This is a genomic window from Streptomyces sp. PTL18 (assembly GCF_059510295.1).
Map to the genome: position 1 here is coordinate 1 of NZ_JCAJZO010000013.1, position 112085 is coordinate 112085.

Annotated in this window: 103 protein-coding genes, 8 pseudogenes and 1 riboswitch (1 of these 112 running past the window's edge); of the genes and pseudogenes, 61 read left to right on the forward strand and 50 right to left on the reverse strand. The window is 71.9% G+C overall.

Going from position 1 to position 112085, the window contains the following annotated elements:
• Positions 1-262 precede the first annotated feature (262 nt).
• Positions 263-904, reverse strand: a complete 642-nt coding sequence (locus tag AC5WS8_RS23365; RefSeq protein ID WP_496105403.1) for a DNA-3-methyladenine glycosylase — start codon at positions 902-904, stop codon at positions 263-265.
• 165 nt (positions 905-1069) lie between these two features.
• On the opposite strand from AC5WS8_RS23365, the gene AC5WS8_RS23370 reads away from it, so the two are divergent.
• Positions 1070-1852, forward strand: coding sequence for a sporulation protein (locus AC5WS8_RS23370; RefSeq protein WP_496105404.1), 783 nt, complete (start codon positions 1070-1072; stop codon positions 1850-1852).
• A 546-nt stretch (positions 1853-2398) separates the two neighbouring features.
• On the opposite strand, the gene AC5WS8_RS23375 is transcribed toward AC5WS8_RS23370, so the two are convergent.
• Positions 2399-3283 carry a class I SAM-dependent methyltransferase gene (locus AC5WS8_RS23375; RefSeq protein WP_496105405.1) on the reverse strand — a complete coding sequence of 295 codons (885 nt, stop codon included), beginning with the start codon at positions 3281-3283 and terminating at the stop codon, positions 2399-2401.
• A gap of 317 nt (positions 3284-3600) precedes the next feature.
• Here AC5WS8_RS23375 and AC5WS8_RS23380 point away from each other — a divergent pair, with 317 nt between their 5' ends.
• Both AC5WS8_RS23380 and AC5WS8_RS23385 read left to right on the forward strand, forming a co-directional pair.
• Positions 3601-4140 (forward strand): YbhB/YbcL family Raf kinase inhibitor-like protein, encoded by a 540-nt coding sequence (locus AC5WS8_RS23380; protein ID WP_496105406.1) that lies wholly within the window; start codon positions 3601-3603, stop codon positions 4138-4140.
• Between the two features lie 164 nt (positions 4141-4304).
• Positions 4305-4811 carry an HNH endonuclease gene (locus AC5WS8_RS23385; protein ID WP_496105407.1) on the forward strand — a complete coding sequence of 169 codons (507 nt, stop codon included), beginning with the start codon at positions 4305-4307 and terminating at the stop codon, positions 4809-4811.
• A 70-nt stretch (positions 4812-4881) separates the two neighbouring features.
• Here AC5WS8_RS23385 and AC5WS8_RS23390 read toward each other — a convergent pair whose 3' ends face one another.
• The 3 genes from AC5WS8_RS23390 to AC5WS8_RS23400 form a co-directional block, all read right to left on the reverse strand.
• Positions 4882-5853, reverse strand: a complete 972-nt coding sequence (locus tag AC5WS8_RS23390; protein ID WP_496105408.1) for an SPFH domain-containing protein — start codon at positions 5851-5853, stop codon at positions 4882-4884.
• 129 nt (positions 5854-5982) lie between these two features.
• Positions 5983-6411: an NfeD family protein gene (locus tag AC5WS8_RS23395; RefSeq protein ID WP_496105409.1), complete on the reverse strand. Its 429-nt coding sequence runs from the start codon at positions 6409-6411 to the stop codon at positions 5983-5985.
• A gap of 82 nt (positions 6412-6493) precedes the next feature.
• Positions 6494-7291 carry an ABC transporter ATP-binding protein gene (locus tag AC5WS8_RS23400; RefSeq protein WP_496105410.1) on the reverse strand — a complete coding sequence of 266 codons (798 nt, stop codon included), beginning with the start codon at positions 7289-7291 and terminating at the stop codon, positions 6494-6496.
• Between the two features lie 151 nt (positions 7292-7442).
• On the opposite strand from AC5WS8_RS23400, the gene AC5WS8_RS23405 reads away from it, so the two are divergent.
• Positions 7443-8276, forward strand: coding sequence for an Rv1486c family protein (locus AC5WS8_RS23405; RefSeq protein WP_496105411.1), 834 nt, complete (start codon positions 7443-7445; stop codon positions 8274-8276).
• 214 nt (positions 8277-8490) lie between these two features.
• Here the strand turns inward: AC5WS8_RS23405 and AC5WS8_RS23410 are convergent, their stop codons facing one another.
• The 3 genes from AC5WS8_RS23410 to AC5WS8_RS23420 all read right to left on the reverse strand — a co-directional run bounded on the left by AC5WS8_RS23410 (position 8491) and on the right by AC5WS8_RS23420 (position 10643).
• Positions 8491-8733, reverse strand: a complete 243-nt coding sequence (locus AC5WS8_RS23410) for a chaplin (protein ID WP_496105412.1) — start codon at positions 8731-8733, stop codon at positions 8491-8493.
• Between the two features lie 130 nt (positions 8734-8863).
• Positions 8864-9505: a response regulator gene (locus tag AC5WS8_RS23415; protein ID WP_496105413.1), complete on the reverse strand. Its 642-nt coding sequence runs from the start codon at positions 9503-9505 to the stop codon at positions 8864-8866.
• Entirely contained in the window at positions 9498-10643 is a 1146-nt protein-coding gene (locus AC5WS8_RS23420) for a GAF domain-containing sensor histidine kinase (RefSeq protein WP_496105414.1), read from the reverse strand. Before AC5WS8_RS23420 ends, AC5WS8_RS23415 begins: the two co-directional genes overlap by 8 nt.
• A gap of 187 nt (positions 10644-10830) precedes the next feature.
• On the opposite strand from AC5WS8_RS23420, the gene AC5WS8_RS23425 reads away from it, so the two are divergent.
• The 3 genes from AC5WS8_RS23425 (at position 10831) to AC5WS8_RS23435 (ending at position 13636) form a co-directional block, all read left to right on the forward strand.
• On the forward strand, positions 10831-11526 hold the full coding sequence (locus AC5WS8_RS23425) for an SDR family NAD(P)-dependent oxidoreductase (RefSeq protein ID WP_496105415.1): 696 nt from the start codon (positions 10831-10833) through the stop codon (positions 11524-11526).
• Positions 11523-12614 (forward strand): S-adenosylmethionine:tRNA ribosyltransferase-isomerase, encoded by a 1092-nt coding sequence (locus AC5WS8_RS23430; protein WP_496105416.1) that lies wholly within the window; start codon positions 11523-11525, stop codon positions 12612-12614. Before AC5WS8_RS23425 ends, AC5WS8_RS23430 begins: the two co-directional genes overlap by 4 nt.
• A gap of 305 nt (positions 12615-12919) precedes the next feature.
• Positions 12920-13636, forward strand: coding sequence for a transglycosylase SLT domain-containing protein (locus tag AC5WS8_RS23435; RefSeq protein ID WP_496105417.1), 717 nt, complete (start codon positions 12920-12922; stop codon positions 13634-13636).
• Positions 13637-13738: 102 nt separating this feature from the next.
• Here the strand turns inward: AC5WS8_RS23435 and AC5WS8_RS23440 are convergent, their stop codons facing one another.
• Complete coding sequence (locus tag AC5WS8_RS23440) at positions 13739-16255, reverse strand: FHA domain-containing protein (RefSeq protein ID WP_496105418.1); 2517 nt, start codon at positions 16253-16255, stop codon at positions 13739-13741.
• A gap of 239 nt (positions 16256-16494) precedes the next feature.
• Between AC5WS8_RS23440 and AC5WS8_RS23445 the strand changes: the two genes are divergently transcribed.
• Positions 16495-18393: a streptophobe family protein gene (locus tag AC5WS8_RS23445; protein ID WP_496105569.1), complete on the forward strand. Its 1899-nt coding sequence runs from the start codon at positions 16495-16497 to the stop codon at positions 18391-18393.
• A gap of 153 nt (positions 18394-18546) precedes the next feature.
• Positions 18547-19758 (forward strand): phosphoserine phosphatase SerB, encoded by a 1212-nt coding sequence (gene serB / locus AC5WS8_RS23450; RefSeq protein WP_496105419.1) that lies wholly within the window; start codon positions 18547-18549, stop codon positions 19756-19758.
• Between the two features lie 63 nt (positions 19759-19821).
• Here serB and AC5WS8_RS23455 read toward each other — a convergent pair whose 3' ends face one another.
• The 4 genes and pseudogenes from AC5WS8_RS23455 to AC5WS8_RS23470 form a co-directional block, all read right to left on the reverse strand.
• Positions 19822-20340, reverse strand: a complete 519-nt coding sequence (locus AC5WS8_RS23455) for a SixA phosphatase family protein (protein WP_496105420.1) — start codon at positions 20338-20340, stop codon at positions 19822-19824.
• 151 nt (positions 20341-20491) lie between these two features.
• Entirely contained in the window at positions 20492-20704 is a 213-nt protein-coding gene (locus tag AC5WS8_RS23460; protein WP_496105421.1) for a hypothetical protein, read from the reverse strand.
• 236 nt (positions 20705-20940) lie between these two features.
• The gene (locus AC5WS8_RS23465) at positions 20941-21057 is read right to left on the reverse strand and encodes an SGM_5486 family transporter-associated protein (protein WP_496105570.1); all 117 of its coding nucleotides are present in this window, start codon (positions 21055-21057) and stop codon (positions 20941-20943) included.
• A 57-nt stretch (positions 21058-21114) separates the two neighbouring features.
• Positions 21115-21297, reverse strand: a pseudogene (locus AC5WS8_RS23470) (MFS transporter); the annotation flags it as partial.
• Between AC5WS8_RS23470 and AC5WS8_RS23475 the strand changes: the two are divergent.
• Positions 21281-21496, forward strand: a pseudogene (locus AC5WS8_RS23475) (GntR family transcriptional regulator); the annotation flags it as partial. The pseudogenes AC5WS8_RS23470 and AC5WS8_RS23475 sit on opposite strands and share 17 nt — an antisense overlap.
• A gap of 33 nt (positions 21497-21529) precedes the next feature.
• Here the strand turns inward: AC5WS8_RS23475 and AC5WS8_RS23480 are convergent.
• From AC5WS8_RS23480 to fabG, 3 genes are all read right to left on the reverse strand, one after another.
• The gene (locus tag AC5WS8_RS23480; protein ID WP_496105422.1) at positions 21530-21898 is read right to left on the reverse strand and encodes a hypothetical protein; all 369 of its coding nucleotides are present in this window, start codon (positions 21896-21898) and stop codon (positions 21530-21532) included.
• A 249-nt stretch (positions 21899-22147) separates the two neighbouring features.
• The gene (gene fabI, locus AC5WS8_RS23485) at positions 22148-22915 is read right to left on the reverse strand and encodes an enoyl-ACP reductase FabI (RefSeq protein WP_496105423.1); all 768 of its coding nucleotides are present in this window, start codon (positions 22913-22915) and stop codon (positions 22148-22150) included.
• Positions 22916-22920: 5 nt separating this feature from the next.
• On the reverse strand, positions 22921-23625 hold the full coding sequence (fabG, locus tag AC5WS8_RS23490) for a 3-oxoacyl-[acyl-carrier-protein] reductase (protein ID WP_496105424.1): 705 nt from the start codon (positions 23623-23625) through the stop codon (positions 22921-22923).
• Between the two features lie 259 nt (positions 23626-23884).
• On the opposite strand from fabG, the gene AC5WS8_RS23495 reads away from it, so the two are divergent.
• On the forward strand, positions 23885-25408 hold the full coding sequence (locus tag AC5WS8_RS23495) for a TldD/PmbA family protein (RefSeq protein ID WP_496105425.1): 1524 nt from the start codon (positions 23885-23887) through the stop codon (positions 25406-25408).
• A complete protein-coding gene (locus AC5WS8_RS23500; RefSeq protein WP_496105426.1) occupies positions 25405-26799 on the forward strand; it encodes a metallopeptidase TldD-related protein in 1395 nt (464 codons plus the stop codon). Before AC5WS8_RS23495 ends, AC5WS8_RS23500 begins: the two co-directional genes overlap by 4 nt.
• A gap of 77 nt (positions 26800-26876) precedes the next feature.
• Here the strand turns inward: AC5WS8_RS23500 and AC5WS8_RS23505 are convergent, their stop codons facing one another.
• Positions 26877-27152 (reverse strand): GlsB/YeaQ/YmgE family stress response membrane protein, encoded by a 276-nt coding sequence (locus AC5WS8_RS23505; RefSeq protein ID WP_496105571.1) that lies wholly within the window; start codon positions 27150-27152, stop codon positions 26877-26879.
• A 285-nt stretch (positions 27153-27437) separates the two neighbouring features.
• Between AC5WS8_RS23505 and AC5WS8_RS23510 the strand changes: the two genes are divergently transcribed.
• Positions 27438-27833: a DUF3099 domain-containing protein gene (locus AC5WS8_RS23510; protein ID WP_496105427.1), complete on the forward strand. Its 396-nt coding sequence runs from the start codon at positions 27438-27440 to the stop codon at positions 27831-27833.
• 213 nt (positions 27834-28046) lie between these two features.
• Positions 28047-28265: a hypothetical protein gene (locus AC5WS8_RS23515; protein WP_496105428.1), complete on the forward strand. Its 219-nt coding sequence runs from the start codon at positions 28047-28049 to the stop codon at positions 28263-28265.
• Positions 28266-28317: 52 nt separating this feature from the next.
• On the opposite strand, the gene moaA is transcribed toward AC5WS8_RS23515, so the two are convergent.
• Positions 28318-29307, reverse strand: a complete 990-nt coding sequence (gene moaA, locus AC5WS8_RS23520) for a GTP 3',8-cyclase MoaA (protein WP_496105429.1) — start codon at positions 29305-29307, stop codon at positions 28318-28320.
• A 367-nt stretch (positions 29308-29674) separates the two neighbouring features.
• Between moaA and AC5WS8_RS23525 the strand changes: the two genes are divergently transcribed.
• From AC5WS8_RS23525 to AC5WS8_RS23535, 3 genes are all read left to right on the forward strand, one after another.
• The gene (locus tag AC5WS8_RS23525) at positions 29675-31204 is read left to right on the forward strand and encodes a S8 family serine peptidase (RefSeq protein ID WP_496105430.1); all 1530 of its coding nucleotides are present in this window, start codon (positions 29675-29677) and stop codon (positions 31202-31204) included.
• Positions 31205-31286: 82 nt separating this feature from the next.
• On the forward strand, positions 31287-32684 hold the full coding sequence (locus tag AC5WS8_RS23530; RefSeq protein WP_496105431.1) for a CoA transferase: 1398 nt from the start codon (positions 31287-31289) through the stop codon (positions 32682-32684).
• A 183-nt stretch (positions 32685-32867) separates the two neighbouring features.
• A complete protein-coding gene (locus AC5WS8_RS23535; protein WP_496105572.1) occupies positions 32868-33860 on the forward strand; it encodes a CopD family protein in 993 nt (330 codons plus the stop codon).
• 142 nt (positions 33861-34002) lie between these two features.
• Here AC5WS8_RS23535 and AC5WS8_RS23540 read toward each other — a convergent pair whose 3' ends face one another.
• The gene (locus AC5WS8_RS23540; protein ID WP_496105432.1) at positions 34003-34713 is read right to left on the reverse strand and encodes a VIT1/CCC1 transporter family protein; all 711 of its coding nucleotides are present in this window, start codon (positions 34711-34713) and stop codon (positions 34003-34005) included.
• 192 nt (positions 34714-34905) lie between these two features.
• Here AC5WS8_RS23540 and AC5WS8_RS23545 point away from each other — a divergent pair, with 192 nt between their 5' ends.
• From AC5WS8_RS23545 to AC5WS8_RS23555, 3 genes are all read left to right on the forward strand, one after another.
• Positions 34906-35901 (forward strand): DEDDh family exonuclease, encoded by a 996-nt coding sequence (locus AC5WS8_RS23545; RefSeq protein WP_496105433.1) that lies wholly within the window; start codon positions 34906-34908, stop codon positions 35899-35901.
• A gap of 63 nt (positions 35902-35964) precedes the next feature.
• Positions 35965-36198 (forward strand): metallothionein, encoded by a 234-nt coding sequence (locus AC5WS8_RS23550; RefSeq protein ID WP_103845200.1) that lies wholly within the window; start codon positions 35965-35967, stop codon positions 36196-36198.
• A gap of 47 nt (positions 36199-36245) precedes the next feature.
• A complete protein-coding gene (locus tag AC5WS8_RS23555; protein ID WP_496105434.1) occupies positions 36246-37070 on the forward strand; it encodes an SURF1 family cytochrome oxidase biogenesis protein in 825 nt (274 codons plus the stop codon).
• 147 nt (positions 37071-37217) lie between these two features.
• Here AC5WS8_RS23555 and AC5WS8_RS23560 read toward each other — a convergent pair.
• Positions 37218-37860 (reverse strand): annotated as a pseudogene (locus tag AC5WS8_RS23560) (carbon starvation CstA family protein); the annotation flags it as partial.
• Positions 37861-38093: 233 nt separating this feature from the next.
• On the opposite strand from AC5WS8_RS23560, the gene AC5WS8_RS23565 reads away from it, so the two are divergent.
• From AC5WS8_RS23565 to AC5WS8_RS23585, 5 genes are read left to right on the forward strand one after another with little or no spacing between them, the layout of a single operon-like run.
• Positions 38094-39656 carry a sodium:solute symporter family protein gene (locus AC5WS8_RS23565; protein ID WP_496105435.1) on the forward strand — a complete coding sequence of 521 codons (1563 nt, stop codon included), beginning with the start codon at positions 38094-38096 and terminating at the stop codon, positions 39654-39656.
• Positions 39653-40240, forward strand: a complete 588-nt coding sequence (locus AC5WS8_RS23570; protein ID WP_496105436.1) for a sigma-70 family RNA polymerase sigma factor — start codon at positions 39653-39655, stop codon at positions 40238-40240. The genes AC5WS8_RS23565 and AC5WS8_RS23570 overlap by 4 nt, the downstream gene beginning before the upstream one ends.
• Positions 40237-40557: a hypothetical protein gene (locus AC5WS8_RS23575; protein ID WP_496105437.1), complete on the forward strand. Its 321-nt coding sequence runs from the start codon at positions 40237-40239 to the stop codon at positions 40555-40557. The genes AC5WS8_RS23570 and AC5WS8_RS23575 overlap by 4 nt, the downstream gene beginning before the upstream one ends.
• Positions 40558-40579: 22 nt before the next feature.
• Positions 40580-42364 carry a glycoside hydrolase family 15 protein gene (locus tag AC5WS8_RS23580; protein ID WP_496105438.1) on the forward strand — a complete coding sequence of 595 codons (1785 nt, stop codon included), beginning with the start codon at positions 40580-40582 and terminating at the stop codon, positions 42362-42364.
• A 5-nt stretch (positions 42365-42369) separates the two neighbouring features.
• Entirely contained in the window at positions 42370-43125 is a 756-nt protein-coding gene (locus AC5WS8_RS23585) for an SDR family oxidoreductase (RefSeq protein WP_496105439.1), read from the forward strand.
• Positions 43126-43320: 195 nt separating this feature from the next.
• Here the strand turns inward: AC5WS8_RS23585 and AC5WS8_RS23590 are convergent, their stop codons facing one another.
• The 3 genes and pseudogenes from AC5WS8_RS23590 to AC5WS8_RS23600 form a co-directional block, all read right to left on the reverse strand.
• Positions 43321-44112 carry an enoyl-CoA hydratase/isomerase family protein gene (locus tag AC5WS8_RS23590; RefSeq protein WP_496105440.1) on the reverse strand — a complete coding sequence of 264 codons (792 nt, stop codon included), beginning with the start codon at positions 44110-44112 and terminating at the stop codon, positions 43321-43323.
• A 132-nt stretch (positions 44113-44244) separates the two neighbouring features.
• Positions 44245-44466, reverse strand: coding sequence for a helix-turn-helix domain-containing protein (locus AC5WS8_RS23595; protein WP_030578326.1), 222 nt, complete (start codon positions 44464-44466; stop codon positions 44245-44247).
• Between the two features lie 370 nt (positions 44467-44836).
• A pseudogene (locus tag AC5WS8_RS23600) lies at positions 44837-46382 on the reverse strand (ABC-F family ATP-binding cassette domain-containing protein).
• A 356-nt stretch (positions 46383-46738) separates the two neighbouring features.
• Between AC5WS8_RS23600 and AC5WS8_RS23605 the strand changes: the two are divergent.
• Positions 46739-47152, forward strand: coding sequence for a VOC family protein (locus tag AC5WS8_RS23605; protein ID WP_496105441.1), 414 nt, complete (start codon positions 46739-46741; stop codon positions 47150-47152).
• Positions 47153-47169: 17 nt separating this feature from the next.
• On the opposite strand, the gene AC5WS8_RS23610 is transcribed toward AC5WS8_RS23605, so the two are convergent.
• From AC5WS8_RS23610 to AC5WS8_RS23620, 3 genes are all read right to left on the reverse strand, one after another.
• Positions 47170-48579 (reverse strand): hypothetical protein, encoded by a 1410-nt coding sequence (locus AC5WS8_RS23610; protein ID WP_496105442.1) that lies wholly within the window; start codon positions 48577-48579, stop codon positions 47170-47172.
• Between the two features lie 202 nt (positions 48580-48781).
• Positions 48782-49909: an alpha/beta hydrolase gene (locus AC5WS8_RS23615; RefSeq protein WP_496105443.1), complete on the reverse strand. Its 1128-nt coding sequence runs from the start codon at positions 49907-49909 to the stop codon at positions 48782-48784.
• A 133-nt stretch (positions 49910-50042) separates the two neighbouring features.
• Positions 50043-50762, reverse strand: coding sequence for a class II aldolase/adducin family protein (locus AC5WS8_RS23620; protein WP_496105444.1), 720 nt, complete (start codon positions 50760-50762; stop codon positions 50043-50045).
• Between the two features lie 256 nt (positions 50763-51018).
• Between AC5WS8_RS23620 and AC5WS8_RS23625 the strand changes: the two genes are divergently transcribed.
• Entirely contained in the window at positions 51019-52335 is a 1317-nt protein-coding gene (locus AC5WS8_RS23625) for an inorganic phosphate transporter (protein WP_496105445.1), read from the forward strand.
• A gap of 13 nt (positions 52336-52348) precedes the next feature.
• Complete coding sequence (locus AC5WS8_RS23630) at positions 52349-52564, forward strand: hypothetical protein (protein ID WP_496105446.1); 216 nt, start codon at positions 52349-52351, stop codon at positions 52562-52564.
• 86 nt (positions 52565-52650) lie between these two features.
• On the opposite strand, the gene AC5WS8_RS23635 is transcribed toward AC5WS8_RS23630, so the two are convergent.
• A complete protein-coding gene (locus AC5WS8_RS23635) occupies positions 52651-52953 on the reverse strand; it encodes a hypothetical protein (protein ID WP_496105447.1) in 303 nt (100 codons plus the stop codon).
• Between the two features lie 259 nt (positions 52954-53212).
• Positions 53213-53351: riboswitch (cobalamin riboswitch) on the forward strand.
• A gap of 101 nt (positions 53352-53452) precedes the next feature.
• Between AC5WS8_RS23635 and AC5WS8_RS23640 the strand changes: the two genes are divergently transcribed.
• Genes AC5WS8_RS23640 through cobI form a run of 7 tightly spaced genes read left to right on the forward strand, consistent with a single transcriptional unit; the run spans position 53453 to position 64293 of the window.
• Positions 53453-54409: a cobalamin biosynthesis protein gene (locus tag AC5WS8_RS23640; protein ID WP_496105448.1), complete on the forward strand. Its 957-nt coding sequence runs from the start codon at positions 53453-53455 to the stop codon at positions 54407-54409.
• Positions 54406-55914, forward strand: coding sequence for a cobyric acid synthase (locus AC5WS8_RS23645; RefSeq protein WP_496105449.1), 1509 nt, complete (start codon positions 54406-54408; stop codon positions 55912-55914). Before AC5WS8_RS23640 ends, AC5WS8_RS23645 begins: the two co-directional genes overlap by 4 nt.
• On the forward strand, positions 55911-59564 hold the full coding sequence (cobN, locus tag AC5WS8_RS23650) for a cobaltochelatase subunit CobN (RefSeq protein ID WP_496105450.1): 3654 nt from the start codon (positions 55911-55913) through the stop codon (positions 59562-59564). Before AC5WS8_RS23645 ends, cobN begins: the two co-directional genes overlap by 4 nt.
• Positions 59561-61558 (forward strand): putative cobaltochelatase, encoded by a 1998-nt coding sequence (locus AC5WS8_RS23655; RefSeq protein WP_496105451.1) that lies wholly within the window; start codon positions 59561-59563, stop codon positions 61556-61558. Before cobN ends, AC5WS8_RS23655 begins: the two co-directional genes overlap by 4 nt.
• Positions 61558-62166, forward strand: coding sequence for a cob(I)yrinic acid a,c-diamide adenosyltransferase (cobO, locus tag AC5WS8_RS23660; protein ID WP_496105452.1), 609 nt, complete (start codon positions 61558-61560; stop codon positions 62164-62166). The genes AC5WS8_RS23655 and cobO overlap by 1 nt, the downstream gene beginning before the upstream one ends.
• A gap of 4 nt (positions 62167-62170) precedes the next feature.
• On the forward strand, positions 62171-63568 hold the full coding sequence (locus AC5WS8_RS23665) for a cobyrinic acid a,c-diamide synthase CobB (RefSeq protein WP_496105453.1): 1398 nt from the start codon (positions 62171-62173) through the stop codon (positions 63566-63568).
• Positions 63565-64293, forward strand: a complete 729-nt coding sequence (cobI, locus tag AC5WS8_RS23670) for a precorrin-2 C(20)-methyltransferase (protein WP_496105454.1) — start codon at positions 63565-63567, stop codon at positions 64291-64293. Before AC5WS8_RS23665 ends, cobI begins: the two co-directional genes overlap by 4 nt.
• Before the next feature lie 11 nt (positions 64294-64304).
• Here cobI and AC5WS8_RS23675 read toward each other — a convergent pair whose 3' ends face one another.
• Positions 64305-65036, reverse strand: a complete 732-nt coding sequence (locus tag AC5WS8_RS23675) for a ZIP family metal transporter (RefSeq protein ID WP_496105455.1) — start codon at positions 65034-65036, stop codon at positions 64305-64307.
• A 95-nt stretch (positions 65037-65131) separates the two neighbouring features.
• Here AC5WS8_RS23675 and cobM point away from each other — a divergent pair, with 95 nt between their 5' ends.
• The 8 genes from cobM (at position 65132) to AC5WS8_RS23715 (ending at position 73159) form a co-directional block, all read left to right on the forward strand.
• A complete protein-coding gene (cobM, locus tag AC5WS8_RS23680) occupies positions 65132-65950 on the forward strand; it encodes a precorrin-4 C(11)-methyltransferase (protein ID WP_496105456.1) in 819 nt (272 codons plus the stop codon).
• Positions 65947-67188 (forward strand): precorrin-6y C5,15-methyltransferase (decarboxylating) subunit CbiE, encoded by a 1242-nt coding sequence (gene cbiE, locus AC5WS8_RS23685; RefSeq protein WP_496105457.1) that lies wholly within the window; start codon positions 65947-65949, stop codon positions 67186-67188. Before cobM ends, cbiE begins: the two co-directional genes overlap by 4 nt.
• Positions 67185-68855 (forward strand): precorrin-3B C(17)-methyltransferase, encoded by a 1671-nt coding sequence (cobJ, locus tag AC5WS8_RS23690; RefSeq protein WP_496105458.1) that lies wholly within the window; start codon positions 67185-67187, stop codon positions 68853-68855. The genes cbiE and cobJ overlap by 4 nt, the downstream gene beginning before the upstream one ends.
• On the forward strand, positions 68852-69442 hold the full coding sequence (locus AC5WS8_RS23695; protein ID WP_496105459.1) for a precorrin-8X methylmutase: 591 nt from the start codon (positions 68852-68854) through the stop codon (positions 69440-69442). The genes cobJ and AC5WS8_RS23695 overlap by 4 nt, the downstream gene beginning before the upstream one ends.
• Entirely contained in the window at positions 69439-70371 is a 933-nt protein-coding gene (locus tag AC5WS8_RS23700) for a sirohydrochlorin chelatase (protein ID WP_496105460.1), read from the forward strand. Before AC5WS8_RS23695 ends, AC5WS8_RS23700 begins: the two co-directional genes overlap by 4 nt.
• Positions 70361-71434: an Rv2231c family histidinol phosphate aminotransferase CobC gene (gene cobC, locus AC5WS8_RS23705; protein ID WP_496105573.1), complete on the forward strand. Its 1074-nt coding sequence runs from the start codon at positions 70361-70363 to the stop codon at positions 71432-71434. The genes AC5WS8_RS23700 and cobC overlap by 11 nt, the downstream gene beginning before the upstream one ends.
• A gap of 352 nt (positions 71435-71786) precedes the next feature.
• Positions 71787-72401, forward strand: coding sequence for a DUF1326 domain-containing protein (locus AC5WS8_RS23710; RefSeq protein ID WP_496105461.1), 615 nt, complete (start codon positions 71787-71789; stop codon positions 72399-72401).
• Positions 72398-73159 (forward strand): DUF2182 domain-containing protein, encoded by a 762-nt coding sequence (locus AC5WS8_RS23715; RefSeq protein WP_496105462.1) that lies wholly within the window; start codon positions 72398-72400, stop codon positions 73157-73159. Before AC5WS8_RS23710 ends, AC5WS8_RS23715 begins: the two co-directional genes overlap by 4 nt.
• A 52-nt stretch (positions 73160-73211) precedes the next feature.
• Here AC5WS8_RS23715 and AC5WS8_RS23720 read toward each other — a convergent pair whose 3' ends face one another.
• The 5 genes and pseudogenes from AC5WS8_RS23720 to AC5WS8_RS23740 all read right to left on the reverse strand — a co-directional run bounded on the left by AC5WS8_RS23720 (position 73212) and on the right by AC5WS8_RS23740 (position 77105).
• Positions 73212-74303 carry an amidohydrolase family protein gene (locus AC5WS8_RS23720; RefSeq protein ID WP_496105463.1) on the reverse strand — a complete coding sequence of 364 codons (1092 nt, stop codon included), beginning with the start codon at positions 74301-74303 and terminating at the stop codon, positions 73212-73214.
• A 26-nt stretch (positions 74304-74329) separates the two neighbouring features.
• A pseudogene (locus tag AC5WS8_RS23725) lies at positions 74330-74446 on the reverse strand (DUF3291 domain-containing protein); the annotation flags it as partial.
• 183 nt (positions 74447-74629) lie between these two features.
• Positions 74630-75424 carry an amino acid ABC transporter ATP-binding protein gene (locus tag AC5WS8_RS23730; RefSeq protein WP_496105464.1) on the reverse strand — a complete coding sequence of 265 codons (795 nt, stop codon included), beginning with the start codon at positions 75422-75424 and terminating at the stop codon, positions 74630-74632.
• Positions 75421-76266: an amino acid ABC transporter permease gene (locus tag AC5WS8_RS23735; protein WP_496105465.1), complete on the reverse strand. Its 846-nt coding sequence runs from the start codon at positions 76264-76266 to the stop codon at positions 75421-75423. Before AC5WS8_RS23735 ends, AC5WS8_RS23730 begins: the two co-directional genes overlap by 4 nt.
• A complete protein-coding gene (locus AC5WS8_RS23740) occupies positions 76263-77105 on the reverse strand; it encodes a transporter substrate-binding domain-containing protein (RefSeq protein ID WP_496105466.1) in 843 nt (280 codons plus the stop codon). Before AC5WS8_RS23740 ends, AC5WS8_RS23735 begins: the two co-directional genes overlap by 4 nt.
• Positions 77106-77369: 264 nt before the next feature.
• Here AC5WS8_RS23740 and AC5WS8_RS23745 point away from each other — a divergent pair.
• The 5 genes and pseudogenes from AC5WS8_RS23745 to thpD form a co-directional block, all read left to right on the forward strand.
• A pseudogene (locus AC5WS8_RS23745) lies at positions 77370-77557 on the forward strand (alanine--glyoxylate aminotransferase family protein); the annotation flags it as partial.
• Between the two features lie 357 nt (positions 77558-77914).
• Complete coding sequence (gene ectA, locus AC5WS8_RS23750) at positions 77915-78463, forward strand: diaminobutyrate acetyltransferase (RefSeq protein ID WP_496105467.1); 549 nt, start codon at positions 77915-77917, stop codon at positions 78461-78463.
• 59 nt (positions 78464-78522) lie between these two features.
• A complete protein-coding gene (gene ectB, locus AC5WS8_RS23755; RefSeq protein ID WP_496105468.1) occupies positions 78523-79794 on the forward strand; it encodes a diaminobutyrate--2-oxoglutarate transaminase in 1272 nt (423 codons plus the stop codon).
• Between the two features lie 30 nt (positions 79795-79824).
• Positions 79825-80223: an ectoine synthase gene (locus AC5WS8_RS23760; protein WP_496105469.1), complete on the forward strand. Its 399-nt coding sequence runs from the start codon at positions 79825-79827 to the stop codon at positions 80221-80223.
• A gap of 6 nt (positions 80224-80229) precedes the next feature.
• Positions 80230-81141 carry an ectoine hydroxylase gene (gene thpD / locus AC5WS8_RS23765; protein WP_496105470.1) on the forward strand — a complete coding sequence of 304 codons (912 nt, stop codon included), beginning with the start codon at positions 80230-80232 and terminating at the stop codon, positions 81139-81141.
• Between the two features lie 152 nt (positions 81142-81293).
• Here the strand turns inward: thpD and AC5WS8_RS23770 are convergent, their stop codons facing one another.
• The 4 genes from AC5WS8_RS23770 to AC5WS8_RS23785 form a co-directional block, all read right to left on the reverse strand.
• Positions 81294-82343, reverse strand: coding sequence for an aminotransferase class V-fold PLP-dependent enzyme (locus AC5WS8_RS23770; protein WP_496105471.1), 1050 nt, complete (start codon positions 82341-82343; stop codon positions 81294-81296).
• Between the two features lie 98 nt (positions 82344-82441).
• Positions 82442-83158, reverse strand: a complete 717-nt coding sequence (locus AC5WS8_RS23775) for a DsbA family oxidoreductase (protein WP_496105472.1) — start codon at positions 83156-83158, stop codon at positions 82442-82444.
• 471 nt (positions 83159-83629) lie between these two features.
• On the reverse strand, positions 83630-84238 hold the full coding sequence (locus AC5WS8_RS23780; RefSeq protein ID WP_496105473.1) for a DUF1349 domain-containing protein: 609 nt from the start codon (positions 84236-84238) through the stop codon (positions 83630-83632).
• Between the two features lie 21 nt (positions 84239-84259).
• Entirely contained in the window at positions 84260-85789 is a 1530-nt protein-coding gene (locus AC5WS8_RS23785; protein ID WP_496105474.1) for an aldehyde dehydrogenase (NADP(+)), read from the reverse strand.
• A 133-nt stretch (positions 85790-85922) separates the two neighbouring features.
• On the opposite strand from AC5WS8_RS23785, the gene AC5WS8_RS23790 reads away from it, so the two are divergent.
• The 3 genes from AC5WS8_RS23790 (at position 85923) to AC5WS8_RS23800 (ending at position 88706) form a co-directional block, all read left to right on the forward strand.
• Positions 85923-86696 (forward strand): IclR family transcriptional regulator, encoded by a 774-nt coding sequence (locus AC5WS8_RS23790; RefSeq protein ID WP_496105475.1) that lies wholly within the window; start codon positions 85923-85925, stop codon positions 86694-86696.
• Positions 86697-86699: 3 nt separating this feature from the next.
• Positions 86700-87173, forward strand: coding sequence for a GNAT family N-acetyltransferase (locus AC5WS8_RS23795; RefSeq protein ID WP_496105476.1), 474 nt, complete (start codon positions 86700-86702; stop codon positions 87171-87173).
• A 75-nt stretch (positions 87174-87248) separates the two neighbouring features.
• Entirely contained in the window at positions 87249-88706 is a 1458-nt protein-coding gene (locus AC5WS8_RS23800; protein ID WP_496105477.1) for a peptidoglycan D,D-transpeptidase FtsI family protein, read from the forward strand.
• A gap of 39 nt (positions 88707-88745) precedes the next feature.
• Here AC5WS8_RS23800 and AC5WS8_RS23805 read toward each other — a convergent pair whose 3' ends face one another.
• Positions 88746-90197 carry an NCS2 family permease gene (locus AC5WS8_RS23805; RefSeq protein ID WP_496105478.1) on the reverse strand — a complete coding sequence of 484 codons (1452 nt, stop codon included), beginning with the start codon at positions 90195-90197 and terminating at the stop codon, positions 88746-88748.
• A gap of 256 nt (positions 90198-90453) precedes the next feature.
• Here AC5WS8_RS23805 and AC5WS8_RS23810 point away from each other — a divergent pair, with 256 nt between their 5' ends.
• Together AC5WS8_RS23810 and AC5WS8_RS23815 are read left to right on the forward strand one after the other, a co-directional pair.
• On the forward strand, positions 90454-91011 hold the full coding sequence (locus tag AC5WS8_RS23810) for a SigE family RNA polymerase sigma factor (RefSeq protein WP_496105479.1): 558 nt from the start codon (positions 90454-90456) through the stop codon (positions 91009-91011).
• Complete coding sequence (locus tag AC5WS8_RS23815) at positions 91008-91856, forward strand: hypothetical protein (RefSeq protein WP_496105480.1); 849 nt, start codon at positions 91008-91010, stop codon at positions 91854-91856. The genes AC5WS8_RS23810 and AC5WS8_RS23815 overlap by 4 nt, the downstream gene beginning before the upstream one ends.
• 194 nt (positions 91857-92050) lie before the next feature.
• On the opposite strand, the gene AC5WS8_RS23820 is transcribed toward AC5WS8_RS23815, so the two are convergent.
• The 6 genes and pseudogenes from AC5WS8_RS23820 to AC5WS8_RS23845 form a co-directional block, all read right to left on the reverse strand.
• A complete protein-coding gene (locus AC5WS8_RS23820) occupies positions 92051-92845 on the reverse strand; it encodes an HAD family acid phosphatase (protein WP_496105481.1) in 795 nt (264 codons plus the stop codon).
• A 94-nt stretch (positions 92846-92939) separates the two neighbouring features.
• Positions 92940-93260 (reverse strand): annotated as a pseudogene (locus AC5WS8_RS23825) (pectinesterase family protein); the annotation flags it as partial.
• A gap of 119 nt (positions 93261-93379) precedes the next feature.
• On the reverse strand, positions 93380-95110 hold the full coding sequence (gene araD, locus AC5WS8_RS23830) for an L-arabinonate dehydratase (RefSeq protein WP_496105482.1): 1731 nt from the start codon (positions 95108-95110) through the stop codon (positions 93380-93382).
• Positions 95098-96009, reverse strand: coding sequence for a dihydrodipicolinate synthase family protein (locus AC5WS8_RS23835; protein WP_496105483.1), 912 nt, complete (start codon positions 96007-96009; stop codon positions 95098-95100). Before AC5WS8_RS23835 ends, araD begins: the two co-directional genes overlap by 13 nt.
• The gene (locus AC5WS8_RS23840; protein WP_496105484.1) at positions 96006-96662 is read right to left on the reverse strand and encodes a GntR family transcriptional regulator; all 657 of its coding nucleotides are present in this window, start codon (positions 96660-96662) and stop codon (positions 96006-96008) included. Before AC5WS8_RS23840 ends, AC5WS8_RS23835 begins: the two co-directional genes overlap by 4 nt.
• A 515-nt stretch (positions 96663-97177) precedes the next feature.
• Positions 97178-97777: an ABATE domain-containing protein gene (locus AC5WS8_RS23845; RefSeq protein ID WP_496105485.1), complete on the reverse strand. Its 600-nt coding sequence runs from the start codon at positions 97775-97777 to the stop codon at positions 97178-97180.
• Between the two features lie 89 nt (positions 97778-97866).
• Here AC5WS8_RS23845 and AC5WS8_RS23850 point away from each other — a divergent pair, with 89 nt between their 5' ends.
• On the forward strand, positions 97867-98658 hold the full coding sequence (locus AC5WS8_RS23850; protein WP_496105486.1) for an MBL fold metallo-hydrolase: 792 nt from the start codon (positions 97867-97869) through the stop codon (positions 98656-98658).
• A 21-nt stretch (positions 98659-98679) separates the two neighbouring features.
• Here the strand turns inward: AC5WS8_RS23850 and AC5WS8_RS23855 are convergent, their stop codons facing one another.
• Together AC5WS8_RS23855 and AC5WS8_RS23860 are read right to left on the reverse strand one after the other, a co-directional pair.
• Positions 98680-99843 carry a hypothetical protein gene (locus AC5WS8_RS23855; RefSeq protein ID WP_496105487.1) on the reverse strand — a complete coding sequence of 388 codons (1164 nt, stop codon included), beginning with the start codon at positions 99841-99843 and terminating at the stop codon, positions 98680-98682.
• Positions 99840-100670 carry a dihydrodipicolinate synthase family protein gene (locus AC5WS8_RS23860; protein WP_496105488.1) on the reverse strand — a complete coding sequence of 277 codons (831 nt, stop codon included), beginning with the start codon at positions 100668-100670 and terminating at the stop codon, positions 99840-99842. Before AC5WS8_RS23860 ends, AC5WS8_RS23855 begins: the two co-directional genes overlap by 4 nt.
• Positions 100671-100987: 317 nt before the next feature.
• Here AC5WS8_RS23860 and AC5WS8_RS23865 point away from each other — a divergent pair, with 317 nt between their 5' ends.
• From AC5WS8_RS23865 to AC5WS8_RS23895, 7 genes are all read left to right on the forward strand, one after another.
• Positions 100988-101797 carry an NAD-dependent epimerase/dehydratase family protein gene (locus AC5WS8_RS23865; RefSeq protein ID WP_496105489.1) on the forward strand — a complete coding sequence of 270 codons (810 nt, stop codon included), beginning with the start codon at positions 100988-100990 and terminating at the stop codon, positions 101795-101797.
• Between the two features lie 242 nt (positions 101798-102039).
• A complete protein-coding gene (locus AC5WS8_RS23870) occupies positions 102040-102810 on the forward strand; it encodes a DeoR/GlpR family DNA-binding transcription regulator (protein WP_496105490.1) in 771 nt (256 codons plus the stop codon).
• A 99-nt stretch (positions 102811-102909) separates the two neighbouring features.
• Positions 102910-104280: an ABC transporter substrate-binding protein gene (locus AC5WS8_RS23875; protein WP_496105491.1), complete on the forward strand. Its 1371-nt coding sequence runs from the start codon at positions 102910-102912 to the stop codon at positions 104278-104280.
• The gene (locus AC5WS8_RS23880; RefSeq protein WP_496105492.1) at positions 104277-105215 is read left to right on the forward strand and encodes a carbohydrate ABC transporter permease; all 939 of its coding nucleotides are present in this window, start codon (positions 104277-104279) and stop codon (positions 105213-105215) included. Before AC5WS8_RS23875 ends, AC5WS8_RS23880 begins: the two co-directional genes overlap by 4 nt.
• Positions 105212-106063 (forward strand): carbohydrate ABC transporter permease, encoded by an 852-nt coding sequence (locus AC5WS8_RS23885; protein WP_496105493.1) that lies wholly within the window; start codon positions 105212-105214, stop codon positions 106061-106063. The genes AC5WS8_RS23880 and AC5WS8_RS23885 overlap by 4 nt, the downstream gene beginning before the upstream one ends.
• Positions 106060-107049, forward strand: coding sequence for a zinc-dependent alcohol dehydrogenase family protein (locus AC5WS8_RS23890; protein ID WP_496105494.1), 990 nt, complete (start codon positions 106060-106062; stop codon positions 107047-107049). The genes AC5WS8_RS23885 and AC5WS8_RS23890 overlap by 4 nt, the downstream gene beginning before the upstream one ends.
• Before the next feature lie 94 nt (positions 107050-107143).
• A complete protein-coding gene (locus AC5WS8_RS23895) occupies positions 107144-108349 on the forward strand; it encodes a TerD family protein (protein ID WP_496105574.1) in 1206 nt (401 codons plus the stop codon).
• A 70-nt stretch (positions 108350-108419) separates the two neighbouring features.
• Here the strand turns inward: AC5WS8_RS23895 and AC5WS8_RS23900 are convergent, their stop codons facing one another.
• The 4 genes and pseudogenes from AC5WS8_RS23900 to AC5WS8_RS23915 all read right to left on the reverse strand — a co-directional run.
• Positions 108420-108986 (reverse strand): TetR/AcrR family transcriptional regulator, encoded by a 567-nt coding sequence (locus AC5WS8_RS23900; protein WP_496105495.1) that lies wholly within the window; start codon positions 108984-108986, stop codon positions 108420-108422.
• Between the two features lie 203 nt (positions 108987-109189).
• Entirely contained in the window at positions 109190-110773 is a 1584-nt protein-coding gene (locus AC5WS8_RS23905) for a TROVE domain-containing protein (RefSeq protein ID WP_496105496.1), read from the reverse strand.
• 544 nt (positions 110774-111317) lie between these two features.
• Positions 111318-111504 (reverse strand): annotated as a pseudogene (locus tag AC5WS8_RS23910) (alkaline phosphatase PhoX); the annotation flags it as partial.
• A gap of 62 nt (positions 111505-111566) precedes the next feature.
• Positions 111567-112085, reverse strand: the 3' end of a protein-coding gene (locus AC5WS8_RS23915; protein ID WP_496105497.1) for a hypothetical protein. It continues 909 nt past the right edge of the window; only the last 519 of its 1428 coding nucleotides appear in the window; its start codon lies off the right edge, out of view — the gene reads right to left on this strand; its stop codon occupies positions 111567-111569.

Below are 112085 nucleotides of genomic sequence, written 5' to 3' on the forward strand. Positions count from 1 at the left end.
CTTCTCGATCCGATTCCCGGCCGGCGGGATTGCCTTTGGCCCGGGCTTTTCGGCCCCGACTCTTCGACATTCACTACGTTAGCCGATTCCCGCTCGTAACTCATAATCGAGTTGTCCGAGTTTGAATTTCGGGCATGCGAGCACGCCGGAATCCGCCCTCTGAGAGGAAGTTGCAGGTAGTGGGTTGGCCGCCTCGGCTGCTGGCTGAACGCCGTAACCGTTCCAGCGGCTCGGGATACGTTACGCATCCTCCAGGGACGCGTCAACTTCGGCGTCGTCGAGGCGTGTGGGCCCGATAGGGGCTCACCGTGGGATCGTTCGCGACCCAGAAGCGCCATGGATGGACGGCTCCGTCGCCGGCGACGCCGGTGCGTGGTCCGCTCAGTACCTGGTCAGACGGCACCGGAGTACCCGTCAGGATGCGCAGCGGGGTCTCGCCCGCGGCACAGGCATCCGTGCCGTCGAGGGCTCTGTCCACACCCAGGGCAGTGGCGAGGCGGGCGGGACCTTTGGCTAGTTCTTTGTCATTGCGGGCCGAGAGGCGACGCTTCCGGGCGAGCTCGGCACCTTCGATGATCTCGCCGGCGCGAAGCAGTACGGCGCTCGCCCTGCCGACCGGTCCGCACACCAGGTTCATGCAGTGCCACATGCCGTACGTGAAGTAGACGTACACGTGACCGGGGGGACCGAACATCACGTCGTTGCGGGGTGTGCGGCCGCGGTAGGCGTGAGAACCGGGGTCGTTGGGGCCGTCGTACGCCTCGACCTCCGTGAGGCGCACCGCGATCGGACCGTCCGGCGTGGTGCGGACGAGGATGCGCCCCAGGATGCCGGGGGCGACCTCGAGCACAGGCCGGTCGAAGAACTCCCTGGGAAGGGGCGTACGGTCGGGGGGCGCGATCATGGCGTACGAGCGTAGTCCAGATGGGTGTGTGCCCAAGGGTGGCCGAGGGTCCTCGTCCTTGTAAGGGTCGCAGGGATCGGGGCGCGGAACCGGCTCCTGGCCGAATCGCGTGTCTACGGATCTGCGGGGCTACGGGTCACGGCGTTGCCCGGGAGGGAAGATTTCATGGGGTTCAAGCGACTGCTCGCGAGTCTGGGAGCCGGCGGAGCGTCGGTCGAGACGGTGCTGACCGAGGTCAACGCGGTGCCGGGCGGTGTCGTCCAGGGCGAGGTGCGGATCCAGGGCGGGTCCGTCGACCAGGCGATCGAGGGCCTGAACGTCGGTCTGCGGGCCAAGGTCGAGGTGGAGAGCGGCGACGAGGAGTACCACCAGAACATCGAGTTCACGAAGGTCCGGCTCGGTGGGGCCTTCGAGCTCCGGGCGGGGGCGGTGCACGCCGTGCCGTTCGGACTGGAGATCCCCTGGGAGACCCCGATCACCATGATCGACGGGCAGGCTCTGCGCGGAATGCACATCGGGGTGACGACCGAGCTGGAGATCGCGCGGGCCGTGGACTCCACCGACCTGGACCCGATCAACGTGCACCCGCTGCCGGCGCAGAAGGCGGTCCTGGACGCGTTCATCCAGCTGGGCTTCCGCTTCAAGAGCGCGGACATGGAGCGCGGGCGCATCCGGGGTACGCGGCAGACGCTGCCGTTCTACCAGGAGATCGAGTTCTTCCCGCCGTCGCAGTACCGGGGGCTGAACCAGGTCGAGCTGAGTTTCGTCGCCGACGCGTACGAGATGGACGTCGTCCTCGAGATGGACAAGAAGCCCGGGCTGTTCAGCGAGGGCAGCGACTCGTACCGGGCCTTCAAGGTCGGTCTCAACGACTTCCAGGGCACCGACTGGGCGGGGTACCTCCACCAGTGGCTGTCCGAGGTCGGCAGCAGGCGCAGCTGGTTCTAGTGCCGCATCAGGCGACGTTCGCCCCGTCGCGACGCCCGGCACGCTCCCCCAAGCTCTTCGAGCAGGGGGGACCCCCACCCGCCGCACCGGCCGAAAGCCCCGGCTCCAGGTGGAGAACGCGGTGATCTTCCAGTCGGCGGGGGACGTCCGGGTGATCAGGCAGCTGAGCTCGCGTACCTGGTCACTGATCGTCCTGGGACGTCCCCCCGCTCCATTTCGGGTCCAGCGCGTCCAGCCCCTTGCTCATTCAAGGCGTGGAGGACATCGCGGACGCAGTCCTCGCCGACCTGCGTCAGCACGGTGATGTCCCGACCGTCTGGCCCTTGGCCGGACATCAGCACCACGATCGCCCGGCGGAGTTTGACCGGGTCCTTCGCGGTCCGGCTGATCCGCTGCAGAATCCGGCCCTCCTCCCTGCTCACCGGCCGGACGAACACACTCGGTCGGCGCCCCACGACCACCTCCGAGATCCGCTCCTGGGAGCAGCCTGTCGGCCCAACAGCCACCAGATCAATGAGCCAGCCCGGCCTGCCGGGCTGGGACCGCCTAGCGGCCGGGGACGCTCGCACGGGCGAGGACGGACAACTCGAACGGGCGGAGCGCGTCGTTACGTTCCCACTCCGCAGGATCGATCGTCTCGCGTTGCCGGGCGTACTCGATCGGCTGGAGCCCGTGCTCAAGCAGGAGGGCGTCCATCTGCTCGATGCCGAGGAACGTTTGCCAGGGCTCGCCCTGCTCGGCCGCCGCAGCCATGACGCTCTCCGCATATGACTGCCCTGCCTCGTCGCGGAGTCCGGCCGGGAGGAGGTGCTCCACGATGAGCTCTGTGCCGGGTGCGAAGCCGCTGATGACGGCCAGGGTCTGCCTGATCGCCTCCGAGGTCAGGTACATCGTGACTCCGAGCCAGCTGACCAGTGCGGGTCGGCCCGGGTCAAAGCCGGCCCGCACGAGGTGCTCGGTAAGTGATCGGGCGGACTCCTTCTCGAAGTCGACCGGGACGAAGGAGGCGGACGGTGGCACCGTCGTCCCCGTCTCAACCAGCAGCGCCCGCTTCCAGTGCTGGGTCGCCGGCTTGTCCACCTCGAACACCCGCACGTCGTCGACCAGTTCCGACCGGTAGGCGAAGGAGTCCAGTCCCGCACCGAGGATCACGTACTGGTCGACGCCTCGGCCGGCCAGCTCGGCCAGTCGGTCCTCGGTGTAGCGGCTGCGAGTAACGGCCGTCGTCCGCGCGCCGGACAGGACCGGGTGCCCACCGTAGGACTTGTGGTAGCCGAGGAGTTCTTCGGCACGCTCACCCAGGAAGGTCTGCGCCAGGGTGTCGGCGAAGATCGCGGGAGTCTTGTCGACGAGGAGGTGTGCGGCGCGTGCCGCGGCCGACATGAGAGCTGTCCGACTGGGTTGTCCCTTGTTCATCATGGTGCCGGACATTAGCCCAACAATCTGACAGAATATCACAAAAGAAAAACTTTCGAAAGGGCTTCCGGGTTCTGTTTTGATGACGAATGCGATCCTCGCCGCGCATCGACCACCACCGTGAACACATGCGCGAGCAGGCCGGTCGGAAGCGCGGGGCCGAATTGGACAGATCGATCCCCCGATGGGTACACAGGCACCTGAAGCTCCTGACGGACAGTTGATCCTGGTCGACGGCGACCAGGAGCTTCACTTCTTCCGCAACGCCGTCCCGCGCCAACTGGGCAGCCGTTGCCGGGTCGGGAACGGCTCACTGACTTGGAGGTACCGAGGTGACCGAGCTCAAGAGGCCGCCGCTGCCGCATGACTTCCACCCGCCCGTGCCGTCGTTCACGGTGACGAGCGAGGACGTCGAAGCGGGCGCAAGGCTCAAGGACGCTCAGGTCCACTCGGCCGGGAACACCTCGCCCCAGCTGCGCTGGGAGGGTTTTCCGCCGGAGACCAAGAGCTTCGCCGTGACCTGCTACGACCCGGACGCCCCGACGGGGAGCGGGTTCTGGCACTGGGTCCTGTTCGACATCCCGGCCTCGGTCACCGAGCTGCCGGCGGGTGCGGGCAGCGGGAAGTTCGAGGGACTGCCCGAGGGCGCGGTGCACGCGCGCAACGACTACGGCACGAAGGACTTCGGCGGTGCCGCGCCGCCGCCCGGGGACGGGCCGCACCGGTATGTGTTCACGGTGTACGCCGTGGATCAGGAGAAGCTCGGTCCGGGCTCGGACGCCTCTCCCGCCGTGGTCGGCTTCAACCTGCGGTTCCACACGCTGGCGCGCGCGCAGCTCATCGGCGAGTACGAGAATCCGGCCGAGGGCTGACGCGGCTCCCGTAAGACTGGCGTTCATTGAACGTTTGCCCGCCTCTGGTCTTGGAATTGATCAGAGGCGGGCACTTTTTATTGCGTTGTCCATCTCGGCGTGCCCGGCCAGAGTTGATCCAGCCCGCCAGGGGGGTGGGCAGGTGCACACAGGAGGTGGGCCGGATGCGTGACACGCTGGTGCTGAACGCGAGCTTCGAGCCACTGTCGACGGTGACGCTGAACCGAGCCGTCGTTCTGGTGCTGCAGGCCAAGGCCGTCGTCGAGCAGGCCCACCCGGAACTCCGCATGCGCGGCGCCGATGTGGACATACCGGTGCCCCGGGTCATCAGGCTGTGCAGATACGTAAGGGTGCCGTTCCGAAGACAAGCTCCGTGGTCGAGGCGGGGTGTCCTGGTACGGGACCGGCACAGGTGCGCCTACTGCGGGAGGCGGGCGACGACGGTGGACCACGTGGTGCCGCGGTCGCAGGGTGGTGGCGACACCTGGTTGAACACAGTCGCCGCATGTGCCGAGGACAACCACCGCAAGGCGAACCGGACTCCGGAGGAGGCCGGGATGACGCTGCTGCGGCAGCCGTTCGAGCCGACGCCCGCGGACGCGATGCTGCTGGCCCTCGGGCACGACGACTTCGAGGCACTGCCGGAGTGGCTGTCGCACAGCGCGGCGTAGCTCCGACGCGAGTACGTCGGCCGGGGCCCGCCTTCCTGGAAGGCGGGCCCCGGCTCGTGGGAAGGCCGTGTCAGTCGATGGACGGCTTCTCGCGGCGCTCCGCTCCCGTGCCGCCGTTGGTGGCGGAGGAGCCGGAAGAACCGCCGCTGCCGCCCGAACCACCTGCCAGGGGACCGAAGTTGCCCATGGCGCCGGACAGTCCCTTGAGGGCGTCGCCGATCTCGCTGGGCACGATCCAGAGCTTGTTGGCGTCGCCTTCGGCGATCTTCGGAAGCATCTGCAGGTACTGGTAGGAGAGCAGCTTCTGGTCCGGGTCGCCGGCGTGGATCGCCTCGAAGACCGTACGCACGGCCTGGGCCTCGCCCTCGGCGCGCAGGGCGGCGGCCTTGGCCTCGCCCTCGGCCTTGAGGATCGCGGACTGCTTCTCGCCCTCGGCGGTGAGGATGGCGGCCTGGCGCGTGCCTTCGGCGGTGAGGATGGCGGCGCGCTTGTCACGGTCGGCGCGCATCTGCTTCTCCATCGAGTCCTGGATGGAGGTCGGAGGCTCGATGGCCTTCAGTTCGACGCGGTTGACGCGGATGCCCCACTTGCCGGTGGCCTCGTCGAGGACACCGCGCAGGGCCGCGTTGATCTCCTCGCGGGAGGTCAGGGTGCGCTCGAGGTCCATGCCGCCGATGATGTTGCGCAGGGTGGTGACGGTGAGCTGTTCGATGGCCTGGATGTAGCTGGCGACCTCGTAGGTGGCGGCCCGGGCGTCGGTCACCTGGTAGTAGATGACGGTGTCGATGTTGACGACCAGGTTGTCCTGGGTGATCACCGGCTGCGGTGGGAACGGTACGACCTGTTCACGCAGGTCGATGCGGTTGCGGATGGAGTCGATGAACGGGACCACGATGTTGAGGCCCGCGTTCAGTGTCCGTGTGTAGCGGCCGAAGCGCTCGACGATGGCCGCGCTCGCCTGGGGGATGACCTGGATCGTCTTGATCAGGGCGATGAAGACCAACACCACCAGAATGATCAGGACGATGACGACCGGTCCCATCGTGATTCCCTGCTTCCTTCTCCGCCTCGGCGCCTGTGGGATCTTACGGTTGTTGAAGATCTTGCTGGTCGAGTGTGACAGACCGTCGCGTACCTGGGGGGCTGTTCGGCGCAGTTGCGTCCTTCGAGGTCACATGATGATCGCCGTTGCCCCGTCGATGTCCACGACGTCGACTTCCTGGCCCACGTCGTAGGCGAGTTCGCTGTCCAGCGGTCGGGCCGACCAGACTTCGCCGGCGAGCTTGATGCGGCCGCCGCCGGCATCGACGCGCTCGAGGACGACGGCCTGCCTGCCCTTCAACGCCTCGATGCCGGTGGCGAGTTGGGGCCGCTGGGCGCTGTGGCGGGCCGCGATGGGCCGGACCACGGCGATGAGGGCCACCGAGACGACGGCGAACACGACGACCTGGAAGACCGCGCCGCCGCCGAGGCCACCGATCACGGCCGCCGCGACGGCGCCCACCGCGAGCATCCCGAGCTCCGGCATCGCGGTGATCACGAGTCCGATGCCGAGCGCCGCCGCGCCGATCAGCCACCACACCCACGCGTCGATGTCCACACGGTCATGGTAGGACGCGGACATGGTCGCGCACAGGGCGCACAGCGCGACGGGGACGGCTTCCGGCGGAGGTTTCGGGGGGTCAGGACAGGGGCAGACCGCGGGCGGTCCAGCGCTCGCCGACCTGCTCGACGACGAGCGGGAGCCCGAAGCAGACGGAGAGGTTGCGCGAGGTCAGTTCGAGCTCCAGGGGACCTGCGGCGAGCACCTTGCCCTGGCGGATCATCAGGACGTGGGTGAAGCCGGGGGCGATCTCCTCGACGTGGTGGGTGACCATGATCATGGAGGGGGCGATCGGGTCGCGGGCGAGGCGGCCGAGGCGGCGTACCAGGTCCTCGCGTCCGCCGAGGTCCAGGCCGGCGGCGGGCTCGTCGAGGAGCAGCAGCTCGGGGTCGGACATCAGGGCGCGGGCGATGAGGGTGCGCTTGCGCTCGCCCTCGGAGAGGGTGCCGAACTTGCGGTCGAGGTACTCGCTCATGCCGAGGCGGTCGAGGAAGGCACGGGCGCGCTGCTCGTCGACGTCCTCGTACTCCTCCTGCCAGCCGGCCGTCATGCCGTAGGCGGCGGTGAGCACCGTCTGCAGCACCGTCTGCCGCTTGGGGAGCTTGTCGGCCATGGCGATGCCGGCCACGCCGATGCGGGGGCGCAGTTCGAAGACGTCGGTGCCGGGCTTGCCGAGGGTCTCACCGAGAATGGTGGCGGTGCCCTTGCTGGGGTAGAGGTAGCTGGAGGCGACGTTCAGGAGCGTGGTCTTGCCGGCGCCGTTGGGGCCGAGGATGACCCAGCGCTCGCCCTCCTTGACCGACCAGGAGACCTGGTCCACCAGAGCCCGGCCCTCGCGGACCACGGATACGTCCTGAAGCTCCAGAACATCGCTCATGAGCGCGTTGTCTCCCCTTGCAGTGTGGCCTGTGTCGGCTCTCGCGTACGCCTGTGGGCGTGGTCCGCCACGCCGGTGGGCGCAGCCCCCACGAAATCTACGCCACCGGTCGCCCGGGCCATTCCATAGGTCGGCTCCTTAGGGTGGGGGCATGCTCTCGGAACCACGCTCAGGACGACTGGCCGCATGGGGAAATGCCCTTTTGGCCGGACTTGTTTCACCGGACGACGCCGCGTCGGCCATCGCCGGGGAGGACGCGGTGCACCGGGTGGAGGGGCTGCCGGGTGAGTCGGCGCCCGTCGGTCTCACCCTCGCACTGGGGCGGCTGCGCGCGCTCGGTGTGACCGGGCTGCGGGTGGCGCTGCCCGCGCCGGGGCATCCGCTGGGGCTGAGCGGTCCGCCGGAGTTCAACGCGCGGGCGTTGGAGGCCGAGGAGGCGGTGGTCTGCTACGGGGCCGCCTTCGGGCTGGTGCCTTCGGTGTCCGAGGCGGGACCGGAGGGCGATCTGCACGTGGAGGTCGTCTGGCACTGCCTGCCGGTGCGGGAGGCGCCGCCCGCCGACGTGCCCTCGCTCGGGGAGGCCGAGCGGGAGCTGGCGGAGGCGCTGCGCGAGGCGACGGAGGTCTTGTCGCGGCTGGATGTGGCGGGGTCGGGGCCGGTGGCGGAGGCGGCGATCGACGCGTACCGGGCGCGAGTCGACGCGGCGGCGCGCAGCGACTCGCTGAGGGGCGGTGGCCGGGCGAAGGGCGGGCGGGGGCAGGAGGTGCTGGCGCCCGGGTATCCGCCGCGGGCGGTGCGGGTGCTGGAGCTGGCCCGGCGGGTGGCTCTGCTACTGTCGCTGGCGTACGCGAACGGGCACGGCGGGGCGGTGAGCGCGTCCGAGATGGCGGCGCGGGCCCAGGCGCTGCGGCCGGTGGAGCGGACGGCTCGGCGGGCGCAGGTCGCGGCGTACAACTCCGTCGTGGAGCAGCGGGAGAGGGGGTGAGCGCCGGGTTGGTCGTTGCCCGGGCGTGGGGCGGGCGTCCCTGGGGTCGGGCCCCGGCCCCGTCCGTCTGAACGGCCTCGTCCTCAAGACCCGGACGGGCTGAGATCGCCTGACCTCGGTCGCATGACGGGCTGTCGTGCCTCGCCCCGGCTGCCACGTGCCCGAAGCCTCCCGGGTGGCCGGGAGGCCGGGGTGCACATGAGGTCTGCGGAGGTCAGTGGTTGAGGCCCAGGTTGCCGAAGGCGGGGTTCAGGGCGCCGATCACGTTGACCGTGTTGCCGACCGCGTTCACCGGGATGTGGACCGGAGCCTGGATGACGTTGCCCGAGATCACGCCCGGGGAGCCCGCGGCGTTGCCGTCGGCGTGGGCCGAGTGGGCGGAGGCCATGCCCGTGCCGGCGGCGAGCAGACCGCCGGCCACCATCGTCACGGCTGCGGCCTTCTTCAGGTTCTTCACTTCCAAGTCCTCCTTGCGATCACTGCGGCAGGTCCGCAGCACGCATTGGAGAACGCCCGGGAGCCACCGAGGATGCGCCACTCGGGGGACATACACCCGACAGTATGAATCTCGGACCGGAACGGAATCCTCAGCCGTTCGCCCCGTGCCGTACCGCCCACAGCGCCGCCTGCGTGCGGTCCGCCAGGTCGAGCTTCATCAGGATGTTCGACACATGGGTCTTGACCGTCTTCTCCGACAGCACCAGCGCTCGGGCGATCTCCCGGTTCGAGCGGCCGTCCGCGATCAGTGCCAGCACCTCCCGCTCCCGCTCGGTGAGGGATGCCGTTCTGCCCTGGCCCGTGGCCGCCTCCTCCTGGGACAGCAGCGCGCCCGCGACCTCCTGCTGGAGGAGGACGTGGCCCGCGTGCACCGAGCGGATGGCTCCGGCGAGCGCGTCCGGGTCCACGTCCTTGTAGACGTACCCGGCGGCGCCCGCCCGCAGTGCGGGAACCACCGTGCGCTGCTCGGTGAAGCTGGTGACGACCAGCACGCGCGCGGGGTTGTCGAGTTCGCGGAGCTTGCGCAGCGCGTCGATGCCGTCCGTCCCCGGCATCTTGACGTCCATGAGGATCACGTCCGGGTGCAGTTCCTGGGCGCGGGCGACCCCCTCGGCGCCGTCGGAGGCCTCTCCCACGACCTCGATGTCGTCCTGTACCTCCAGGAAGGTGCGCAGACCGCGTCGGACCACCTGGTGGTCGTCGACGAGCAGCACCCTGATTGCGTCAGCCACCGGGGACCTCCATCTCGATCGTGGTGCCCTTCCCGGGCTCCGACTCCACGGTCAGCGCGCCTCCGACCCCGCTCGCCCGGTCACGCATGGAGACCAGGCCGAGGTGGCGCCCCACCCGGCGTATCGCCCCGGGGTCGAATCCGCTGCCGTCGTCCATGACGCGCAGCACGGCCCCCGGGCCGCGCTTCTCCAGAGTGACGTCCACCCGCTCGGCGCCGGAGTGCCGCAGGGCGTTGTGCAGGGCCTCCTGGGCGACGCGCAGCAGCGCCTCCTCCTGGGCGGCCGGCAGGGCGCGTACGCCACGGCTGGAGAAGGTCACGCGTGCGGTGTGGGCGCGGTCGAGGACCTGGATTTGGGTGCGCAGGGTGGCGACCAGGCCGTCCTCGTCCAGGGCTGCGGGGCGCAACTCGACGACGGCGGCGCGCAGTTCGTCGACGGCCTCCGCGGCGAGCGCGGCCACCTGCTGCAGCTCGCTCTTGGCCCACCCGGGGTCGCGGTCGACCAGGGTGGCCGCCGCCTGGGCGGTCAGGCGCAGGGAGAACAGCTTCTGGCTGACCGCGTCGTGCAGTTCGTGCGCCAGCCGGGAGCGCTCCTCGGCGATGGTCAGCTCGCGGCTGCGCTCGTACAGCCGGGCGTTGGTGAGGGCGATCGCGGCGTGCTGGGCGAGGATCGACAGCAGTTCCTCGTCGTCCTCGGTGAAGCCGCAGCCTCCCCCTGGTCTCGGGCACCGCTTGTTGGCCAGGAACAGCGCGCCGATGATCTCCTCGCCGTCGCGGATGGGCAGGCCCAGGAAGTCGGACAGGTCGGGGTGGGCGCTCGGCCAGCCCTCGAACCGGGGGTCCTTGCGGACGTCGGCGAGCCGTTCCGGCCTCGCCTCGTGCAGCATCGCGGCCAGGATGCCGTGCTGGCGCGGCAGCGGGCCGATGGCCTTCCACTGCTCCTCGGAGACACCGTCCACCACGAACTGGGCGAAGCCTCCGTGGTCGTCCGGTACGCCGAGCGCCGCGTACTCGGCGTCGAGCAGTTCGCGGGCCGAGGCGACGATCGTCTTCAGGACGTCGCGCACCTCCAGGTGCCTGCTCATGGCCAGCAGCGCGGAGCTGACCGCGTACAGGCCCGACCGGGGTCCATGGCTCATGACCTCACCGTACCGGTGAGGTGTGACAGTCCGTATCCGACGCGTGGCGGCCACGTCTGGTACCCCGGCCCTAGGGCCAAGGGCCCTGGTGCGTTGCGGCCCGCGTCCGAGGCGGCCGGGCAGAGACCGTTCCTACGGTGAGGCCACCGCCGATCACCGGCGGTCATGGAGTCAGGGGACGGTCATCATGCCGGTTGCGATCATCACGGGGGCTTCGAAGGGGCTGGGACGGGCGCTCGGCACGGCGCTGGCACGGCGCGGCTGGGATCTGGTGCTGGACGCCAGGACCGAGCCGGTCCTGGCGGAGACGGCGGCGGTGCTGGCGGGGTACGGGACGCGTGTGGAGCCCCTGGCGGGGGACGTCACGGACGCCGCGCACCGTGCGGACCTGGTGACCGCGGCCCGGAAGCTGGGCGGCCTGGATCTGCTGGTGCACAACGCGAGTGCGCTGGGCGCGGAGCCGCTGGTTCGGCTGGAGCAGCTGACCCTGGCCGGGCTGCGGCAGGCGCTGGAGGTGAACGCGGTCGCCGCGCTCGGCCTGGTGCAGGAGGCGCTGCCGCTGTTGCGGGCGTCCGCCGCGGGCACGGTGATCGCCGTCAGCTCGGACGCGGCGGCCGAGGCGTACCAGACGTGGGGCGGGTACGGGGCGTCCAAGGCGGCGCTGGACCATCTCGCGGCGGTGCTCGGCGCGGAGGAGCCGGGGTTGCGGGTGTGGGCGGTGGATCCCGGGGACATGGCCACCGACCTGTATGCGGCGGCCGTACCGGACGACGCCGGTCCGCGGCCGGCGCCGGAGAGCGTGGTGCCCGCGTTCCTGCGGCTGCTGGACGAACGTCCGGCGAACGGCCGCTACAGTGCGCCCTCCCTGCTGGAGGCACGGTGAGGGCGACGCTGAGGGTTCCGGAGGAGTTGTCGGCACGGGTTCCCGCCGAGCAGAGGGGCCCGGGCCGGGACCGGGACTCGGTGCGGCTGCTGGTCTCACGGGGCACCGAGGTCACGCACCACGCGTTCACGGAGCTGCCGGGCCTGCTGCGGGCCGGGGACCTGCTCGTCGTGAACACCTCGCCGACGCTGGCGGCCGCGGTGGACGGGCGGATCGGGCACACGCGCGTGGTGGTCCACTTCTCGACGCGCGGGGACGACGGGCGGTGGGCCGTCGAGCTGCGGGAGCCGGACGGCAGGGGCACCACGCGCCCGCGTGAACCGAACGGTGCGGGCAGCGCGAGCGCTCCCTGCGTGTGCCTTCCCGGCGGGGTGCGGCTGGTCCTGGAGGAGCCCGTGTCGGATCGGAGCAGCCGCCTGTGGTGGGCCCGGCCGTCGGATCCGGACGTGTCCGGGCTGCTGGGCCGGCACGGGCGGCCCATTCGCTACTCCTATACGGACAGGGACCAGCCGCTCGCCGCGTACCGGACGGTGTTCGCGCTGCCGTCCGCCGACGGCGCGGGCAGCGCCGAGATGCCCAGCGCCGCGCGGCCCTTCACCGCGCGGATGGTCGCGGAGCTGGTGAGCCGGGGCGTGCAGTTCGCCCCGATCGTCCTGCACACGGGAGTGGCGTCGGCGGAGGCGCACGAGCCGCCGTATCCGGAGCGTTTCGCGGTGCCGGAGACGTCCGCTCGGCTGATCAGCGCGGTGAGGGCGGGGGACGGCCGGGTGATCGCGGTCGGTACGACGGCCGTGCGGGCCGTGGAGTCGGCGGTGGGCGCCGACGGTGTCGTACGGGCGCGGGAGGGCTGGACCGATCTGGTGGTGACGCCGGAGCGCGGGGTGCGGGTGGTCGACGGGCTGCTGACCGGTCTGCACGAGCCGGAGGCCTCCCATCTGCTGATGCTGGAGGCGGTCGCGGGGCGGGAGGCGATCGACCGGGGATATGAGCAGGCGCTGGCCCGGGGGTATCTGTGGCACGAATTCGGTGACACCCATCTCATCCTGCCGCCGAAAGGCCATCACACAGAGCATTGCTTCAGCAACTAACGGTGAGGCAAGTGCGGCCCGAATGTGAGCCCGCGCATAGGGCGTACGTCACGTACGAAGGAGGGTAGGAGATCGAGAAGGTACTCGTGAGCGGGGTGGGAGGGTCGATCTGCCCCGTTTTGCCCTTCCTCGGCCGACTAACCCGGGTAGTACGTCACACCTTTGCCCAGCGATTTTGCGACCGCTAAGAATTGCTTCCGTCGCTCGGCGCCGCGGGTTCATACCCGTGGCGCTTGTGCTGGAACCACCCGTTCTTCTGCCGGCGCCAGAGCGACCTCCGCGCAATTCGAAGAGGTCAATCAGTAATGCCCAAGAACATTCTCGGTCGCGCTCGTGCGCTCACCCAGACCCACAGGCTCGCCATCGCCGGTACGGCCGCTCTCGGTGCCGCGGCCCTCGTGTTCACCGCCGTGCCGAGCGAGGCGCAGACCCCCGCGCACGAGACGGCCGTCGCGTCGGCCCCGGTGTCGGTCGGCAACCAGCCGGTCAAGACCCTCAAGGTCGCCGTCACCGACCAGATGGCCGCCGCGGGCCTGAAGGCCGAGGCCATCGCCGCGAAGCAGAAGGCCGCCCAGGATGCCGTCAAGAAGTCGGCCCAGCAGAAGGCCCAGCAGGCCGCCGAGCGGCGCCTGGCGCAGCGGCAGGCTGCGAACCGCTCCGCGCGGCGTCCCGCGGCGCACCCGGTCGCCGCGAAGAGCTACGCCAACAACCTGGACGGCTGGATCCGCCAGTCCCTCGACATCATGAGGCAGAACGGGATCCCGGGTTCGTACAACGGTCTGTACCGCAACATCATGCGTGAGTCGTCCGGCAACCCGTCGGCGATCAACAACTGGGACGTCAACGCCCGCAACGGCATCCCCTCCAAGGGGCTGCTCCAGGTCATCGACCCGACCTTCCGCGCCTACCACGTGCCCGGCACCTCGTGGAACATCTACGACCCGGTCGCCAACATCACCGCCGCCGCCAACTACGCGGCGCACCGTTACGGCTCGATGGACAACGTCAACAGCGCGTACTGAGGCGCGCGGACCTCGGTCGCGCTCGTCGTAGGCGGTCACATGGAGCCGGAAAGGGCGGCACCCTGCGGGGTGCCGCCCTTCCGCGCCGTACGGGCCGGCCGGTTACTTGCGCATGACCTCGGGCTCGTGGCGGCGCAGGAAGCGTGCCACGAGGAAGCCGCAGACCACACCGAGGGCGATCAGCGCGATCATGTCCAGGGACCAGGCCCCGGCCGTGTGGTTCCACAGCGGGTCCGTGCTGGTCGGATCGTCCGTGTTGGGCGCGATGTTGTTGAAGTCCAGCGTGGCACCGGCGGCGGCGACCGCCCAGCGGGACGGCATCAGGTACGAGAACTCGTTGACGCCGAGTGTGCCGTGCAGGGTGAACAGGCAGCCGGTGAACACGACCTGGATGATCGCGAACATGACCAGCAGTGGCATGGTCTTCTCGGCGGTCTTCACCAGGGCGGAGATGACCAGGCCGAACATCATGGAGCTGAAGCCCAGCGCCATGACCGGCACGCACAGTTCCAACAGTGTGGCGTTGCCGAGGACGACGCCCTGCGCGGGGATCTCGCGGCTGGAGAAGCCGATCAGGCCGACCATGAGGCCCTGCAGCACGGTGATGACGCCGAGGACGAACACCTTCGACATCAGGTACGCGGACCGGGACAGGCCGGTGGCGCGTTCCCGCTCGTAGATGACCCGTTCCTTGATCAGCTCACGGACCGAGTTGGCGGCGCCCGCGAAGCACGCGCCGACCGCGAGTATCAGCAGGACCGTGGTGGCGGTGCCGTTCGGGACGTGGATGCCGGTCCTGGGATTGACCGGGTTGACCAGCAGACCCCTGTTGTGGTCGATGAGCAGGCTCACCGCGCCGAGCACCGCGGGGAGGATCACGGTCAGTGCCAGGAAGCCCTTGTCGGAGGCGATGACGGCGACATAGCGCCGGATCAGGGTGGCGAGCTGGGACAGCCAGTTCTGCGGTTTGGCCGGCTTGATCGCCTGCGGCGGCGGCATGTGCACCGATTGCGGGGCGACGGCGTCGATGTCCGCGGCGTACAACCGGTAGTGCTCCGAGCCCTTCCAACGACCCGCCCAGTCGTAGTCGCGGTAGTTCTCGAAGGCGGAGAAGACATCGGCCCAGGTTTCGTAGCCGAAGAAGTTCAAGGCCTCCTCCGGCGGGCCGAAGTAGGCGACGGAACCGCCCGGCGCCATCACCAGCAGCTTGTCGCACAGCGCCAGTTCGGCCACCGAGTGGGTGACGACGAGGACGGTGCGGCCGTCGTCGGCGAGGCCGCGCAGCAGCTGCATGACGTCGCGGTCCATGCCCGGGTCGAGGCCGGAGGTCGGCTCGTCCAGAAAGATCAGCGACGGCTTGGTGAGCAGCTCAAGGGCCACCGAGACGCGCTTGCGCTGACCGCCGGAGAGGGAGGTGACCTTCTTGTCCTTGTGGACGTCCAGCTTCAGCTCGCGCAGTACCTCGTCGATGCGGGCCTCACGCTCGGCGGCGGTGGTGTCGGCCGGGAAGCGCAGCTTGGCCGCGTACGTGAGGGCCTTCTTGACGCTCAGCTCCTTGTGCAGGATGTCGTCCTGCGGAACCAGGCCGATGCGCTGGCGCAGTTCGGCGAACTGCTTGTACAGGTTCCGGTTGTCGTAGAGGACGTCGCCCTCGTTGGCGGGGCGGTAGCCGGTGAGCGCCTTCAGCAGCGTGGACTTGCCGGAGCCGGAGGGGCCGATGACCGCGATGAGCGACTTCTCCGGGACGCCGAAGGAGACGTCCTTGAGGATCTGCTTGCCGGCGTCGACCGTGACGGTGAGGTGGCGGGCCGAGAAGGAGATCTCCCCGGTGTCGACGAACTCCTCGAGGCGGTCGCCGACCAGACGGAACGTCGAGTGTCCGACACCGACGATGTCGTTCGGGCCGAGCAGCGCCGAGCCGCCCTTGCCGATCGGCATGCCGTTGACGAACGTGCCGTTGTGCGAGCCCAGGTCGCGGATCTCGAAGCGTCCGTCGGGCGTGGCGTGGAACTCTGCGTGGTGGCGGGAGACCTGGAGGTCGGAGACCACCAGGTCGTTCTCCAGCGCACGGCCGATGCGCATCACCCGGCCGAGCGCGAGCTGGTGGAACGTGGTCGGGCTGCGGTCGCCGTAGACCGGCGGCGCCCCCGCGCCACCACCGGGGCCCTGCTGCTGCGGGATCTGCACCGCCGCCTGCTGCGGCTGCTGCCAGGCGGGCTGGGGCGCCTGCGGCTGCGGGGCGGCCGGCTGGGCCCAGCCGGGACCGGCGGCCTGGGCGGCATACGGCTGCTGCTGGGGCCGGGCCTGCGGAGCGGCGACGGCGGCGGGGGCGCCGGACAGGGTCAGGCGCGGCCCGTCGGTCGGGTTGCCCAGGTGCACGGCCGAGCCCGGCCCGATCTCCACCTGCTGGATCCGTTGGCCCTGCACGAACGTTCCGTTGGTGCTGCCGTGGTCGTCGATGACCCAACCGCGGCCGTTGAAGCTGATCGTGGCGTGGCGCCAGGAGACCCTGGCGTCGTCGAGCACGATGTCCCCCTGCGGATCACGTCCCAGGGTGTACGTCCTGGACGCGTCGAGCGTCCAGCTGCGTCCGTTCAATTCCAGTACGAGTTCAGGCACTCCATGCCCCAGTGAGTTGTCCCCCGAATTGCCCCCATCACGGGGAGTCTAGGGATGTCGAACATCGTGGGGAACTATTTCAGGCCCGGCCCTCTGACCGAAAGTCGGGCCTACCGGGAGGGGCGTAGACGCACTGGTACGCGCGCCGTTGACGGGGCGGAAACCCGGTCGGAGAGTGGTAATCCACGCGAGGGGGGACATCCGCGGTGGATTGCCTCGGCGTGGATCGGGGGCTGACGATGGGCATCGAGGCCGCGCGGGACGGTGGGAGGGTGCCGTGGACGGATGTCCTGCTGTCCGCTGTCGCAGCCGTGAGCTGGGCGTTGATCGGGATGGCGGGGACGGCGGCGCTCGGGCTGCATCTGCTGCGGGCGGACGCGGCGGGGTCGCTCGGGCCGATGACCGCGGCGGTGGTGGCCCTTGGGGCGAACGGGACGGTGACGCCGTCCGGGAACGTGTCGGCGTTCGGACTCAAAGGGGTGCAGGCGGCCACCGCCATCGATATCACGCCACTGGGTGTGAGCCTGGTGGGTGCGCTCCTTCTGTGCTGGTTCTTTCTGCGGTCCCTGCGTGCGGCGGGCGTTGTGGTCGGGCTGCCCGAACTCCTCGTGCGCGCGGGAGCGGTGGTCGCGCTGTTCGTCGCGATGCTGGGCGGTCTGGCATGGGCCGGCCATGACGTCGTCACCATCGACGGGGGCGCGCTCGGGCTCGACGGCCTGCCGGGCGGCGACGGCGGCGGGCTCGGCATCCCCGGCCTCGGGGGCGTCGGAGGGCTGCTGCCGGACCGGGTCGGCGACCTGATCCGGGCGCGGGCCGCGGTCGGCTTCACCGTCGATACGGCGCCCACGTTGCTCGGGGGCGCCGCATGGGCGGCCGGTGTCCTGGCGATCGCGCTGCTCGCGTCCCGGCGCACACCGCTGCCACGCGGCTGGGAGGCGGTGCACCGGGTGGTGCGTCCGGCCGCGTCCGCCCTGGTGACGGTGTTGCTGGTGGCGGTGGCCGCCGGGCTCGCGGCCGCGGCGTACGCGGCGATCGGCGACGACCATCCGGCGCGGATCGCCGGGGCCGCGCTGCTCGGCGCGCCCAACGGCACGTGGCTGGGTGTGGCGGTGGGCCTGTTCGTGCCGTGGGACGGCAGGGCGGGCGGCGGCCTGGTGAAACTGCTGCCCGACCCGCTGGACCGACTGCTGCGCGTGGGGACGGACCAGCGGGTCACGGTGGGGCGCCTGGCCGATCTGGACGGCAGGGTGTGGCTGCTGGCCGTCGCCGCCGCGCTCATGATGCTCTTCGCGGGTGTGCTGACGGCGGTGCGTACGCCACTCGTACGAGTCCGCGATGCAGCGGGGGGCGTTCCGTCCGCTGCGGTCGTACGGGACGCGGGTCCGCTCGGCTTCGCAGGCCTGTGTGCGCTGCGGCTCGGGCTCGTGACGGCGGCGGCACTGCCGCTGCTGGTTCGGCTGGCGGAGGTGTCGGTGGACGCCTCGCTGTCGGTGCTCGGTTTCGACGCGTTCGGTGCGGCGATCACGTTACACGGGCAGTCGGGTCCGGCACTGCTGCTGGGCGCGGTGTGGGGCGCGGCAGCGGGGGCCGCCGGGGCGCTGCTGGCCTGTGGGACGGGGGCGGCGGGGCGCCGGGCGGCGCCCCTGGCGCGGGGTGACGCGGGGCTGCCGGGGCTCCCGCGGCATGCGCCGGTCCCGCAGACAGGGGGTCCCTACACCCCGAGCAGGCCGTACCGGCCGCCGAACCCGGACACGAACCCCTACCTACGGCTCCCGGAAGGACTGCGCGAACCGCAGGACGCGGGGCCGGGCGGCGCCTCGGGGGGCGGCGGGCGGCGTGGCAGCGCCCCGCGCGGAGCCACGCCACCCCGAAACGAGCCATCCGGCGTCACGGAGGGCGCCACCTCCGAAGGCACCCCGGCCCGCGCCGCCCCGGAACGCACCCCGGCCGACGGCCCGGCTCCGGACTCCGCGCCGCCCCCGCCCGCCGATGTCTATGGCGCGCCCACCGTGGTCCAGCCGATCAAGTCGCCGCAGCGGCCGGCCCGGCGGGCTCCGTCGTCCTCCGACCGGTGGCCGCCCCCACCGCCTCCCCCACCTCCCCCGCCGCCGCCCGACCGGCCCCGCGGGCGGCCCTGACGAGGCGGAGGTCCACCTCGGCCGCCCGCGCCCATGCCTGCGCCTTCGCGGACGGGTAACGCGTACGCCATCGGTGCGCAACCCAGTGTTCCCCGTCCGCTGGGCGGACCTGACAGGCGGTGCGCGAGGGGTGCCGGATACGGTGGAAGCACCATGAGCGCTGTGCAGACCTCCGACGCCCCTACCCTCCTTGTCAAGATCTTCGGCAAGGACCGGCCCGGCCTGACCGCCGGCCTGTTCGACACCCTGGCCGCCTACCACGTCGACGTCGTCGACATCGAGCAGGTCGTCACCCGGGGCCGGATGGTGCTGTGCGCCCTCGTGACCGTGCCGCCGCCCGAACTCGAGGGCGATCTGCGGGCCACCGTCCACACCTGGGCGGAGTCGATGAAGATGCAGGCGGAGATCATCTCCGGCATCGGCGACAACCGTCCGCGCGGCCTCGGCCGCTCCCTCGTCACCGTCCTCGGCCATCCCCTCACCGCCCACGCCACGGCGGCGATCGCCGCCCGCATCGCGGCCGCCGGCGGCAACATCGACCGCATCTTCCGGCTCGCCAAGTACCCCGTGACCGCGGTCGAGTTCGCCGTGTCCGGCGTGGAGACCGAGCCGCTGCGCACCGCACTGGTGACCGACGCCGCGGCGCTCGGTGTCGACGTCGCCGTCGTCGCGGCCGGTCTGCACCGGCGGGCCCAGCGGCTGGTCGTGATGGACGTGGACTCCACGCTCATCCAGGACGAGGTCATCGAACTGTTCGCCGCGCACGCCGGATGCGAGGCGGAGGTCGCCGAGGTGACGGCCGCCGCCATGCGCGGGGAGCTGGACTTCGAGCAGTCGCTGCACGCCCGGGTGGCGCTGCTGAAGGGTCTGGACGCGTCGGTGGTGGACAAGGTGCGCGCCGAGGTCCGGCTCACTTCGGGCGCGCGCACCCTGATCCGCACACTGAAACGACTCGGCTTCCAAGTGGGTGTCGTCTCGGGCGGCTTCACCCAGGTCACGGACGATCTGAAGGAGCGGCTCGGGCTCGACTTCGCGCAGGCCAACACCCTGGAGGTCGTCGACGGGAAGCTGACCGGCAGGGTCGTCGGGGAGATCGTGGACCGCGCGGGCAAGGCGCGGCTGCTGCGCAGGTTCGCCGCCGAGGCGGGGGTGCCGCTGGCGCAGACCGTGGCGATCGGTGACGGGGCCAACGACCTGGACATGCTGAACGCGGCGGGCCTGGGTGTGGCCTTCAACGCCAAGCCCGTCGTCCGTGAGGCCGCGCACACCGCGGTGAACTTCCCCTTCCTGGACACCGTCCTGTACCTGCTGGGTGTCACCCGGGAAGAGGTCGAGGCGGCGGACGCGCACGACGACGGCCTCTGACGGTCCCGGATCGCGAAGGGGTCCCGCGGTGCCGGGCCCCTTCGCGATGCCGCATCGGAGCTCTTACTCGCTGGGCGCCCAGTAGTCGAGCAGGGTGGCCGTGCCCGGTTCCAGCGCCTTCCAGGAGCCGTCGAAGGAGAGCACGGCGAAGGCGGCGGCCGGGAAGCCGCGCCGGCTCATCCGCTCGCGGGCATCGCCCTCGGTCGCACCGGACAGGACGTCGGCGAGACCCTGGATGCTGGGGTTGTGACCGATCAGGACCACGTTCCGCACGTCGTCGGAGGTCTCGTTGAGCACGGCGATCAGCTCGCCGGGCGAGGCCTCGTAGAGCCGCTCCTCATAGACGGTTTTCGGTCGATGCGGCAGCTCCTGGACGGCGAGCTTCCAGGTCTCGCGGGTGCGAGTGGACGTGGAGCACAGGGCCAGGTCGAAGGGGATGCCGGTCTCGGCCAGCTTCAGTCCGGCCGCGGCCGCGTCCTGGCGGCCCCGGTCGGCGAGCGGACGCTCGTGGTCGGGAACCTGCGGCCAGTCGGCCTTGGCATGCCGGAAGAGGACAATCCTGCGGGGTTCTGCGGAGCTCATGAGTCCCAGCTTCGCATGAAACAGGCCAACGGGCGCAGGGAGTTGGCAGCGCCGCGATACGCCTGGTCACCGGCCTCCTCACGCCGGGACCCACAGGCGGCCGGCCGCGTACGGCCCCGCCCGGACCGTGTCACGACCCGGTCGGGTCGCGTCACCGTGCGTGCTGCGTCACCGCGTGCTGGACCCGTTCGAGGAGGTGGCCGGGGGCGGGGTCGCCGCCGGTGCCGGCGTCCGCCGGATCGAGTATCAGCGCCAGCAGGACGACGAAGGCGAGCGTGGGCAGGGCGAGGGCCCACCAGGGCAGCCGTAGGTCGACGCCGCCCGTGGTCGCCGGGTGGGGCCGGGTGTGCGAACGGGCCGGCATGACTGCCTCCGGGGTCCTCGAGTGGTCCGTGGGCCGCGCCTCGCGGCCACATCTCGAAGCTACGGGCGCGGCGGCCCTCAACCCATCCGGTGATCCACCCACTTGCCCCTGACACTCACCCCCTAGGGGATGGGGGGGCGGCACCACCATGAGCCGTCACCGGTGGGTGAGCGGAGACGCGGTCGTCACGGAGACACGAACGCCGCAAAGACGCGATCGTCACGGTGAGGCGATCATCATGGTGAGGCGATCGTCGCGATGACGGCGATGACCAGGAAGATGGCGAAGAACGCGCCGAAGACGAGCAGCATCTTCTTCTGGCCGTTCCGGGGGTTCGGTTCGAGCACGGGCATACGCCCAGTTTCGCACCCTCCCCCACCCGGGCCGCGGCGGGGGCGGTCCGTCGCTCGGCGTGCCGCCTCGTCCTCCACGATCCGGTCGCGGCCCGCCAGGACGCCCACCGCGATCTGCGGGACCAAGAGCCCGGCCATGAGCGCGAGCGGCAGGCCCCAGTCGCCGCTGTGCTGGCAGAGGACGCCGACCAGCAGCGGCCCGGGGATCGACAGCAGATACCCGAACGACGTGACGACCGCGATGCACGCGGACCTGGGCGAGGTGCTGCGGGACTGGCTGCGCGGCGACGTCGGCGAGGAGCTGACGCCGGAGGGGTACACGGACCACTCGGCGCTGGTGGACGCGACCCGCGCGGGCGACGCCGACGCGGCGGGCACGGCGGCGGCGAGCCATCCGCGGATGTGCGGTCCCGGGGGCCCGGGGCCGGCGGGCCGCTGAGAGCTCCCCACGGAACGGGAGTCGGGTGCCGGATCACCGCCGGTGACCGACCCACGCCGAGCGCACGTTCTCCCAGCAGCGGCCGGTCAGCCGTACGGTCGCCGCGGGCCCCGCCTCGACCGGGGCGGTGTCGGTGTCGATGTCCCACCACTGGGCGCACTCGATGTGCAGGCTCACGTGATCGCTGTCCGGATAGGGGTTGTGGCAGTACGCGACGACGTGCGCGCCCGTGACGCGGACCCGGCACTCGGAGCCGAAGGGGCCCGGGTCGGCGGACTTCCCGGCGTCCTCGCGCGCGGGCGACGCGGTGTGCGCGCCGTGCGGCGGCAGGGCGTCGTACGGCAGGACCGTCACCAGGGCGAGCGTGAGGAAGGCCGGGGCCACGCGGTGGGACAAGCGCACAAGGGAACCTCCTCGGCCGTGCCGCGTGCGGGGCGGTGCGTGCTCCCAGCGTGTGTCCCGGACGGCCCGGCACGCCCGGCCAGGTGGTCCGAACGGGCGACGCCCCGCTTCCCGCGCGCAGCGGGGAGCGGGGCGTCGGCCTCGTAGGAGCGTGTGATGCAGGCGATGGGGCCCGCTGAGCGATCGCGTGAACGCTCAGCGGGCCGAGAGGGCACGGGTCCGGGCCCCGGGGTGCATCCGCGGCGCGGCTCAGGCGCCGATGGCGTGCAGTCCGCCGTCCACGTGGATGATCTCGCCGGTGGTCTTCGGGAACCAGTCGCTGAGCAGTGCCACGACACCGCGGCCGGCCGGCTCGGGGTCCTTCAGGTCCCACTCCAGCGGGGCACGGGTGTCCCAGACGGAGGCCAGCTCGCCGAAGCCCGGGATGGACTTGGCGGCCATCGAGCCGATGGGGCCCGCGGAGATGAGGTTGCAGCGGATGTTCTGCTTGCCGAGGTCACGCGCCATGTAGCGGCTGGTGGCCTCCAGGGCGGCCTTGGCCGGGCCCATCCAGTCGTACTGCGGCCAGGCGTACTGGGCGTCGAAGGTGAGGCCGACCACCGAGCCGCCGTTCTGCATCAGCGGCAGGCAGGCCATGGTCAGCGACTTCAGGGAGAACGCCGAGACGTGCATGGCGGTGGCCACGGACTCGAACGGCGTGTTGAGGAAGTTGCCGCCGAGGGCGTCCTGCGGGGCGAAGCCGATGGAGTGCACGACTCCGTCGAGACCGCCCAGTTCCTCGCCGACCACGTCGGCGAGGCGGCGGAGGTGCTCGTCGTTGGTGACGTCGAGTTCGACGACCTTGGTGGGCTTCGGCAGCTTCTTGGCGATGCGCTCGGTCAGCGTGGGCCGCGGGAACGCGGTCAGGATGATCTCCGCACCCTGCTCCTGGGCCAGCTTCGCGGTGTGGAAGGCGATGGAGGACTCCATCAGGACACCGGTGATCAGGACGCGCTTGCCCTCGAGAATTCCGCTCATGGTGATCAGTGACCCATTCCCAGTCCGCCGTCAACGGGGATGACGGCTCCAGTGATGTACGAGGCGTCGTCGGAGGCGAGGAACCGCACCGCCGCGGCGATCTCGTCCGGCTGCGCGTACCGGCCGAGCGGCACCTGGGACACGATGTCCTCGCGCTGCTCGTCGCTGAGCGCGCGGGTCATGTCGGTGTCGACGAAGCCGGGGGCGACGACGTTGAAGGTGATGTTGCGCGAGCCCAGCTCACGGGCGAGGGAGCGGGCGAAGCCGACCAGGGCGGCCTTGGACGCGGCGTAGTTGGCCTGCCCCGCGGAGCCGAGCAGCCCCACGACCGACGAGATCAGCACCACGCGGCCCTTCTTGGCGCGCAGCATGCCGCGGTTGGCGCGCTTGACGACGCGGAAGGTGCCGGTGAGGTTGGTCTCGATGACCGAGGTGAAGTCCTCCTCGGACATGCGCATCAGAAGCTGGTCCCGGGTGACGCCGGCGTTGGCGACGAGGACCTCGACCGGGCCGTGCTGGGCCTCGACCTCCTTGTAGGCCTGCTCCACCTGCTCGGTGTCGGTGATGTCGCACCTGACCGCCAGGAAGCCGGCCGGCGGCTCACCCGAGCGGTATGTGATCGCGACCTTGTCGCCGGCGTCGGCGAACGCGCGGGCGATGGCGAGGCCGATGCCCCGGTTGCCTCCAGTGACGAGAACCGAGCGGCTCAACGGATCACCCTTTCGTTAGCGGTCTGGAACCCCTGCAAGACAGGCCCCTTCGTCGAAAACCTATCGGTCCGGCCCCCCGCGCGGACAATCGGGCACCGACAGTGGCGTAGGGGACTCACTGTCGGGTCCCTACAGAAGCGACCGCCGTGAAGACGGTCCCCGACGCGCGGGTCCGGCCACCGGGGGCAGAGGTGTCGTCCCCGTCCCCGCCCGCGCGACATGATCGGAGCCGACAGGCCACGACAGCAGGGAGACCTCCGTGCCTCATTCCATCGACGAAGCCTTCACGGCACTGCCGTTGCGGGCCCTGGCCGACGCCGCACTGGCGCGTGCGCGGTCGCTCGGGGCCCAGCACGCCGACTTCCGGTTCGAGCGGCTGCGCAGTGCCGCCCAGCGGCTCAGGGACGGCAGGCCCGCCGGGTCCTCGGACACCACCGACCTGGGGTACGCGGTGCGGGTCGTGCACGGCGGGACCTGGGGGTTCGCCTCGGGTGTCGATCTGTCCCCGGACGCCGCCGCCAAGGTGGCGTCGCAGGCCGTGGCGATGGCCAGGCTGTCGGCTCAGGTCATCGAGGCGGCGGGGTCGGATGAGCGGGTGGAACTGGCGGACGAGCCGGTGCACGCGGAGAAGACATGGGTGTCGTCGTACGAGATCGATCCCTTCACCGTGCCCGACGAGCACAAGACGGGTCTGCTGGCCGAGTGGAGCGGGCGGCTGCTCGCGGCGGACGGCGTCAGCCACGTGGACGCGTCGCTGCTCACCGTGCACGAGAACAAGTTCTACGCCGACACCGCCGGGACCGTCACCACCCAGCAGCGCGTGCGGCTGCATCCGCAGCTGACCGCCGTGTCGGTGGACGAGTCCACGGGTGAGTTCGACTCCATGCGCACCCTCGCACCGCCGGTCGGGCGGGGCTGGGAGTACCTGACGGGCACCGGCTGGGACTGGGACGCGGAGCTGGAGCAGATCCCGCAGCTGCTCGCCGAGAAGATGCGCGCCCCGAGCGTCGAGTCCGGGGTGTACGACCTGGTGGTCGACCCGTCCAACCTGTGGCTGACGATCCACGAGTCCGTCGGGCACGCCACCGAACTGGACCGTGCCCTCGGCTACGAGGCCGCCTACGCCGGCACCTCCTTCGCCACCTTCGACCGGCTGGGCAAGCTGAGGTACGGCTCCGAGCTGATGAACGTGACCGGTGACCGCACCGCCGAGCACGGGCTCGCCACGATCGGGTACGACGACGAGGGCGTGGAGGCACAGTCCTGGGACCTGGTCAAGGACGGGACGCTGGTCGGCTACCAGCTGGACCGGCGCATCGCGCGGCTCACCGGTTTCGATCGCTCGAACGGGTGCGCGTACGCCGACTCCCCGGCGCACGTGCCGGTGCAGCGGATGGCGAACGTGTCCCTGCAGCCGGACCCGGCCGGGCTGTCGACGGAGGACCTCATCGGGGGCGTGGACCGGGGCATCTACGTCGTCGGGGACCGCTCCTGGTCCATCGACATGCAGCGCTACAACTTCCAGTTCACCGGGCAGCGGTTCTTCAGGATCGAGAACGGGCGGATCACCGGTCAGCTGCGGGATGTCGCCTACCAGGCGACGACGACGGACTTCTGGGGCTCCATGGCGGCCGTCGGCGGTCCGCAGACGTACGTCCTCGGCGGCGCCTTCAACTGCGGCAAGGCCCAGCCGGGCCAGGTCGCGGCCGTCTCGCACGGCTGCCCCTCGGCCCTCTTCAGGGGAGTGGACATTCTCAACACGACGCAGGAGGCCGCTCGATGAGCGCCCGTACGAACAAGCCGCACGAAATCGTCGAGCGCGCCCTCGAGCTGTCCGGGGCGGACGGGTGTGTCGTCATCGCCGACGAGCACTCCACCGCCAACCTGCGGTGGGCGGGCAACGCGCTGACCACGAACGGGGTCACGCGCGGGCGCACCCTCACCGTCATCGCAACGGTCGACGGCAGGGAGGGCACCTCCTCCGGGGTCGTCTCCCGCTCGGCGGTCACCGCGGACGAACTGGAGCCGCTGGTACGGGCCGCGGAGGCCGCCGCGCGCGGTGCCGGGCCGGCCGAGGACGCGCAGCCGCTGGTCACCGGGGTGGCCCCGTCACCTGACTTCACGGATGCCCCTGCCGAGACCTCCTCCGCCGTCTTCGCGGACTTCGCGCCGGCGCTCGGCGAGTCGTTCGGCCGCGCGCGTGCGGGCGGCCGTGAGCTGTACGGCTTCGCCAACCATGAACTCGTCTCCACGTACCTGGGCACGTCGACCGGGCTGCGGCTGCGCCACGACCAGCCGAACGGCACGCTGGAGCTGAACGCCAAGTCCCCGGACCGTACGCGTTCGGCATGGGCGGGGCGTTCGACCCGGGACTTCAAGGACGTCGACCCGGCGGCGCTGGACGCGGAACTGGCCCGGCGGCTGGTGTGGGCGCAGCGCAGGATCGAGCTGCCGGCGGGGCGCTACGAGACGCTGCTGCCGCCGACCGCGGTCGCGGACCTGCTGATCTACCAGATGTGGTCGGCATCGGCACGGGACGCGGCCGAGGGTCGCACGGTGTTCAGCAAGCCGGGCGGCGGCACCCGCGTCGGCGAGAGGCTCTCCGAACTGCCGCTGACCCTGCGCAGCGATCCCGACGAGCCGGGCCTGGAGACGCCGCCCTTCGTCGTCGCGCACGCCTCCGGCGACGACCTGTCGGTGTTCGACAACGGGTTGCCGGTGCAGGCCACCGAGTGGATCGGCGGTGGCGAGCTGAGGCACCTGACGACCACGCGGCACACCGCGGCCCTGACCGGCCTCCCGCTCGCGCCCGCGATCGGGAACCTGATCATGGACGGGGGTTCCGACCGCTCCCTGGAGGAGATGGTCGCGGGCACCGAGCGCGGACTGCTGCTGACCTGCCTGTGGTACATCCGCGAGGTGGACCCGGCGACCCTGCTGCTCACCGGCCTGACCCGGGACGGCGTCTACCTCGTCGAGAACGGGGAGGTCACCGGCGCGGTCAACAACTTCCGGTTCAACGAGTCACCGGTCGGCCTGCTGGGCCGCGCCACCGAGGCCGGCCGTACGGAGAAGACGCTGCCGCGCGAATGGAGCGACTGGTTCACGCGGGCCGCGATGCCTCCGGTGCGGGTGCCGGACTTCAACATGAGCTCGGTCAGCCAGGGCGTGTGACGCCCGCTGCGGGCAGGAGGGGCGGTCGTGGGCCGCCCCTTCCCCGTCGTGGGCCGCCCCTTCCCGTTCCGGTGCCGTCATACCTGCTGTCTGCCGCCCCTGCGTGTCATGTACGCCATCTCGCCGACGAAGACGAAGAGGACGGCGGCGGCGAGTTGGAGGCCGTGGCGGCCCCAGTCGATGCCCGGAGTGGCGGCGATGCCGAGGGCGCGGGCGACGGCGTTGCCGACGAGGCCGCCGATCGTGCCCATGAGCGTGGTCAGCCACAGCGGGCTGTGCTGCTTGCCCGGAAGGATCAGCTTGGCCAGCAGGCCCAGCACGAATCCGACGATGATCGCCCACAACCAGCCCATGGCTGCCTCCTCGATCCCTCGTACGGTGTACGGCTCGACATGAGACGTGAGCAGTGAGCAGTGAGCAGTGAGCAGTGAGGTCAGTCTGGGTCCGCCCGCCGTACGGCGCATGTCGGGATCACCCGTAGGCGGGGCGCGCGAGGCGTTCGCGCAGGCGGGAGGTGCCCCGGTCTCGATGGCGGCCGGGGCGCGGCGTACCGTGGAGAGTGTTCGGGCTCGGGTCCTGACCGGCTGTGCGGCAGGTACGGGCCGGGGAGAGTCCGGGACAGGCGGTGGTGCGGTGTGATGCGGAAGCGGAGCGGTGGCGGCGACGTCCAGGTGTTCCGGATCACGGGAGCCCGGCAGGGGCTCGAGGCGGACGTACGCGGCCGGCAGCGGCGTTACGTGGTGTCGATGGGCATCCGTACGGTGGCGGTGATCCTCGCGGCCAGCCTGTGGAACGTGGAGCGGCCCGTCGCCATCGTCGCGCTGGTGCTCGGCGCTGTGCTGCCGTACATCGCCGTCGTCATCGCGAACGCGGGACGGGAGAACGCGCCGTCGCTGCCGTCGACGTTCATCAACGTCCCGGTGCGTCCGATGATCGCGCCACCGACGGCGGACGGATCGCAGGAATCCGGCCAGGACGACGCACCGGCGGAGCCCGTGGGAGGAACCCCCGGCGAACCGCGTGAGCGGACCTGACCACGGCGGATGCCCGGGAAGCGGAATCGCACGCGGCGCCGAGCTCAAGAAAAGCTCAGATCAATCATGTTGTTCCGGTGCCGGGTAGCGGGTTACCCGTGACATACTTCGTACGCGCTCCGCATCCCCCGTCGGAGCGACAGACCGACGCCGGGCAGCTCCCCCCGTGGCTGCTCGGCGTCGCCTTGTTTGCCGTGGCTGTGAGACGAAGCTGTGACTGACGAAACCCCGATGTGCTCCGCCAAGGGCTGCCGTGCCGACGCCGTGTGGGTGCTGGCATGGAACAACCCGAAGATCCACGCGCCGGAGCGCCGCAAGACGTGGCTGGCGTGCGAGGAGCACCGGGAGCACCTGTCGCAGTTCCTCGGTGTGCGGGGGTTCCTGAAGGACGTCGTCGAGCTGGAGGACTGGGAAGCGCCCGACGGCGCCTGAGGGCTTCAGCGGGTATCGGGGAGTGTCCCCCTGGACCCGGTCCGACCCCGGTCTAACCCCCGATCGCCGACATCGGCCGGTCCGGCTGTACGAACGACGGGTCGTCCAGGCCCGCGCCCGCCTTCTTGCCCCACATCGCGAGCCGCCAGATCCGGGCGATCTCCTCGTCCGGGGCGCCGGAGCGGAGTGCGCCGCGCAGGTCGGTCTCCTCGGTGGCGAACAGACAGGTGCGTATCTGACCGTCGGCGGTCAGACGGGTGCGGTCGCAGGCCGCGCAGAACGGGCGGGTGACGGAGGCGATGACGCCGACGCGGTGCGGGCCGCCGTCGACCAGCCAGCGCTCGGCCGGGGCCGAACCGCGCTCCTCGGCGCCCTCCGGGGTCAGCTCGAAGCGGGTGCGCAGCGAGGCGAGGATGTCCCCGGCGGTGACCATGCCCTCACGCTTCCAGCCGTGCTGGGCGTCCAACGGCATCTGCTCGATGAAGCGCAGCTCGTAGTCGTGCTCGATCGCCCAGGCGAGCAGGTCCGGGGCCTCGTCGGCGTTCAGGTCCGGCATCAGGACCGCGTTGACCTTGACCGGGGTCAGGCCGGCCTCCCGGGCGGCCGTCAGGCCGTCGAGGACGTCCTTGTGACGGTCCCTGCGGGTGAGGGTCTTGAACACCTCCGGGCGCAGGGTGTCCAGCGAGACGTTCACCCGGTCCAGGCCCGCCGCCCCGAGGGCCGCCGCCGTGCGCCTGAGGCCGATGCCGTTGGTGGTGAGGGACATCCGGGGGCGGGGCCGCAGGGCCGCGACCCGGTCCACGATGCCGACCAGGCCGGGACGCAGCAGCGGCTCGCCGCCGGTGAAGCGGACCTCCTCGATGCCCAGTGACGTGACCGCGATGTCGATCAGGCGGACGATCTCGTCGTCCGTGAGCAGGTCGGGCTTGGCCAGCCACTGCAGACCCTCCTCGGGCATGCAGTACGTACAGCGCAGATTGCACCGATCGGTCAGCGAGACCCTGAGGTCGGTGGCCACCCGACCGTAGGTGTCGATGAGCACGTGGGCCCCCTCCCTCGTCGCGGATCACACATTCTCCGTCACCTGCACCGTCCTCTGCGAGCCTACGTGACGCCGCTGACAACGACAGCGGCCCTTCTGTGGGCGGGGTGACGCAGCCTCGTAACCGATTGCGACCGCAGCACTCCGGACGGTGACCCGACCGGGGCCCTCGGCCGTCTTCGGGTCCTCCGTCCTGGGTCACGGCGCCGCGCGGGGGCCGGTTCAGCTCGGTTTTTTTCATTCGCTTGAACTTGTTGCCGACCGACGGGGCGGCGGATAGCTTCGCCCTGCACCACTCGTCATGTACCTGCCGATCACGTCACCCGTGTCCGGCAGGTTCACGTTTTCCGGATGATGTGGAGACCCCATGGCTCATCGCCGTTCGAGAGGCCGCCTCGCCCTCGCCGTACCCGTCGTGCTGTCGCTGACGGCCTCCCTGGGCTTCCTGCCGGGTGCCGCGTCGGCCGCCGCGCGCACCGCCACCACCGCACGGACAGCCGAGGGGCCGGAACTCGCCTACGTCGTCAACACCCGGACGGACCGTCACACGCTGGCGACGGTGCGGCAGGCGATAGCCGCGGCCGGCGGCACGGTCGTGGTGACGTACGACAGGATCGGCGTGATCGTCGTGCACTCCGCGAACCCGGACTTCGCGCGGACCCTCCGTACCGTCCGAGGAGTGCAGTCCGCGGGGGCGACCCGGACCGCACCGCTGACGGCCTCGGGCACCACGGACGAGGGCGCCGCGCAGTACCTGACGAAGGCGGAGGCGGCGAAGGTCACGAGGGCCTCGGCGAACGCGGACGGCAGCGAGCCCCTCGAGGCCGACCAGTGGGACCTGCGCGCGATCGGCGCCGACAAGGCCGCGAGGATCGACCCGGGCAGCCGCAATGTCACGGTCGCCGTCATCGACACCGGCGTCGACGACACGCACCCGGACCTCGCGCCGAACTTCTCCCCGTCACAGTCCGCGAACTGCGTCGGCGGCAAGGCGGACACCTCCTACGGCGCCTGGCGGCCGGCGAAGCCCGAGCACTACCACGGCACCCACGTCGCCGGGGAGATCGCGGCGGCCCGCAACGGCATCGGCGTCGCCGGTGTCGCCCCGAACGTCAAGGTCTCCGCCATCAAGGTGGCCGACCCGGTCAACGAGCTCTTCTACCCCGAGAGCGTCGTCTGCGCGTTCGTGTTCGCCGCCGACCACGGCGTCGCGATCACCAACAACAGCTACTACGTGGACCCGTGGCTGTACAACTGCATGGACGACCCGGACCAGCGGGCCATCGTCGACGCGGTCAACCGGGCCCAGCTGTACGCCCGGCACAAGGGCACACTCAACATCGCCTCGGCGGGCAACTCCAACGACGACCTGGACTCCCACGCCCTGGCCGACGCCTCCAGCCCCGACGACTCGACGGCGGTGCCCCGCACGGTCGACCCGCACGAGTGCTTCGACGTGCCGACGCAGCTGCCGGGCGTCGTCACGGTCAGCGCGACGGGCGTCACCGACGCCAAGTCGTACTACTCCAGTTACGGCGACGGCGTCATCGACGTCGCGGGCCCGGGCGGCGACAAGTACCAGATCCCGGACACCCCGTCGAAGAACGGCCGCATCCTCTCCACGATGCCGAACGGCCAGTACGGCTTCCTGCAGGGCACGTCGATGGCGTCGCCGCACGTCGCGGGCGTGGCCGCGCTGCTGAAGTCCACACACCCGTGGGCGGGCCCGGCCCAGCTCCAGGCGCTCCTCAAGGCGCAGGCGGACAACCCGGGCTGCCCGACCGCCCCCTACGACGGTAACGGCGACGGGGTCGTGGACGCGACCTGCGCGGGCGGCAAACGCGTGAACGGTTTCTACGGCTTCGGCATCGTCAACGCCCTGCGCGCGGTCAGATGACCCGGATCAGGTGACAGGGAGGGGCCGGGCCTTGTCCGGCCCCTCCCTCATGTTGATCCAGTACACCCTCCACAGTGTCCTCATGACCGATACGAACGTGGCATGGGCGGCACTCGGCGGGGATCCCGCGCTGGTGCGGAGGATCTCGGCCGTCGCACGGGAGGGCGCGCTGCGGTCGCGGCTTCCCGTACGGGAGGTGGCGCGGGCCTGCGTCGGGGTGTGCGCGCTGGCCGCCGCCGAGTGGGGCGCCCGGCGGGCCGGGATGCCGGCCGTTCCCGAGGTGCGGGTCGACGACGGGGCCGTGGCCACCGCCTTCCACAGCGAGCGGCATCTGCGCATCGACGGCCGGGAACCGGTCAACTTCGCGCCGCTTTCGCGGTTCTGGCGCACCGCGGACGGCTGGGTGCGCACGCACGCGAACTATCCGCACCACCGCGAGCGGCTGCTGGGCGCTCTGGGGCTGGCAGCGGACGCGTCCGTGGAGACCGTGGCCGCCGCACTCGCCGAGCGGTCGTCCCTCGAGGTGGAGGAGAGCGTGTACGCGCTCGGAGGGCTCGCGGTCGCGCTGCGCACGCCCAGGGAGTGGGCGGCGCATGAACAGGGGCGGGCGGTCGCCGCGCACCCGCTCGTGGGCCGTGAGCGGCTCGACCGGGCTCCCGTACGCCCTCTCGTACCGCTCGACGGCGAGCCGCTGCTGCCCGCCGCCGGCGTCCGCGTCCTGGACCTCACCCGGGTCATCGCGGGCCCGGTGGCCACCCGGACCCTGGCGCTGCTCGGCGCGGACGTCCTGCGGATCGACAGCCCCCAGGTCCCGGAACTCCCCGACCAGCACGCCGACATGGACTTCGGGAAGCGGTCCGCGGTGCTCGACCTGCGGGCGTCCGCGGACCGGCGGACCGTGGAGGATCTGCTGGCGGAGGCGGACGTGGTCGTCACGGGCTACCGTCCCGGCGCACTCGACCGGTTCGGGCTCTCCGCCGGGCGACTCGCCGAGCGCCGGCCCGGGCTGGTGGTGGCGGAGCTGTCGGCGTGGGGCGCGTACGGGCCGTGGGGCGGACGGCGGGGCTTCGACAGCCTGGTGCAGGTCGCCACCGGTATCGCGGTGACCGAGGGGTCGGCCCAGCGGCCGGGAGCGCTGCCCGCGCAGGCCCTCGACCACGGCACGGGGTATCTGCTGGCCGCGGCGGTCCTGCGGTGCCTCACCGAGCAGACCGAGGAGGGCGGAACCCGGGTGGTACGGCTGGCGCTGGCACGGACGGCGGCCTGGCTGACGGACGACACCGTCCGGGACACCGGGTCGGCGCAGGCGGCGTACGACGGCCCGGATCCCTGGGTCGCCGAGAGCGGCAGCTCGCTGGGCCGGCTGCGCCACGCCCTGCCACCGGTCCGTTTCGCGGGCGGCCCGGCCGACTGGACGCGCCCGCCGGGGCGGTGGGGGCGCGATCCCGCGCGGTGGGACGGGCCCCGGCTCGGGAGCTGAGGCACCGGGCGCGACCCGGGAGCGGGGGAACCGGGCGGCCGAAATCGTCTCCCTGGGCGGAATGCCATTCCCTCAGTTGATTGACTTCGGTTGCCCGTTTCTGTGGCGACTGGCGAAGATCGTGCCGTGAGCTCGATACGACCCGGTGCCGGGCCCGACGACGCAGACACCGGTACGGCCTCCGTGCCCGTCGCGGACGCCGCCCCCGTCGTCCGTCCCTCGCTCCGCCGGGGCGTCGCCGGGCTCGCCCTGGTGACGGTCGCCGCCCTGATACCGCTGCTCGGGCCCTCGGCCGCGCTGCACGGCACGGGCGAGGCGGCAGCCCCGGGGGCGGGTGGCGTCGGCCTGCTGCGTGCGGTGCTGTTCGCGGCGCTGTGCGTACCCGTGGGCGAGCTGTTCGTCGCCCGCCTGGCACGTCGGACGCCGGGCGCTCCCGTGGCGGAGGGGCCGCGCAGCTGGGCACCCTGGGCGGCCGGTGCGGGCTTCGCCGCAGCGCTGGGGCTCGCCTCGGTCGTGGCCACCGGCAATCTGGTCCCCGACCGGCTCGCCCAGATCGACGTCGGCGGGCTGTACCAGACCCGGGACGGCGCGCTGGCCCTGGTGGAGGTCAACGCCTTCCTCGTGGCCGGGTTGTGCGCACTGTCCCGCCGGCCGTCCCTCCAGGTGTTCCCGCTGGCCGCGGTGGCCGTCGCCGAGGCGCTGCGCGCCCATCCCGCCACCGAGCACTCCCCCCTGGTGGGGGCCGGCCTGACCCTGGTCCACCTGGGCTGCGCGGCGCTGTGGGCGGGCGGTCTGCTGCACGCGCTGCGGCTGCTGCGGCACTGGCGCGCGGCTCGCGGGGCGGGGGCCCTCCTGCTGGGCCGCTACGCACGCGTGGCGGCCGTTCTGCTCGCCGCGATCACCGCGACGGGTGTGTGGAGCTCGCTGCGCCGCATGCCACCGGACACCGTCCTCGACCAGCTGACGACGACGGCGTACGGCCGCACGCTGCTCGCCAAGGTGCTGCTGGTGGCCGTCGTCGCCGCGCTCGCCCTGGCCGCCCGCCTGCGCCTGCGGCGCGCCGCCGACCCGCTGGGCGCCTGTGTGCCCGCGCGGGCGGAGGTGGTGGTGCTGGGGCTGGTGGTGGCGGTCTCGGGCCTGTTGACGGCGCTGCCGCCGCCGATCCGCTGGCCCTGACCGGCCACCGGCGAGCGTGCCACGGACCAGCAGGAACCCTGCCGCCCGGGGACCCTCGGTCGTCGCCGGACTCGTTCGCCGCGGCGGGCCCGTCGACGAGGGGCACCGGCCGCGCGGAGCCCTGGCCGCCGGAGCCGGACGGTCACACCCCCGCGGCCCCCAGCAAGGTCCCGGCGGCATAGGTGACCCCCATCGCCAGCGCCCCGCCCAGCACGTTGCGGGCCACGGCCCGTCCCGGCTTCGCCGCGCCCAGGCGGGCGCTCGTCCAGCCGGTGATGACGAGCGCGGCCAGGACGGACGCGACCGTCACCAGCAGGCGGATGCCGGCCGGGGGCAGCACGATCGCCAGCAGCGGGAGCAGGGCGCCCACCGTGAACGCCAGGAAGCTCGCCCAGGCCGCGTGCCACGGGTTCGTCAGCTCGTCGGGGTCGATGCCGAGTTCCACGCGCGCGTGGGCGCGCAGGGCGTCGCGCGCCGTCAACTGCACCGCCGCCTCCCGGGCCACGTGCCGGGACAGGCCGCGCTGCTCCAGCATCTCCGTCAGTTCCTCGAGTTCCGCCTCCGGCTGCTCCCTCAGTTCGCGCCGCTCCAGGGCCAGGGCCGCCTTCTCGGAGTCCCGCTGGGTCGACACCGACACGTACTCCCCCGCCGCCATCGACATCGAGCCTGCCAGCAGTCCGGCGAGGCCCGCGGTCAGCAGCGTGCCGCGGTCGGTCGTCGCCCCGGCGACGCCGACCACCAGGCCCGCGGTGGAGACGATGCCGTCGTTGGCGCCGAGGACCGCCGCCCGCAGCCAGTTGAGCCGCGCCCCGAGCGCACCGCCGTGTACCTCGTCGTGCGTGGGTTCCATCACACGGGGAGGATGGCACCTCATGAGGCGGACGGCATCCCGGGCACGCCCGTCGCCGACTCTCCTGACAGAGCATCAGTTGGGGTTTCGTCAACTGCTGTGCACGGGCGCGAAGGTTGTGCGCCCGGCGCAGGGGAGCCGCGGGTCGCGGGTGGGGCCCGGGACTGTCGGTCGTGGCCCGTATCCTCAGTGACCATGCTCGAAGACCCCACGACCGCAGTGTCCCCGGCCGCCTGGCCGGCCGCGTATCCGGAGGGGTACGCGGTCGTCGACGTGGAGACCACCGGCCTGGCCCGGGACGACCGGATCATCTCGGCCGCCGTCTACCGGCTGGACGCGCGCGGTGAGGTCGAGGACCACTGGTACACGCTGGTCAACCCGGAACGCGACCCGGGGCCGGTGTGGATACACGGTCTGACGAGCGAGACCCTCGAAGGTGCACCCCTGTTCCGGGAGGTCGCCGAGGAGTTCGCGGCCCGGCTCGACGGCCGCGTGCTCGTCGCGCACAACGCGGTCTTCGACTGGCAGATGATCGCCCGGGAGTACGCACGCGCGGAACGCGAGGCGCCGGTCCGTCAGCGGCTGTGCACCATCGCGCTGTCCAAGGAGCTGCGCCTGCCGCTGGCCAACCACAAGCTGGAGACGCTGGCCGCGCACTTCGGGGTGGTCCAGCGGCGGGCGCACCACGCGCTGGACGACGCGCGCGTGCTGGCCGAGGCGTTCCGGCCGAGTCTGCACGCCGCCGCCCGGGAGGGCGTACGACTGCCGCTCCTGGAGTGCCGTCCGCTGACGGAGTGGTCGGCCACCCCCACGGTGCCCCGCCAGTCCGCCGGGGGGTACCGCGCGAGCAGTTGGCGCCCGTCCCGCAAACGCCCGGCCTGTCCCTATCCCAACCCGGGGCGGTACGAGGAGGGCAAGCGGCTCAAGCAGGGCATGCGGGTGGCGTTCTCCGGCGACACCTCGGTCGACCGGGAGCTGCTGGAGGACCGCGCCGTCGAGGCCGGGCTGCACGTGGCGACGAGCCTTTCCCGGCTCACCAGCCTGCTCGTCACCAACGACCCGGACTCGGGCACGTCCAAGACGGTCAAGGCGCGGCAGTACGGGACACCGATGATCGACGAGGCGGCGTTCGGGCAGCTGCTGCGGGACGTCGAACCCGCGACGGAAGGAGTGACCCGTGCGGACGGGTGATTGCCGCACGACTCGCCCGGCGCCCACTCGCCCGCGCCACGGCGACACCCCACGCTGTGGCGCATGGCACGTTGCGAGGTCTGCGGAAACGACTACGGCATGACGTTCGAGGTGCACGCGCAGGGCGCGGTGCACGTCTTCGACTGTTTCGCCTGCGCCATCCACCGAATGGCGCCCATCTGCGAACACTGTCGCGTCCAGATCATCGGCCAGGGCGTCGACGTCGACGGCCACTGGTACTGCGGCGCGCACTGCGCCCGCGCGGAGGGGCAGGTGGGGATCGTCGACCGGGTCTGAGGCACCCCCGTGCGGGTGCGACCCGGTCCGAGATGTACCGTCGTGGGGTGTACCGCTTCCTGTTGTCCCGGCAGTGGGTGATCCTCACCCTGGTGGCTCTCCTGCTCATCCCCACGATGATCAGGCTGGGTTTCTGGCAGCTGCACCGCCACGACCACAGGCAGGCGCTGAACCGGCTGATCAACGAGTCGCTGGCGGCGCCGCCCGTGCCCGCGGAGTCGCTCACCTCGGTCGGCGGGACCGTCCGGCACGAGGACCTCTACCGCCGGGTGACCGCGAAGGGCCACTTCGACACGGCGCACGAACTGGTCGTGCGCCGCCGTACGAACGCGGCCAACGAGGTCGGCTACCACGTGCTGACTCCGTTCGTGCTGAACGACGGCAGGACCCTCCTCGTGAACCGGGGCTGGATCGACTCCGCCGCCTCGCAGACCACGTTCCCGAAGATCCCGGCACCCGCCCGGGGCGAGATCACGGTCACCGGTCGGCTGATGCAGGACGAGACGACGGCCGCGAGCGGCATCAAGAACCTCAAGGGGCTGCCGGACCGCCAGGTCATGCTGATCAACAGCGAGCAGATCGGCGCGCTGCTGCGCGACGCGGGCGACACCTCCGCCAAGGAGGTGCTCGGCGGCTACATCGAGCTGGTCTCCCCCGCCCCCAGGGGCGGCAGTCCCGAGCTGGTCCCGTCGCCCAAGGAGGACAGCAGCTGGATCGGGCTCGGTGACATCAACCTGCCGTACGCGGTCCAGTGGTGGCTCTTCGCGGCGGGCGTCCCCCTCGGCTGGTTGATCCTCGTCCGCCGGGAGGCCCGGGAGCGGGCGAAGGCGGCCGAGGAGAGACGCGAGGAGCCGGCGCCGACCACGGTGTGACACCGGCCGCATCCGGTGGCGACCGCGACCGGACACCCCACGTCCGGTGGAGGCCGGCCGCGCGGTCCCGCCAGTGGCGGACCGCGTCTGCTCCTCGACCGCCTTGGCCGCCCGGGTGAGCTGGTCGGGGGTGACGGTGAAGCCGAGGCCCATGAGCAGGGCGATGGGGACGGTCACGGCGACGGAGAAGGTGCCCCACGGGGAGTGCGCGAGCGCGTTGACCACGACCAGGGCCGGCACGCCCAGCAGAATGATCATGATGGCGAACACCGCGACCAGCGCCGCCGCGCCGCCCACCCGGCCGATCTCGTCGCGGGCCATCCGACCGAGCGACTTTCCGTCCCGCCGCATCCACAGGAACAGCACCACCATGTCCTGCACGGCCCCGGCGAAGATCACCCCGGCCACGATCCACAGGGTTCCGGGCAGGTATCCCATCTGTGCCGCCGGCACCGAACCCACCAGCGGCCCGGCGCCGGTGATCGCGGCGAAGTGGTGGCCGAGCAGGACCCGGCGGTCGGTCGGGTGGAAGTCGACCCCGTCCTCCAGGCGCCCGGCGGTCGTCCGGCCGCAGCACACGGCGCGCGATGAAACGGGAGTAGAAGCGGTAGGCGATGGCGTACGAGCCGAGCGCGGCCACCACCAGCCAGACCGCGGAGATCCTCTCCCCGCGGGCGAGCGCGAGGACGCCCCAGGCGACGGCGCCGAGCAGCGAGACGGCGGTCCACAGGAGGACCACCCGTAGGGATGTACGGGATTTTTCGGGCACCTGAGGTCCGGATTCGGCCAGGGTGATGCGGGCATGGCGGCTCCTCACCTCGAGGGTGGCGTGAGAACTCGTGACAGGACGTGCGCGGTGCCGACGGCTCTCCCGCTCGCTGTCGGTTCGTGCAAGAGTTGCCCACCCACGGGAAACGGTTGGCAGCGGATGTCCGGAAGATTTCCCCTCGATTCCCTGTCCTCCGAACCGGCACCCCGCGCAACTCTCCTGCGAGGGCACAGGCACACCAAGGACGGTGACCCATGGCCGACGACGCCATGACCGCGACGTTCCTCGCCATGATCGGCGGAGCGTCCCTGCTCGCCGTCACCGCGCGCCGACTGCGCCGAAGCGACCGGCTGCCCTCCCTGGAGGGCTGGGCCCTCGCCGACCGCAGTCTCGGCCCGGTGTGGACCTGGCTGCTGCTGGGCGGCACGATCTTCACCGCGTACACCTTCACCGCCGTGCCCGGGCTGGCGTACGGCAACGGCGCGGCCGCCTTCTTCGCGGTGCCGTACACGGTGATCGTCTGCCCGCTCGCCTTCGTCCTGCTGAGCCGCCTGTGGACCGTGGCCCGTCGGCACGGCTATGTCACCGCCGCCGACTTCGTACGCGGACGCTACGGGTCGCCGGCGCTGGCCCTGGTGGTCGCGCTGACCGGGATCCTGGCGACGATGCCGTACCTCGCGCTGCAACTGCTCGGCATCCGGGCGGTGCTGACGGCCGGGGGCGTGTATCCGCGGGGCGTCACGGGCGACCTGGTGATGGTGACGCTGTTCGCGGGGCTCGCGGTGGCGACCTACCGGCACGGGCTGCGGGCACCCACCGTCATCTCGGCGCTCAAGGCGGTGGCCGTGTTCGTCTCGCTCACCGCCGTCACCTGGCTCGTCCTCGACCGGCTCGGCGGCCCGGGACCGGTTTTCGACGGCGCGGCCCGGCGCCTCGGCGGCCCCGACACGGCACACTCCGCTCTGCTGCTCTCCCCCGCCCAGCAGCCCGCCTACGCCAGCCTCGCCCTCGGCTCCGCGCTGGCCCTGCTGATGTACCCGCACGTGCTCACCGCCGGTTTCGCCGCCGACGGGCCGCGCACCCTGCGCAAGGCCTCGGTGGCGCTGCCCGCCTGGACGGGGCTGCTCGCGCTCTTCGGCTTCCTCGGCATCGCCGCACTCGCGGCCGGGGTCCGGGCGCCGAGGGGCGGCGCCGAGGCGGCCGTGCCGATGCTGGTGGACCGGCTGATGCCGGGGCCGCTGGCCGGACTGGTGTTCGGCGCGATCACGGTGGGCGCGCTGGTTCCCGCCTCGGTGATGTCGATCGCGGCCGCCACGAGCTTCGTCCGCAACGTGTACGTCGAGTACGTGCACCCGACGGCCACGCCCAAACGACAGGTCCGCATCGCCCGGGCGGTGTCGCTGACCGCGAAGGTGGGCGCGGTGGCGTTCGTGTTCGGGCTGCGCGACCAGGACGCCGTCAACCTCCAGCTGCTGGGCGGGGTCTGGATCCTGCAGATCTTCCCGGCGGTGGCCGTGGGCCTGTTCACCGGACGGCTGCACCCGCGGGCCCTGCTCGCCGGGTGGGGCGTGGGCATGGTGGTCGGCACCTTCCTGGTGGTGCGGGAGGGGTTCTCCTCGATCGTGCCGCTCGCCACCGGGCGGACGCCGCTGCAGATCTACGCCGGACTCGCCGCGCTGCTCCTCAACCTGATCGTCGCCGTGGCCGCGACCACGGCCCTGGAACGCCTCGGCGTCCCGCGCGGCGCCGACACGACCGACCTACCGTCGCGCCTGACCGCCAGGCGGCGCCCCGAGACGGGAGCGAACACCCCGTGAGACGCAGACAGCCCACCCCCGTCACGCTGACCCCGGTGCCCCAGCCGGCCGGCCCGGCCGGTCCCCTCACCCCGGCGGTGGGCGACCCGGCCGAGCTGGAACGCGAGGCCGGTGTCGCCCGCCTGTTCGAGTGGCACTACGCCTCGATGCTGCGCCTGGCCGTACTTCTCGGCGCCGACGACCCGGAGAACGTGGTGGCCGAGGCCTACTACCAGATCTACCGGAAGTGGCGGCGCCTGAAGGACACCGAGGCGGCGGAGGCGTATCTGCGCTCCACGGTGTGCAACCTGACGCGGATGCGCATACGCCACCTCCAAGTGGCGCGCAGGCACGAGGAGAAGCCCACGGAGGAGGTCGTCGCCTCCGCCGAGAGCACCGCACTCCTCCACGACGACCAGCGGGTGCTGATCGGCGCCCTCCAGCAGTTGCCCGCCCGGCAGCGGGAGGCACTCGTGCTGCGGCACTGGCTCGGCCTGAAGGAGCAGGAGATCGCCGCGGCGATGGGCATCTCCTGCGGATCCGTCAAGACCCACACGGCGCGCGGCCTCGCCGCCCTGACCCAGGCGATGGAGGCCCGGCGATGACGCATCGAGATGCGACTCCGTCGCGTGGCACCGGTCCGGACCGTACGGAACGGGAGCTGCGCGAGGCCCTCGCCGCGCTGGCGGACGGGGTGCACGCCTCCCCCGACGCCTACCGGACGGCACGCGGCGCGTGGCTGCGCCGCGAGCGTCGGCGCCGGCTCGTCCTGACCGTGCTGGTGGCGGTCGTCTTCACCCTGGCCACCCTGATCGGCCTGTGGGTTCTCAACCAGGTCCCGTCGGACCCCGGCGTCGTCTTCTCCGGCCTCGGCTCCGCACCGCCCGTCACTCCGCCGGCCCACGCCCTGATTGTCCCGTAGGCCCACCGGGAACCCGCTCCCCGTGCATCCGCGGATCGAGGACTACGCGCTCATCGGTGACGAACAGACCGCCGCCCTGGTCGGCCGGGACGGGTCCGTCGACTGGCTGTGCCTGCCCCGGTTCGACTCGCCCGCCTGCTTCGCGAAGCTGCTCGGCACCGAGGAGCACGGTCACTGGAGGATCGCGCCCGAGGGCGCCGGGCCGTGCACCCGCCGCGCATACCGCCGGGACACCCTCGTCCTCGACACCGAGTGGGACACCCCGGACGGCACGGTCCGCGTCACCGACTTCATGCCCCAGCGCGACCGCGCCCCCGACCTCGTACGCGTCATCGAGGGGCTGGACGGCCGGGTCACCGTGCGCGGGGAACTGCGGCTGCGCTTCGACTACGGCTCGATCGTGCCCTGGATGCGGCGGACCGACGGTCACCGCGTGGCCGTGGCGGGACCCGACTCGGTGTGGCTGCGCAGCGAGCCCTCGGTGCCCACCTGGGGCCGGGACTTCGCCACCCACTCGGAGTTCTCGGTCCGCAAGGGGCAGAAGGTCGCCTTCGTCCTCACCTGGCATCCCTCGCACGAGCCGCGTCCCCCTCTGGTCGACCCGTTCGACGCCCTGGACAGCAGCGTCCTGGACTGGCGGGCGTGGGTGGCGCGGTGCCGCTACGAGGGCCCGCACCGGGACGTCGTGGTGCGGTCCCTGATCACCCTCAAGGCCCTCACCTACCGGCCCACCGGCGGTATCGTCGCCGCTCCCACCACCTCACTGCCGGAGTCGCCGGGCGGCGTCCGCAACTGGGACTACCGCTACAGCTGGCTGCGGGACTCCACGCTCACCCTTCAGGCGCTGCTGGCGGCCGGCTACCAGGAGGAGGCCGAGGCCTGGCGCGACTGGCTGCTGCGCGCGGTCGCCGGCGACCCCGCGGATCTCCAGATCATGTACGGCATCTCGGGCGAACGGCGGCTGCCCGAGTACGAACTGCCCTGGCTGCCGGGGTTCGAGGACTCGGCCCCGGTCCGGGTCGGCAACGACGCGGTGAAGCAGCTGCAGTTGGACGTGTACGGCGAGGTCATCGACTCGCTGTCACTGGCCCGCACCGCGGGTCTGCCGGTCAGGCCGCACATGTGGCGGGTGGAGTGCGCGCTGATGGAGTTCCTGCGCACGGCCTGGCGGCAGCCGGACTCGGGCCTGTGGGAGGTGCGGGGGCCGGGCCGCCACTTCGTGTACTCGAAGGTGATGGCGTGGGTGGCCGCCGACCGCGCCGTGCGCAACCTGGAGCAGAACCCGCACCTCGACGGCGACCTCGACGGCTGGCGTGCCATGCGCGACGAGGTGCACCGGGAGGTGTGCGAGCGCGGCTACGACCCGGAACGGAACACGTTCACGCAGTACTACGGCTCACGCTCGCTCGACGCCTCGCTGCTGCAGATCCCCCTCGTCGGCTTCCTGCCGCCGGACGATCCGCGGGTGACCGGCACGATCGACGCGGTTCGCGCGGAGCTCGCGGAAGACGGCCTCCTGCGGCGGTACAGCCTTCGGACTTCGGACGTGGACCCGCTGCCGGGCGGCGAGGGCGCGTTCCTGGCGTGCTCCTTCTGGCTCGCGGACGCCCTGCACATGACCGGCCGTACGGATGAGGCTCGCACGTTGTTCGAACGGCTGGTCGGACTGTGCAACGACGTAGGTCTGCTGTCGGAGGAGTACGACCCGGCCACCGGTCGGATGCTCGGAAACTTTCCGCAGGCCTTCAGCCATTTGGGCCTGGTGGGGGCCGCCCTCGCCCTCCACGGGAGCGAGACGGCAGGATAGCAGCCATGGATCTTGGACTGAAGGACCGTGTGTACGTCGTCACGGGCGCGACGCGGGGGCTGGGCAACGCGACCGCGCGGGAACTCGTCGCCGACGGGGCGAAGGTGGTGATCACCGGCCGCGACGGGAAGCGGGCCGAGGAGGCGGCGGCGGAGCTGGGGGCCGACGCCGTGGGTGTGGCCGCCGACAACGCCGACCCGCGGGCGACGGCCCGGCTGATCGCCACGGCCCGTGAGCACTTCGGCGGCTTCGACGGCATCCTCATCAGCGTGGGCGGGCCCCCGGCCGGAGGCGTGGCCGACAACACGGACGAGCAGTGGACGGCGGCGTTCGAGTCCGTGTTCCTGGGCGCGGTCCGGCTGGCGCGCGCCGCCGCCGCGGAGCTGACCGAGGGCGGTGTCATCGGGTTCGTGCTGTCCGGTTCCGTGCACGAGCCCATCCCGGGCCTGACCATCTCCAACGGGCTGCGCCCCGGTCTCGCGGGCTTCGCCAAGTCGATCGCGGACGAGCTGGGCCCGCGGGGCATCCGGGTCGTCGGCCTGCTCCCGGCCCGCATCGACACCGACCGGGTGCGCGAGCTGGACGCCCTGTCCCCCGACCCGGAGGCGGCCCGCGCGGCCAACGAGTCCCGCATCCCGCTGCGCCGCTACGGGAGGCCGGAGGAGTTCGGGCGCACGGCCGCGTTCCTGCTGTCGCCGGCGGCGTCGTACCTGACCGGCATCATGGTGCCGGTGGACGGCGGGTCGCGACACGGCTTCTGAGCGCCTGTGCCACATCACCAGCCGGAACAGCGCGCGTCGTCCGGCGCGTGCGATCGCACGGCGGGCCGGGCGGCGCGCGCCCGGCTGGGCCGCGGCGGCCGGCGCGAGGCGGGCCGCACCGGGGCAGAGTGAGCCGCCAGGCCCGCGAGGGGCGGGCCTGGTCGTGGCAGGTCCACGGCCTGGTTGTGGTGCGTCTTACTCGCCGACCCCCGCCAGATCCCGCAGCCGCCGGGCCTGGGCGGCCCGTTCCGCGACGCGCTGGGCCTCGTACGTCCGCTCCTGCGCGCCGCGCAGCAGCGCCTTGGTCTCGATCACGGCGTCGCGGGGCGCCGCGAGCAGGGCGGTCGCCAGGTCCCGTACCGCGTCGTCGAGCTGGTCGACCGGTACGGCGACGTTCGCGAGCCCGGTGGTCACGGCTTCCTCGGCCCCGACGAAGCGGCCCGTCACGCAGATCTCCAGCGCGCGGGCATAGCCGACCAGGCCCACCAGCGGATGGGTGCCGGTGAGGTCCGGTACCAGGCCCAGGCTGGTCTCGCGCATGGCGAACCGCACGTCGTCCGCGACGACGCGCAGGTCGCAGGCGAGGGCGAGCTGGAACCCCGCTCCGATCGCATGGCCCTGGACGGCGGCGATGGACACGATGTCGCTCTGCCGCCACCAGGTGAACGCCTCCTGGTACCCGGCGATGGTGGCGTCCAGCTCCGCGTCGCCGCTGCGCGCGAGGTCGATGAAGGTCGGTTCGCCCTCGATCCCCTCGGGCGTGAACATCTGACGGTCCAGCCCGGCCGAGAACGACTGGCCCTCGGCGCGCAGCACCACCACGCGGACCGAACCGGGCAGCGCCCGCCCGGCCTCGGTCAGCGCCCGCCACAGAGCGGGGCTCTGCGCGTTGCGCTTGGCCGGGTTGGTCAGCGTCACCGTGGCGATCGCCTCGTCGACGGTGAGCCGTACGCCGTCCTTGTCGAGTACCGGGTCGAGCGAAGCCATGGGGCGCCTCCGATGGGTGCGGTCGTCAGCGGATGCCGCGGCACGGCATCCCTAAGTGACTGCACAGTAACCACCCGGCCGGTCGGGCGACCGACCGGGTGGCCACCATCGAAGCCGATGGGCCGCCCGGCGTCAGGCCGACTGGGCCTTCTTGCCCCGCGTCGCCCCGCCACGCCCTCGCAGCGTGACGCCCGACTCACTGAGCATCCGGTGAACGAAGCCATACGAGCGGCCGGTCTCCTCGGCCAGCGCCCGGATGCTCGCACCGGAGTCGTACTTCTTCTTCAGGTCTGCCGCGAGCTTGTCGCGCGCGGCGCCGGTCACCCGGCTGCCCTTCTTCAGAGTCTCGGCCACCCGTGCCTCCTCATGGGAAGTGCGCTCTGGTCTCCTCATGATCACCCCTCCGGGGCGTGATGGCCACCCATTCGGCAAGGTCCGTGCGACAAGGTTGTGACGACAGGAGCACATCCCCACGAGTGGAATCCGGGATTCCGCCCGGTCGTGTCCGTACACCCGAACGGGTTCACCGAGGAATTACCAGGTCAGCGAAGTGCGACGGCCGAGCCCGCACGACGCAGCAGCTCGGTCGTCGAATCGGTGCAGGACACACCCGGGTATGAGGAGATCTCACACAGATGATGGATCACGGATCGGCCGAATGATCCATCCGCAGTGGATCAGCCGTTCGGTCAAGCGCGCCTGACCGAACGGCCGGGTGGGGCGGTCAGGCGAGCGCGACGAGGTCGGCGTACTCCGCGCCCCACAGGTCCTCGACACCGTCCGGCAGCAGGATGATCCGCTCCGGCTGGAGTGCCTCGACCGCGCCCTCGTCGTGGGTGACGAGCACGACCGCGCCCTTGTAGGTGCGCAGTGCGCCGAGGATCTCCTCGCGGCTGGCCGGGTCGAGGTTGTTGGTCGGCTCGTCGAGCAGCAGCACGTTCGAGGACGCCGGCCGGCTTGTCGACGTCGTCGCCGGAGAACAGGAACGAACCGAGCACCTTGCGGACCTCGACGAGGTCCATGTCGGGGGCGGCGGAACGCATGTTCTCCAGCACCGTGCGGTCCGCGTCGAGGGTCTCGTGCTCCTGGGCGTAGTAGCCGAGCTTGAGGCCGTGACCCGGGACGACCTTGCCGGTGTCCGGCTGCTCGATACCCCCGAGCAGACGCAGCAGGGTGGTCTTGCCCGCGCCGTTGAGGCCGAGGATGACGACGCGGGATCCCTTGTCGATGGCCAGGTCGACGTCGGTGAAGATCTCCAGGGATCCGTACGACTTCGACAGGCCCTCGGCCATCAGCGGGGTCCTGCCGCAGGGCGCGGGCTCGGGGAAGCGCAGCTTGGCGACCTTGTCCTGCTGGCGGACCGCCTCCAGGCCGGACAGCAGCTTCTCGGCGCGGCGGGCCATGTTCTGCGCGGCGACCGTCTTGGTGGCCTTGGCGCGCATCTTGTCGGCCTGGGCGTTGAGCGCGGCGGCCTTCTTCTCGGCGTTGGCGCGCTCCCGCTTGCGGCGCTTCTCGTCGGCCTCGCGCTGCTGCTGGTAGAGCTTCCAGCCCATGTTGTAGACGTCGATCTGGGCGCGGTTGGCGTCCAGGTAGAACACCTTGTTGACGACCGTCTCGACCAGGTCCACGTCGTGCGAGATGACGATGAAGCCGCCGCGGTAGGTCTTCAGGTAGTCGCGCAGCCAGATGATCGAGTCCGCGTCGAGGTGGTTGGTCGGCTCGTCGAGGAGCAGGGTGTCCGCGTCGGAGAACAGGATGCGGGCCAGCTCGATACGGCGGCGCTGACCACCGGAGAGCGTGTGCAGGGGCTGGGACAGCACCCGGTCGGGCAGGTTGAGCGCGGCGGCGATGGTGGCGGCCTCGGCCTCGGCGGAGTACCCGCCCTTGGTGAGGAACTCCGTCTCCTGGCGCTCGTACTGCCGAAGCGCCTTCTCGCGGGTGGCGCCCGTGCCGGTGGCGATGCGCTGCTCGTTCTCCCGCATCTTGCGGATCAGGACGTCGAGGCCGCGCGCGGACAGGATGCGGTCGCGGGCGAGGACGTCGAGGTCGCCGGTGCGAGGGTCCTGCGGGAGGTAGCCGACCTCGCCGGAGCGGGTGACGGTGCCCGCGGCGGGGATGCCCTCGCCGGCGAGGACCTTGGTCAGGGTGGTCTTCCCTGCGCCGTTGCGGCCGACGAGGCCGATGCGGTCGCCCTTGGCGACGCGGAAGGTGGCGCTCTCGATGAGGATGCGGGCACCGGCGCGCAGCTCGATGCCGGAGGCGGAGATCACGGACAGACTCCTGGGCGGAGAGGGGCGGGATGGGCGGCTGAGGACGTTCCCGCCGTCTAATGCGCGAGGAGAATGGCCATGGGCGCCAGTCTAACGGGGCGGTGCAAGCGCTTTTTCCGTGCGCCGACGTCCCGGGCTGTGATGTGCGCCGTCGCCGCGCGGCGCGAAGAGTACGCGCGGGCGGGGCGCTCCGGGCTGTGACGCGGCCGGCGTGTCCCCCGTTCGGGCTATGGCCCGGTATCGCGCCCCGGGACGGTACGAGGATGGCGTTCCGGGCCCCAGGGCGTTGTCAGTGGCCGGTGCCAGACTGAGCGGCAGGCCGGGACTGCGGCCGGACACCGGAGGGAGTGACGGCGATGGCGGGCATGGACGGCAGGCGACCGAGCATCTGCCCGACGCTGCTGTACGCGGACGCGAAGGCGGCGATCAGACAGCTCACGGAGGCCTTCGGTTTCACGGAGCTGTCGGTGTACGAAGGCGAGGACGGCTCGGTGCTGCACGCCGAACTGGCGCAGGGCAACGGTGTGGTGATGCTGGGTTCGAAGGGCCGCGGCGGCCCCTTCGACGAGGCGATGAAGGGGGCCGGTCCCTGCGGGGTGTACGTCGTGGTGGACGACGTCGACGCACACCACCAGCGGGCCGTGGAGCACGGCGCGGAGATCCTGATGCCCCCGGCGGACCAGGACTACGGGTCGCGGGACTACATGGCCCGGGATGCCGAGGGCAACATCTGGAGTTTCGGCACGTACGCCCCCGAGACAGCCGCCTGACAGCGCCCTCGGAGGGGTCAGCTGCCTCCGGTGTGGACCTGGAAGGCGGCTCGGCGCACGGCCTTGGCCAGCGCGGGGTCCGGGTGCGCGGCGGCGAGCGCGACCAGGACCTGGACGGTGCGGGGATGTCCGGCCGCGCGCACCTCCTCGAGCAGCGCGGGCACGGTGGCCTGCACGGCGGACTCCAGGTGACGGACCAGGAGCGGAGCCTCACCGTGGTCCGCGACGGCGGCGGCGGTGTCGACCCACAGCCAGGTGGCCTCCTCGCGGGTGAGCACCTCGTGGGCGTCCTCGGGGTCGATGCCGTCGTGCTCGGCGAGCCAGAGGAGAACGTAGGGGCGCAGCGTGGTCTCCTCGACGGCGCGGCGCACCTCGGGCTCGGCGGGCGCGCCGACCACCCGCAGCGCCTCGAAGGCCAGGCCGCGCAGCAGGGCGTCCTCGCCGCGGGCGGCGTCCAGGAGTTCGGTGACGGCGCTGCCGACGGGGCGGGCGGCGAGCCAGGCCCGGTACTCGGCTCGGGCCGCGTTCGGGCGGAGCTGGGCGCAGCCGCGGAGCATGGCCTCGGCGTTCTGCTCGATGTGCCCGGCGGGGCTCTGCGCGGCGACGCAGATCTGCTCCAGCTTGACCCAGACCGCCCAGCTGCCGAGCGAGGTGAGGGTGGCCTGCCCGTCGGCGCAGGTGAGGGCGCCGACGTAGGCCAGCGCGTCGAGGGCCCAGTCGAGCAACGCAGCGAGTTCGGTGTCGTCGGCGGACTGCGGGAGCGGCGCGGCGAGGGGCTCGGGCCGGGGTCCGTAGGGGACCTCGCAGCGCTCGGTGCGCAGTTCGGTGACGCGCTGCCGGAGCAGGTCGAGGAGCTGCTCGACGGGGACGGGCCCGGCGGACAGCTGGAGGAAGGAGAGCACCTGCGGCATGGCCGAGACGACCTCGGCGACGGCGGCGTGCTCGCGGTCCGCGGGCTCCGGGCAGGCGAGCGACCATGCGTCGAAGAGGGCGACCCAGCCGCGCAGCACGGCTGAGTCGTCCCGGTCCCAGGCACGCAGGCGCCAGCCGGGGCGGGCGTTGCCGCCGTGCACCTCGACGAGACCGGCCAGGCGCGCGGTGTCCCAGTCGGCGCGCACCTGAGCGGCGGTCAGGCCGAGGGCGGTGGCGGCCCGTTCGGCGGTGGCGTCGGACAGGGTGCCCTTGCCGTCGGGGGACGCGCCCTCGCGGCCGGGCCCGAGCGCGGCGTCCGCCCAGTGGGCGACACGGGCAGCGCCGGCCAGGCGGGTGCGGGCCATTTTCGCCAGTTCCGCGGGCGGGGGCGTGCCCTCCGGCGGCCGGGGTGCGGGGCGGCGCGTGCGGCGCTGGGTCACCGCTCGGGGGGCGGCGGCCAGCGGCCGCGGTCGGACGAGTCGGAGCCTGGAGTCGCGCGGAGTACGGGACGTCACGGGTGCAGTCTTCCGGTTGACGGTCCGAAAACCCAAACGGAATGCCGGCGGGGCCGCCGACGGGAGCCGACGCAGGGTTTCTCAAGGGGCTCGGGAGAGGGGAGAGCGCTGGCCGGGCGGGCCGAGCGGAGGGGGTGCCGAAGGCGCCGCAGCTCTGTGTCCGCCGGCGCGGGCCGTCGCCTGGACGCCGTTGCGTCAGCCGTTACATCAACGGTGTGAGGAAGCGCCGCATGGCTTCCTCGTAGGTCTCGGGGTCGGCGTTCCACATGGCGCCGTGCGGGGCGTTCTCCACCGTGTGCAGGGTGACCAGGTTCGCGCGCCGCTCGGCGAGACGGCGTGAGGGGCCCCAGGGGGCGATCGTGTCGTCGGGCCCGTGGAAGATCAGCACCGGCACCTTGAGGTGCTGCGGGTCGGCGGTCTTCCGGGTGCGGTCGCCGTGCACACCGGTGCGGCCCTGCGCGGCCCGGACGGCCAGCGGCAGCAGGGCGCCCGGGGTGCGGCGGGCGGCGGCCAGGGCGCGCAGCGTGGCCTCCCAGCTGAGGACGGGTGAGTCCAGGACGAGCCCGGAGATCCGCTCGCGCACCGCCGAGTGGGCGGCGGTGCGCAGTGCCATGGCGGCGCCGGTGGACCAGCCGTGCAGCACGACCCGCTCGGCCCCGGCACGCACCGCGTGGCGGACCGCGGCGTCCACGTCGCGCCACTCGGTCTCGCCGAGGTGGTTCAGGCCGTCCGGGGAGCGGGGCGCCCCGGGGTCGCCGCGGTAGGCGATGTCGAGGACCGGGAAGTGGTGGCGTTGCAGGAAGCCCATGACGTTCATGGGGTGTTCCCGGGTGGCGCCGAGTCCGTGCACGGTGATCACCCAGGTGTCACGGGCGCCGGGCAGGAACCAGGCGGGCAGGTTCCCGAGTTCGCCGGGCACCTCGACGTCGGTGTGGTCGAGGCCGAGGGCGCTCCGGGGGTCGCCGGTGTACAGGGCCGGGGTCAGCCAGACCTTGTCACCGGGCTCGAGCGTGCCGTGGGTGACGCGTTCCAGACGGCGTACGACGGTGTCGACGGTGTGCGGGGCGGAGTCCAGGACCGGGCCGACGACGGCGTGGGAGCCGTCACCCGTCAGCCCGTAGGTGCCGGGCCGCTGGGAGGCCAGGTCGCGGGTGAGGGTGATCCGGCCGGCCGCCAGGGAGTGCACGGCGAGGCGCGGTTCCGTGGGCAGCGGGCGGCCCGGCGGTGCCTTCAGCGCGGCGTCGCTGGCGAAGCGGCCCGCGGCGACGCCGGCGGCGCCCGCGGCGATGGCTACGGTGACGGCTGCGGCCGCCGCTTTGACAGTGCGCATCCACCCAGTCTCCCGTCGGAGCCCGCCCCCGGCCAGTGGGAGAAGGGCGCGGTGTGACCCACGGGGCGCGCCGCGAGGCGGCCCCGGCCGGCCGGTCCACTGGAGGGTTCGTCGCGGGCCGGAACGAAACCCTCTAGCCCTGTCCGTACCCCCGCAACCGCTCTCCTACCTCCGCCACCTGCTCGCGGCTGAGCAGGTGCGGGGTGAGGCCCGGCACCGACGACGCCGTCAGCCACACGCGGCACATCCACTCCAGTTGGGCGGTGCGGTCGTAGGCCTCGTCCAGCGAGGCGCCATGGGTGAGCGTGCCGTGGTTCTGCAGCAGGCAGGCGGTGCGGTCGGTCAGGGCGCGGAGCATGTTCCCGGCCAGTTCGGGGGTGCCGTAGGTCGCGTAGGGGGCGACCCGCACCGCACCTCCCATCGCGGCGGCCATGTAGTGGATCAGCGGCAGTTCCTGCACCAGGGTGGAGACGGCCGTGGCGTGGGGGGCGTGGGTGTGGACCACGGCCCGGGCGTCCGTGGTGCGGTGGACGGCCAGGTGCATCGGGAGCTCGCTGGTCGGGCGCAGCGTGCCGAGCACCTGGCGGCCGTCGAGGTCGACGCCGACCACGTCGCCCGGCGTCAGTCGCTCGTACGGCACCCCGGTGGGGGTGACCAGCACGGTGTCGCCGACGCGTACGGAGACGTTGCCGGAGGTGCCGACGACCAGTCCGTCGGCGACGGTGCGGCGGGCCGTCGCGACGAGTTGGTCCCAGGCCCGCGCCACCTCCTCCCGCGCGGCCGGCGCGTCCGGCCCCCGTCCGCCCGTTGTGTCCTGTTGCGGGTGCCCCGCGTAGCGTCGCTGGTCGGCCATGCGGCGATCCTGCCAGGGGGTGACGGAAATCTCTTCGCCGGGCTCCGGGACCGGCCGAAGCCGGCCCACGGGAGGGGCGACCGGGTCCACATGGCTGCCACGGACGGCGATCGAGGGGGCGATCGCTGCCACCCCGTCACAAACGGAACGCCGACACGCCGATCGGTACACCCTCCAGCCCGCATCAGTTCACCTTCCGTTCACCCAGGTTGCCTACGGTCCAACAGCCACTGACCTCCCACAGAAGCCTGGGTAAATGGAACACATCACGCTCCTCCTCGGAATCGTGATCGTCACCGCTCTCGTGTTCGACTTCACGAACGGTTTCCACGACACAGCCAACGCGATGGCCACCACCATCTCGACCGGCGCCCTGAGGCCCAAGGCGGCGGTGGCGATGTCCGCCGCGCTGAACCTCCTCGGCGCCTTCCTGTCCGTCGAGGTCGCCAAGACGATCTCCGGCGGCATCATCAACGAACAGGGCATACGCGTCGAAGTGATCTTCGCCGCCCTGGTGGGCGCGATTCTGTGGAACCTGCTGACCTGGCTCCTCGGCCTGCCCTCCAGTTCCTCCCACGCCCTCTTCGGCGGCCTGATCGGTGCCGCCGTCACCTCGGCCGGCTGGTCCGCGGTGAACGGCTCGACGATCGTCACCAAGGTCCTGATCCCCGCGGTCGCCGCGCCGGTCGTGGCGGGCCTGGCCTCGATGCTCGCCACCCGGCTGTCGTACGTGATCGGCAGCCGTGCCGACGAGAAGGCGACCGCGAAGGGCTATCGCGCCGGGTCGATCGCCTCGGCCGGCCTGGTCTCCCTGGCGCACGGCACGAACGACGCCCAGAAGACGATGGGCGTCATCACGCTGGCCCTGGTCACCGGCGGTGTCATCGCCCCCGGCTCGAACCCTCCCACCTGGGTCATCGTCTCGGCCGGACTGGCCATCGCACTCGGCACCTACCTGGGCGGCTGGCGCATCATCCGCACCCTCGGCAAGGGCCTGACGGACCTGGCGCCGCAGCAGGGCTTCGCCGCCCAGACCAGCGCGGCGACCGCGATCCTCGCCTCCTCGCACCTCGGCTTCTCGCTCTCCACCACGCAGGTCTGCTCCGGCGCCGTCATGGGCGCGGGCCTCGGCCGCAAGGGGGGCGTGGTCCGCTGGTCCACCGCGACCCGGATGCTCGTCGCGTGGGTACTGACGCTGCCTGCGGCCGGCCTGGTCGGAGGGGGCGCCGAACTCCTCACCAAGCAGGGCACCTGGGGCACGATCGCCACCGGTGTGCTGCTGGTAGCCGGCGCCGGTGTCATCTGGACCCTGTCCCGGCGCAAGCCGGTCACGGTGGACAACGTCAACGACGTCGAGACGGAGCCCGCGGGCGTCGTCACGGCCGCGATCGCAGCGGTCGTCCCGCCCCCGGCGGGCCCCGTCATCACGGCCGACGCCACCACGACCGCGACCGGCGGTGCGGTGCCCGGCACCGACCCGGCGGACACGGACGCCACCGCCGACCTGCAGGCCACGATCCCGGCCCCGGACGCCGGCCCCTCCCCGGAGCCGGCCCCCGCCGCCACGGTTTAAGGAATCAGCACTCATGAAGATCGACTGGGCAGCCCTCGGCTCCGTCTTCGGCGTCAGCCTCGCGGTCACCGTGGCCCTGGTGGGCCTGTTCACCCTGGGCGTCGTGGGCCTCACCAAGAAGGACTCGGCCCGGGGTGGCGCGGCCACCCTGGCGGCCACCGGCGCGTACGTGTGTTTCGCGGCGTGCGTGGCGGCGGTCGCGTACGGCATCCAACTGATCGTCGCCTGACGACGGGAGCATCCGGAGCCCCCGCAGCCGCGACCCTTCGAGTCACCCCCGCAGCCATGTGCCGCGGGGGTTCCTCATGTCCTGGGTCAGGGGGTCCGCGAGTCCCGGGTCCGGAGGGCCGCCGTCGCCCGGCCCAGGACGCGCAGCCGCTCCGGGACCGGGGTGAGGCCCCACCACAGCCCCGCGCAGGCGGCGGTCACGATGGTGACCACCAGCCAGACAAGGGCCCGCGCCGGGGCTCCGGGCACCAGCAGTGCCGCCAGCGCACCGATCCCGACCGCGAACATCCCCGTCGTCAGGGAGAAGAGTGCCAGCGCCGCCACCGGCGAAAGGTGCGGCGCGTGGGGACCGCCCGCGCCCGCCGAGAATTCCTTGGCCCTGTCCCCCATGTGGGTCCCTCCCGCCCTCTGGACGGTTCGCTCGGACTCCGTCCACTGCCGGGTTTCTCGAGTCCGGCCAGCAAAGCACACCCCGTCGTACGGCGAAAGACGAGCACCGGGCCGGTGCGCCGTTTCGAGTCACGCGCCGGAACGCGCGCCCCACGAACGCCACTCAGCTCCGAAAAGCACCCATTCGGGCAACTGACGTGATTTCAGCGGTGTGGGACTCAGCACACCACAGCATCGCAGGTCAAGAGCAAGTTGACGGGTGTTCTGGGCGCGTGGTGGACTGCCGGGGCCAGTACGGCGGCAGGAGAGGAAGCCGGTGCGAATCCGGCGCGGTCCCGCCACTGTCACCGGGGAAGAACTCCCCGGGAGCCAGGAACTCTCACCGCCGGTCTCGTCGAACCAGGGCGTGGACACCCTGAGTGAGGACATATCGCCATGCGCGGCTGCCGATTGAGGTTCTGTCACCGGGCCCCGTCCGACCGCACGGTCGGCTGAGCCGATGGGTGCCGATCGCGTCTTCGCGTACGGCGCCGCCGCCGGCCTTCTCGGTGACCTCCTGCTGGGCGATCCACGCCACGGACATCCGGTCGCCGCGTTCGGGCGGGCCGCGGCGGCCGTGGAACGGGTGCTGTGGCGGGACCACCGCGGGTGGGGCGCGCTGCACACCGCCGTCTGCGCCGGTGGCGCCGTGGCGCTGGGATCCCTGGCCGCGCGCTCCGTACGTACCTCCCCCGCCGCCTCCGTGGCCCTGACCGCCGCCGCCACCTGGGCCGCGGTCGGGGGCACGTCGCTCGCCCGGGAGGCGCGGGCCGTCGGGCGCGCCCTGGAGGCGGGGGACGTGACGGCCGCACGCGCGCGCCTTCCCCATCTGTGTGGACGGGATCCACAGGCGCTGGACGCGGACGGGATCGCGCGGGCGGTCGTCGAGTCCGTCGCCGAGAACACCTCCGACGCCGTGGTGGGCGCGCTCACCTGGGGGGCCGTCGCCGGGGTGCCCGGTCTCGTGGGATTCCGCGCCGTCAACACCCTCGACGCCATGGTCGGGCACAAGTCGCCCCGCTACCGGCGCTACGGGTGGGCCTCCGCGCGGCTCGACGACCTCGCCGGGTGGCCGGGGGCACGGCTCACCGCGGTGCTCGCGGCGGCAGCGGGCCCGGATCCGCGGGGCGCCCTGCGCGCCTGGCGTGCCGATGCCGCCAAGCATCCGAGCCCCAACGCCGGGCCCGTGGAGGCCTCGTTCGCGGGCGCCCTGGGCGTGCGGCTGGGCGGGACGCTGTCGTACGGGGGGCGCGTGGAGCACCGGCCGGTCCTCAACGGCGACGGGCGCGCCGTGCGCACGGACGACATCGAGCGGGCCGTACGGCTCTCCCGGCGCGTGAGCGGGCTGGCGCTCGGCATCACGGTCGCCGGGCGCCTGGCGGCCCGAAGGCTTCTCGCGAAGGGAGGGACGTCGTGAGCGGGGGACTCCTCGTCGCCGGTACCACCTCCGACGCCGGCAAGAGCGTCGTCACCGCCGGGATCTGCCGCTGGCTGGTACGGCAGGGGGTGAAGGTCGCGCCGTTCAAGGCGCAGAACATGTCCCTCAACTCCTTCGTCACCCGCGAGGGCGCCGAGATCGGGCGGGCGCAGGCCATGCAGGCCCAGGCGTGCCGTATCGAGCCGACCGCGCTGATGAACCCTGTGCTGCTCAAGCCGGGCGGCGAGCAGAGCAGCCAGGTCGTGCTGCTCGGCAGGCCGGTCGGTGAACTGAGCGCGCGCGGCTACCACGGGGGGCGGCAGCAGCGGCTCCTCGGCACCGTGCTGGACTGCCTGGCCGAGTTGCGGGGCACGTATGACGCGGTGATCTGTGAGGGGGCCGGCAGTCCGGCCGAGATCAACCTGCGGCGCACCGACATCGTGAACATGGGGATCGCCCGCAACGCCCGGCTGCCCGTTCTCGTCGTCGGTGACATCGACCGTGGGGGCGTGTTCGCGTCCTTCTTCGGGACCGTCGCGCTGCTCTCGCCGGAGGACCAGGAGTTGGTCGCCGGGTTCCTGGTGAACAAGTTCCGGGGCGATGTCGGCCTGCTGGAGCCGGGGTTGGAGATGCTCCGGGGTCTCACCGGGCGGCGGACGTACGGGGTGCTGCCGTTCCGGCGCGGGCTCGGGATCGACGAGGAGGACGGACTGAGGGTCTCGCTGCGGGGCACCGTCCGGGAGTCCACGGTGACTCCTCCGGTCGGCGAGGACGTGCTGCGGGTCGCCGTCTGCGCGATCCCGCTGATGTCCAACTTCACCGACGTCGACGCGCTGGCCGCCGAACCGGGGGTCGTGGTGCGGTTCGTGGACCGGCCGGAGGAGCTGGCGGACGCGGACCTCGTGGTGGTCCCGGGAACCCGGGGAACCGTCCGGGCGCTGGAGTGGCTGCGCGAGCGCGGTCTCGCGGACGCCCTCGTCCGGAGGGCCGCCGAAGGACGCCCCGTCCTCGGCGTCTGCGGCGGCTTCCAGATCCTCGGCGAGCACATCGAGGACGAGGTCGAGTCCCGCGCCGGCGAAGTCCCCGGGCTGGGCGTGCTGCCCGTCCGGGTGCGGTTCGCGCGCGAGAAGACCCTCACCCGGCCGGCCGGGGAGGCCCTCGGCGAGCGGGTCGAGGGGTACGAGATCCACCACGGGGTCGCCGACGTCACCGGTGGGGAAGCCTTCCTGGACGGCTGCCGGGTCGGCCAGACCTGGGGCACCCACTGGCACGGCTCCCTGGAGTCGGACGGATTCCGGCGGGCCTTCCTGCGCGAGGTGGCCGCCGCCGCGGGACGCCGCTTCGTGCCGGCCCCCGACACCTCGTTCGCCGTGCTGCGCGAGGAGCAGCTCGACCGGCTCGGCGACCTGATCGAACAGCACGCGGACACGGACGCGCTGTGGCGGCTCATCGAGTCGGGCGCGCCGCAAGGACTGCCTTTCATTCCACCGGGAGCGCCCGCATGAGCACAGTGTTGTTGTTGTCGACCGCCGACACCGATCTGCTGGCGGCCCGTGCCTCCGGCGCCCCCTACCGGATCGGCAACCCCACCCGCGTGGACGTCTCCGAGGAGCTTCCGGGCCTGATCGAGGGCGCGGACATCGCCGTCGTACGCCTGCTCGGCGGCAAGCGCGCCTGGGAGGACGGGCTGGCCCGGCTGAAGGCGTCCGGCGTCCCGACCGTGCTGCTGGGCGGGGAGGCGGTCCCCGACGCCGAGTTGATGGCCGAGTCGTCCGTACCGGCCGGTGTGGTGGCGGAGGCGCTGAAGTACCTGGTCGAGGGCGGCCCCGCCAACCTCACCGAACTCGCCCGCTTCCTGTCCGACACGGTGCTGCTGACCGGCGAGGGGTTCGACGAGCCGCGGAAGATGCCGGAGTACGGCGTCCACGGCGAGCGCCCGTTCACCGAGGGCCGTCCGACCGTCGGCGTGCTCTTCTACCGCGCCCACGAACTCAGCGGCAACACCGCCTTCGTGGACACCCTGTGCGACGCGATCGAGGCGCACGGCGCCAACGCCCTCCCGGTGTACTGCGGTTCGCTGCGCGGCGCCGACGCCGGGCTGTACGAGATCCTGGGGCGGGCCGACGCCCTGGTGGCCACGGTCCTCGCGGCCGGCGGCACGCACGCCTCGCAGGCGTCGGCGGGCGGTGACGAGGAGGCCTGGGACATCGGCGCGCTGGCCGGGATGGACATCCCGGTGCTGCAGGGGATGTGCCTGACCTCGTCGCGCGCCGCGTGGGAGGAGTCGGACGCCGCCCTGTCCCCCATGGACGCGGCGATGCAGGTCGCCATCCCCGAGTTCGACGGCCGCCTGATCACCGTTCCGTTCTCCTTCAAGGAGCAGGGCCCCGACGACGTCCCGGTGTACGTGGCCGACCCGGAGCGGGCCGCGCGGGTCGCCGGGATCGCCGTACGCCACGCACGACTGAAGCACAAGCCGAACGCGGAGAAGAGGATCGCGCTCGTCTTCACCGCGTACCCGACCAAGCACTCGCGGGTCGGCAACGCGGTCGGCCTGGACACGCCCGCCTCCGCGGTACGGGTGCTGGACGCGCTGCGGGACGCGGGATACGGCCTGACCGAGTACCCCGCGGGCGGTGACGAGCTGATCCACCGCCTCATCGAGGCCGGTGGTCACGACGTGGAGTGGCTGACCGAGGAGCAGTTGGCCGCCGCCCCCGCGCGCGTGCCGCTGGCCGACTACCGGGCCTGGTTCGACACGCTCGATCCGGTGCTGAGGGACGCGATGGTTCAGGCGTGGGGCGAGCCGCCGGGTTCGCTCTACGTCGACGGCGACGACATCGTGCTGGCGTCCCTGCGGTTCGGGAACGTCGTGGTGATGATCCAGCCGCCGCGCGGCTTCGGCGAGAACCCCATCGCCATCTACCACGACCCGGACATGCCGCCGTCGCACCACTACCTGGCGGCCTACCGCTGGCTCGAGAACAGCTTCGGCGCCGACGCGATCGTCCACATGGGCAAGCACGGCACGATGGAGTGGCTGCCGGGCAAGGGCCTCGGTCTCAGCGGGGGCTGCGCGCCGGACGCCGTCCTCGGCGACCTGCCCCTGGTCTACCCGTTCATCGTCAACGACCCCGGTGAGGGCACCCAGGCCAAGCGGCGCGGCCACGCCACCGTCGTCGACCACCTCGTCCCGCCGATGGCGCGCGCCGACACCTACGGCGACCTGGCGAAGCTGGAGCAGCTCCTCGACGAGTACGCGCTCGTCTCCGACCTGGACCCCGCCAAGGCGCCGGCCGTGCGCGCCCAGATCTGGACGCTGGTCAAGGCGGCCGAGCTCCACCACGACCTGCACCTGGACGAGCAGCCGGACGACGACGAGTTCGACGAGTTCGTCATGCACATCGACGGCTATCTGTGCGAGATCAAGGACGTGCAGATCCGCGACGGCCTGCACATCCTGGGCGGCGGTCCGGTCGGCGAGCCGCGGGTGAACCTGGTGCTGGCCGTGCTGCGTGCCTCGCAGGTGTGGGGCGGGCAGGCGAACGCGCTGCCGGGCCTTCGGGCCTCGCTGGCGGAGCACTTCGGCCTGGTCGAGAAGGAGTTGCTCGCCGAGCCGGGGGCGCCGGTGAAGGTGCCGGTGGAGCTGACCGAACTGGTGGCCGGCCCGTCGCGTACGGCGGCGGACGCGATCGACCTGCTGGAGCAGCTGTGCCGGGGGATCGCGGAGGGCATGGAGGAGCGGGGCTGGGCGGCCTCCGAGAGCGGTGCTCTCGTGCGGGAGGTGCTGGGCACCGAACTCCCGGACGCCGTCGCGGTGCTGGAGTTCGCGTGCACCGAGGTCGTCCCGCGTCTCGCCCGCACCACCGATGAGATCGACCACATCCTGAAGGCCCTGGACGGCGGTTACGTCCCGGCGGGCCCGTCCGGGTCCCCCACCCGTGGCCTGGTCAACGTCCTGCCGACCGGCCGCAACTTCTACTCCGTGGACCCCAAGGCGATCCCGTCCCGCCTGAGCTGGGAGGTCGGCCAGTCCCTCGCCGACTCGCTGGTCGCCCGCTACCTCCAGGACACCGGCGAGTACCCGAGGTCCGTCGGACTGACGGTCTGGGGCACCTCCGCGATGCGCACCCAGGGCGACGACATCGCCGAGATCCTGGCCCTGCTCGGCTGCCGCCCGGTGTGGGACGACGCCTCGCGCCGGGTGACCGGTTTCGAGGTGATCCCCCTCGAGGAGCTGGGTCGCCCCCGCATCGACGTCACGGTCCGCATCTCCGGTTTCTTCCGGGACGCGTTCCCGCACGTCGTCGCTCTGATCGACGACGCGGTGCGTGCGGTGGCCGAGCTGGAGGAGCCCGCCGACCGCAACTTCGTGAAGGCGCACGCGGACGAGGACACCGCCCGGCACGGCGACCGGCGGCGCGCGACGGCCCGTGTCTTCGGCTCCAAGCCGGGCGCGTACGGCGCCGGGCTGCTGCCGCTGATCGACGCCCGCAACTGGCGGTCCGACGCGGATCTGGCCGAGGTGTACGCCGTCTGGGGCGGCTACGCCTACGGGCGCGGGCTCGACGGGCGGGCGGCGCGCGGGGACATGGAGACGGCGTTCAAGCGGATCGCCGTCGCCGCGAAGAACGTCGACACCCGCGAGCACGACCTCGTCGACGCCGACGACTACTTCCAGTACCACGGCGGCATGGTGGCCATGGTGCGGCACCTGACGGGCGCGAGCCCGGAGGCGTACGTCGGTGACTCCGCCGTACCCGACCAGGTGAAGACCCGTACCCTCGGCGAGGAGACCCATCGCGTCTTCCGTGCCCGGGTGGTCAACCCGCGCTGGATGGCGGCCATGCGGCGCCACGGCTACAAGGGCGCCTTCGAGATGGCGGCGACGGTGGACTACCTCTTCGGGTACGACGCCACGGCCGGCGTGGTCGACGACTGGATGTACGAGAGGCTCAGCGCGGAGTACGTCTTCGACCCGGAGAACCGGGACTTCATGAAGAAGTCCAACCCGTGGGCGCTGCGCGGCGTCACCGAACGGCTCCTGGAGGCCGCCGACCGCGGTCTGTGGGCCGAGCCGGACGCGGACACGCTGGAGCGGCTGCGCGCCACCTACCTGGAGCTTGAGGGCGACTTGGAGGGCGACCAGAAGTGAGTACCCCGTTTCCGTTCACGGCCGTCGTCGGCCAGGACGACCTGCGGCTCGCGCTGCTGCTGAACGCCGTGTCGCCGGCGGTCGGCGGTGTGCTGGTACGCGGCGAGAAGGGCACCGCCAAGTCGACGGCCGTGCGCGCCCTGTCCGCGCTGCTGCCTCGGGTGGCGGTCGTTCCCGGGTGCCGTTTCTCGTGCGACCCGGCGGCACCGGCCCCCGATTGCCCGGACGGGCCGCACGAGCCGGGGGCGGGTGTCTCCCGTCCGGCCCGCATGGTCGAACTGCCCGTCGGCGCCTCCGAGGACCGGCTCGTCGGCGCCCTCGACATCGAGCGGGCGCTGGCGGAGGGCGTGAAGGCGTTCGAGCCGGGCCTGCTCGCCGACGCGCACCGCGGCATCCTCTACGTCGACGAGGTCAACCTCCTCCACGACCACCTCGTCGACCTGCTCCTGGACGCCGCCGCGATGGGGGCCTCGTACGTCGAGCGGGAGGGCGTCTCCGTGCGGCACGCCGCGCGTTTCCTGCTCGTCGGCACCATGAACCCCGAAGAGGGCGAGCTGCGGCCGCAGTTGCTCGACCGGTTCGGCCTGACGGTGGAGGTGTCCGCCTCGCGGGAGCCCGACCAGCGTGTGGAGGTCGTCCGGCGGCGGCTCGCCCACGACGACGACCCCGCCGGTTTCGCGGCGCGCTGGGCCGAGGAGGAGGCCGCCGTACGGGCGCGGATCGTGGCCGCGCGCGAGCTGCTGCCGTCCGTGCGGCTCGGGGACGGGGCGCTCAGGCAGATCGCGGCGACCTGTGCCGCGTTCGAGGTGGACGGCATGCGCGCCGACATCGTGATGGCGCGTACCGCGACGGCGCTGGCCGCCTGGGCGGGGCGCACCGATGTGCTGGCGGAGGACGTACGGCAGGCCGCGCTGCTCGCGCTGCCGCACCGCAGGCGGCGCAATCCCTTCGACGCGCCGGGGTTGGACGAGGACAAGCTGGACGAGACCCTGGAGCAGTTCGGGGATCCGGCAGAGGACGACGATCCGGATCCGGACGGGCCCGGTGGCGGTGGCGGCCGGCCGCCGCAGGACGGCCCGGCGGGCGACGGCGGCACGCCCGCGCAGGCCGAGCCCGGTGAGGGCGGGCCGTCCCAGGCCCCAGGGGCCGGCGAGCAGTCTCCCGCCCGCGCCTCCGAGCCCTTCCGCACGAAGGTGCTGACCGTGCCGGGGCTCGGTGACGGCGCCGCCGGACGGCGTTCGCGGGCGCGGACCGAGCACGGGCGGACCACCGGGGCCCGTCGGCCCCGGGGGGCGCTGACCAGGCTGCACCTGGCGGCGACCGTGCAGGCGGCGGCGCCTCATCAGCGGGCGCGCGGCCGGTCGGGACGCGGGCTCGTGGTGCGCCGGGACGATCTGCGGCAGGCGACGCGGGAGGGGCGCGAGGGGAACCTCGTGCTGTTCGTGGTCGACGCCTCCGGGTCGATGGCGGCCCGGCAGCGGATGAGCGCGGTGAAGGGTGCCGTGCTGTCGCTGCTGCTGGACGCCTACCAGCGGCGGGACAAGGTGGGTCTGGTGACCTTCCGGGGCAGGGACGCCGAGGTCGTCCTGCCGCCGACCTCGTCCGTGGACGCGGCGGCGGCCCGGCTGGAGTCACTGCCCACCGGGGGCCGTACGCCGCTGGCCGCCGGGCTGCTCAGGGCGCACGACGTGCTGCGGGTGGAGCGGCTGCGGGACCCTGCGCGGCGGGCGCTGACGGTCGTGGTGACGGACGGGCGCGCCACAGGCGGCCCCGAGCCCGTCGCGCTGGCGGCGCGTGCGGCGCGGCTGTTCGCGGCCGACGGGGTCGCGTCCGTGGTCGTGGACTGCGAGTCGGGGCCGGTACGGCTGGGGCTGGCGGGGCAGCTCGCGGGTGAGCTGGGCGGAGCCGCCGTGACGCTGGACGAGCTGCGTGCGGACAGCATCGCCGGGTTGGTGCGGGATGTGCAGGGTGCCGGAAAGAGGAGGGCCGCGTAGTGCCGCAGGGACAGCCGAGTGTCGTACCGGACGACGGACTGACGACCCGTCAGCGGCGCAACCGGCCGCTCGTCGTCGTGCACACGGGCGTCGGGAAGGGCAAGTCGACCGCGGCCTTCGGGCTGGCGCTGCGCGCCTGGAACCAGGGGTGGCCCATCGGGGTGTTCCAGTTCGTCAAGTCGGCGAAGTGGAAGGTCGGCGAGGAGAACGCGCTGCGGGTGCTCGGGGAGTCCGGGCAGGGCGGGACGGTCGCCTGGCACAAGATGGGCGAGGGCTGGTCCTGGGTCCAGCGGGACATCCAGGGTGACAACTCGACCAACGAGGAGAAGGCCCGCGAGGGCTGGGAGCAGGTCAAGCGGGATCTGGCAGCGGAGACGTACCGGCTGTACGTGCTCGACGAGTTCGCCTACCCGATGCACTGGGGCTGGGTCGACACCGACGAGGTCGTCGACGTGCTGCGCGGCCGTCCGGGGACGCAGCACGTGGTGATCACCGGGCGCAACGCGCCGGAGAAGCTCGTCGACTTCGCGGACCTCGTGACCGACATGTCCAAGGTCAAGCACCCCATGGACGTGGGGCAGAAGGGCCAGAAGGGCATCGAGTGGTGACCTCGTGCTGACGTCCTCCTCGTCGCCGGTGCCCCGGCTGGTCGTTGCCGCGCCTTCCTCGGGCAGCGGCAAGACCACCGTCGCCACGGGGCTGATGGCCGCGTTCGCCGGGCGCGGGCTCGCCGTGTCCCCGCACAAGGTCGGGCCGGACTACATCGACCCCGGGTATCACGCGCTCGCCACCGGGCGCGTGGGACGCAACCTCGACGCGTACCTGTGCGGTCCGGAGCTCGTCGCTCCGCTGTTCCTGCACGGCGCGCGCGGGTGCGACCTCGCCGTGGTCGAGGGTGTGATGGGGCTGTACGACGGGGCCGCCGGCGAGGGCGAACTGGCGTCCACCGCGCAGGTGGCGAAGGTGCTGCGGGCGCCGGTGGTGCTCGTCGTCGACGCGTCGTCGCAGTCGCGGTCGGTGGCGGCGCTGGTGCACGGGTTCGCCTCGTGGGATCCGGAGGTGCGGGTCGGGGGCGTGATCCTGAACAAGGTCGGGTCCGATCGGCACGAGGAGCTGCTCCGGGAGGCGCTCGATGCGGCCGGGGTGCCGGTCCTGGGGGTACTGCGGCGGGCTCCGCAGGTCGACACGCCGTCGCGTCACCTGGGGCTGGTGCCGGTCGCCGAGCGGCGGGCCGAGGCGGTGGAGGCCGTTGCGGGCATGGGCGCGCAGGTGGCTGCCGGGTGCGACTTGGAGGCGTTGCTGGGGCTGGCTCGGGGGGCGGGTGCGCTGCCGGGCACGGCGTGGGACGCGGCCGAGGTCCGTCCTCGAGCGCCGGACGGGCCGGAGGGTGCCGACCAGGGTTCCGGGGCACCGGTGGTCGCCGTTGCCGGCGGGGCGGCCTTCACCTTCTCCTACGCCGAACACGCCGAGCTGCTCGCCGCCGCCGGCGCCGAAGTCGTCACCTTCGACCCCCTGCGGGACGAGCGACTGCCCGACGGCACCCGCGGCCTGGTCATCGGCGGCGGCTTCCCGGAGGTGTACGCCTCCGAGCTGTCCGCCAACGAGCCGTTGCGCAAAGCCGTCGCCGAACTGGCGCTCGATGGTGCGCCCGTCGCCGCCGAGTGCGCCGGGCTGCTGTACCTGTGCCGGGAGTTGGACGGGCAGCCCATGTGCGGGGTGCTGGACGCCACCGCCCGGATGAGCGAGCGGCTCACCCTCGGCTACCGCGACGCCGTGGCCGTGGGCGACAGTGTGCTCGCCGCGGCCGGGACCCGGATGCGGGGGCACGAGTTCCACCGGACCGTCGTCGAGCCCGGCGCGGGGGCGGCTCCCGCCTGGGGAGTACGCGCTCCTTTGCGGCGCATGGAAGGTTTTGTGCAGCAAGGGGTGCACGCGAGTTATCTGCACACGCACTGGGCCGCCGAGCCCGGTGTGGCCCGTCGGTTCGTGGAGAGGTGCCGGACGTCATGAGCAGCAGGCTGACCGGAGTCGGGGTGGGCCCCGGCGACCCCGAGCTGGTGACCGTCAAGGGCGTCAACGCTCTGCGGGCCGCCGATGTCGTCGTCGTACCCGTGATGGACACGGGTGAGCGGGGGCGCGCGGAGGCGACCGTGCTGCACTACGTGTCCGAGGAGAAGGTCGTCCGCGTCGTCTTCGCGCTCAACGAGCGTACCGACCGGGCGCGACGCGAGGCCGCCTGGGACGCCGCCGGGGAGCGGGTCGCCGGGCTGCTTCGGCGGCATGCGGCCGTCGCGTTCGCCACCATCGGCGACCCCAACGTGTACTCGACGTTCACGTACCTCGCGCAGACCGTGCAGGAGCTCGTGCCGGGGACCGTGGTCGAGACCGTGCCCGGTATCACCGCCATGCAGGACCTGGCCGCCCGGTCGGGGGCCGTGCTGACCGAGGGCACCGAACCGCTCACGCTGGTGCCCGTGACCGCCGGTTCGGCCGTGCTCAAGGACGCGCTCGCCGGACCCGGCACCGTCGTCGCGTACAAGTTCGGGCGACAGGCGCGGGAGGTCGCCGAGGCGCTGCGGGAGACCGGGCGCATCGAGGACGCCGTGTGGGGGGCCGCGCTCGGGCTCCCGGAGGAGTCCATCCGCCCGGCCGCCGACCTCGACGGTTCGCTGCCCTACCTCTCCACCCTCATCGCGCCCGCCCGGCGCGACGGCACCCGCGGCGGCAAACTGTGACCGGCGGCGGATCAGCCCGCGAGGCCCACCACCAGCCAGATGAACGCGGTGCCCGCGACCGTGCACAGCAGGGTCGAGCGGGCGGGGTGCTCGTGGTGGGCCTCCGGCAGGATCTCGGCCGCGGCGAGGTAGAGCAGTACACCGCCGAAGAGGCCGAGGTAGCCGCCGAGGAACCACTCCGGGATGGCGACGAACGCGGTCGAGGCCGCGCCCAGCACGGGCGCCAGCGCGTCCGCGACCAGCATCGCGACCGCCTTGCGGCGCGCGTTGCCGTACAGGCTGGTGAGGGTGAACGTGTTGAAGCCGTCCGCGAAGTCGTGGGCGATGACGGCCACCGCCACCGCCAGTCCCATGCCGCCGCCCACCTGGAAGGCCGCACCGATCGCCACGCCGTCCATGGCGCTGTGGCCCACCATGGCGGCCGCCGCCGTGAGGCCCACCTCGGGCGCGCGCTGGTGATCGTGCTCCCCCGCGCCGTGGGCCGCCCGGCGCGCGGCCAGCAGCCGCTCCACCAGGTGGGCCAGCAGGAAGCCGCCCACGAACAGCAGCAGGGCCGCCGGCACGCCGAACACCTGGGTGCCCGCCGCGCGCAGTGCCTCCGGCAGCAGGTCGAGGCCGACCACACCGAGCATCAGTCCGCCGGCCAGGCCCAGGACCAGATGGCGACGGTCGGTCACGTGCTGTGCCGTCCAGCCGCCGGCCAGCGTCATCAGGAACGCGCCGAGCGCGACGAAGACCGCCATGTGCCCTTGCTATCCGATCGGGCCCCCATCGCGCACATCCGGCCCCGACTCCACCCCCGCACATCGTGACATTCCGTACGAGAGGACCTGAACCCATGGCCGATGCCCCCACCGGCAAGGTGACCTTCGTCGGTGCCGGCCCCGGCGCCGCCGACCTGCTGACGTTCCGCGCCGCGCGCGCCATCGCCGCGGCCGACGTCGTGATCTGGGCGGCCAGCCTGGTCCAGCCGGAGGTCCTGGAGCACGCGCGTGCGGACGCGGAGGTGCTGGACTCGGCCACCATGTCGCTGGAGGACGTCGTCGCCGTCTACCGGCGGGCGCACACGGAGGGACTGGAGGTCGCCCGTATCCACTCCGGCGACCCCGCCCTGTGGGGCGGCACCCAGGAGCAGCTGGACCGGTGCGAGGAGATCGGTATCGCCACCGAGGTCGTGCCCGGTGTCTCCTCCTTCTCCGCCGTCGCCGCGCTCGCCCGGCGCGAGCTGACCATCCCCGAGGTCGCGCAGTCCGTGGTCCTCACCCGGCTCGGCGGCGGCAAGACGCCGATGCCGCCCGGCGAGGAGGTGCGCGAGTTCGCCCGGCACGGCACCACCATGGCGATCTTCCTGTCCGCGGCGCGCAGCGGGCAGCTGGTGCGGGAGCTGCTGGAGGGCGGCTATCCGACGACCACCCCCGTCGTCGTGGCCTACCAGGCGACCTGGCCGGAGGAGCTGGTCGTCACCTGCACGATCGGCACGCTGGAGGAGACCGTCAAGGAGCACAAGCTCTGGAAGCACACCCTCTTCCTGGTCGGCCCGGCACTCGACGCGCACGGCACCCGCTCGCACCTCTACCACCCCGGTCACTTCCACGGCTACCGCAAGGCCGACCCCGAGGCCCGCAAGGCCCTGCGCGCGGGGGGTGCCGGCACGTGATCACGGTCGTCGGCACGGGCACGGGGGCGCCGCTCGGCCAGGACGTCCTCGCCGGGGCGGAACTGGTGGTGGGCGGCCGCCGGCACCTGGAGGTCGCGCCGGTGCCGGACACCGCCGAGCGGATCGTCCTGGGCCCCTTGGCACCGGCACTCGACGCCGTGGAGCAGTACGTCGAGAAGGACCGGCCGGTCGTCGTGCTCGCCTCCGGTGACCCCGGTTTCTTCGGGATCGTGCGGGCACTCGCCGAGCGGTTCGGGCCCGGCCGGCTGGACGTGCGGCCCGGGGTGTCGTCGGTGGCCGGCGCCTTCGCACGGCTCGGGCTGACCTGGGACGACGCTGTGGTGGTGAGCGCGCACGGGCGCGAGATGCGCACCGCGGTGAACGTCTGCCGGGCGCATGGGAAGGTCGCCGTCCTGACCGGGCCCGGGGCCGGTCCCGCCGAACTGGGGGCCGCGCTCGCCGACGGCCCGGCCGACCGGGTCCTCGTCGTGGCGAGCGCGCTCGGCGATCCGGAGCGTGAGCGCGTGGAGCGGGTGACGCCCGCCGAGGCGGCGGAACGCGACTGGGGGGCGGCGGTGAGCGTGGTGCTGTGCCTGGACGAGGCACGGGCGCCGGGGCCCGTGCGCACGGTCGCGGGGCCGCCCCCGGGCCCCTCCGCGTGGGCCCTGGAGGAGAGCGCCTTCGCACACCGGAACTCGATGATCACCAAGTTCGAGGTGCGCGCCCTGGCGCTGGCCCGGCTCGGGCCACGGCTCGGCGATCTGGTCTGGGACATCGGCGCGGGCTCCGGCTCGGTCGCCGTCGAGTGCGCACGGCTGGGCGCCGCCGTCACCGCCGTCGAGAAGACGGCCGACGGCGTCGAGCGGATCCGCGCCAACGCGACCGCGCACGGCGTGGACGTGACGGTCGTGCACGGGGCCGCGCCCGAGGCGCTCGCCCGGCTGGCCGAACCCGACGCGGTGTTCATCGGCGGCGGAGGACGTGAACTGCCCGCCGTCGTCTCCGCGTGCGCTGCCCGGGCCCGGCGTTCGGTGGTGATCGCCATGGCCGCCGTGGACCGCGTACCGGCGGCGCGCGAGGCGCTCGTCGCCGCCGGGTTCTCCTGCGACGGCGTCCTGCTGCAGTCGTCGCGCCTTTCGCCGCTGCCGGGCGACGTGACCCGGCTCGCGGCGACCAACCCCGTCTTCCTGCTGTGGGGCACGCGGCCCCCGGCGCGTCACGAAGGAGTTCCTCAGTGATCGGCCTCATTTCCGCCACAGCGGCGGGGGCGGCTGCGCGGGACCGGCTGGCCGCGGCCTGGCCGGACCGTACGCGGGTGTACGACGGCCCCGTGAAGGACGCCGTGCGGGCCGCCTTCGCGGAGTGCGGGCAACTCGTGTGTTTCCTGGCGACGGGGGCGGTCGTACGGCTGATCGCGCCGCTGCTGGGTGAGAAGGCCGCCGACCCGGGAGTGGTGTGCGTCGACGAGGGCGGGCGGTTCGCGGTGTCCCTCGTGGGCGGGCACGCGGGCGACGCCAACGGACTCGCCCGTGCGGTCGGCGAGGTGCTGGGCGCGGAACCGGTCGTCACGACCGCCACGGACGTCGTGGGGCTGCCCGGGCTCGACACCCTCGGGTTCCCGGTGGAGGGTGATGTGGCCGCGGTCTCGCGGGCGTTGCTCGACGGGGAGCCGGTGGCGCTGGAGGCGGAGCTGAGCTGGCCGCTGCCGCCGCTGCGGGTCGCCGCAGAGGGCGCGTACACGATCCGGGTCACCGACCGCGCCGTCGAACCCGCCGAACGGGAGGTCGTGCTGCGGCCGCCCACCCTGGTCGTGGGCGTCGGCGCCTCCAGGGGTGCCCCGGTCGAGGAGGTGCTGGGGCTCGTGGAGGGCGCGCTGCGGGACGCCGGTCTCTGCGTGAGGTCGCTCGCTGAACTCGCCACCGTCGACGCCAAGGCGGAGGAGCCCGGCATCGTCGAGGCGGCGCGGCGGCTCGGCGTTCCGCTCGTGACGTACGCGGCCGAGGAACTGGCGAAGGTCGACGTGCCGAACCCGTCCGAGGCACCGCTCGCCGCCGTCGGCACGCCGTCCGTGGCGGAGGCCGCCGCGCTGGTGGGCGGAGGTGAACTCCTCGTGCCCAAACGGAAGTCGGCCATGGCCACCTGCGCCGTCGTGCGCCGGCCGGGGCGCGGGCGGCTCGCGGTCGTCGGGCTCGGGCCGGGTGCCCGGGACCTGCTGACACCGCGCGCGAAGGCGGAGTTGCGGCGCGCGTCCGTGCTCGTCGGGCTCGACCAGTACGTCGACCAGATCCGGGACCTGCTGCGGCCCGGTACCCGGATCCTGGAGTCGGGGCTCGGCGCCGAGGAGGAGCGGGCCCGCACCGCGGTCGCCGAGGCCCGCCGCGGCCACGCGGTGGCGCTGATCGGCAGCGGGGACGCCGGGGTGTACGCGATGGCCTCGCCCGCGCTCGCGGAGGCGTCCGACGACATCGACGTGGTCGGGGTGCCCGGCGTCACGGCGGCACTCGCGGCCGGGGCGATCCTCGGCGCACCGCTCGGTCACGACCATGTGTCGATCAGCCTCTCCGACCTGCACACGCCGTGGGAGGTCATCGAGCGGCGGGTGCGGGCCGCGGCCGAGGCCGACCTGGTCGTGACCTTCTACAACCCCCGCTCCCGGGGCCGCGACTGGCAGCTGCCGAAGGCGCTCGCGATCCTCGCCGGTCACCGGGAGCCGACGACACCGGTCGGTGTCGTCCGCAACGCGTCGCGGCCCGACGAGTCCGGTCGTCTGACGACCCTGGCCGAACTGGACCCGGCGACGGTCGACATGATGACGGTCGTGACCGTGGGCAACACGGCGACCCGTGAGATCGCGGGCCGCATGGTCACGCCGCGCGGATACCGCTGGCAGGAGGAGGGGCAGTGAACCGTGTGGTGCACCCGATCGAGCAGGAGTCCTTCCGGCGGCTGCGCGCCCGCCTCGACACCTCGCACTTCCCGCCGCTGACCCGGGCGGTGGTGGAGCGGGTCATCCACTCCGCCGCCGACCTCGACTACGCCACCGACCTCGTCATGGACGAGGGCGCGCTGGAGAAGGCGCACGTGGCGCTGCACTCCGGCGCGCCGGTGGTGGTGGACGTGGAGATGGTGGCCGCCGGGATCACCCGGCGTGAGACCGTCTGCCGTCTGAAGGACGCCGGGTCCGGTCCCGGCATGACGCGGTCGGCGCACGCGATCCGGCTGGCGTACGAGGACGTCGGCCCGGGCGCCCTGTGGGTGATCGGGTGCGCGCCGACCGCCCTGGAGGAGCTGCTGAAGCTGGACGCCTCCCCCGCGCTCGTCATCGGCCTGCCCGTCGGTTTCGTCGGCGCGGCCGAGTCCAAGGCCGCGCTGCGCGAGAGCGGGCTGCCCGCCGTGAGCAACGTGTCCGAGAAGGGCGGTTCGGCGGTCGCCGCCGCCGCGCTCAACGCCCTGCTGTACCAACCCCTTCCGAAGTTCGAGGAGACCCTGTGACCACCCCGCCGCCCGCCCTGCTCATCGCCGGACACGGCACCCGGGACGAGGCCGGAGCCGAGGCGTTCCGCGACTTCGTACGTCAGCTGGGGCGCCGCCACCCCGAGCTGCCCGTCGCGGGCGGCTTCATCGAGCTGTCGCCGCCACCGCTCGGCGAGGCCGTCGCCGAGCTGGTGGAGCGGGGCGTGCGACGGTTCGCCGCCGTGCCGCTGATGCTGGTGTCCGCCGGGCACGCCAAGGGGGACATCCCGGCGGCACTGGCCCGGGAGAAGGAGCGGCACCCGGGGATCTCGTACGCCTACGGGCGTCCGCTCGGCCCGCACCCGGCACTGCTGTCGGTGCTGGAGCGGCGGCTGGACGAGGCGCTGGGAGGGACGCCGGAGGACCGGGCGGACGTGACCGTGCTGCTGGTCGGGCGCGGCTCGACGGACCCCGACGCCAACGCGGAGGTGCACAAGGCGGCGCGGCTGCTGTGGGAGGGCCGCGGGTACGCGGGCGTGGAGACGGCGTTCGTGTCGCTGGCGGCGCCGGACGTGCCGAGCGGCCTGGACCGCTGCGCAAGGCTGGGCGCGCGCAGGATCGTCGTCCTCCCCTACTTCCTTTTCACGGGGATCCTGCCGGACCGGGTACGGGAGCAGGCCGAGGCCTGGGCGGCGGCTCGTCCGGAGGTCGAGGTGCGGTCGGCGGACGTCATCGGTCCGGAGCCGGAGCTGCTGGACCTGGTGATGGAGCGGTACGCGGAGGCGGTGAAGGGCGATCTGCGGATGAACTGCGACTCGTGCGTGTACCGGATCGCGCTGCCCGGCTTCGAGGACAAGGTGGGGCTGCCGCAACAGCCGCACTTCCACCCGGACGACGACGGTCACGGGCATCACCATCACGGTCATGGACACCACCACGGGGGGCACGCGCACTCTCATGCGCACTGAACGGGACGGAGCACAGCACGATCTGCGGCACCACGGGGACGCCGAGGTCCGTGACGGCGGGGCGGGGCTGACCGACCTCGCGGTGAACGTGCGCGCGGACACGCCACCGGCGTGGCTGCGGGAGGTGATCGCCGAGTCGCTGGGCGGGCTCGCGGCTTACCCGGACGGGCGGGCGGCGCGGGCGGCGGTGGCGGCGCGGCACGGGCTGCCGGCCGAGCGGGTGTTGCTGACGGCGGGGGCGGCGGAGGCGTTCGTGCTGCTCGCCCGCGCTCTGCAGGTGCGGCGGCCGGTCGTGGTGCACCCGCAGTTCACGGAGCCGGAGGCGGCGCTGCGGGCTGCCGGGCACGCGGTGGAGCGGGTGCTGCTGCGGCAGGCGGACGGCTTCCGGCTGGATCCGGCGCTGGTGCCGGAGGATGCGGACCTGGTGGTGATCGGAAACCCGACGAACCCCACGTCCGTCCTGCACCCCGCGTCGGTGATCGAGGAACTGGCCCGCCCGGAGCGGCTGCTGGTGGTCGACGAGGCGTTCATGGACGCGGTGCCGGGTGAACGGGAGGCGCTGGCGGGCCGGACGGACGTGCCGGGCCTGGTGGTGCTGCGCAGCCTGACCAAGACCTGGGGTCTGGCGGGGCTGCGCATCGGTTACGTCCTGGCCGATCCGGGGACGGTCGGGCAACTGGAGCGGGCTCAGCCGCTGTGGCCGGTGTCGTCGCCGGCGCTCGCTGCGGCTCAGGCGTGCGTGTCGCCGCGGGCGCTGGCGGAGGCGGCGCACGCGGCGCACCGGGTGGCGGCGGACCGGGCGCATCTGGTGGCGGGGCTGCGGGAGTTCGGGCCGGACGGGCTGTATGTGGCGGAGCCGGCGGAGGGGCCCTTCGTGCTGGTCCGCCTGGCACGGGCGGCGGTCGTGCGGCGGCATCTGCGGGACCTCGGCTTCGTGGTGCGCCGCGGGGACACGTTTCCGGGGCTGGACGAGGAGTGGCTGCGGCTGGCGGTACGGGACCGGGTGACGGTGAACCGTTTTCTGCAGGCACTGGACCGGGCGATGGCCCTGGCACAGGGCTGAGCGGGCGCCGGCGGGCACCGAGCCCGTCGCCGTCACCGGGGCTGGGGCCGTCTTCCGGATCAGGTGGGCTGTGAGGAACAGTGCTCGTCAGCCCGGCCGAACGGGGACTGGTGCGTGCGGCCGCAGGGCGGAGGAGGGCGGCGCCGCGACGGGTCCCCCGCGCGAGCGTGTTCGAGCGTGGGACTCGGCGAGTGACGACACCGCCGCACACGTGCGTGCAGACGCCGCGACGCCGAGCTGATCCGAAACACAGGCCCTAGGCTGGAAGAAGCCCGAGCAACAGCGCCGGAATCAGCGATCTGTGCCGCTGGGCGTCGCCGGCGGTCCCGGTGCGCGTACCGGGAGGCCGATCATGCCCTGGAATCTGAGCGGGACCTATCTGGAGAGCTGCAACTGCGACGTGGTCTGCCCGTGCACCACCTCGGGTCTGACCGCGCCCGCCGACCACGAGCGCTGCCAGGTGACCTTCGCGTTCCACGTCGACCGCGGGGAGGTCGACGGCGTGGACGTGTCGGGCCGCAACGTCACCGTCTTCGTCGACGCGCCCCAAGTGATGGCCGATGGCGGCTGGCAGGTGGCTCTGTATGTGGACGCGGCGGCCGACGACGGCCAGGCGGAGGCGCTGGGCAGGGTGTTCTCCGGTCAGGCGGGCGGGCCGATGGCGGCACTCGTCCCCCTCGTCGGAGAGGTCCTCGGCGTCGAGCGCGTCCCCATCGACCACCGGGACGACGGACGCCGTCACGCGGTGCGCGTGGCCGACGCCATCGACATCGAGATCGAGGACCAGGTCGCCCCGCAGTTCGGTGCGGACGGCCCGGTGATGGGGCTGACCGGCCTCTTCCACCCGGTGAGCAGCACGCTGACGATCGCCCGGTCCACCCGTGCGACCGGCACCGGGGTACACGGCCGGTCATGGGACTTCACCGGCGGCAACGGGCACTCGGCGCCCTTCGCGTGGTCCGCGTGACGGCAGGCGGTCCGCTCGCCGGGCGCGGCAGGCTCGGCTCCACCGGGCTGCTGCTGCTCGCGGCGGCGGTCGCCTGGGCCTGGGTGGTGGGGCGTGGGCGCGGTATGGCGGGCATGCCCGGGACGATGGGTCTGGGCCTGCCCGCCTTCCTGCTGGTGTGGACGGTGATGATGGCCGCGATGATGCTGCCCGCCACGGCGCCCGTCGCGTCCTTGTACGCGCGCACGATCCTCCGCCACCGGCTCGCGCGCGTGGTCGCCTTCACCGTCGGCTACCTGCTGGTGTGGGCCGCCGCAGGGCTGCCCGCCTACGCCCTGGCGGCCGTCGCCGGCCGGGCGGCGGGCACGCATGCGGCCGTCGCCACCGGGGTCGCCGCCGCCGTCTTCGCGGTCAACGGCGTCTACCAGCTCACTCCCCTCAAGGACCGCTGCCTGGCCAGGTGCCGTTCGCCCATCGGGCTGGTGCTGCGCTGCGCGTCGTATCCGGGGCGGTCCCGCGACCTGCGCGCGGGAGTCCACCACGGCGCCTTCTGCCTCGGCTGCTGCTGGTCGCTCATGGCGCTGCTGGCGGCGTTCGGCATGATGAACCTGTGGGCCATGGTGGGCCTGGCTGCCGTACTGAGCGCCGAGAAGCTCGCTCCTGCGGGTCCGGCGGTGGCCCGGGTCGCGGGGGTGGTCTCCCTGGCCCTGGCCATCGCCGTCGTCTGGGTCCCGGGGCTGGCACCCGGGCTGATCGGCGTCCCCCTGCAGGCCGGCTGATCGGCGTCCCCCTTCGGCGTCCCCTGCAGGCCGGCTGATCGGGACGGCAGGCCTAGCCGACGACCCGGCCGTTGAGCACGATCCGCTGCGGGGCCGCCAGTACGCGTACGTCCGTGCGCGGGTCGGTCTCGTACACCACGAGGTCGGCGGGGGCTCCCTCGTCCAGCGCCGGGCGTCCGAGCCAGGTCCGGGCGGCCCAGGTGGCCGCCGACAGCGCCTCCAGGGGCGGGATCCCGGCGGTCACCAGCTCGGCCACCTCCCCGGCGACCAGGCCATGGGCCAGCGAGCCCCCGGCGTCGGTGCCGACGTAGACCGGGACACCGGCGTCGTAGGCCGCCCGCACCGTGTCGTAGCGGCGCTCGTGCAGCCGGCGCATATGGGCCGACCAGTGCGGGAACTTCGACTCGCCGCCGTCCGCGAGCTTCGGGAACGTCGCGATGTTGACCAGGGTCGGCACGATCGCGACCCCGCGTTCCGCGAACAGCGGAATGGTCTCTTCCGTCAGCCCCGTCGCATGCTCGACGCAGTCGATCCCCGCCTCCACCAGGTCTCGCAGCGAGTCCTCGCCGAAACAGTGCGCGGTGACCCGCGCGCCGAGGCGGTGGGCCTCCGCGATCGCCGCCTCCACCGCCTCGCGCGGCCAGCAGGCCGACAGGTCACCGAGGCCCCGGTCGATCCAGTCGCCCACCAGCTTCACCCAGCCGTCGCCGCGCAGCGCCTCCCGGGCGACGTGGGCGACCAGGTCCTCCGGCTCGATCTCCCAGGCGTAGTTGCGGATGTAGCGGCGCGTGCGCGCGATGTGCCGCCCGGCCCTGATGATCTTCGGGAGATCGTCCCGGTCGTCGATCCAGCGGGTGTCCGACGGGGAACCCGCGTCCCGGATCAGCAGTGTGCCCGCGTCCCTGTCGGTCAGCGCCTGCTTCTCCGAGACGTCCTCGGGGACCGGGCCGTGCGCGTCGAGGCCGACGTGGCAGTGCGCGTCGACCAGGCCGGGCAGCACCCAGCCCTCGACGGTACGGACGTCGCGGGCGCCGGCGGGCCGGTCATAGGAGATCCGGCCGCCGACCACCCACAGCTCGTCGCGGACGTCCTCGGGTCCGGCGAGAACCCGTCCCCTCACCTGCAGCACCGCCTGATCGCTCATGTACTGCACCTTAGTGGGATTCCTTGTCAGCGAACCTGGCCGCTCTTCGGCCCGATGCCTTTGATCCTGGTCGGAGTTCCCTCCGGGGCGAACGAGTGGTGGAAGGTGAAGGCGTGCGGCGTGGAGCCGTGGTCGTGGAGGTGTCTTCGAGGACCGCTCCAACGCCGCGGCACAGCCGTTCCGGTGGAGGTTCACCACCTCCGACCCGGACGATCCGCCGGCCGGGCTCGACCGGCGCACCGCCGATCACCACGGAGAATCCCCTGTCGCACCGGCAGCGTGAACAACCCCGAAGGATTTCCGGCGCCGACCACGCGGTGCGCGGGCTACCGCGTCCGGCCCACCTGGTCGGAGGTCTCCTCCTCCACCTCGGCCCCGGCGGGGTCCAGGAGCCGGGAGAGGAAGTGCCGGGTGCGCTCGTGGCCCGGGGCGCCGATGACCCGCTCGGGCGTGCCGTCCTCGACGATCACACCGCCGTCCATGAAGACCACCCGGTCGGCGACCTCACGCGCGAAGGTCATCTCGTGGGTGACGACCATCATCGTCATGCCCTCCTGCGCCAGCCTGCGCATCACCGCGAGGACGTCGCCGACCAGCTCCGGGTCGAGCGCCGAGGTCGGCTCGTCGAACAGCATGACGTCCGGGCCCATGGCGAGGGCGCGGGCGATGGCGACGCGCTGCTGCTGGCCGCCGGAGAGGGAGGAGGGGTGGGCGTCCGCCTTCTCGGACAGTCCGACCCGCTGCAGGTTCTCCGCGGCGATCTTCGCGGCCTCGGTCTTGTCCCGCCCGAGAACCCGTCGCTGCGGCAGCGTGAGGTTCTCGGTCACCGTGAGGTGGGGGAAGAGGTTGAACTGCTGGAACACCATGCCGATACGACGGCGTACGGCGTCGATGTCCACGTCCGGGTCGGTGATCTCGGTCCCGCCGACGAACACCTGGCCCTTGGTGGGCTCCTCCAGGAGGTTCACGCAGCGCAGCAGCGTGGACTTGCCGGAGCCGGAGGGGCCGATGACGCAGACCACCTCGCCCTGGCCGATCTCCAGGTCGATGCCGCGCAGCACCTGGTTGTCGCCGAAGGACTTGTGCAGGTCGCGGATCGTGATCTCGGGGGTGCTGCTCACCTGGCGGCTCCCTGGGCCTTGGTCTCCATGCGGCGGACGACGAAGCCGAGCGGGATGGTGACCAGCAGGTAGCACAGGCCGGCCACCAGGATCGGCGTGGAGTTGGCGGTCGTGCTGGCCAGGTCACGGCCGAACTTGGACAGTTCGCGCTCCTCCAGCGTCACGCCGAGGAACAGCACCAGCGAGGAGTCCTTGAAGAGGAGGACGAGTTCGTTGGTGAGCGGCGGGAGGATGATCCGGAACGCCTGCGGGACGATGATGGAGATCATCGCGCGGGTGGGCGAGAAGCCCAGCGAACGCGCCGCCTCCATCTGTCCCTTGGGCACGGCCTGGATGCCCGCACGGATCGTCTCCGCCATGTACGCGGCCGACACCAGGCCGAGTGCGAGGGCGACCTTGCCGTAGGTGCCGCCGATGATCTCCGTGCCGGGAAAGGCGAGCGGGACGGCGACACCGACGAAGATGAAGATCAGCAGTGCGGGCAGGCCGCGGAAGATCTCGATGTAGATCCCGGCCAGCCAGCGGTACGGGCCGACGGACGACAGCCGCATCAGGGCGAGGAGCATGCCGAGCACCAGACCGACGACGAAGCCGGACAGGGTGTACAGCACGGTGTTCTTCAGCGCCAGTGTGATGACGTCCGGGAACATCTGCCGGGCGATGTCCACCTGCGCGAACTGGTTCTGCAGCCGTCCCCAGTCGGCCGTGACCGCGAAGGCGGCCACGGCAACGGCGAAGACGGCGTACTGGACACCGCGCGACACCCTGCGCTTCCGGGTCCGGGTCAGTCCCTTCCTACGGGGCCGCACGGCGGCCCCGGCCCTGTCCGTCGTGTCGGTCATGAGGCGGCGGGCGAGGCGACGGACGGGTGGTACGGGCCGATCCACTTCTCGTACAGCTTCCTGTACGTGCCGTCGGCCTTCGCGTCCTTGATCGCCTTGTTGACGGCGGCGAGGAGCTCGGTGTTGCCCTTCTTCACCGTGAAGCCGTACTGCTCACCGGTGTTGATGTTGCCGACCAGCTTGAAGGCGTCCGCGGTCGTCCTGTCCTTGAGCCAGCCCTGGACGACCGGGTAGTCGATGACGACCGCCTGGACCTGGCCGGTGCGCAGACCGTTGAGGACGGCGTCGGAGGACTCGAAGGAGATCGGGTCGAAGCCCTGCTTCTTCGCGTAGTCCTCGCCGGTGGTCTGTGCCTGGGCGCCGAGCTTCCTGCCCTTGGCCTTGACGTCGGCGAGCGAGGTGATGCCGCTCTTCCTGTCGACCAGGACGGCCTGGGTGGCGTCGAAGTAGGGGTCGGAGAAGTCGACGTGCTTCTTGCGCTCGTCGGTGATGGTCATGCCGGCCGCGGCGAGGTCGCACTGGCCGGAGTTGAGGAACGCTCCGGTCTTGAAGTTCTCGAAGGGCGTGTCGACGATGGCCTGCTTCACCCCCAGGTTCTTGGCGACCAGGTCGATCATCGAGACGTCGAACCCCTGCACCTTGCCGTCGATCTCCGACTGGAAGGGCGGGTACGGCAGGTGGGTGCAGGTGGTGAGCTGACCGGCCTTGACGAGTTCCACCCCGCCGGCGGCCGACGTGCCGGCGCTGCCGCTCGAGGTGCAGCCGGCCACGAGCACCACTCCGGCCGTCGCGGTGATGGCGGCCAGGATGCGGGCCCGGCGCCCGAGGAGCGTGTTCACGGAGGACCTCTCTGCGGGGAGTCTTCACTTCCCCTCTGTGGGGGAGGGGCGGGTTCGATTATAAGGAGGAGTTTGGGTCACTCAAACCAAACCGATGGCTGGAGGGCCTTCTCACCTCAGAAGCGATCGGCGAACGGGTGATGGCGGCGGCCGAATACCCTCAAGACCGCCATGCGACACCGCCGCAGCCACCGGCAACCGGCGACACCGACACCGCCCGCCTCCGCGGGCGAAGAGAGCACCGCCGCGCGCCCTCCCGGACCTCCCCCGCCGAGCGCCGCCCGCTTCACCTCGGTCGAGGACCGGGTGGCGCGACCGCCGTCCACCGAGCAGGACGGCGTGATCACGCAGGGCGAGCCCCTGCTGCCGCTGGAGGGCACGATCCGCGGGAGGCCGGGCAGGATGCGACGGCGCCGAACGTGATCACGGGGCCGTATGGGACTGCCTCCGGTGTTCGAGGAAGGAGTTACCGGCACCTGAAATAGGCATTGCACTCCGGGCGCCTTCCAGGTAATTCTTGAATTCCCTTCCAGGGTAGCTCCCCGTATTCTCCTTCCCGATCTTCTCCGACCTAAACACAAAGATTCTGCGAAAATTTTCCGGGGTAATTCGGGCAGATCTCACCCAGGTCACCAACGTGTGACCGACTCCACAGTGCAGATGTTTCGTCCGGTAATGTCGGCATATATCTCCAACAAAGGCCACCGGCTCGCGCGTACGGACGCGCCCGCGCGATAACACATCCAACGCCCGTCCGTAACCCCCTCCGGCGATGCATTTTCGAATTTCCATGGGTAAATTCAATCCGCATGACCGCCGCACAAGCAGACCTGTCAGCGGAATTCCTGGAAACGCCGGAGGAGCTGCGGATCGACCGTCCGGAGGTGGCGGACGGCGCCGCTCTCTGGCGTATCGCCAAGGACTCCGAAGCCCTCGATCTGAACTCCTCCTACAGCTATCTGCTGTGGTGCCGTGACTTCGCCGGCACCTCGGCGGTGGTGCGCGCCGAGCCCGACGGGCGGCCCGTCGGGTTCCTCACCGCGTACCTGCGGCCGGAGCGCCCCCGCACCCTCCTCGTGTGGCAGGTCGCCGTGGACGCCGCGTACCGCGGGCGCGGTCTCGCCGCCCGTCTGCTCGACGCCGTCGCGGCACGGGCCGCCGCAGAGCACGGAGTCACCGGCGTCGAGACCACCATCACCCCCGGCAACACCGCGTCCGAGCGGCTGTTCACCTCGTTCGCCGTCCGGCACGGTGCCACCGTCGAGCGTGAGGTGCTCTTCGACACGCCCCACTTCCCGGACGGACCGCACGACCCCGAGGTCCTCTACCGCATCGGACCTCTGCCGCACACCGCCTGATCCTCCACCCACACCCCCCGTCCGACTCCCCTCCCCACACCCCGAGGAGCGTTTTCGTCGTGACCATCACCCAGCCGGACCTCAGCGTCTTCGAGACCCTCGAGTCGGAGGTGCGCAGCTACTGCCGCGGCTGGCCCACCGTCTTCGACCGCGCGCAGGGCAGCCGCATGTACGACGAGGACGGGCACGAGTACCTCGACTTCTTCGCCGGCGCCGGATCGCTCAACTACGGCCACAACAACCCCGTCCTGAAACGGGCGTTGATCGACTATCTGGAGCGGGACGGCGTCACCCACGGGCTCGACATGTCCACCGTCGCCAAGCGTTCGTTCCTGCAGACGTTCCAGGACGTGGTGCTGCGCCCGCGCGACCTGCCCTACAAGGTCATGTTCCCGGGCCCGACGGGCACCAACGCCGTCGAGTCGGCCCTGAAACTGGCGCGGAAGGTGAAGGGGCGCGAGGCCATCGTGTCCTTCACCAACGCCTTCCACGGGATGTCCCTCGGGTCACTGGCCGTCACGGGCAACGCCTTCAAGCGCGCCGGCGCGGGCATTCCGCTCGTCCACGGCACCCCGATGCCCTTCGACAACTACTTCGACGGCAAGGTCCAGGACTTCCTGTGGTTCGAGCGCCTGCTCGAGGACCAGGGCTCCGGGCTCAACAGGCCCGCCGCGGTGATCGTGGAGACGGTCCAGGGCGAGGGCGGCATCAACGTCGCCCGCCCGGAGTGGCTGCGGGCCCTCGCCGACCTCTGCGCACGCCAGGACATGCTGCTGATCGTCGACGACATCCAGATGGGCTGCGGCCGCACCGGCGCCTTCTTCTCCTTCGAGGAGGCCGGGATCGTGCCGGACATCGTCACCGTGTCCAAGTCGATCAGCGGCTACGGGCTGCCGATGTCGCTGTGTCTGTTCAAGCCCGAGCTGGACGTCTGGGAGGCGGGCGAGCACAACGGCACCTTCCGCGGCAACAACCCCGCGTTCGTCACGGCCACCGCCGCCCTGGAGGCCTACTGGAGCGACGGGTCCGCGATGGAGAAGCAGACCCGGGCGCGCGGCGAGCAGGTCGAGCAGGAACTGATCTCGATCACCGAGGAGAACCTCGCCGACATCAAGGAGTACCGCGGCCGCGGGCTCGTGTGGGGCCTGGAGTTCCACGACAAGGAGCGGGCCTCCCGGGTCGCGCACCGCGCCTTCGAGCTCGGGCTGCTCGTGGAGACCTCGGGCCCCGAGAGCGAGGTCGTCAAACTGCTGCCCGCCCTCACCATCACCCCCGACGAGCTGGACGAGGGCCTGGGCAACCTCGCCCGAGCCGTCCGCGAGACCGCCTGAGAAACCGCCGAAGAGGAGGCACACAGTACCGTGATCGTCCGTTCGTTCAAGGACATCGAAGGTACCGACCGGCACGTGAAAGCCGCGTCGGGCACCTGGGAGAGCAAGCGCATCGTCCTCGCCCGGGAGAAGGTCGGCTTCTCCCTGCACGAGACGATCCTGTACGCGGGCACGGAGACGTCGATGTGGTACGCGAACCACATCGAGGCGGTCGTGTGCGTCGAGGGCGAGGCGGAACTGACCGACCGTGAGACCGGGAAGACGTACACGATCACCCCGGGGACCGTGTACGTGCTGGACGGGCACGAGCGGCACACGCTGCGCGTCAAGGAGGACTTCCGCTGCCTCTGCGTCTTCAACCCGCCCGTCACCGGCCGTGAGGACCACGACGAGAACGGCGTGTACCCCCTGCTCACCGAGGAGGTGTGAATCACGATGACCCTGACCACCAGCACAACCGGCACAGCCGTCACCGATCTCTATCCCAGCCGCGGCGCCACCGAGGTGTCGGTCCCGCGCCAGGACCCGGTGGTGTGGGGCGCTCCCGGTACGCCGGGGCCGATCTCGCTGACCGCCCTCCAGGCGTACGAGCGCGACGGCTTCCTGGCCATCGACGAGCTGATCACCGAGGACGAGGTCGCCGTCTACCGGCAGGAGCTGGAGCGGCTCGTCACTGATCCGGAGATCCGCGCCGACGAGCGGTCCATCGTGGAACCGAAGTCGAACGAGATCCGGTCCGTCTTCGAGGTGCACAAGATCAGCGAGGTGTTCGCGCGTCTGGTGCGCGACGAGCGGGTCGTCGGACGGGCGCGGCAGATCCTCGGCTCGGACGTGTACGTCCACCAGTCGCGGATCAACGTCAAGCCGGGGTTCGGTGCCAGCGGTTTCTACTGGCACTCCGACTTCGAGACCTGGCACGCCGAGGACGGTCTGCCGAACATGCGGACGGTGTCCGTCTCGATCGCGCTGACCGAGAACTACGACACCAACGGCGGCCTGATGATCATGCCGGGGTCGCACAGGACGTTCCTCGGCTGTGCCGGCGCCACGCCGAAGGACAACTACAAGAAGTCGCTGCAGATGCAGGACGCGGGCACCCCGTCCGACGAGGCGCTGACGAAGATGGCCTCCGAGTACGGCATCAAGCTGTTCACGGGCAGGGCCGGTTCGGCGACCTGGTTCGACTGCAACTGCATGCACGGCTCGGGCGACAACATCACCCCGTTCCCGCGCAGCAACGTGTTCATCGTGTTCAACAGCGTGGAGAACGCGGCGGTGGAGCCCTTTGCCGCGCCGGTGCGCCGGCCGGAGTTCATCGGCGCCCGGGACTTCACTCCCGTGAAGTGAACCGATCCCCGGCCGGGGTCCGGGGTCGGCCCCCGTAGATCACAGCATCGGGGTAAGGGGCTTCACTTCCGTGAAGTGGCCGTGAAGTGACACCGGCGCGTCACCGGGCCGGGCCTCCTCGTGCGGTACGGGAGGCCCGGCCCGGTTGATGTTCAGCCGGCGAGCACGTCCAGCAGGCGGTCGACGTCCGCGGGCGTGTTGTACAGGTGGAAGGCGGCGCGCAGGTTGCCGGCCCGGTTCGAGACCTCGACGCCCGCACGGCTCAGGTCGCCCTGCCGGTGGCCGAGTCGGGGCACGGACACGATCGGTGAACCCGGTGCGGGGACCGGTTCGTGACCGAGGGCGTCGAGACCCTTGCGGAACCGGTCGGCGAGGGCGAGGTCGTGGGACCGCACCCGCGTCACGCCCAGGTCCTCCAGCAGCTCCAGGGAGCGGCGGGCGCCCGCGTAGGAGAACAGCGCGGGACTCTCGTCGAACCTCCTTGCGGAACGGGCGAGTTCGGCGACCGGTCCGTAGCAGCTGTCCCAGGGCTCCTCCCCCGCGACCCAGCCGGCGAAGAGCGGCGTGAGGGACCCGAGGTCCTCGGGGACCACCAGGAAGGCCACGCCACGCGGGCAGAAGAGCCACTTGAAGGCGACGGCGGCGACATAGTCGTACGCGCCCGCGTCGAGGTCCAGCCAGCCGGCGGCCTGGGACGCGTCCACGTACGTACGGGCGCCGTGCTCCCGGGCCGCCGCGCTGACGGCGGGCAGGTCGGCGATCCGGCCGTCGGCGGACTGCGCCGCGCTGACCGCGACGAGGGCCGTGCCGGGCCGTACGGATTCGGCGATCCCTTCCAGCGGGACCGTGCGGACCTTGAGGTCGCCCCGCATGTGGAAGGGGTTCACGACGGAGCTGAAGTCCCTCTCGGCGGTGAGGACTTCGGCGCCCTCGGGCAGCGAGGCGGCGATCAGCCCCGTGTAGACGGCGACCGAGGCCCCGGCCGCCACCCGGCGGCCCGACACCCCGGTCAGCCGGGCGAAGGAGGCCCGGGCGGCCTCCACGTCGGCGAACATGTCGGTGGGCCGCCCCGCGGCCGCCGCCTCCAGGGCGATCCGCATGGCCTCCACCGTGCGGGCCGGCAGCAGCCCGGTGCTCGCGGTGTTCAGGTAGATGTTCTTCGGGGCGAACTCCGTGCGGACGAGGGTCTCGAAGGTCTCCATGGGACCACTGTGAGGCCCCACGAAGTCATAGTCCATCGCGAATCCTTACGCGGTTCAGCCAAGGAGCGCTTATACGTGCGCTCTGACCTGCGCGTTGCTCAGCGCTGCGGCACCGCGCACCCGTCCGGACCGCAGGCGTCCGCGTCACCCTGGTCGATCGGCTTCAGCGGCGGGCGTTCGCCCCACGCCTGGGTCAGCGCCTGGGCGAAGAGCTCCGCGGGCTGGGCGCCGGAGACGCCGTACTTGCGGTCGAGGACGAAGAACGGCACGCCGTTCGCGCCCAGCTCGGCGGCCTCGCGCTCGTCGGCGCGCACGGCGTCGGCGTAGGCGGTGGGGTCGGCGAGGACCCTGCGGGCGTCCTCGGCGGCGAGTCCGGCCTCCGCGGCCAGCTCCACCAGCCGCTCCTCACCCTCGGTGAACAGGGACCGCTCCTCGGCGAAGTTCGCCCGGTACAGGATCTGGATCAGCTCGTCCTGCCTGCCCCGCTCCTTGGCGAAGTGCAGCAGGCGGTGCATGTCGAAGGTGTTGCCGTGGTCGCGGCCGGTGGTGCGGTACGGAAGGCCCTCGGCGGCGGCCTGCGTGCCGAGGTTGTTCTCACCTGCCTGGGCCTGCGCCTCGCTCATCCCGTACTTCTCGGCGAGCAGCGTGAGGACCGGTTGCACGTCGCCCTTGGCGCGGTGCGGATCGAGCTCGAAGGAGCGGTGCACCACCTCGACCTCGTCCCGGTGCGGGAAGGCGTGGAGCGCCTTCTCGAAGCGGGCCTTTCCGACGTAGCACCAGGGGCAGGCGATGTCGGACCAGATCTCCACGCGCATGTCTTCGGCTTCTCTCCTGGTCGTTCGGGTACGGAGCCTCCCTCCGCAGGCTTGGTGAACGTTCAAGGGCCTCCGTCTCATTCCCCGGGCACCGTGTCGGGCAGCGTGTACCGCACAGAGGTGGTGCCGCCCGTCGGCGGGCGGGTTCCGCGGGTCGGGGACCCAGCCGTGGCGGGCGAGCCACTGCGGGGGACTGACCGCGCTCTCGGCGTCGAAGCGGCGGGGGAGGGTGCGCACGCTGACGCCCGCGTGCCGGGCCAGGTCGGTGAGGGTGAGCGGCTTGTCGAGGTTGCGCATGGCCCAGCCGCGGGTGTCGGCGCAGGCGTTGCCCCGTTCGGAGGCAGCGGCGTCCGGGGGAACTTCGGTGCGCCGGTCGGCGGCGGATTCGAGGCGGGGACGCGGTGGGCGCCGGCGGTGCTGCCCGTCACGACGGCCCGGCCCACACTGCGCCTGCGGCGTCCGCTCAGTTCGTCATGAACCGTCCCGCAGGTCCTGCGGCCAGTGCGGGCGGTACTCGATCCCGTCGTACGTCACCACGCAGCCCTCGCCCATCGGCGACTGGGCCATGAAGCCGACCAGCGCCGCCCCCGTCTCCTTCTCGTCGCCCAGGGTGAACAGCCGGACGAACGTCCACCGCTTCCCGTCCCGCGAGGCGTGGAAGGCGAAGGCCCGGCCGGTCCGGCTGACCCGCAGCCACACCGAACTTCCCTCCACGGTGAAGGAGTTGGCGTCGTCGGAGTGGCCCCGTGTCACCACGGTGCACACGGTGGGCACGTCCGGTGAGTACTCCAGGCACAGCTTCGCCCACGCCCGCTCGCCGACGTGGACGTAGAGCACACCGGCGTCGAAGGCGCCGGCGAAGCCGACGGTGACACGGGCGATCAGCTGGAAGTCCCCTTCCGGCGCCCCGAGCAGCCGGGGCGCGTCGGAGGCGGCGTCCAGGGACTCACCGGTGGGCGGCACGAACCGATCCTGCCGGGCTCCCGCCCAGCCGGTGAGCACCCCGTTCTCGTACGACCAGTGAACTTCGGGTCCGTATGTACGCAGCAGGAAAGGCAGTTCGGGAAGTTCGAGGTCCATCTGGAGAGTGTCCCAGATACCTCACCGCTCCAGGCGGCCGTTGAACCGCCGGGGCAGACCCAGCGGGTTGTCGTCCCGCAGCTCCGGCGGAAGCAGCGCCTGCGGAGCGTTCTGGTACACCACGGGCCGCAGCCACCGCTCGATCGCCGTACCGCCGACCGACGTGGACGTGGACGTCGTCGCCGGGTACGGCCCACCGTGGTGCTGGGCGGGCGCCACCGCCACCCCGGTGGGCCAGCCGTTGACGAGCACGCGCCCGGCCAGCGGGGTGAGCTCCTGCAGGATCTCCGCTCCACGGCCCTCCCCCGCCGCCTCCTCGCTCGACAGGTGCACCGTCGCGGTGAGGTTGCCGGGGAGCCGGCCCAGGACGCGCTTGGCCTGGTCCTCGTCCTCGTAGCGGGCGACGACCGTGATCGGGCCGAAGCACTCCTCCAGGAGCAGGTCGTGCTCGCCCTCCGCGGTGAGCTTCTCGGCCGGGACGGTGAGGAAGCCCGCGCTCACGGTGTGCTCGCCACCGGGTCCGGCCGTGACCGGGGCCTCGACGCCGGGGAGGGCCGCACGCTCGGCGACTCCGGCGATGAAGTTGTCGCGCATACGGTGGTCGAGCAGGACACCGGCCCCGGTCTCGCCGACCGCCTCGGTCAGGGACTTCACCAGACGGTCCCCCGCCGCGCCCGCCGGGGCGAGGACGAGGCCGGGCTTGACGCAGAACTGGCCGACGCCCAGGGTCATGGAGCCCGCGAGACCGGTGCCGATCTGCTCGGCGCGCTCGGCTGCGGCGGCCTCGGTGACGACCACCGGGTTGAGCGATCCGAGTTCACCGTGGAAGGGGATGGGGACGGGACGGGCCGCCGCCGCGTCGAAGAGGGCACGACCGCCGCGAACCGAACCGGTGAACCCGGCGGCGGTGATCAGCGGATGCTTGATCAGCTCGATGCCCGCCTGGAAACCGTGGAGGAGACCGACGACGCCCTTGGGGATGTCGTGCCGCTCGGCGGCGCGGCGCAGGGCCGCCGCGACCAGTTCGGACAGGGCCGGGTGGTCGGGGTGGGACTTCACCACGACGGGGCAGCCCGCGGCGAGCGCGCTCGCGGTGTCGCCGCCGGCCACGGAGAAGGCGAACGGGAAGTTGGAGGCCGAGTAGACGGCGACGACGCCCAGCGGGACCTTGTAGCGGCGCAGGTCGGGGATCGGCGGGGTCGCGGTGTCGTCGGGGTGGTTGATGACGACGTCGAGGAAGGCGCCCTCGTCGACGATCTCCGCGAAGGCGCGCAGCTGGTAGCAGGTGCGGGCGAGCTCACCCGTCAGCCGCCCCGGGCCGAGGGCGGTCTCGGCGTCCGCCGCCTCGACGAGCTGGGCCCCGGCGGCCTCCACCTCGTCGGCCGCGGTGCGCAGGAAGGCGGAGCGGACCGTGCGGTCGGCCAGGGAGCCGCGGGCGTCGTGGGCCGCGCGGACGGCGGCGTCCACCTCGTCGGCTGTGGCCTCCAGCGCAACCTGCTCGCGCTGCTTCCCGGTACGGGGATCGACACTCCAGACTGGTGCTGCTGCCACCGCGGGTCCCTCCAGATGTCATGCCGCAGTTCGTACGTCACCGACCAGAGGCGTTCGATATACTGAACACCGTCTCTGATGATGAATATGCTGCTCGGAGACTATTTCCCGGCGAACGAAGGGGTCAAGGGCGATGTCGGCAGGCGAGACAGGCGGCGGGGCGCAGGTCAAGTCCGCGGTGCGGACGGTCGAGTTGCTCGAGTACTTCGCCGGCCGGCCCGGTCTGCACTCCCTGGCGTCCGTGCAGGAGGCGGTCGGGTACCCCAAGTCCAGTCTGTACATGCTGCTGCGCACACTCGTGGAGCTCGGCTGGGTGGAGACGGACGCGACGGGCACGCGGTACGGCATCGGGGTGCGGGCGCTGCTGGTCGGCACGTCGTACATCGACGGCGACGAGGTGGTGGCGGCGGCCCGGCCGACCCTGGACCGGCTGTCGGACGACACGACGGAGACGATCCACCTGGCGCGCCTGGACGGCACGAACGTGGTGTACCTGGCGACCCGCCAGTCGCAGCACTACCTGCGTCCGTTCACCCGGGTCGGGCGCCGGCTGCCCGTGCACTCGACGTCGCTGGGCAAGGCGCTGCTGAGCACGTACGTGGACGAGCAGGTCCGCAAGATGCTCCCGGAGACGCTTCCGGCGCTGACCGAGCACACCATCACGGACCGGGAGAAGCTCATCGAGGAGCTCCACCAGGTCCGCGAACAGGGCTTCGCCGTGGACCGGGAGGAGAACACGCTGGGGCTGCGCTGCTTCGGGGTCGCGATTCCCTACCGCACTCCGGCCCGCGACGCGATCAGCTGTTCGGTGCCGGTGGCGCGGCTGACCCCGGCCCACGAGCAGATGATCAAGGACGCGCTGTTCGACGCGAGGGACCGTCTGACGCTCGCCACCCGGAGGCTGTGAACCATGGAGGTCGTGCTGCGCGCGGTCCATGACAGCGATCTGCCGGTCTTCTACCGCCAGATGAGCGATCCGGAGGCGGTCCGGATGGCCGCGTTCACGCCCGGGGACCCGGCCGACCGGGACGTCTTCGACGCCCATTGGAAGAAGATACGGTCCTCGTCCGGCGTCCTCGCCCGTACGGTCCTCGCGGACGGTGACGTGGTGGGGAGCGCCGCCGTGTACGGGGACCCCGGTGAGCGCGAGGTGACGTACTGGATCGACCGCGCGTACTGGGGGCGGGGCGTGGCGACGGCCGCGCTGCGCGGGCTGCTGGCCGAGGTGCCGGAACGCCCGCTGTACGCACGGGCGGCCGCGGACAACGCGGGGTCGCTGCGCGTCCTTCGCAAGTGCGGGTTCCGTCAGGCCGCGCGGGCCAGGGGGTACGCGCACGCGCGGGGCGAGGAGATCGACGAGGTCGTGCTGATGCTGGACGCCTGAGCCGTTCCTGAGCGCCGGATGAGAAAAGGGGCGTTCGGGAACGATCGGGCCCGTCCCGTTCGTCTTCCGGGCGGGATGAACAAGACGATCAGGCGCGCCTCCGTCTTCGTGCTGGTCCTGGTGGTCGCCCTGCTGGTCAGGGCCACCTGGGTGCAGTTCTACGACGGCAAGGCGCTCGCGGACGACAAGGACAACCGGCGCGGCGCGATCGAGAGGTACTCGCAGCCGCTGGGGAACATCATCGTGGCCGGAAGGGCGGTCACCGGCTCGGCGCGGACGAACGGGGGCGACCTCGCGTACAAGCGCACCTACACCGACGGCAAGCTGTACGCCGCGGTGACGGGCTACGCCTCGCAGGCCTATGCGCCGACCCAGCTGGAAGGCATCTACCAGGATCTGCTCGACGGCACGGACCCGCGTCTGAAGACCGTCATGAGCACGATCACCAACCAGCGGGCCGCGCCGGGCAACGTGGTCACGACGATCGACCCGGACGTGCAGAAGGCGGCGTACCACGCGCTCGGCGACAAGAAGGGCGCGGCCGTGGCGATCGACCCGAAGACCGGCCGGATCCTCGCGGTCGTGTCCACCCCGTCCTACGACCCGTCGTCGCTGACCGACGCCAACACCGCGGCGACCGCCTGGAAGCGGCTCACCGCCGACCCGGACAAACCGCTCATCAACCGCGCGCTGCGCCGGCCGCTGCCGCCGGGCTCGACGTTCAAGCTGGTGGTGGCGGCGGCCGCGCTGGAGGACGGGCTCTACTCGTCGGTGGACCAGAAGACGGTCAGCCCGGACCCGTACACCCTGCCGGGCACCACCCACGAGCTGTCGAACGAGAACCCGAACGCGCCCTGCGCGAACGCCACCATCCGCACGGCGCTCGAATACTCCTGCAACAACGTCTTCGCGAAGATGGCCGTCGACCTCGGCCACGACAAGGTGAAGGCGATGGCCGAGAAGTTCGGCTTCGACGACGACCAGCTGGACGTGCCGGTACGGGCCTACGCGAGCGTGTACCCGTCGACGATGGACAAGGCGCAGACGGCCCTGTCCGGCATCGGCCAGTTCGACGTGACCGCCACCCCGCTGCAGATGGCCATGGTGTCCGCCGCCCTGGCCAACGGCGGTGAGCTGGTCGGCCCGCACATGGTGTCGCAGATCACCGACAGCGGCGGCGATGTGCTGAAGAACTACGACAACAGCACGTCCACGAAGCGGATCGTGAGTTCGTCCACCGCCGCGCAGCTGCAGTCCGCCATGCAGACGGTCGTCGAGAAGGGCACGGGTACGAACGCGCGGATACCGGGCGTCACCGTCGGCGGCAAGACCGGTACCGCACAGCACGGCGAGAACAACAGCCAGGTGCCGTACGCCTGGTTCACGTCGTACGGCACGTCCGGCACGACGGGCAAGGAGGTCGCGGTCGCGGTGGTGGTCGAGCAGTCGGACGCGGCACGCTCGGAGGTCAGCGGCAACGGTCTGGCGGCGCCGGTGGCCAAGGCGATGATGCAGGCGGCGCTGAAGAGCTGAGGCTCGGCGGCAGCCCCGTGACGGGGCTGCCGCCCGGCCTCACTTCACTCCGAGGAGTTGCTCCACCGGGTCGATCGCGAAGTACACCAGGAACAGCGCCGACACGCCCCACAGCAGCCAGTTGACCTCTCTGGCCTTGCCGAGGACCGTCTTGATGACGACGTACGACACGAACCCGGCGCCGATGCCGTCGGTGATCGAGTACGTGAACGGCATCGCGGCGATGGTGAGGAACGCCGGAATGGCGATCTCGTAGCGGTCCCAGTCGATGTGCTTGACGTGCGTCATCATCAGGAAGCCGACTGCGATCAGGGCGGGCGCCGCCGCCTGGAGCGGCACGATGGTCAGCAGCGGCGTGAGGAAGAGCGCGAGGCCGAACAGCCCGCCGGTGATCAGGTTGGCGAACCCGGTGCGTGCGCCCTCGCCGACACCGGCGGCGGACTCGATGTACGCGGTGTTGGAGGAGGCGGAGCCCACGCCGCCGGCGATCGCGGCGGCGCCGTCGATGAACAGGACCCGGCCGATGCGCGGCACCTGGCCCTGTTCGTCGAGCAGCCCGGCCTCGGCGCTGATGCCGACGATGGTGCCCATGGCGTCGAAGAAGTCCGACAGGATCAGGGTGAAGATCAGCATGATCACGGTGATCGCGCCGGTCTCACCGAAGGCGCCGAACAGGCTGAAGTGACCGACGAGCCCGAAGTCGGGGGTCGTCACGATCTTGTCGGGGACCTTCGGGGTGGTCAGGCCCCAGCTCTTGATGCCGGCGACGGCGTTGATCAGGATCGCGACGACCGTCATGGACACGATGCTGATCAGGATCGCGCCCTTCACCCTGCGGGCGAGCAGCGCGATGGTGAGCAGCACCCCGAGACAGAAGACCAGCACCGGCCAGCCGGTCAGGCGCCCCACGGCGCCCAGTTGCACCGGCACGGTGGTGTGCGCCGCGTCCGGGATGCGGCTGACGAACCCGGCGTCGACGAAACCGATGAACGCGATGAACAGGCCGATGCCCACGCCGATGGCCTGCTTCAGTTGCTGCGGGATCGCGTTCATGATCGCTTCCCGTAGTCCGGTGAGGACCAGGACGCAGATGAGGATGCCCTCGATGACGACGAGACCCATGGCGTCGGCCCAGCTCATCAGCGGGGCGAGCTGGAAGGCGACGACGGCGTTGAGGCCGAGGCCGGCGGCGATGGCGAGCGGCAGGTTGCCACCGACACCCATGGTGATCGTCATTACACAGGCCACCAGCGCGGTGGCCGTGACCAGTTGGCCGGTGTCCAGTTGGTGGCCGAACTTGTCCTTGGCGCTGCCCAGGATGATCGGATTCAGGACAAGGATGTAGGCCATGGTGAAGAACGTGGCAAGGCCGCCGCGTATCTCACGGCCGAAGGTGGAGCCCCGTTCGGAGATCCGGAAGAACTGGTCGAGGCCGTGGGCCGCCGGGGGCGCGGCACTTGGCCGGCCGGCCGCCTTCTGTGTTTCGGGCATGACAGGACTCCTTGGCGCCTGTTGAACCGGTGCGGGATGCTGGCTGGATTGTTCCCCTGGTGGACGCGTTTCAGGTGTTCTCCGTGTTACAGAATCGGGGAGTTCGGCCCTCCACACCACGTTCGAAGTGCCGTACGAACGCTGCTAGGCTTCCGCGTCCCGCCCGGGACGCACTCCAGCCGTCCCCACATGGCATCCACGTGACACACAGGGGCGCCCTCTCGGGTGCCGGAGCCGCTGCGAGGAGAGGTCGCCCGTGGGCACTGTCGTCGACGACGCCGCCTCCGTGGAGTTCCACGCCTTCTTCGAGCGGCACTACGCGGAACTCGCCCGGCTCGCCCATCTGCTGACCGGGGAGGCGGACGCCGCCGACGATCTGGCGGCCGACGCGCTGCTCGCGCTGTGGCACCGCTGGGACCGGGTGCGCGCCGCCGACCACCCGGTGGCGTACGCGCGCGGGGTGGTCGCGAACCTGGCCCGCACCCGGATCCGCAGTGCGGTGCGCGAGCGCCGCCGCATCGCTCTCTTCTGGTCGCAGCGCGAGGAGAAGGCCGAGAACCCGGACGTGCCGGCCGTCGTCGATGTCCAGGAGGCCCTGCGCCGCCTGCCGTTCCGCAAGCGGGCGTGCGTGGTGCTGCGGCACGCCTTCGACCTCTCCGAGAAGGACACGGCGCTCGCGCTGGGCATCTCGGTGGGTACGGTGAAGAGCCAGACGTCGAAGGGTATGGCCGAATTGCAGCGGCTGCTGGGCACCGCCGAGGCTCCTCGGCGTGTTCACGCCGCGGTGGTGCGCACCGGAGGGAGGGACCGATGAGGAACGTGCACGACGAGCTGCGCACCGGGCTGCACGCGGCGGCCGAGGCGCACGAGCCCGACCGCGCGCGCATCCTGGCCCGCGTCGAGCGCGGGATGACCGCGCGGTCCCGTCCCGGCCGCCGGGCGACACGTCCGCCGCTGTGGGGCTGGGTGCGGGTCGTGGGGGCCACGGCCGGGGTCGCCGGCGTCCTCACGGTGGGCGGTTACGCGGTCGCCTCGGCGGTGGAGGACGACACACCCGCCCAGCAGCCGGTGGCCGTCTCTCCCCCGCCGCCCCCGTCCCCGGACGCGACGAGCCGCGCGCCGGTCCGCCCGGCCGAGCCGGCACCCGGCGCGGGCTCGCACGGCTCCGGGAAACCGGGCCCGTCCCCCTCGACGGGCCCGGAGGCATCCGCGACCGCCACCGCCCCGCCGCCCGGCTCCGGCGGCCAGGACGGCCCGCTGTGGTCGGACGGCTCGGTGGACCCGCACAGCAACGACTTCTGGGCGCAGAGCAACCTGACCCTGAAGACCGGTGCGCAACTCACCTCGCTCACCGTCGTGCTGAGGGTCGCGCAGACCGGCGGGGTGTCCTCGACGGGCGCCTGGCGGTCGCTGCCGGAGCAGGACTTCACGTCCGCGGTCGCCGAGAAGGACGGCTTCCTCGTCTACACCTGGGTGCTCAAACAGGGCCGTACGGTCCCGGCGGGCCAGTGGGTGTTCGCCGGGCAGTTCGACCACGACCGCGGCAGCCGGGACGCCGGGAACGACAGCTACACGATGACGGCGACGGCGGGCGGCGAGCAGCTTGCGGTGAAGGGCGGCTTCACGGCACACGGCGGCGGCGCGGGCCGCGGCTCGTAGGAAGCGACGGCCGGGAGGCGCGCGAGAACGCCCGCACTGGTCCATCGTCCACCACCGGTTCGCCCTGAACGGCCCCGGCACGGCGGGCGGGGACGGCATGCACCGGGAGACGACCGTCGACCGCATGCGGTTCGCGGCCGACGGCACGATCCTGCCGGTGGTACCGACCCTGCGGTCGGTACCACCGGTGCGGCCTAGCTGACGAAGTACGTCGGGTTGGGCAGCTTGTACGTACGGTCGGCGTATCCGCCCTCGAGGTCGGAGTACTGGTCGCCGAAGTCGGCGATGATGTCGTACCCCAGGTCCTCGATGTGTTCGCGGGTGCCGGACTTGTACTGCACGGTGGTGCACTTCCAGGCGCCCGGGGCCGCGCAGCCGCTCAGGTAGGACGGCGGGTTGGCCGCGTCCTTGAGGAACATGTGGCCGGCGTCGAGGTTCACATCGGCGCCGACCTTCTTCAGGTTCTCCACGGCGGCGGAGCGCTGCGCCTCGCTCAGACCCGAGTTGTAGAAGACCTCGACGCCCTTGGACGCGGCGTACCGGACGAGTTCGGGGCTGCCGAAGACGGCGGGACGGTCCGCCTTGTTCACGTAGGCGGCCCAGGTCGCCGAGTTGTACGTGTAGTTGTACCGCTTCTCGTAGTCGAGGCTGAGCAGCAGGGTGTCGTCGATGTCGAAGACGACGGCCGGCTTCTCGCCCCGGTGGTGCGCCTTGCGGGCCGCCTTGTCGATGTACCGCCGGGCCTGCGCGTCGATGCGCGCCAGGTCCTTGGCGTACGGGCTGTCGGGGGACGCCTGGTAGACACCGTCGGCGTCGGCCGTGGTGCCGTAGTAGGTGTCGATGTCCTTCACCAGGAGCCCGATGTTGTAGGGCTCGTGCGTGGAGTTCGCCGTCGACTGACCGGCGGTGGCCGCGCCGGCGCCGTAGAGGGCGCCGCCGGCGACGGCACAGGCGGCGACGAGGGCCGCTATACGAAGTGACTTATGCATGACAGGTTTTCTACGCGCGTCACGGTGGTGAGCGCGAGGCCCGTTGCCCGATCGATACCTTCTCGATCGGCCAACGGGCCCACGGTTGTCCCCCTCAACGGGTCACGCCGGGCCGCCGGTCGCCCAGGTAGGTGTCCCGGGTGTGCAGCGCGGCTTCCGTGTCGGTGAGCTGGGGACGGTTCTCGGGAGCGGTGATCGCCGCCCCCGGTCCTGTGTTGCGGTACTCGGGAAAGCGCATGGACTGCCACGGATAGGCGTCCCGCATGTCGGTGTAGGGCGCGACCGCGTCGATCCCGGGCCCGAGCCAGGTGTCCCGGACGGTCGGCATCGGGCGGGCGGTGGGGTCGGAGCCCGGCACCCAGGGACGTGCGAGCCTGCAGAACGCGTCCGGAGCCTCGCTGGTGATCCGGCTCCGGTGAGCGCGCCGTCGACGACGTCGACGCCGTTCAGGCGGCGCCTGCCGGCCCACGGGGCGCGCCGGTAGTACGCCTCGTCGCGTGCGCAGGCACCGAAGGCTCCGGGTCCTGCGGTGCGTCAGCCGGCGTACGGGTCCGGGACCTGGCCGGGCCGGGCCAGGAACTCGAAGTCGCAGCCGGTGTCGGCCTGGGTGATGTGGGAGTTGTAGAGCACTCCGTAGCCGCGCTCGTACCGCGCGGGCGGCGGCGTCCACTCCGTCCTTCGGCGCCCGAGCTCCGCGTCGTCCACGTTGAGCTGCAGGGTGCGGGCCTCGACGTCGAGGGTGATGCTGTCCCCGGTGCGCACCAGGGCGAGCGGTCCGCCGATGTACGACTCGGGGGCGACGTGCAGCACGCACGCGCCGTAACTCGTTCCGCTCATCCGGGCGTCGGAGATCCGCACCATGTCCCGCACGCCCTGCTTGAGCAGGTGGTCGGGGATGGGCAGCATCCCGTACTCGGGCATTCCGGGGCCGCCCCTGGGCCCGGCGTTGCGCAGCACCAGCACGCTGTCCGCGGTGATGCCCAGGGCGGGGTCGTCGATGGTGCGCTGCATGGTCCTGTAGTCGTCGAAGACGACGGCGGGACCGGTGTGTTCGAGCAGGTGCGGTTCGGCGGCGATGTGCTTGATGACGGCGCCGTCCGGGCAGAGGTTGCCGCGCAGGACGGCGACCCCGCCCTCGGGCGCGACCGGGTTGTCGCGGGGCCGAATGACGTCGTCATGGTGGACCCGTGCGTCCGCGATCTGCTCGCGCAGGGTGTCGTGGGAGACCGTCGGCCGGTCCAGGTGCAGCAGGTCCGGGATGCGGGAGAGGAACCCGGACAGGCCGCCCGCGAAGTGGAAGTCCTCCATCAGATACCGCTCGCCGCCGGGCCGGACGTTGGCGAGCACGGGGACCGTGCGCGCGATCCGGTCGAAGTCGTCGAGCGTGAGCCTGACCCCGGCCCGTCCGGCCATGGCGATCAGGTGGATGACGGCGTTGGTGGAGCCGCCGAGTCCGAGGACCGTGGTCACCGCGTCCTCGAACGCCCCACGGGTCAGGATCTCGGACAGCTTCCGGTCCCGGTGGACCAGTTCGACGATCCTCAGGCCCGCCGCGGCGGCCATCCTGTCGTGGCCGGAGTCGACGGCGGGGATGCTGGACGCGCCGGGGACCGTGACACCGAGCGCTTCGGCGGCGGCCGTCAGTGTGGACGCCGTACCCATCGTCATGCAGTGCCCGGGCGAGCGGGCGAGGCCGCTCTCCAGCTCCCGCATCTCGCAGTCACCGATGAGGCCGGCGCGCCTGTCGTCCCAGTGCCTCCACATGTCGGTGCCCGAGCCGAGGACCTCACCGCGCCAGTGGCCCGGCAGCATCGGCCCCGCGGGCACGAAGACGGTGGGCAGGTCGACGCTCGCGGCGCCCATGAGCAGCGCGGGCGTGGACTTGTCGCAGCCGCCCAGGAGTACGGCCCCGTCGACCGGGTAGGACCGCAGCAGCTCCTCGGTCTCCATCGAGAGCAGGTTGCGGTAGAGCATCGGGGTCGGCTTCTGGAAGGTCTCGCTGAGCGTGGCGACCGGGAACTCCAGCGGGAAGCCGCCCGCCTGCCACACCCCCCGCTTCACGGCCTGCGCCCGATCCCTCAGATGTAAATGGCAAGGATTGATGTCGGACCAGGTGTTCAGAATGGCGATGACGGGCTTGCCCAGGTGCTCCTCGGTCAGATAGCCGAGCTGGCGGGTGCGGGCCCGGTGGCTGAAGGAGCGCAGCCCGTCGGTGCCGTACCACTGGTGGCTTCTGAGCTCTTCCGGCTTCTTCACACGGACCACCCCGCGGCTATGGCGGCGACCTCCGCGCGCGCCTCCTCGGGCAGCACCCTGCTCGGCGGGCGCACGTCCCGGCGGCACAGCCCGAGCGAGGCGAGGGCCTCCTTGACCACGGTGACATTGTCCGCGGAGCCGTTCCGGGCGCGCAGCTCCTCGAAGCGGCGGATCTGCTCCCAGACCTTCATGGCGGCCGGGTAGTCGCCCGCTCGAAGCGCTTCGACCATGTTCAGCGAAACGGACGGGGCGACGTTCACAAGCCCGGAGGTGAAGCCCGTGGCGCCCGCCGAGAAGTAGGAGGGCGCGTACGGTTCGGCGAGACCCGCCACCCAGACGAACCGGTCGAGGCCCGCGTCACGGGCGAACGCCGCGAACCTGGCGGCGTCCGGGACGGCGTACTTCACCCCGATGACGTTCGGGCAGTGGTCGGCGAGCTCGGCCAGCCGCGTGCCGGGCAACCGGGCGTTGCGGATGTAGGGCACGACGCCCAGTTCGGGCACCGTCTCGGCGATCGCGCGGTGGTAGTCGACCCAGCCGGCGGCCGAGACGTACGGGTGGACGGGCTGGTGGACCATCACCATCCGGGCACCCACCTCACGGGCGTGCCGGGCGGAGGCGAGGGCGGTGGGCACGTCGTGCCCCACCCCGACCAGGACGGCGGCCCGCTCCCCCGTCTCCTGGACGGTCAGTTCGGTGACGAGACGCCGCTCCTTTGGGGCGAGGGCGTAGAACTCGCCGGTGTTGCCGCACGGCGTCAGGGTCCTCACCCCGCCGTCGAGCAGGCGACGCAGCAGGGCCCGGTGGGCGTCCCGGTCCACGCGGTCGTCCTCGGTGAAGGGGGTCACCGGGATCGCCACCACGTCGGTCAGGGCCGCCCGCTGGGTCTCGAACGTCACGCTGCTCATTCCTGACCTCCCTCTTGGCGGGGTTCGGGAAAGGCTCGCTGCACGAACGACGCGATGTGGGCGTGCAGGGCGCTCGCCGCCGCGTCGGCGTCGCCTTCCAGGGCCAGCCGCAGGATCTCGCGGTGCTCGGTGGCCTCCCGTTCCCAGGAGGGGTCGGCGGCCCAGGCGACGGCGGAGACGAGGGCGGCCTGGTCGCGGACCTCGTCGAGCATCCGGCCGAGCAGCGGGTTGCCGCACGGCAGATACAGGGCGCGGTGGAACTCCCGGTTGGCGAGGGAGCGTTCGGCGGAGTCGTTCGCCTCGTCGGCCCGCTGCAGCGCGTCGCGCGCGGCCTCCAGGGAGGCCCCGAGCCGCACCGAGCGCCGCAGCGCCTCCGGTTCCAGGAGCAGGCGGACGTCATAGACCTCGCGTGCCATGTCCGCGTCCACCATGCGCACCGTGACGCCCTTGTACTGGTTCATCACGACGAGCCCGGTCCCGGCCAGAGTCTTGAGCGCCTCGCGCACGGGGGTCTTCGACACCCCGAACTGTGCGGCGAGTTCGGTCTCCACCAGGGCCTGGCCGGGCGTCAGCTGCCCGCTGAGGATGCGGTGTTTGATCCCCTCCAGCACGTATTGCGTGCGAGACGGGATCGGCGTGGGGACAGAGGTCATGCGCGCCTCTCGGATGTCGCGTAGGCGATGTCGCGTATCTGATCTCGCATATCGCGTCTCATATATGACGTACGAAGTACGACGCGTTGAAGGTAGGAGCGTCCCCGTCTTTCGTCAATGCCTCTGGCGAACGGAGTTGCGGCATCGGTGTGACGGACGTCCACTCACCGTGTCAATGGCTCGTTGCAAGGGGTTCAGCGTCCGTTTGGGGGCGCGGGGAGCGCGAGTGTCGCACATCCACCGCGCCTCGGTGCCCCGCCGCACAGCGGACGGCCGGAGCGGGTACGTCTCCCACCCCTGCTCATTCCGGGCTGCGCTGTTCACGGCTTCCAGCCCGGGTTCCGCCCGCTGAGGCCGACGGTTCGCCTACGGCCCCAAATCGAACGTCGTGTCGGTCGCGGTCTCCTCCGGTTCCACTGTCTCGGACCGCCTCCGAAAGGAGGGACCGGCGCCGGGCGCGAAGCTCATCGCTCGGGCACTTCCCGGCCACGGCCCCGCGGGGCGCGATGGTTTCCTCAGTCACCCTCGGGCCGGGTGCGGCGGGCGTAGGCGCGGGCGGCGCGGGCGCGGTCGCCGCACCGGGTGGAGCACCAGTGGCGGCGGCCGTGGCGGAGCAGGTAGCGGTTGCAGGGAGCGGAGCCGCATGCGGTGAGGCGTTCGGCGTCGGCGCCGGTGAGCAGATCGGCGGCGTCGGCGGCGAGGGTCGCCAGAGCGTGGTCGACGATCTGGCTCGTGGGGTGCGGGGTCACCCGGTAGGGGCCGCTCTTCTCGTCCCACTGCAGCAGCGGGGCCGTGGGCACCCGGTTCATGGCGTCGTTGACGGCGGTGACGGCGGCCGGGAGTGCCGGAACCGCGGCGACGCGGGAGGCGAGCAGCGTCCTGACCTGCTCGCGCAGCGAACGCAGCTGGGCCGCGCACATCTCCCGCATACCGGCGTCGGCGGGAGCCAGACCACGGTCGACGAGCCACTCGTTCGCCGCCGCCGGGCTGCCGAGCAGGTCGATGAACTGCCCACCGGGCAGGGCGATCACGCTGTTGGCGAGGGCGAGGGAGCGGTACTGCTCCTCGCCCGGCGCGGGGGGCGGGGCCGGATCGGCCGTCGGGGACTGACTCATGATTCTCATGGTACGGCTTGCCCGCATCCGTGAGAGGAGGCTAGGGTCATCTCACGGATGACCGACCAGCCAACCGTGAGGTTACTTTCATGACATCTGCTGAGATATCCACCGACGAGTGGCCCGTCCGCGTCTTCGGCGGTCCGACCGCCCTCTTCGCCCACGGTGGCCTGCGTTTCCTGACCGACCCGACCTTCGACGCCCCCGGCGACTACGCTCGACCCGGCCGTCCGGTCCTGACCAGGACCGCGCCGCCCGCCGGCACCCCCGCCGACCTCGGCCGCATCGACGTCGTCCTGCTCTCCCACGACGAACACGCCGACAACCTGGACGACTCCGGGCGCGCCCTGCTCGCCGACGTGCCCCTCACACTCACCACCCCCGGCGGCGCACAGCGCCTCGGAGCCGGAGCCAAGGGCCTGGCCGACTGGGAGTCCGTCGAACTGGACCGCCCCGGCGGGGGGACGGTCACCGTGACCGGCGTCCCCGCCATCCACGGCCCCGGCAGGCGTGAGGAAGTCGAGCCCCTGTCCGGCCAGGTCGTCGGCTTCCTGCTGACCGGAGACGGCCTGCCCACCGTCTACGTCAGCGGCGACAACGCCTCACTCGACGCGGTCCAGCAGATCGCCGAACGCTTCGGTCCGGTGGACACCGCCATCCTCTTCGCCGGGGCACCCCGCCTCTCCGGCCTCTACAACGGCGCGCCCCTCGTCCTCGACAGTGCCCAGACCGCCGAAGCCGCCCGGATCCTCGGCGCCCGCCGGGTCGTGCCCGTCCACTACGACAGCTGGGCCCACTTCACCGAGGGCCGCGACGACTTGGCGACCGCTTTCGCGAAGGCCGGCCTGTCCGATCGCCTGGACTGGGGCCACCGGGGCTGACCGGGCCGGGCCTGCCGCCTTTCAGAGCCCCGCCAGGGCCTCCCGTACGGCCTCCAGGTCGCCGTCGGACGCCAACCCGGCGTGGTAGAGGCGCAGTTCCGTCGCTCCCAGCTCGGCGGCGCCCCGGGCGTCGCGCGCGAGCGTCGCCGGGCTGCCGCCCATGCCGGAGACCACCGTGAGGTTGGCCGCGAGGACGGCGCCCGTCCGGTTCTGTTCCGCGAAGGGGGTGAGCAGGCCGGCACCGCCCGTGCAGGGCACCACCACGCCGTCCGCCACGGACAGGATGTGCGCGGGGCCGACGCCGGCGTTGGCCCCGCAGTGGTAGGAGACCGGGTCCGCGTGCAGCAGCACCTGGAAGCCGTCGGGTGCGGCCGCCCGCACCGCCGCGACGGCCTCCTCCTGGAGCGTGCGGGCGGTGGTGTCGCGCCACGCGCGCGTGGCGGCCGCCCTCGCCTCGCCGAGGAGCTTCTCGACACCCGTCCAGCCCCCGTCGGAGGGGGCGCCGCGCCACACCGGCTCCAGGGCGGCCCGTACCGCCGCGGCCGGCTCGTCTGCATCCAGTCCGTGCCGCCGGTAGCCCGCACGGCAGCTCAGGCAGAAGCACAGGGACATGAGGTACTGCCCGGCGTCCCCGAGCGGCACGCCGCCGATCTTGTCGTGGGCGTGCAGGTGCGCCAGTCCGTACCAGCCGAGCGACTCCAGCTCGGTGCCGCGCGCGCCGGGTCGTACGGCGGCCTCGGCCGCCAGGTCGACGAGGTACGCGCGCGTGGCGGGCTGTGCGATGCAGGGCGCCCAGGGGTAGCGGTCGCCGTAGGCGTTGACCACACAGGTGCCGGGGTACTCCTCGCCCAGGCGGGAGTTGTGCGCCAGCACCACCCAGGTGTGCACCTCGATCCCGGCCGCGGTGAGCGCGCGGGCCGCCTCGCCGAAGGCGTCGCCCGGGGCCCAGTCGCCGGCCGGGTGGGGGCGCAGGGTGCGGCCCTCCCAGCGCGCGTCCGTCGGGTAGAGCACGGCCGCGTGGCGGGCCGTCACGACGCGGTGGCGCGGGTGCCGGGGCGTGAGGGCGCGTGTGGAGTGGTACGCGGAGGCGAGGGTCGCCTGGCGGACGCCCAGCGCGGCGATGCGGTCCGGGGCCTCGGGGTCCCCGTTCACGTCCCAGGGGTAGAGGAACACCGACGCCTTCACATGTCCTCCTCGAGCAGCGCGTACCCGCGGTCGATCAGTTGGGCGAGCTGTCGTACGTGGTCCTCGGGCGGTTCGTGCAGCGGCGGCCGTACCTCGCCGACGTCGAGGCCGCGCAGTCGTATGCCTGCCTTGACGAGGGACACCGCATGGCCGCGACCGCGGGAGCGCAGCTCGACGAACGGGCGGTAGAAGCCGTCGAGCAGCCGGTTCACGGTGGTGTCGTCGCCGGAGGTGAGGGCCCGGTGGAAGGCGAGGGCGATCTCCGGGACGAAGCAGAACGCCGCGGACGAGTACCGCGTGATACCGACGCCGCGGTAGGCGAACTGGGTCTGCTCGGCGGTCGGCAGCCCGTTGAAGTAGAGGAAGTCGCCCGCGACCTCGCTGCGCACGGCGCTGATGACGCACTGCATCAGATCCAAGGTCGCGGTGGCCGGCTCCCGGTAGTGCCTCAGCAGCCCCTCCTGTCCTGCGTGCACCAGGTAGGGCGGCATGGCGAGCAGCCCGTCGGCGCCGGCACCCTCCGCCGGCCCGGCGTGGCGCACGGCGAGCGCGGTCCCGTAACCGGCGCCCGCCACGACCGGTACCCGCCCGTCCGCCGCCTCGACGGCCACCCCCACGCAGGCCTCGAACTCCTCGGGCGTCAGCGCGTGGAACTCACCTGTGCCGCAGCACGCGAACACGGCGGCGGCGCCGGCCTCCACCCCCTTGCCCACATGGGCGCGGTCGACATCGAGGGCGAGCGAACCGTCGGGCCCGTACGCGATGACGGGGAAGAACAGCGGCCCGCCGGGAACGCCGAGCCGGGCGGCGAGAGGAGCTGACGTCACGGGCTCTCCCTTGAACAGGCGCTCCTGCGCGGACCGGCGGGGCACTCCCGAGTGGATCACGCGCCGGAGGGTGGACCACGCGCCGGACGGGGCACCACCATCCGGCAACAGGTGCACACTTCTGATCCATGTCCACATTTCTGAACGACGCCACGCTAGGGGTCGCCACGGGGCGGGTCAAGCGCACAATCAAGCAAGTCAGGCGCGGATTTCACTCCTCCGCGCCACACTTGACGAGCCCGACCGACGCTCCCTAGCGTTTCCATGAATGTGAATCTTGTACACGAATGCGGCCGATGATCTCAAGGAGACCGAGGATGCCCGCTCCCCGCACCGTTCTGCTCACCGGCGCCGCCGGCGGACTCGGCACCCTGATGCGGGGACTGCTGCCGCAGTACGGCTACGCACTGCGGCTCCTCGACCTGCGGCCGGTCGAGGGCGAGCCGGACGCGATCACTGCGGACCTCGCGGACAAGGACGCGGTGCGCGAGGCCGTGCGGGGCGTCGACGCCGTCATCCACCTCGCGGGAATCTCCCTGGAATCCACGTTCGACAAGATCCTCAAGGCGAACATCGAGGGCACGTACCACGTCTACGAGGCGGCACGCGAGGAGGGCGTCCGCCGGATCGTCTTCGCCTCGTCCAACCACGCGGTCGGCTTCACCCCGCGTCCCCAGGGCGGCGACCCGCTGATCCCCATCGACACGCCGCGCCGCCCCGACACCTTCTACGGACTGTCCAAGTCCTTCGGCGAGGACCTGGCGCAGTTCTACTGGGACAGGCACGGCGTGGAGACGGTCTCGGTGCGCATCGGCTCCTGCTTCCCCGAGCCCACCAGCGTCCGCATGCTCTCCATCTGGATGAGCCCGGAGGACGGCGCCCGCCTCTTCCACGCCGCCCTGACCGCAGAGGACGTCGGACACACCGTCGTCCACGGCTCCTCGGCCAACACCCGCCTGTGGTGGGACCTGACCACCGCGCGGGCCCTCGGCTACGAACCGCAGGACGACTCCGAGCCGTACGCCGAGAAGCTCATCGCCGAGCAGGGCGAGCTGGAACCGGACAACCCGGCGCACGCCTACCTGGGCGGTCACTTCGTCACGGACCCTCCCATCTGGCCGTACTGAGAGGCGGGCGGGCACCGAACGGGCCCGCCCGCCCCGCCTTTCGGGCACGACGGCTGCCCGTTCCCACCGGGTCCCCCGCTTCCTCGCAGGTCCGGCACGGTCACGCCGACCTCCGAACGGGCCGGATCGGGCAGACACGATCGCGCAACAGACCTGGTCAGCGCCGCAGACCCGCTGTAGAAAGTCCCCCATGGGCCCCACCGGGCCCGAACGGGCACACCTGAGCGGAGACGGGAGGCGCGATGACGGCCAGGACCGCGGAGGAACGACAGCGTGAGATCGTCAAGGCCGCCCGCCGGACGGGCTCGGTCGACGTCACCACGCTCGCCGCCGAACTGGGCGTGGCGAAGGAGACCGTACGACGGGATCTGCGCGCCCTGGAGGACCACGGCCTGGTCCGCCGCACCCACGGGGGCGCCTACCCCGTGGAGAGCGCCGGTTTCGAGACGACCCTGGCCTTCCGCGCCACCAGCCACGTCCCCGAGAAGCGCCGGATCGCGGCAGCCGCGGCCGAGCTGCTCGGGGACGCCGAGACCGTCTTCGTGGACGAGGGCTTCACCCCGCAGCTCATCGCCGAGGCCCTGCCCCGGGACCGGGCGCTGACCGTGGTCACCGCGTCCCTGGCCACCGCGGGCGCGCTCGCGGAGGCGGAGAACACGACCGTGCTGCTGCTGGGCGGCCGGGTCCGGCACGGCACACTCGCCACCGTCGACCACTGGACGACGAAGATGCTGGCCGGATTCGTCATCGACCTGGCCTACATCGGCGCCAACGGCATCTCCCGCGAGCACGGCCTGACCACTCCCGACCCTGCGGTCTGCGAGGTCAAGGCGCAGGCGATGCGTGCCTCCCGGCGCACGGTCTTCGCGGGGGTGCACACCAAGTTCGGGGCGGTCAGCTTCTGCAGGTTCGCGCAGGTCGGCGCGCTGGAGGCGATCGTCACGAGCACGCTGCTGCCGACGACCGAGGCGCACCGCTACTCACTGCTGGGCCCGCAGGTCATCCGGGTCTGACACCGTCCCACCGTCCGAGAACAGCTGAAAGCACCCCCTCCCCGGGGACGCCCACGCCCTCGTGCATCCCTTGTCTCCCCCTATGTCCAGGAGCGATCCATGCGCACCCAGAGCCGACGGAGGCCGCGAGCCGTGCTCGCCATGGCCGCCGCAGGGACGCTGCTCGCCCCGCTGCTCTCCGGCTGCTGGGTCGGAGCAGGCGGGTCCGGTTCCGGCGGCGACTCCATCAACGTCCTGATGGTCAACAACCCGCAGATGGTCGAGTTGCAGAAGCTCACCGCGGCCCACTTCACCAAGGACACCGGCATCAAGGTGAACTTCACCGTGCTGCCGGAGAACGACGTCCGCGACAAGATCAGCCAGGACTTCGCCAACCAGGCCGGCCAGTACGACGTCGCCACCCTGAGCAACTTCGAGATACCGATCTACGCCCGCAACGGCTGGCTGCGGGACATGGACGCGTATGTCGCGAAGGACCGCGCCTACGACGAGCAGGACATCCTGGGGCCCATGCGCGAGTCGCTGACCGGCGACGACGGCAAGCTGTACGGGCAGCCGTTCTACGGTGAGTCGTCCTTCCTCATGTACCGCAAGGACGTCTTCGCCGAGAAGGGCCTGACGATGCCCGCCCACCCCACCTGGCAGCAGGTCGCCGGCCTCGCCGCCAAGGTGGACGGCGCGAGGCCGGGGATGCGGGGCATCTGTCTGCGCGGCCTGCCCGGCTGGGGCGAACTCATGGCGCCGCTCACGACGGTGGTGAACACCTTCGGCGGGACCTGGTTCGACAAGAAGTGGAAGGCGCACCTGGACGCGCCCGAGTTCGTGAAGGCGACCAGGTTCTACGTGGACCTGGTCCGCGAGCACGGCGAGTCGGGCGCCGCGCAGTCCGGGTTCGCCGAGTGCCTCAACAACATGACCCAGGGCAAGGTCGCCATGTGGTACGACGCCACCTCCGCGGCCGGCTCCCTGGAGGCGGCCGGCTCCCCCGTCAAGGGCAGGCTCGGCTACGCCCCCGCCCCCGTCGAGAAGACCCGGTCCTCCGGCTGGCTCTACACCTGGGCCTGGGGCATCCAGAAGGCGTCGCGCAACCCCGGCAAGGCCTGGAAGTTCGTCTCCTGGGCGTCCGGCAAGCAGTACGAACAGCTCGTCGGCGACACCAGCGGCTGGGCGAACGTCCCCGCGGGCAAGCGCGCCTCCACCTACGAGAACGCGGACTACCGCAAGGCCGCCGCCTCCTTCCAGGAGATGACCCGGGAGGCCATCGAGGGCGCACGGCCGCGCGACCCCGGCGTGCAGCCGCGGCCCGCGCCCGGCATCCAGTTCGTCGGCATCCCCGAGTTCACCGACCTCGGCACCAAGGTCTCCCAGGAGATCAGCGCGGCCATCGCCGGACGCCGGTCCGTCGAGTCGGCCCTGAAGAGGTCCCAGCAGCTCGCCGAGAAGATCTCCGAGGAGTACGAGGGACGATGACCGCCACGACCGCGGCCCCCGTGGCCGCCACTCCCGTACCCACCCCGCACCAACCGTCGGCCCGGCTGCGCGCCTGGGCCACCCGGGCCCCGCTCCTGCCCGCCCTGGTCTTCATGGTCGTCGTCACCCAGCTGCCGTTCGTGGCGACCCTGGTGATCTCGTTCTTCGACTGGAACGCCCTCTACCCGAAGGCCCGCCGCTTCACCGGCGTCGACAACTACCGCCAGGTCCTCACCGACCCGGACCTGCGCCACTCGGTGTGGACGACGGTCCTGCTGACGGTCGCGGTGGTCCTGGCCAGCCTGGTCCTCGGCCTGGCCCTGGCGCTGCTCCTGGACCGCAGGTTCCGCGGCCGGGGCATCGTCCGCACGCTGCTGATCGCGCCCTTCCTGGTGGTACCGGTGGCGGCGGCCCTGCTCTGGAAGCATGTGCTCTACAACCCTGAATACGGCCTGTTCAACGGTCTGTTGCACTATGTGGGCGGTCCACAGCCGGACTGGATCTCGAACAGCCCGCTGATCGCCGTCGAGGCAGCCCTCGTCTGGCAGTGGACACCGTTCATGATGCTGATCCTGCTGGCCGGTCTGCAGAGCCGTGACCACCAGCAGATCGAGGCCGCACGGGTGGACGGCGCGAGCGACTGGCAGATCTTCCGCCACCTGACGCTCCCGCACCTGCGCCGGTATCTGGAACTGGGAGCCCTTCTGGGCTCGATCTACATCGTGCAGAACTTCGACACGGTGTTCACGCTCACCTCAGGAGGCCTCGGCACCGCCAACCTCCCCTATACCGTCTACCAGAGCTTCTACCAGGCCCATGAGAACGGTCTCGCCTCGGCCGCCGGCGTCCTGGTCGTCATCGGCTCCGTCGTCATCGCGACCTTCGCGCTGCGCGTGGTGTCGTCCCTGTTCCGCGAGGAGGTGTCCGGAGCATGAGCGCCGTCGCCGTACGCAGCCGCATCCGCAGCCGACGTGGAGCGGGACTGGGTCTGCTGGCCTGGCTGGTCGGTCTGCTGTTCTTCCTGCCCATCGCCTGGATGGCCCTGACCTCCTTCCACTCGGAGGCGGACGCGGCCACGAATCCCCCGTCCTTCGGTGCCGCCCTGACCCTGGACGGCTACCGCGACTTCTTCGGCGTGGGCGGCGGCGCGAGCCCCTGGGCCGCCCTGATCAACTCCACGGTCGCGTCGGTGGTCTCGACGGTGTGCGTCCTGCTCCTGGCCCTCCCGGCCGCGTACGCGCTCTCGATCCGCCGGGTGAGGAAGTGGACGGACGTCCTGTTCTTCTTCCTGTCCACCAAGATGCTGCCGGTGGTGGCGGGCCTGCTGCCGATCTACCTGTTCGCGAAGAACACCGGGATGCTCGACGACATCTGGCTGCTCGTCATCCTCTACACGTCCATGAACCTGCCGATCGCGGTGTGGATGATGCAGTCGTTCCTCGCCGAGGTCCCGGTGGCGGTGATCGAGGCCGCGCGCGTGGACGGCGCGAGACTGCCGACGGTCCTGGCACGGGTGGTCGCCCCGATCGCGCTGCCGGGAATCGCGGCCACGGCGCTGATCTGCTTCATCTTCAGCTGGAACGAACTGCTCTTCGCCCGCGTGCTGACGGGCGTGGTCGCTGAGACCGCCCCCGTCTTCCTGACCGGCTTCATCACCAGCCAGGGCCTGTTCCTGGCGAAGGTGTGCGCCGCGTCGCTCGTCGTCTCCCTGCCGGTGCTCGCCGCGGGGTTCGCCGCCCAGGACAAACTCGTCCAGGGCCTGTCGTTGGGAGCCGTGAAATGAAGGCCGCCGTCATCGAGTCCGTGGGTCGCGCCGTCGTCTCCGAGGTCCCGGACCCGACGCCGGGGCCGCGCGAGGTCGTCGTCGAGGTCGCGGCCTGCGGGCTGTGCGGCACGGACCTGCACATCCTGCGGGGGGAGTTCGCGCCGAAGCTGCCGATCGTGCCGGGGCACGAGTTCGCGGGTGAGGTGGTCGCGGTCGGCACCCAGGTCACGGAGGTCGCGATCGGCGACCGGGTCGCCGTCGATCCGTCCCTGTACTGCCACGAGTGCCGGTACTGCCGGACGGGCCACAACAACCTGTGCGAGCGGTGGGCGGCGATCGGCGTGACCACGGCTGGCGGGGCGGCCCAGTACGCGGTGGCGCCGGTGGCGAACTGCGTGAAGCTCCCGGAACACGTGCGCACGCAGGACGCGGCGTTGGTGGAGCCGCTGTCCTGCGCGGTGCGCGGCTACGACGTCCTGCGGTCCCGTCTCGGCGCGCACGTCCTGATCTACGGCTCGGGAACGATGGGCCTGATGATGCTGGAGCTGGCCAAGCGGACGGGCGCGGCGAGCGTGGACATGGTGGACGTGAACCCGGCGCGCCTGGAGACGGCACGGCGGCTGGGCGTCTCGGGCTCGGCGGCGAACGCGGACGAACTGGATCGCCCGCAGGGCTGGGACGTGGTGGTGGACGCCACGGGGAACGCGGCGGCGATCCAGGACGGGCTGGGGCGGGTGGCGAAAGCGGGGACGTTTCTGCAGTTCGGGGTGGCGGACTATGCGACGAGGGTCACGATCGATCCGTACCGGATCTACAACCGGGAGATCACGATCACGGGTTCGATGGCGGTGCTGCACAGCTTCGAACGGGCGGCGGAGCTGTTCGCGAACGGAGTGCTGAACCCCGAGGTGTTCATCAGCGACCGCCTGCCGCTGGAGCGGTACCCGCAGGCGTTGGAGCAGTTCGCGGCGGGGGTGGGACGGAAGATCGTGGTGGTGCCGTAGGCGGTGCCCGACCGGTGGGGGTGGGGACGCCCCCGCTCCCACCAGGTAAGGGAACGGTAAAGCGGGCTCGCTCGTTACCCCTGGCATGACAGCTATGACCCCCGGCTCGAACATCCCCCTCGGCGTCGCCCGCGTGACCGTCGACGTCGCCGCCCCGGTGCGGCTCGACGTGTCCGCCCTGCTGCTCACCGCCGACGGCAAGGTGCGTTCCGACGACGACTTCATCTTCTACAACCAGCCCGTGGGCCCGGGTGTCACCTACCGCTCCGGCGGTGGCACGAGCCCCGACTCGATCACCATCGACACCGCCTCCGTGCCCCCGGGCATCGAGAAGATCGTCGTCACGGCCAGCCCCGACGCCGCCGGCCAGACCTTCCAGGGCATCGAGCCGACGGCCACCCTCCGCAACGCCGACGACAACAGCGCCCTCGCCACCTTCACGCCGCCCCGACTCGGCACCGAGACCGCACTGGTGGTCGTGGAGGTCTATCTGCGGGGCGGCGCCTGGAAGGCCCGCGCCGTGGGCCAGGGCTACGCCGACGGTCTCGCGGGCATCGCCACCGACTTCGGCGTCACGGTGGAGGAACCGGCCGCCCCGGACCGTCCCGCCGTGCAACCGCCGATGCCCGCGGCACCGCCGATGCCCGCCGCACCCGTGGTGCAGCCCCCGGCCGTCGCTCCCCCGGCGCCTGCCGCACCGCCCGCCCCGACATCCGGCGCCGGAAAGATCAACCTCGACAAGGGCCGCGTCAGCCTCCGGAAGAACCAGACCGTGTCCCTCGTCAAGGGCGGCCGACCACTGCTGGCCCAGGTGAAGATGGGCCTCGGCTGGGAGCCCGCGTTCCGCGGCAAGGACATCGACCTCGACGCGTCCGTCATCGCGTACGGCCCGCAGCGCGACCACATCGACAGCTGCTACTTCGGCAAGCTGACCATCCTGAACGGCGCGGTGAAGCACTCGGGCGACAACCTCACCGGTGAGGGAGGCGGCGACGACGAGGTCATCACCGTCGACCTCGGGCGCCTTCCTCAGGAAGTCACCGGGCTGGTGTTCACGGTCAACTCCTTCTCCGGGCAGAAGTTCACCGAGGTCGCCAAGGCGTACTGCCGCCTCGTGGACGCCGCGACCGACCAGGAGCTGGTCCGCTTCGACCTCACCCACGCCGAGCCGCAGACGGGCGTGATGATGGCCAAGCTGATCCGGCAGTTCTCCGGCGAGTGGGACATGACCGCGATGGGCGACTTCGTCAAAGCCCGCACCGTGCGGAACATGGTCAAGCCGGCGGCCGAGGCGCTGTAGACCGGCCGGCGGTCGTACGACACCTGCGGCACCCCGCTCAGGGGTGCCGCAGGTGCGGCGGCCGGTCTCCCTACGGCCGCAACCCGTCCGTCAGCAGCGACAGATAGCGGCGGATGTGCCTTCCCTGCCCGTTCGCGAGTTCGGACGCCGTGGCCACGCCGTGCGCCAGCCGCAGGATCTCGATCGGCTCGACGTCCGCCCGGAGCGTCCCCTCCTTCCGCGCCGCCTCCACGAGCCGCGCCGCCGCCTCCTGCATCGAGGTGCCGCAGGCCGTGACCGCGACGGAACTGCCGTCCGTGACGGCCGAGCCCAGCAGGGCCTTCAGTCCCCGTACCCGGATCGTGCCGACGCACAGCTCGTGCAGCCACTCCACCAGCGCCTCGCCCGGCGGCAGTTCCCTCGCGATCTCGTCGGCCCGCGCGGCGATCGCCTCGATCCGGTCGACATAGGCCGCCTGCAACAGGGCCTGGCGCGTGGGGAAATGACGGTAGAGCGTGCCGGACCCGACCCCCGCCCGCTTCGCGATGTCATCGAGCGACGCGTTCTCGCCGTGCTCGGCGAAAGCCTCGGCCGCCACCTTCAGCAAGCGCTCGTAGTTGCGCCGAGCGTCCGCTCGCATGGGCCTGACCTGCGACATTCGGATACTCCTTGCGAAACGGGGACTCTCTCCGCATCTTACCGGGCAAGGACCTGAGACAGTCCCCGCTCATTGCCGCGGGCGGTCCGCGCTGTGCCTGCCCTGCCGGTGTCGGCGTTCGTGATCAGCGGCAGGACAGCGGAGCGTCCGGTAGTCGACGCGGGTGAGAGCGCCCGCACCGGCGTACGGGCGCTCTCGCCCGGTCAGGCAGCCCACGGCCAGTCGGCGTCCCGAGCCGCTTCGAGAAGCGGGACCATCCGGAACGCCGCGTCCGTCAGACCTCCGAAGGTGTGCCTGTTGTCCGTGCCCGACGGGCCGTGGCCCGCCCGGTGACCGGCGAGGTTCCAGGTGTAGACCGGCACGTGCGGCGGGACCTGGACGGTCGGGTCGCCGTGACGGCTGTACGCGTACTGCTCGTCCGTGACGATCAGCACCCGGTCGTGCTTCCTGTAGTGGCGGCGGACCGCTTCGGTGGTGTCGGTGCCGCCCAGGTCGCCGAAGCGCTCCAGGACCTTCAGCACCGACTCGCCCTTGCGGAACCTCACCTTGCCGCTCGTGGTCCCGAACTCGACGAGATCCGCGTCCGCCGCCCGCAGCGCGAGCGCGGTACCGAAGATCGCCGCCGCGTCGGCGCGGTTCAGCTCGGAGCGGTCCGACAGCCGGGAGTAGAACATCGAACCCGAGCGGTCCACGAGCACCAGCGTGCGGCCGGGCAGCGCGGGCACGTTGGCCAGCGAGTGGCCGAGGGCCTGCTCCAGGGGGTACGACCAGCGCAGCGACGGCGCGTGCCGGTGGGCGGCGAGGTAGCGGAACGGGAACTGCCGCGACCGCTCGACCTCCGCGGGGTCGCTGATCCGCGCGGCTACCTGCGCGGCCACCTCGTCGGACACACCGGCCTCGTCGAAGTTCCTGAGGTTCCTGACGAGCGCCATCGCACCCATGGACGGGATGACGGCCTCCCAGGCCGCCTTGTCCATCGGGCCCTGCAGCCAGCCCGCCAGCACCTCCCAGGTCAGACCGGCGGCAAGGAGCCGCTCGGCGCCGCCGGGAGCCGTGACGACCGCCCGGCGCTCGGCGACCGGCAGCGCCATCAGCTCGCGGTGCGCGACGACCACGGGGATCGAGGCGGGCGGCACGGCGGCATCCGGGTGGTGCCGGCGGTCCAGGGCGTACCGGAACAGGGCGCCCTGCCACGGCTTGCCGGGGTCCGGCGCGGCGTGCACCAGGTTGAGGATGTCGCCGAAACGGTAGCCCTTCGCGGCGGTGTCGTACTTGAGCAGGGCCTTTCCGGTGTACAGGCGTCGTACGGCGTCGGCGATGCCGCGCTTGACCGGCTTGGGGACGGCGCGGCCGTACGTCGCCGTCCAGTACGCGAGCAGCTCGCCGGGCTCGTCGGGGCGCTGCAGCACGGATTCCACGACCTGGCGGTTCGACGGGCCGCCGGTGGCGCCCGCGTCGAGCCGTGCCCTGACGTACTCGGCGGCGCCCACGAGGGAGGCCGTACGCAGGTTGCCCTCGCCGCGGAGCCAGCCCAGCAGGCCCGCGGTCCACGCCGGGTCGGTGACGGCGAGTTCGCGTACCAGCGCGGCGAACCGGTCGTCGCGGTCGGGGCCGGTCTCGTAGAAGGTCTGCTGCGTCACGAAGTTCGAGACCGCGAGCAGATAGAGCTCGGAGCGCGCGTCACGCTCGCGCCCGGCGCCGCCCTCGTAGGTACGCAATACCCGTCCGGTCGACGTCACACGCGAGACGGGATCCGCCTTGACCGCCTTCATGTTGAATCGCGCCATGGTGAATTCCCCCGTTCTTGTTGTTTCCGAGGGAGGCGCGGCAAAAGGAGGGTGCCCGAGATCAGGAGTCGGCGACGGACTTTTACCCGGATGCTCTGTCCGATTGAGCTACATCGACCGGAAGTCGATGACGGGACTCGAACCCGCAACCCTCCGATCCCGTGAAGTAACCGTTGCCTGCGCACCGGGCACCCACCATGAGCTGCGCCTCCCGAGATCAAGTCGGCGGCGGCGTGGATTCTTTGACAGAGAAGTAGCCGCTGCCTTCGCACCGGGAGGTGCATGAAATGTACGGTGTCCAGAGTTCAGGTCGGCGGAACCGACACAAGTGCTCTTGCCCCTGAGCTACACCGGCTCGTCGTGCCGGCGGCGGGACTCGAACCCGCGACCTCCCCGTTATGAGCGGAAGTAGGTCCTGCCTTCGCACCTGGACGTGCATCACTTTAGGGGGCGGCCGCGAGCCGAGCGAACGAATTAACGACCTCAACGGCCGAAGGAGTTCAGCCGCGCTTCTGGCGCTTCCAGGGGCCGGTGACGGCCGGCATGATTCCTCACAGGTCAGCCAGGTGCCCAAGAAGTGCTGCCGCCCGCGCAGTCGGTGGAGTTCCGGCGATTCCGACCCACTCGGCGACGTGGTCGTGGCGGACCTCGCCGACGGTGCGGCCGCCGGATGCGGCGGGGTCGTGGACGAGGCCCTCGGGGAGCGGTACCGGGTACCGCCACCGACTCCGGGCGATGCGGCGGCAGTGTCCCGGCCGGCAAGCGCCGAGCGGGACCACGGCGGCGACGGTCGTCAGCCTCCCTGCTGCGACCGCGCCTTGAACGCCGCCTTCCGCGCCTCCTTCGCCACCTTCTTGTCCGGGTGCAGTCGCCCCATCGCCTCCAGGACCTCCGGTGTCGCCGGATGGTCCACCCGCCACGCCGTCGCGAAGAAGCCGCTGTGCTGGGCCGCCAGGCCCTCCACCAGGCCCTGCAGTTCGTCCGAGTTGCCCTCGGCCGCCAGCTGCGCGCTCAGCGTGTCGATGGTCAGCCAGAACACCATCGACTCCGGCGGCGCCGGCACGTCGGCCGCCCCGCGCTCGGTGAGCCACACCCGCGCCAGGCCGCCCAGTTCCGCGTCGTCCAGCACCTCACGCAGCGCGGGCTCCGCCTCCGGCCCGACGAGGGACAGCGCCTGCTGGCAGCGGAGCCGGCGCAGGGGCGCACCGGCGTCCGAACCCCGCGCCGCGGCCAGCAGCTCACGCGCCGCCGTCAGCGGCTCCCGGCGGGCCAGCCACTGCTCCGTCTCCGCCTGCGCGGCGGCCGGCGGAAA

What these genes read in the sequence shown, in the direction of transcription:
- AC5WS8_RS23880 (WP_496105492.1), top strand. Translation starts at nt 104,277, where the DNA reads ATGACCGCCACGACCGCGGCCCCCGTGGCCGCCACTCCCGTACCCACC.
- cobC (WP_496105573.1), top strand. Translation starts at nt 70,361, where the DNA reads ATGCGCACTGAACGGGACGGAGCACAGCACGATCTGCGGCACCACGGG.
- AC5WS8_RS23455 (WP_496105420.1), bottom strand. Translation starts at nt 20,340, where the DNA reads ATGAGCTCCGCAGAACCCCGCAGGATTGTCCTCTTCCGGCATGCCAAG.
- AC5WS8_RS23840 (WP_496105484.1), bottom strand. Translation starts at nt 96,662, where the DNA reads ATGACCTCTGTCCCCACGCCGATCCCGTCTCGCACGCAATACGTGCTG.
- AC5WS8_RS23465 (WP_496105570.1), bottom strand. Translation starts at nt 21,057, where the DNA reads ATGCCCGTGCTCGAACCGAACCCCCGGAACGGCCAGAAGAAGATGCTG.
- AC5WS8_RS23590 (WP_496105440.1), bottom strand. Translation starts at nt 44,112, where the DNA reads ATGGCTTCGCTCGACCCGGTACTCGACAAGGACGGCGTACGGCTCACC.
- cobM (WP_496105456.1), top strand. Translation starts at nt 65,132, where the DNA reads ATGGCCGATGCCCCCACCGGCAAGGTGACCTTCGTCGGTGCCGGCCCC.
- AC5WS8_RS23425 (WP_496105415.1), top strand. Translation starts at nt 10,831, where the DNA reads ATGCCGGTTGCGATCATCACGGGGGCTTCGAAGGGGCTGGGACGGGCG.
- AC5WS8_RS23620 (WP_496105444.1), bottom strand. Translation starts at nt 50,762, where the DNA reads ATGGCCGACCAGCGACGCTACGCGGGGCACCCGCAACAGGACACAACG.
- AC5WS8_RS23385 (WP_496105407.1), top strand. Translation starts at nt 4,305, where the DNA reads ATGCGTGACACGCTGGTGCTGAACGCGAGCTTCGAGCCACTGTCGACG.
- AC5WS8_RS23820 (WP_496105481.1), bottom strand. Translation starts at nt 92,845, where the DNA reads ATGCATAAGTCACTTCGTATAGCGGCCCTCGTCGCCGCCTGTGCCGTC.
- AC5WS8_RS23815 (WP_496105480.1), top strand. Translation starts at nt 91,008, where the DNA reads ATGAGGAACGTGCACGACGAGCTGCGCACCGGGCTGCACGCGGCGGCC.
- AC5WS8_RS23795 (WP_496105476.1), top strand. Translation starts at nt 86,700, where the DNA reads ATGGAGGTCGTGCTGCGCGCGGTCCATGACAGCGATCTGCCGGTCTTC.
- AC5WS8_RS23605 (WP_496105441.1), top strand. Translation starts at nt 46,739, where the DNA reads ATGGCGGGCATGGACGGCAGGCGACCGAGCATCTGCCCGACGCTGCTG.
- AC5WS8_RS23710 (WP_496105461.1), top strand. Translation starts at nt 71,787, where the DNA reads ATGCCCTGGAATCTGAGCGGGACCTATCTGGAGAGCTGCAACTGCGAC.
- AC5WS8_RS23445 (WP_496105569.1), top strand. Translation starts at nt 16,495, where the DNA reads ATGGGCATCGAGGCCGCGCGGGACGGTGGGAGGGTGCCGTGGACGGAT.
- AC5WS8_RS23805 (WP_496105478.1), bottom strand. Translation starts at nt 90,197, where the DNA reads ATGCCCGAAACACAGAAGGCGGCCGGCCGGCCAAGTGCCGCGCCCCCG.
- AC5WS8_RS23550 (WP_103845200.1), top strand. Translation starts at nt 35,965, where the DNA reads ATGGCACGTTGCGAGGTCTGCGGAAACGACTACGGCATGACGTTCGAG.
- AC5WS8_RS23675 (WP_496105455.1), bottom strand. Translation starts at nt 65,036, where the DNA reads ATGGCGGTCTTCGTCGCGCTCGGCGCGTTCCTGATGACGCTGGCCGGC.
- AC5WS8_RS23505 (WP_496105571.1), bottom strand. Translation starts at nt 27,152, where the DNA reads ATGGGCTGGTTGTGGGCGATCATCGTCGGATTCGTGCTGGGCCTGCTG.
- AC5WS8_RS23365 (WP_496105403.1), bottom strand. Translation starts at nt 904, where the DNA reads ATGATCGCGCCCCCCGACCGTACGCCCCTTCCCAGGGAGTTCTTCGAC.
- AC5WS8_RS23720 (WP_496105463.1), bottom strand. Translation starts at nt 74,303, where the DNA reads ATGAGCGATCAGGCGGTGCTGCAGGTGAGGGGACGGGTTCTCGCCGGA.
- AC5WS8_RS23510 (WP_496105427.1), top strand. Translation starts at nt 27,438, where the DNA reads ATGCGGAAGCGGAGCGGTGGCGGCGACGTCCAGGTGTTCCGGATCACG.
- fabI (WP_496105423.1), bottom strand. Translation starts at nt 22,915, where the DNA reads ATGAGCGGAATTCTCGAGGGCAAGCGCGTCCTGATCACCGGTGTCCTG.
- AC5WS8_RS23565 (WP_496105435.1), top strand. Translation starts at nt 38,094, where the DNA reads ATGGCCGACGACGCCATGACCGCGACGTTCCTCGCCATGATCGGCGGA.
- AC5WS8_RS23770 (WP_496105471.1), bottom strand. Translation starts at nt 82,343, where the DNA reads ATGGAGACCTTCGAGACCCTCGTCCGCACGGAGTTCGCCCCGAAGAAC.
- AC5WS8_RS23800 (WP_496105477.1), top strand. Translation starts at nt 87,249, where the DNA reads ATGAACAAGACGATCAGGCGCGCCTCCGTCTTCGTGCTGGTCCTGGTG.
- AC5WS8_RS23845 (WP_496105485.1), bottom strand. Translation starts at nt 97,777, where the DNA reads ATGAGTCAGTCCCCGACGGCCGATCCGGCCCCGCCCCCCGCGCCGGGC.
- AC5WS8_RS23635 (WP_496105447.1), bottom strand. Translation starts at nt 52,953, where the DNA reads ATGGGGGACAGGGCCAAGGAATTCTCGGCGGGCGCGGGCGGTCCCCAC.
- AC5WS8_RS23885 (WP_496105493.1), top strand. Translation starts at nt 105,212, where the DNA reads ATGAGCGCCGTCGCCGTACGCAGCCGCATCCGCAGCCGACGTGGAGCG.
- AC5WS8_RS23875 (WP_496105491.1), top strand. Translation starts at nt 102,910, where the DNA reads ATGCGCACCCAGAGCCGACGGAGGCCGCGAGCCGTGCTCGCCATGGCC.
- AC5WS8_RS23850 (WP_496105486.1), top strand. Translation starts at nt 97,867, where the DNA reads ATGACATCTGCTGAGATATCCACCGACGAGTGGCCCGTCCGCGTCTTC.
- thpD (WP_496105470.1), top strand. Translation starts at nt 80,230, where the DNA reads ATGACCCTGACCACCAGCACAACCGGCACAGCCGTCACCGATCTCTAT.
- AC5WS8_RS23400 (WP_496105410.1), bottom strand. Translation starts at nt 7,291, where the DNA reads ATGAGCGATGTTCTGGAGCTTCAGGACGTATCCGTGGTCCGCGAGGGC.
- serB (WP_496105419.1), top strand. Translation starts at nt 18,547, where the DNA reads ATGAGCGCTGTGCAGACCTCCGACGCCCCTACCCTCCTTGTCAAGATC.
- AC5WS8_RS23420 (WP_496105414.1), bottom strand. Translation starts at nt 10,643, where the DNA reads ATGAGCCATGGACCCCGGTCGGGCCTGTACGCGGTCAGCTCCGCGCTG.
- AC5WS8_RS23640 (WP_496105448.1), top strand. Translation starts at nt 53,453, where the DNA reads ATGGGTGCCGATCGCGTCTTCGCGTACGGCGCCGCCGCCGGCCTTCTC.
- AC5WS8_RS23780 (WP_496105473.1), bottom strand. Translation starts at nt 84,238, where the DNA reads ATGGACCTCGAACTTCCCGAACTGCCTTTCCTGCTGCGTACATACGGA.
- AC5WS8_RS23370 (WP_496105404.1), top strand. Translation starts at nt 1,070, where the DNA reads ATGGGGTTCAAGCGACTGCTCGCGAGTCTGGGAGCCGGCGGAGCGTCG.
- AC5WS8_RS23625 (WP_496105445.1), top strand. Translation starts at nt 51,019, where the DNA reads ATGGAACACATCACGCTCCTCCTCGGAATCGTGATCGTCACCGCTCTC.
- AC5WS8_RS23530 (WP_496105431.1), top strand. Translation starts at nt 31,287, where the DNA reads ATGACCGATACGAACGTGGCATGGGCGGCACTCGGCGGGGATCCCGCG.
- AC5WS8_RS23500 (WP_496105426.1), top strand. Translation starts at nt 25,405, where the DNA reads ATGAGCGCCCGTACGAACAAGCCGCACGAAATCGTCGAGCGCGCCCTC.
- AC5WS8_RS23790 (WP_496105475.1), top strand. Translation starts at nt 85,923, where the DNA reads ATGTCGGCAGGCGAGACAGGCGGCGGGGCGCAGGTCAAGTCCGCGGTG.
- AC5WS8_RS23545 (WP_496105433.1), top strand. Translation starts at nt 34,906, where the DNA reads ATGCTCGAAGACCCCACGACCGCAGTGTCCCCGGCCGCCTGGCCGGCC.
- AC5WS8_RS23460 (WP_496105421.1), bottom strand. Translation starts at nt 20,704, where the DNA reads ATGCCGGCCCGTTCGCACACCCGGCCCCACCCGGCGACCACGGGCGGC.
- AC5WS8_RS23585 (WP_496105439.1), top strand. Translation starts at nt 42,370, where the DNA reads ATGGATCTTGGACTGAAGGACCGTGTGTACGTCGTCACGGGCGCGACG.
- AC5WS8_RS23525 (WP_496105430.1), top strand. Translation starts at nt 29,675, where the DNA reads ATGGCTCATCGCCGTTCGAGAGGCCGCCTCGCCCTCGCCGTACCCGTC.
- AC5WS8_RS23870 (WP_496105490.1), top strand. Translation starts at nt 102,040, where the DNA reads ATGACGGCCAGGACCGCGGAGGAACGACAGCGTGAGATCGTCAAGGCC.
- AC5WS8_RS23895 (WP_496105574.1), top strand. Translation starts at nt 107,144, where the DNA reads ATGACCCCCGGCTCGAACATCCCCCTCGGCGTCGCCCGCGTGACCGTC.
- AC5WS8_RS23435 (WP_496105417.1), top strand. Translation starts at nt 12,920, where the DNA reads ATGCCCAAGAACATTCTCGGTCGCGCTCGTGCGCTCACCCAGACCCAC.
- AC5WS8_RS23835 (WP_496105483.1), bottom strand. Translation starts at nt 96,009, where the DNA reads ATGAGCAGCGTGACGTTCGAGACCCAGCGGGCGGCCCTGACCGACGTG.
- AC5WS8_RS23775 (WP_496105472.1), bottom strand. Translation starts at nt 83,158, where the DNA reads ATGCGCGTGGAGATCTGGTCCGACATCGCCTGCCCCTGGTGCTACGTC.
- AC5WS8_RS23390 (WP_496105408.1), bottom strand. Translation starts at nt 5,853, where the DNA reads ATGGGACCGGTCGTCATCGTCCTGATCATTCTGGTGGTGTTGGTCTTC.
- cobI (WP_496105454.1), top strand. Translation starts at nt 63,565, where the DNA reads ATGAGCAGCAGGCTGACCGGAGTCGGGGTGGGCCCCGGCGACCCCGAG.
- AC5WS8_RS23575 (WP_496105437.1), top strand. Translation starts at nt 40,237, where the DNA reads ATGACGCATCGAGATGCGACTCCGTCGCGTGGCACCGGTCCGGACCGT.
- cobN (WP_496105450.1), top strand. Translation starts at nt 55,911, where the DNA reads ATGAGCACAGTGTTGTTGTTGTCGACCGCCGACACCGATCTGCTGGCG.
- AC5WS8_RS23615 (WP_496105443.1), bottom strand. Translation starts at nt 49,909, where the DNA reads ATGCGCACTGTCAAAGCGGCGGCCGCAGCCGTCACCGTAGCCATCGCC.
- AC5WS8_RS23375 (WP_496105405.1), bottom strand. Translation starts at nt 3,283, where the DNA reads ATGTCCGGCACCATGATGAACAAGGGACAACCCAGTCGGACAGCTCTC.
- AC5WS8_RS23905 (WP_496105496.1), bottom strand. Translation starts at nt 110,773, where the DNA reads ATGGCGCGATTCAACATGAAGGCGGTCAAGGCGGATCCCGTCTCGCGT.
- ectA (WP_496105467.1), top strand. Translation starts at nt 77,915, where the DNA reads ATGACCGCCGCACAAGCAGACCTGTCAGCGGAATTCCTGGAAACGCCG.
- AC5WS8_RS23900 (WP_496105495.1), bottom strand. Translation starts at nt 108,986, where the DNA reads ATGTCGCAGGTCAGGCCCATGCGAGCGGACGCTCGGCGCAACTACGAG.
- AC5WS8_RS23630 (WP_496105446.1), top strand. Translation starts at nt 52,349, where the DNA reads ATGAAGATCGACTGGGCAGCCCTCGGCTCCGTCTTCGGCGTCAGCCTC.
- AC5WS8_RS23865 (WP_496105489.1), top strand. Translation starts at nt 100,988, where the DNA reads ATGCCCGCTCCCCGCACCGTTCTGCTCACCGGCGCCGCCGGCGGACTC.
- AC5WS8_RS23735 (WP_496105465.1), bottom strand. Translation starts at nt 76,266, where the DNA reads ATGACCGACACGACGGACAGGGCCGGGGCCGCCGTGCGGCCCCGTAGG.
- AC5WS8_RS23405 (WP_496105411.1), top strand. Translation starts at nt 7,443, where the DNA reads ATGCTCTCGGAACCACGCTCAGGACGACTGGCCGCATGGGGAAATGCC.
- AC5WS8_RS23890 (WP_496105494.1), top strand. Translation starts at nt 106,060, where the DNA reads ATGAAGGCCGCCGTCATCGAGTCCGTGGGTCGCGCCGTCGTCTCCGAG.